This is a genomic window from Albidovulum denitrificans (assembly GCF_002973535.1).
GTDB lineage: Bacteria > Pseudomonadota > Alphaproteobacteria > Rhodobacterales > Rhodobacteraceae > Albidovulum > Albidovulum denitrificans.
Genome location: NZ_PVEP01000004.1, coordinates 62,308 through 175,809 on the forward strand (window position 1 = coordinate 62,308; position 113,502 = coordinate 175,809).

Annotated in this window: 107 protein-coding genes and 1 tRNA gene (2 of these 108 cut by a window edge); 61 read left to right on the forward strand and 47 right to left on the reverse strand. The window is 64.7% G+C overall.

Translation table 11 applies throughout. The annotated features are described in order from the left end of the window. The 4 genes from LX70_RS10740 to LX70_RS20450 form a co-directional block, all read left to right on the forward strand. Window positions 1-911: the 3' portion of an SOS response-associated peptidase gene (locus LX70_RS10740; protein ID WP_245885039.1), read on the forward strand. It extends 40 nt beyond the left edge of the window; 911 of the gene's 951 nt are visible here — the last part of the coding sequence; the start codon falls outside the window, past its left edge; its stop codon occupies window positions 909-911. A gap of 263 nt (window positions 912-1,174) precedes the next feature. Further along, window positions 1,175-1,954, forward strand: a complete 780-nt coding sequence (locus LX70_RS10745; RefSeq protein ID WP_105514770.1) for a TIGR04255 family protein — start codon at window positions 1,175-1,177, stop codon at window positions 1,952-1,954. A 212-nt stretch (window positions 1,955-2,166) separates the two neighbouring features. After that, window positions 2,167-2,484 (forward strand): hypothetical protein, encoded by a 318-nt coding sequence (locus LX70_RS20445; protein WP_146111586.1) that lies wholly within the window; start codon window positions 2,167-2,169, stop codon window positions 2,482-2,484. A 184-nt stretch (window positions 2,485-2,668) separates the two neighbouring features. Next, window positions 2,669-3,007 carry a hypothetical protein gene (locus LX70_RS20450; RefSeq protein ID WP_146111587.1) on the forward strand — a complete coding sequence of 113 codons (339 nt, stop codon included), beginning with the start codon at window positions 2,669-2,671 and terminating at the stop codon, window positions 3,005-3,007. Window positions 3,008-3,060: 53 nt separating this feature from the next. On the opposite strand, the gene LX70_RS10755 is transcribed toward LX70_RS20450, so the two are convergent. The 4 genes from LX70_RS10755 to LX70_RS10770 all read right to left on the reverse strand — a co-directional run bounded on the left by LX70_RS10755 (window position 3,061) and on the right by LX70_RS10770 (window position 6,838). Continuing rightward, a tRNA-Thr gene (locus LX70_RS10755) sits at window positions 3,061-3,136 on the reverse strand. Window positions 3,137-3,256: 120 nt separating this feature from the next. Then, window positions 3,257-4,738 carry a heme biosynthesis protein HemY gene (locus tag LX70_RS10760; RefSeq protein ID WP_105514772.1) on the reverse strand — a complete coding sequence of 494 codons (1,482 nt, stop codon included), beginning with the start codon at window positions 4,736-4,738 and terminating at the stop codon, window positions 3,257-3,259. A 7-nt stretch (window positions 4,739-4,745) separates the two neighbouring features. Then, the gene (locus LX70_RS10765; RefSeq protein ID WP_105514773.1) at window positions 4,746-5,984 is read right to left on the reverse strand and encodes a COG4223 family protein; all 1,239 of its coding nucleotides are present in this window, start codon (window positions 5,982-5,984) and stop codon (window positions 4,746-4,748) included. A 137-nt stretch (window positions 5,985-6,121) separates the two neighbouring features. After that, the gene (locus LX70_RS10770) at window positions 6,122-6,838 is read right to left on the reverse strand and encodes a uroporphyrinogen-III synthase (RefSeq protein WP_170076176.1); all 717 of its coding nucleotides are present in this window, start codon (window positions 6,836-6,838) and stop codon (window positions 6,122-6,124) included. An 82-nt stretch (window positions 6,839-6,920) separates the two neighbouring features. Between LX70_RS10770 and tsaD the strand changes: the two genes are divergently transcribed. The 4 genes from tsaD to LX70_RS10790 are packed head-to-tail and all read left to right on the forward strand — an operon-like array spanning window position 6,921 to window position 9,659. Further along, on the forward strand, window positions 6,921-8,006 hold the full coding sequence (gene tsaD, locus LX70_RS10775) for a tRNA (adenosine(37)-N6)-threonylcarbamoyltransferase complex transferase subunit TsaD (protein WP_105514775.1): 1,086 nt from the start codon (window positions 6,921-6,923) through the stop codon (window positions 8,004-8,006). Next, the gene (locus LX70_RS10780; RefSeq protein ID WP_105514776.1) at window positions 8,003-8,971 is read left to right on the forward strand and encodes an NAD(P)H-dependent glycerol-3-phosphate dehydrogenase; all 969 of its coding nucleotides are present in this window, start codon (window positions 8,003-8,005) and stop codon (window positions 8,969-8,971) included. Before tsaD ends, LX70_RS10780 begins: the two co-directional genes overlap by 4 nt. Beyond that, window positions 8,971-9,240: a YciI family protein gene (locus tag LX70_RS10785; protein WP_105514777.1), complete on the forward strand. Its 270-nt coding sequence runs from the start codon at window positions 8,971-8,973 to the stop codon at window positions 9,238-9,240. The genes LX70_RS10780 and LX70_RS10785 overlap by 1 nt, the downstream gene beginning before the upstream one ends. Further along, on the forward strand, window positions 9,240-9,659 hold the full coding sequence (locus LX70_RS10790; protein WP_105514778.1) for an EVE domain-containing protein: 420 nt from the start codon (window positions 9,240-9,242) through the stop codon (window positions 9,657-9,659). The genes LX70_RS10785 and LX70_RS10790 overlap by 1 nt, the downstream gene beginning before the upstream one ends. A gap of 264 nt (window positions 9,660-9,923) precedes the next feature. On the opposite strand, the gene LX70_RS10795 is transcribed toward LX70_RS10790, so the two are convergent. From LX70_RS10795 to LX70_RS10805, 3 genes are all read right to left on the reverse strand, one after another. Beyond that, a complete protein-coding gene (locus tag LX70_RS10795; RefSeq protein ID WP_105514779.1) occupies window positions 9,924-10,265 on the reverse strand; it encodes a DUF2853 family protein in 342 nt (113 codons plus the stop codon). 203 nt (window positions 10,266-10,468) lie between these two features. Beyond that, window positions 10,469-11,863 (reverse strand): adenosylhomocysteinase, encoded by a 1,395-nt coding sequence (ahcY, locus tag LX70_RS10800; RefSeq protein WP_105514780.1) that lies wholly within the window; start codon window positions 11,861-11,863, stop codon window positions 10,469-10,471. Window positions 11,864-11,926: 63 nt separating this feature from the next. Then, window positions 11,927-13,000, reverse strand: a complete 1,074-nt coding sequence (locus LX70_RS10805; protein WP_105514781.1) for an acyltransferase family protein — start codon at window positions 12,998-13,000, stop codon at window positions 11,927-11,929. 203 nt (window positions 13,001-13,203) lie between these two features. On the opposite strand from LX70_RS10805, the gene LX70_RS10810 reads away from it, so the two are divergent. Further along, window positions 13,204-13,809: an HD domain-containing protein gene (locus LX70_RS10810; protein WP_105514782.1), complete on the forward strand. Its 606-nt coding sequence runs from the start codon at window positions 13,204-13,206 to the stop codon at window positions 13,807-13,809. Here LX70_RS10810 and LX70_RS20750 read toward each other — a convergent pair. Continuing rightward, a complete protein-coding gene (locus LX70_RS20750; RefSeq protein WP_170076177.1) occupies window positions 13,806-13,946 on the reverse strand; it encodes a hypothetical protein in 141 nt (46 codons plus the stop codon). The genes LX70_RS10810 and LX70_RS20750 overlap by 4 nt on opposite strands. A gap of 97 nt (window positions 13,947-14,043) precedes the next feature. Here LX70_RS20750 and LX70_RS10815 point away from each other — a divergent pair, with 97 nt between their 5' ends. Further along, on the forward strand, window positions 14,044-14,922 hold the full coding sequence (locus tag LX70_RS10815; protein ID WP_105514783.1) for a LysR substrate-binding domain-containing protein: 879 nt from the start codon (window positions 14,044-14,046) through the stop codon (window positions 14,920-14,922). Here LX70_RS10815 and LX70_RS10820 read toward each other — a convergent pair. The 3 genes from LX70_RS10820 to LX70_RS10830 form a co-directional block, all read right to left on the reverse strand. Then, complete coding sequence (locus LX70_RS10820) at window positions 14,919-15,233, reverse strand: H-NS histone family protein (protein WP_105514784.1); 315 nt, start codon at window positions 15,231-15,233, stop codon at window positions 14,919-14,921. The genes LX70_RS10815 and LX70_RS10820 overlap by 4 nt on opposite strands. 93 nt (window positions 15,234-15,326) lie before the next feature. Then, window positions 15,327-15,881 (reverse strand): ActR/PrrA/RegA family redox response regulator transcription factor, encoded by a 555-nt coding sequence (locus LX70_RS10825; protein WP_105514785.1) that lies wholly within the window; start codon window positions 15,879-15,881, stop codon window positions 15,327-15,329. A gap of 51 nt (window positions 15,882-15,932) precedes the next feature. Further along, window positions 15,933-16,574, reverse strand: a complete 642-nt coding sequence (locus LX70_RS10830) for an SCO family protein (protein WP_105514978.1) — start codon at window positions 16,572-16,574, stop codon at window positions 15,933-15,935. A 91-nt stretch (window positions 16,575-16,665) separates the two neighbouring features. On the opposite strand from LX70_RS10830, the gene regB reads away from it, so the two are divergent. The 11 genes from regB (at window position 16,666) to LX70_RS10885 (ending at window position 31,993) form a co-directional block, all read left to right on the forward strand. After that, window positions 16,666-18,078 carry a sensor histidine kinase RegB gene (gene regB / locus LX70_RS10835; protein ID WP_105514786.1) on the forward strand — a complete coding sequence of 471 codons (1,413 nt, stop codon included), beginning with the start codon at window positions 16,666-16,668 and terminating at the stop codon, window positions 18,076-18,078. A gap of 92 nt (window positions 18,079-18,170) precedes the next feature. Beyond that, window positions 18,171-19,763, forward strand: a complete 1,593-nt coding sequence (locus tag LX70_RS10840) for a PAS-domain containing protein (RefSeq protein ID WP_105514787.1) — start codon at window positions 18,171-18,173, stop codon at window positions 19,761-19,763. A 48-nt stretch (window positions 19,764-19,811) separates the two neighbouring features. Further along, window positions 19,812-20,333: a tRNA (adenosine(37)-N6)-threonylcarbamoyltransferase complex ATPase subunit type 1 TsaE gene (gene tsaE / locus LX70_RS10845; RefSeq protein ID WP_105514788.1), complete on the forward strand. Its 522-nt coding sequence runs from the start codon at window positions 19,812-19,814 to the stop codon at window positions 20,331-20,333. Next, window positions 20,326-21,336, forward strand: coding sequence for an aminoglycoside phosphotransferase family protein (locus tag LX70_RS10850; RefSeq protein WP_105514789.1), 1,011 nt, complete (start codon window positions 20,326-20,328; stop codon window positions 21,334-21,336). The genes tsaE and LX70_RS10850 overlap by 8 nt, the downstream gene beginning before the upstream one ends. After that, complete coding sequence (locus LX70_RS10855; RefSeq protein WP_105514790.1) at window positions 21,321-22,010, forward strand: nucleotidyltransferase family protein; 690 nt, start codon at window positions 21,321-21,323, stop codon at window positions 22,008-22,010. Before LX70_RS10850 ends, LX70_RS10855 begins: the two co-directional genes overlap by 16 nt. Continuing rightward, window positions 22,003-24,957, forward strand: a complete 2,955-nt coding sequence (gene addB / locus LX70_RS10860; protein ID WP_105514791.1) for a double-strand break repair protein AddB — start codon at window positions 22,003-22,005, stop codon at window positions 24,955-24,957. Before LX70_RS10855 ends, addB begins: the two co-directional genes overlap by 8 nt. Continuing rightward, window positions 24,954-28,346, forward strand: coding sequence for a double-strand break repair helicase AddA (gene addA / locus LX70_RS10865; protein WP_105514792.1), 3,393 nt, complete (start codon window positions 24,954-24,956; stop codon window positions 28,344-28,346). The genes addB and addA overlap by 4 nt, the downstream gene beginning before the upstream one ends. Window positions 28,347-28,401: 55 nt before the next feature. Further along, window positions 28,402-28,722 (forward strand): thioredoxin, encoded by a 321-nt coding sequence (trxA, locus tag LX70_RS10870; protein WP_105514793.1) that lies wholly within the window; start codon window positions 28,402-28,404, stop codon window positions 28,720-28,722. 109 nt (window positions 28,723-28,831) lie between these two features. Continuing rightward, the gene (hslV, locus tag LX70_RS10875; protein WP_105514794.1) at window positions 28,832-29,389 is read left to right on the forward strand and encodes an ATP-dependent protease subunit HslV; all 558 of its coding nucleotides are present in this window, start codon (window positions 28,832-28,834) and stop codon (window positions 29,387-29,389) included. 30 nt (window positions 29,390-29,419) lie between these two features. Next, window positions 29,420-30,721 carry an ATP-dependent protease ATPase subunit HslU gene (gene hslU, locus LX70_RS10880; RefSeq protein WP_105514795.1) on the forward strand — a complete coding sequence of 434 codons (1,302 nt, stop codon included), beginning with the start codon at window positions 29,420-29,422 and terminating at the stop codon, window positions 30,719-30,721. Between the two features lie 162 nt (window positions 30,722-30,883). Then, a complete protein-coding gene (locus tag LX70_RS10885; RefSeq protein ID WP_105514796.1) occupies window positions 30,884-31,993 on the forward strand; it encodes an alpha/beta hydrolase in 1,110 nt (369 codons plus the stop codon). A gap of 3 nt (window positions 31,994-31,996) precedes the next feature. Here LX70_RS10885 and LX70_RS10890 read toward each other — a convergent pair whose 3' ends face one another. The 3 genes from LX70_RS10890 to LX70_RS10900 are packed head-to-tail and all read right to left on the reverse strand — an operon-like array spanning window position 31,997 to window position 34,135. Continuing rightward, a complete protein-coding gene (locus tag LX70_RS10890; RefSeq protein ID WP_105514797.1) occupies window positions 31,997-32,596 on the reverse strand; it encodes a Smr/MutS family protein in 600 nt (199 codons plus the stop codon). Then, a complete protein-coding gene (locus LX70_RS10895) occupies window positions 32,593-33,468 on the reverse strand; it encodes an MltA domain-containing protein (protein ID WP_211301699.1) in 876 nt (291 codons plus the stop codon). Before LX70_RS10895 ends, LX70_RS10890 begins: the two co-directional genes overlap by 4 nt. 4 nt (window positions 33,469-33,472) lie before the next feature. Next, window positions 33,473-34,135 carry a Tim44/TimA family putative adaptor protein gene (locus LX70_RS10900; protein ID WP_105514799.1) on the reverse strand — a complete coding sequence of 221 codons (663 nt, stop codon included), beginning with the start codon at window positions 34,133-34,135 and terminating at the stop codon, window positions 33,473-33,475. A gap of 112 nt (window positions 34,136-34,247) precedes the next feature. Here LX70_RS10900 and LX70_RS10905 point away from each other — a divergent pair, with 112 nt between their 5' ends. The 3 genes from LX70_RS10905 to idi are packed head-to-tail and all read left to right on the forward strand — an operon-like array spanning window position 34,248 to window position 35,827. Further along, window positions 34,248-34,730, forward strand: coding sequence for an FxsA family protein (locus tag LX70_RS10905; protein WP_105514800.1), 483 nt, complete (start codon window positions 34,248-34,250; stop codon window positions 34,728-34,730). Between the two features lie 60 nt (window positions 34,731-34,790). Continuing rightward, window positions 34,791-35,294 (forward strand): protein-export chaperone SecB, encoded by a 504-nt coding sequence (gene secB, locus LX70_RS10910; RefSeq protein ID WP_105514801.1) that lies wholly within the window; start codon window positions 34,791-34,793, stop codon window positions 35,292-35,294. Continuing rightward, on the forward strand, window positions 35,291-35,827 hold the full coding sequence (gene idi / locus LX70_RS10915) for an isopentenyl-diphosphate Delta-isomerase (RefSeq protein WP_245885041.1): 537 nt from the start codon (window positions 35,291-35,293) through the stop codon (window positions 35,825-35,827). Before secB ends, idi begins: the two co-directional genes overlap by 4 nt. On the opposite strand, the gene LX70_RS10920 is transcribed toward idi, so the two are convergent. The 5 genes from LX70_RS10920 to LX70_RS10940 are packed head-to-tail and all read right to left on the reverse strand — an operon-like array spanning window position 35,820 to window position 40,424. Further along, entirely contained in the window at window positions 35,820-36,122 is a 303-nt protein-coding gene (locus tag LX70_RS10920) for a DUF4387 family protein (RefSeq protein ID WP_105514802.1), read from the reverse strand. The two genes, idi and LX70_RS10920, sit on opposite strands and share 8 nt — an antisense overlap. Beyond that, entirely contained in the window at window positions 36,115-37,479 is a 1,365-nt protein-coding gene (locus tag LX70_RS10925) for an acyclic terpene utilization AtuA family protein (protein WP_105514803.1), read from the reverse strand. Before LX70_RS10925 ends, LX70_RS10920 begins: the two co-directional genes overlap by 8 nt. Then, complete coding sequence (locus LX70_RS10930; RefSeq protein ID WP_105514804.1) at window positions 37,479-39,005, reverse strand: tripartite tricarboxylate transporter permease; 1,527 nt, start codon at window positions 39,003-39,005, stop codon at window positions 37,479-37,481. Before LX70_RS10930 ends, LX70_RS10925 begins: the two co-directional genes overlap by 1 nt. 13 nt (window positions 39,006-39,018) lie before the next feature. Then, window positions 39,019-39,459 carry a tripartite tricarboxylate transporter TctB family protein gene (locus tag LX70_RS10935; RefSeq protein ID WP_245885042.1) on the reverse strand — a complete coding sequence of 147 codons (441 nt, stop codon included), beginning with the start codon at window positions 39,457-39,459 and terminating at the stop codon, window positions 39,019-39,021. Next, window positions 39,456-40,424 (reverse strand): Bug family tripartite tricarboxylate transporter substrate binding protein, encoded by a 969-nt coding sequence (locus LX70_RS10940; protein WP_105514805.1) that lies wholly within the window; start codon window positions 40,422-40,424, stop codon window positions 39,456-39,458. The genes LX70_RS10935 and LX70_RS10940 overlap by 4 nt, the downstream gene beginning before the upstream one ends. 130 nt (window positions 40,425-40,554) lie before the next feature. On the opposite strand from LX70_RS10940, the gene LX70_RS10945 reads away from it, so the two are divergent. From LX70_RS10945 to LX70_RS10965, 5 genes are all read left to right on the forward strand, one after another. Next, window positions 40,555-41,220: a response regulator transcription factor gene (locus LX70_RS10945; protein WP_105514806.1), complete on the forward strand. Its 666-nt coding sequence runs from the start codon at window positions 40,555-40,557 to the stop codon at window positions 41,218-41,220. After that, on the forward strand, window positions 41,217-42,593 hold the full coding sequence (locus tag LX70_RS10950; protein ID WP_105514807.1) for a sensor histidine kinase: 1,377 nt from the start codon (window positions 41,217-41,219) through the stop codon (window positions 42,591-42,593). The genes LX70_RS10945 and LX70_RS10950 overlap by 4 nt, the downstream gene beginning before the upstream one ends. Further along, window positions 42,563-43,615, forward strand: coding sequence for an ABC transporter substrate-binding protein (locus LX70_RS10955; protein WP_105514808.1), 1,053 nt, complete (start codon window positions 42,563-42,565; stop codon window positions 43,613-43,615). Before LX70_RS10950 ends, LX70_RS10955 begins: the two co-directional genes overlap by 31 nt. 117 nt (window positions 43,616-43,732) lie before the next feature. After that, complete coding sequence (locus tag LX70_RS10960) at window positions 43,733-45,553, forward strand: autotransporter assembly complex protein TamA (RefSeq protein WP_105514809.1); 1,821 nt, start codon at window positions 43,733-43,735, stop codon at window positions 45,551-45,553. Beyond that, a complete protein-coding gene (locus LX70_RS10965) occupies window positions 45,553-49,092 on the forward strand; it encodes a translocation/assembly module TamB domain-containing protein (protein ID WP_105514810.1) in 3,540 nt (1,179 codons plus the stop codon). Before LX70_RS10960 ends, LX70_RS10965 begins: the two co-directional genes overlap by 1 nt. On the opposite strand, the gene LX70_RS10970 is transcribed toward LX70_RS10965, so the two are convergent. After that, on the reverse strand, window positions 49,086-49,961 hold the full coding sequence (locus tag LX70_RS10970; RefSeq protein ID WP_170076179.1) for a YihY/virulence factor BrkB family protein: 876 nt from the start codon (window positions 49,959-49,961) through the stop codon (window positions 49,086-49,088). The genes LX70_RS10965 and LX70_RS10970 overlap by 7 nt on opposite strands. A 372-nt stretch (window positions 49,962-50,333) precedes the next feature. Here LX70_RS10970 and LX70_RS10975 point away from each other — a divergent pair, with 372 nt between their 5' ends. Then, the gene (locus LX70_RS10975; RefSeq protein ID WP_105514812.1) at window positions 50,334-51,011 is read left to right on the forward strand and encodes a sugar transferase; all 678 of its coding nucleotides are present in this window, start codon (window positions 50,334-50,336) and stop codon (window positions 51,009-51,011) included. A gap of 98 nt (window positions 51,012-51,109) precedes the next feature. On the opposite strand, the gene dnaQ is transcribed toward LX70_RS10975, so the two are convergent. Genes dnaQ through LX70_RS10995 form a run of 4 tightly spaced genes read right to left on the reverse strand, consistent with a single transcriptional unit; the run spans window position 51,110 to window position 53,835 of the window. Beyond that, window positions 51,110-51,802 (reverse strand): DNA polymerase III subunit epsilon, encoded by a 693-nt coding sequence (dnaQ, locus tag LX70_RS10980; protein WP_105514813.1) that lies wholly within the window; start codon window positions 51,800-51,802, stop codon window positions 51,110-51,112. Continuing rightward, on the reverse strand, window positions 51,795-52,397 hold the full coding sequence (gene coaE, locus LX70_RS10985) for a dephospho-CoA kinase (RefSeq protein WP_105514814.1): 603 nt from the start codon (window positions 52,395-52,397) through the stop codon (window positions 51,795-51,797). The genes dnaQ and coaE overlap by 8 nt, the downstream gene beginning before the upstream one ends. After that, window positions 52,394-53,233: a shikimate dehydrogenase gene (locus tag LX70_RS10990; RefSeq protein WP_105514815.1), complete on the reverse strand. Its 840-nt coding sequence runs from the start codon at window positions 53,231-53,233 to the stop codon at window positions 52,394-52,396. The genes coaE and LX70_RS10990 overlap by 4 nt, the downstream gene beginning before the upstream one ends. After that, window positions 53,230-53,835, reverse strand: a complete 606-nt coding sequence (locus tag LX70_RS10995; protein WP_105514816.1) for a Maf family protein — start codon at window positions 53,833-53,835, stop codon at window positions 53,230-53,232. Before LX70_RS10995 ends, LX70_RS10990 begins: the two co-directional genes overlap by 4 nt. A gap of 420 nt (window positions 53,836-54,255) precedes the next feature. Between LX70_RS10995 and LX70_RS11000 the strand changes: the two genes are divergently transcribed. The 7 genes from LX70_RS11000 to LX70_RS11030 all read left to right on the forward strand — a co-directional run bounded on the left by LX70_RS11000 (window position 54,256) and on the right by LX70_RS11030 (window position 61,626). Then, window positions 54,256-54,708: a CopD family protein gene (locus LX70_RS11000; RefSeq protein ID WP_211301701.1), complete on the forward strand. Its 453-nt coding sequence runs from the start codon at window positions 54,256-54,258 to the stop codon at window positions 54,706-54,708. Between the two features lie 118 nt (window positions 54,709-54,826). Further along, window positions 54,827-56,098: a transcription termination factor Rho gene (gene rho, locus LX70_RS11005; RefSeq protein ID WP_105514817.1), complete on the forward strand. Its 1,272-nt coding sequence runs from the start codon at window positions 54,827-54,829 to the stop codon at window positions 56,096-56,098. 30 nt (window positions 56,099-56,128) lie between these two features. Continuing rightward, window positions 56,129-57,424, forward strand: coding sequence for a tRNA uridine-5-carboxymethylaminomethyl(34) synthesis GTPase MnmE (gene mnmE, locus LX70_RS11010; RefSeq protein WP_105514818.1), 1,296 nt, complete (start codon window positions 56,129-56,131; stop codon window positions 57,422-57,424). 11 nt (window positions 57,425-57,435) lie between these two features. Next, window positions 57,436-59,301: a tRNA uridine-5-carboxymethylaminomethyl(34) synthesis enzyme MnmG gene (gene mnmG / locus LX70_RS11015; protein ID WP_105514982.1), complete on the forward strand. Its 1,866-nt coding sequence runs from the start codon at window positions 57,436-57,438 to the stop codon at window positions 59,299-59,301. Window positions 59,302-59,318: 17 nt separating this feature from the next. After that, on the forward strand, window positions 59,319-59,921 hold the full coding sequence (gene rsmG / locus LX70_RS11020; protein WP_342747697.1) for a 16S rRNA (guanine(527)-N(7))-methyltransferase RsmG: 603 nt from the start codon (window positions 59,319-59,321) through the stop codon (window positions 59,919-59,921). Continuing rightward, window positions 59,914-60,723, forward strand: a complete 810-nt coding sequence (locus tag LX70_RS11025; protein WP_105514820.1) for a ParA family protein — start codon at window positions 59,914-59,916, stop codon at window positions 60,721-60,723. Before rsmG ends, LX70_RS11025 begins: the two co-directional genes overlap by 8 nt. A 12-nt stretch (window positions 60,724-60,735) precedes the next feature. Then, complete coding sequence (locus LX70_RS11030; RefSeq protein ID WP_105514821.1) at window positions 60,736-61,626, forward strand: ParB/RepB/Spo0J family partition protein; 891 nt, start codon at window positions 60,736-60,738, stop codon at window positions 61,624-61,626. Here LX70_RS11030 and LX70_RS11035 read toward each other — a convergent pair. Genes LX70_RS11035 through rph form a run of 5 tightly spaced genes read right to left on the reverse strand, consistent with a single transcriptional unit; the run spans window position 61,623 to window position 64,834 of the window. After that, complete coding sequence (locus LX70_RS11035) at window positions 61,623-61,976, reverse strand: YbaN family protein (RefSeq protein ID WP_105514983.1); 354 nt, start codon at window positions 61,974-61,976, stop codon at window positions 61,623-61,625. The genes LX70_RS11030 and LX70_RS11035 overlap by 4 nt on opposite strands. Further along, window positions 61,976-63,130 carry a radical SAM family heme chaperone HemW gene (gene hemW / locus LX70_RS11040; RefSeq protein WP_105514822.1) on the reverse strand — a complete coding sequence of 385 codons (1,155 nt, stop codon included), beginning with the start codon at window positions 63,128-63,130 and terminating at the stop codon, window positions 61,976-61,978. Before hemW ends, LX70_RS11035 begins: the two co-directional genes overlap by 1 nt. Before the next feature lie 5 nt (window positions 63,131-63,135). Beyond that, a complete protein-coding gene (locus tag LX70_RS11045) occupies window positions 63,136-63,510 on the reverse strand; it encodes a RidA family protein (protein WP_105514823.1) in 375 nt (124 codons plus the stop codon). After that, window positions 63,507-64,124 carry an RdgB/HAM1 family non-canonical purine NTP pyrophosphatase gene (gene rdgB, locus LX70_RS11050; protein ID WP_105514824.1) on the reverse strand — a complete coding sequence of 206 codons (618 nt, stop codon included), beginning with the start codon at window positions 64,122-64,124 and terminating at the stop codon, window positions 63,507-63,509. Before rdgB ends, LX70_RS11045 begins: the two co-directional genes overlap by 4 nt. Next, the gene (gene rph, locus LX70_RS11055; protein ID WP_105514825.1) at window positions 64,121-64,834 is read right to left on the reverse strand and encodes a ribonuclease PH; all 714 of its coding nucleotides are present in this window, start codon (window positions 64,832-64,834) and stop codon (window positions 64,121-64,123) included. Before rph ends, rdgB begins: the two co-directional genes overlap by 4 nt. 117 nt (window positions 64,835-64,951) lie before the next feature. Here rph and hrcA point away from each other — a divergent pair, with 117 nt between their 5' ends. Both hrcA and LX70_RS11065 read left to right on the forward strand, forming a co-directional pair. After that, complete coding sequence (gene hrcA / locus LX70_RS11060) at window positions 64,952-66,022, forward strand: heat-inducible transcriptional repressor HrcA (protein ID WP_105514826.1); 1,071 nt, start codon at window positions 64,952-64,954, stop codon at window positions 66,020-66,022. A gap of 3 nt (window positions 66,023-66,025) precedes the next feature. Then, the gene (locus tag LX70_RS11065; RefSeq protein WP_105514827.1) at window positions 66,026-66,574 is read left to right on the forward strand and encodes a nucleotide exchange factor GrpE; all 549 of its coding nucleotides are present in this window, start codon (window positions 66,026-66,028) and stop codon (window positions 66,572-66,574) included. 69 nt (window positions 66,575-66,643) lie between these two features. Here LX70_RS11065 and mutS read toward each other — a convergent pair whose 3' ends face one another. Further along, complete coding sequence (mutS, locus tag LX70_RS11070) at window positions 66,644-69,259, reverse strand: DNA mismatch repair protein MutS (RefSeq protein ID WP_105514984.1); 2,616 nt, start codon at window positions 69,257-69,259, stop codon at window positions 66,644-66,646. A gap of 174 nt (window positions 69,260-69,433) precedes the next feature. Between mutS and LX70_RS11075 the strand changes: the two genes are divergently transcribed. After that, window positions 69,434-71,704 (forward strand): NADP-dependent malic enzyme, encoded by a 2,271-nt coding sequence (locus tag LX70_RS11075; protein WP_105514828.1) that lies wholly within the window; start codon window positions 69,434-69,436, stop codon window positions 71,702-71,704. A 13-nt stretch (window positions 71,705-71,717) separates the two neighbouring features. After that, window positions 71,718-72,590: a ribokinase gene (locus LX70_RS11080; protein ID WP_105514829.1), complete on the forward strand. Its 873-nt coding sequence runs from the start codon at window positions 71,718-71,720 to the stop codon at window positions 72,588-72,590. Here the strand turns inward: LX70_RS11080 and msrA are convergent. Continuing rightward, complete coding sequence (gene msrA / locus LX70_RS11085; RefSeq protein ID WP_425430590.1) at window positions 72,580-73,194, reverse strand: peptide-methionine (S)-S-oxide reductase MsrA; 615 nt, start codon at window positions 73,192-73,194, stop codon at window positions 72,580-72,582. The two genes, LX70_RS11080 and msrA, sit on opposite strands and share 11 nt — an antisense overlap. A gap of 153 nt (window positions 73,195-73,347) precedes the next feature. Here msrA and LX70_RS11090 point away from each other — a divergent pair, with 153 nt between their 5' ends. After that, a complete protein-coding gene (locus LX70_RS11090) occupies window positions 73,348-74,247 on the forward strand; it encodes a D-amino acid aminotransferase (protein WP_105514830.1) in 900 nt (299 codons plus the stop codon). Window positions 74,248-74,315: 68 nt separating this feature from the next. Further along, window positions 74,316-75,038, forward strand: a complete 723-nt coding sequence (locus LX70_RS11095) for a sulfotransferase-like domain-containing protein (protein ID WP_483860560.1) — start codon at window positions 74,316-74,318, stop codon at window positions 75,036-75,038. A gap of 39 nt (window positions 75,039-75,077) precedes the next feature. Here LX70_RS11095 and LX70_RS11100 read toward each other — a convergent pair whose 3' ends face one another. After that, on the reverse strand, window positions 75,078-75,953 hold the full coding sequence (locus tag LX70_RS11100; protein WP_105514832.1) for an SDR family oxidoreductase: 876 nt from the start codon (window positions 75,951-75,953) through the stop codon (window positions 75,078-75,080). Between the two features lie 119 nt (window positions 75,954-76,072). Between LX70_RS11100 and gndA the strand changes: the two genes are divergently transcribed. From gndA to gph, 12 genes are all read left to right on the forward strand, one after another. After that, window positions 76,073-77,473, forward strand: a complete 1,401-nt coding sequence (gene gndA, locus LX70_RS11105; protein WP_105514833.1) for an NADP-dependent phosphogluconate dehydrogenase — start codon at window positions 76,073-76,075, stop codon at window positions 77,471-77,473. A 287-nt stretch (window positions 77,474-77,760) separates the two neighbouring features. Next, window positions 77,761-78,063 (forward strand): hypothetical protein, encoded by a 303-nt coding sequence (locus LX70_RS20455; protein WP_146111589.1) that lies wholly within the window; start codon window positions 77,761-77,763, stop codon window positions 78,061-78,063. A 446-nt stretch (window positions 78,064-78,509) separates the two neighbouring features. Next, the gene (locus tag LX70_RS11110) at window positions 78,510-78,797 is read left to right on the forward strand and encodes a hypothetical protein (RefSeq protein WP_105514834.1); all 288 of its coding nucleotides are present in this window, start codon (window positions 78,510-78,512) and stop codon (window positions 78,795-78,797) included. 96 nt (window positions 78,798-78,893) lie between these two features. Further along, entirely contained in the window at window positions 78,894-79,850 is a 957-nt protein-coding gene (locus LX70_RS20865; protein ID WP_211301702.1) for a hypothetical protein, read from the forward strand. A gap of 73 nt (window positions 79,851-79,923) precedes the next feature. After that, window positions 79,924-81,414, forward strand: coding sequence for a c-type cytochrome (locus LX70_RS11120; protein ID WP_211301703.1), 1,491 nt, complete (start codon window positions 79,924-79,926; stop codon window positions 81,412-81,414). Window positions 81,415-81,424: 10 nt separating this feature from the next. Continuing rightward, window positions 81,425-83,974 carry a molybdopterin-dependent oxidoreductase gene (locus tag LX70_RS11125; protein ID WP_105514835.1) on the forward strand — a complete coding sequence of 850 codons (2,550 nt, stop codon included), beginning with the start codon at window positions 81,425-81,427 and terminating at the stop codon, window positions 83,972-83,974. Between the two features lie 20 nt (window positions 83,975-83,994). Next, window positions 83,995-84,669 carry a 4Fe-4S dicluster domain-containing protein gene (locus LX70_RS11130; protein WP_105514836.1) on the forward strand — a complete coding sequence of 225 codons (675 nt, stop codon included), beginning with the start codon at window positions 83,995-83,997 and terminating at the stop codon, window positions 84,667-84,669. Next, entirely contained in the window at window positions 84,659-85,405 is a 747-nt protein-coding gene (locus LX70_RS11135) for a TorD/DmsD family molecular chaperone (protein WP_105514837.1), read from the forward strand. Before LX70_RS11130 ends, LX70_RS11135 begins: the two co-directional genes overlap by 11 nt. 5 nt (window positions 85,406-85,410) lie before the next feature. Then, on the forward strand, window positions 85,411-86,184 hold the full coding sequence (locus LX70_RS11140) for a 4Fe-4S dicluster domain-containing protein (protein ID WP_105514838.1): 774 nt from the start codon (window positions 85,411-85,413) through the stop codon (window positions 86,182-86,184). After that, on the forward strand, window positions 86,181-88,058 hold the full coding sequence (locus LX70_RS11145) for a sensor histidine kinase (RefSeq protein ID WP_105514839.1): 1,878 nt from the start codon (window positions 86,181-86,183) through the stop codon (window positions 88,056-88,058). Before LX70_RS11140 ends, LX70_RS11145 begins: the two co-directional genes overlap by 4 nt. A gap of 3 nt (window positions 88,059-88,061) precedes the next feature. Continuing rightward, window positions 88,062-89,438, forward strand: a complete 1,377-nt coding sequence (locus LX70_RS11150) for a sigma-54-dependent transcriptional regulator (RefSeq protein WP_105514840.1) — start codon at window positions 88,062-88,064, stop codon at window positions 89,436-89,438. A 60-nt stretch (window positions 89,439-89,498) separates the two neighbouring features. Next, complete coding sequence (gene gph / locus LX70_RS11155; RefSeq protein ID WP_105514841.1) at window positions 89,499-90,149, forward strand: phosphoglycolate phosphatase; 651 nt, start codon at window positions 89,499-89,501, stop codon at window positions 90,147-90,149. 51 nt (window positions 90,150-90,200) lie between these two features. On the opposite strand, the gene LX70_RS11160 is transcribed toward gph, so the two are convergent. From LX70_RS11160 to LX70_RS11220, 13 genes are all read right to left on the reverse strand, one after another. Further along, window positions 90,201-91,574, reverse strand: coding sequence for an aspartate aminotransferase family protein (locus LX70_RS11160; RefSeq protein WP_105514842.1), 1,374 nt, complete (start codon window positions 91,572-91,574; stop codon window positions 90,201-90,203). Window positions 91,575-91,590: 16 nt separating this feature from the next. Further along, window positions 91,591-93,066, reverse strand: a complete 1,476-nt coding sequence (locus LX70_RS11165) for an NAD-dependent succinate-semialdehyde dehydrogenase (protein WP_105514843.1) — start codon at window positions 93,064-93,066, stop codon at window positions 91,591-91,593. Between the two features lie 118 nt (window positions 93,067-93,184). Continuing rightward, window positions 93,185-94,234 (reverse strand): ABC transporter ATP-binding protein, encoded by a 1,050-nt coding sequence (locus LX70_RS11170; RefSeq protein WP_105514844.1) that lies wholly within the window; start codon window positions 94,232-94,234, stop codon window positions 93,185-93,187. Further along, a complete protein-coding gene (locus tag LX70_RS11175) occupies window positions 94,231-95,016 on the reverse strand; it encodes an ABC transporter permease (RefSeq protein WP_105514845.1) in 786 nt (261 codons plus the stop codon). Before LX70_RS11175 ends, LX70_RS11170 begins: the two co-directional genes overlap by 4 nt. Further along, window positions 95,013-95,891, reverse strand: coding sequence for an ABC transporter permease (locus LX70_RS11180; RefSeq protein ID WP_211301704.1), 879 nt, complete (start codon window positions 95,889-95,891; stop codon window positions 95,013-95,015). The genes LX70_RS11175 and LX70_RS11180 overlap by 4 nt, the downstream gene beginning before the upstream one ends. A 78-nt stretch (window positions 95,892-95,969) precedes the next feature. Then, the gene (locus LX70_RS11185; protein WP_105514847.1) at window positions 95,970-97,073 is read right to left on the reverse strand and encodes an ABC transporter substrate-binding protein; all 1,104 of its coding nucleotides are present in this window, start codon (window positions 97,071-97,073) and stop codon (window positions 95,970-95,972) included. Between the two features lie 134 nt (window positions 97,074-97,207). Then, on the reverse strand, window positions 97,208-98,434 hold the full coding sequence (locus LX70_RS11190; protein ID WP_105514848.1) for a winged helix-turn-helix domain-containing protein: 1,227 nt from the start codon (window positions 98,432-98,434) through the stop codon (window positions 97,208-97,210). Continuing rightward, entirely contained in the window at window positions 98,431-99,492 is a 1,062-nt protein-coding gene (locus LX70_RS11195) for a dipeptidase (protein WP_105514849.1), read from the reverse strand. The genes LX70_RS11190 and LX70_RS11195 overlap by 4 nt, the downstream gene beginning before the upstream one ends. Before the next feature lie 91 nt (window positions 99,493-99,583). Further along, window positions 99,584-100,597: an oligopeptide/dipeptide ABC transporter ATP-binding protein gene (locus LX70_RS11200; RefSeq protein WP_105514850.1), complete on the reverse strand. Its 1,014-nt coding sequence runs from the start codon at window positions 100,595-100,597 to the stop codon at window positions 99,584-99,586. Then, complete coding sequence (locus LX70_RS11205; protein WP_105514851.1) at window positions 100,594-101,562, reverse strand: oligopeptide/dipeptide ABC transporter ATP-binding protein; 969 nt, start codon at window positions 101,560-101,562, stop codon at window positions 100,594-100,596. The genes LX70_RS11200 and LX70_RS11205 overlap by 4 nt, the downstream gene beginning before the upstream one ends. Before the next feature lies 1 nt (window position 101,563). Beyond that, window positions 101,564-102,460, reverse strand: coding sequence for an ABC transporter permease subunit (locus tag LX70_RS11210; RefSeq protein WP_245885043.1), 897 nt, complete (start codon window positions 102,458-102,460; stop codon window positions 101,564-101,566). Window positions 102,461-102,490: 30 nt separating this feature from the next. Further along, window positions 102,491-103,414 carry an oligopeptide ABC transporter permease OppB gene (gene oppB, locus LX70_RS11215; RefSeq protein WP_105514853.1) on the reverse strand — a complete coding sequence of 308 codons (924 nt, stop codon included), beginning with the start codon at window positions 103,412-103,414 and terminating at the stop codon, window positions 102,491-102,493. Window positions 103,415-103,481: 67 nt separating this feature from the next. Continuing rightward, complete coding sequence (locus LX70_RS11220) at window positions 103,482-105,098, reverse strand: peptide ABC transporter substrate-binding protein (protein WP_211301705.1); 1,617 nt, start codon at window positions 105,096-105,098, stop codon at window positions 103,482-103,484. A 315-nt stretch (window positions 105,099-105,413) separates the two neighbouring features. Here LX70_RS11220 and LX70_RS11225 point away from each other — a divergent pair, with 315 nt between their 5' ends. Continuing rightward, the gene (locus tag LX70_RS11225) at window positions 105,414-106,979 is read left to right on the forward strand and encodes a trimethylamine methyltransferase family protein (RefSeq protein ID WP_105514854.1); all 1,566 of its coding nucleotides are present in this window, start codon (window positions 105,414-105,416) and stop codon (window positions 106,977-106,979) included. Between the two features lie 17 nt (window positions 106,980-106,996). Here LX70_RS11225 and LX70_RS11230 read toward each other — a convergent pair whose 3' ends face one another. Then, on the reverse strand, window positions 106,997-107,836 hold the full coding sequence (locus tag LX70_RS11230) for a universal stress protein (protein ID WP_105514855.1): 840 nt from the start codon (window positions 107,834-107,836) through the stop codon (window positions 106,997-106,999). 202 nt (window positions 107,837-108,038) lie between these two features. Here LX70_RS11230 and ccoN point away from each other — a divergent pair, with 202 nt between their 5' ends. From ccoN to ccoP, 4 genes are read left to right on the forward strand one after another with little or no spacing between them, the layout of a single operon-like run. Then, the gene (gene ccoN, locus LX70_RS11235; protein ID WP_105514856.1) at window positions 108,039-109,652 is read left to right on the forward strand and encodes a cytochrome-c oxidase, cbb3-type subunit I; all 1,614 of its coding nucleotides are present in this window, start codon (window positions 108,039-108,041) and stop codon (window positions 109,650-109,652) included. A gap of 12 nt (window positions 109,653-109,664) precedes the next feature. Then, entirely contained in the window at window positions 109,665-110,390 is a 726-nt protein-coding gene (gene ccoO / locus LX70_RS11240; protein ID WP_105514857.1) for a cytochrome-c oxidase, cbb3-type subunit II, read from the forward strand. An 11-nt stretch (window positions 110,391-110,401) separates the two neighbouring features. Further along, a complete protein-coding gene (locus LX70_RS11245; protein ID WP_105514858.1) occupies window positions 110,402-110,608 on the forward strand; it encodes a cbb3-type cytochrome c oxidase subunit 3 in 207 nt (68 codons plus the stop codon). Next, on the forward strand, window positions 110,605-111,474 hold the full coding sequence (ccoP, locus tag LX70_RS11250; protein WP_105514859.1) for a cytochrome-c oxidase, cbb3-type subunit III: 870 nt from the start codon (window positions 110,605-110,607) through the stop codon (window positions 111,472-111,474). The genes LX70_RS11245 and ccoP overlap by 4 nt, the downstream gene beginning before the upstream one ends. 114 nt (window positions 111,475-111,588) lie before the next feature. On the opposite strand, the gene LX70_RS11255 is transcribed toward ccoP, so the two are convergent. Then, entirely contained in the window at window positions 111,589-112,275 is a 687-nt protein-coding gene (locus tag LX70_RS11255) for a DUF2270 domain-containing protein (RefSeq protein ID WP_105514860.1), read from the reverse strand. Window positions 112,276-112,592: 317 nt separating this feature from the next. Between LX70_RS11255 and ccoG the strand changes: the two genes are divergently transcribed. Further along, window positions 112,593-113,502, forward strand: partial view of a cytochrome c oxidase accessory protein CcoG gene (gene ccoG, locus LX70_RS11260; protein WP_245885045.1) — the 5' portion only. The gene runs 539 nt beyond the window's last position; only the first 910 of its 1,449 coding nucleotides appear in the window; it begins with the start codon at window positions 112,593-112,595; the stop codon falls past the right edge of the window.

The window sequence follows — 113,502 nt, forward strand, 5'->3', positions numbered from 1 at the left end:
CCGCGTTCCCGGTGCAGGTTCATGTCCTGGTCCCCGAGACGGGGTTTGGGCCGGTCCTCGACCGGGTCTATGCTTGGCTGGAAACCCATATCGGCCGGAGCGAGTACGCCCATGTCCCCAGCAGCAATTCGCTTGGCGACACCGTCGCCTTCCTTTTCCGCTGCACAGAAAGCGCCAATGCGTTCGCCGCCGCCCATCCCGAACTGGTTTTGGCTGACGGGACGATGAGCCTGACCTACAGTTCCCCGTATATCCCCTTCGGTCGCAGGGAGCTTGATCCGGTGTGCAATCTCTACAACCAGACAACGGCGCAGGAGGCCATGCGCCGCCTGTTTGATCCCCTCCCGGTGATCGACAAGACCGGCAACCTCCAGCCGCAGGCGCAGATATACCCCGACTACCTGGCGCCGGTGGTGCGGGAAGGATCTGAGGGGCGCGAGCTGGTCATGGCTCGATGGGGTCTGCCCACCCCGCCGCAATATCTGGCCGGAAAGAAGACTGACCGAGGCGTGACGAATGTGCGCAACGCCAAGTCACCGCACTGGCGGCGCTGGCTCGGGCCAGAGCATCGCTGCCTTGTGCCGTTCGATGCCTTCGCCGAACCGAAGCAGGGCGGCGGCAACGCATGGTTCAAGTTGACTGATGTCCGCCCCGCATTCTTCGCGGGCCTCTACGTCCCCGGCTGGACCTCGGTTCGGAAGGTGAAGGATGGTGAGACCACAGACGACCTCTACGGCTTCCTGACGACCGAGCCAAACGCCGTGGTTGCCCCGATACACCCCAAGGCGATGCCCGTCATTCTGATCGAGCGAGACGAGTGGGAGACGTGGCTGGCCGCGCCGTGGGACGAGGCGAAGTTGCTGCAACGGTCGCTCGCTGACGCGAGCCTCACTGTCCAGCCGAGAGGTTGACCATGTCCCTGTCGTCGTCACTTGTGCATTCGCATCTTGGTAAAGTCAAAACGTAAGACTGCGCCGCCCGGTAAAAGATCCGTCCGCATCCGTCGAGCCGGTGGAAAGTAGGGATGATTCGCCGTGGCGCCGTAGCTGTACACGTCGGTAGGACCTAAGGGGTTGTTCTTGAATCACATTATACCGTTGAATCGAATAGGTTTTTCTGATTCACTTCCGACACGTTTGCAACAGCCAGATATTCTCTTGGTTCTAGGGGTGAAATGCAAAAGGAAGTTGATTTCGAAGTGCCGCCAATCGTTGAGGTTGTCGCCGGAGTCACCTTTCGTCGGCTTTCTGGCTTCGAGATTCCGCACTTCGGCCGATTCTGGGAAATGCTTCCCTCCGATTTCTCACGCACTCAGACCGCCACGCCAAACCTTAGGCCGGATGAATCGTATGGCCCGCTGGATATGCCGGTTCGGTGCTGGTTTCTTTCAGAGGACAATCGAAGGTTAGTTCAACTCCAACGAGACTCATTTTTCTTCAATTGGAGGCGAGTTGAGGGAGACGATGCGGGCGACTACCCAGAGTATCATACCATTTATCCCGAGTTCGTGCGCCACCTCGGATCACTGCACGACTTTGTCAAACGCGAGAATATTGGCGGTGTTGAGCCAATCGGTTGTGAACTTACGTATGTAAACCTGATTTCGGTCGAACTCCTAAATGGACACTTCGGCAGCGCAACAGACGTCATGATTGACCATCGCCGGGTGGGTGGAAAAAGGTTCCTGCCGGAACCATCTGAGTTCAATTGGGTATCTATCTACCCCCTCCCTGGCACTGCGGGACAACTAACCGTCCGCGCAGCATCCGCAGTAAGGACAACTGGTGCGAACGAGAAGCTCATCAGGCTTGAGCTGTCAGCACAGGGCCAACCTGCAAGCAATGACCAGAAAGGCTTAGATGCTTGGTTTGACCTTGCGCACTACCATATAGTTAAAGGCTTCGCAGATATGACCGACTTAGACTTTCAGTCGTCCGTTTGGAGGAGAAGGTAATGGATGGCGCCGCGCTTTTGACAGATCGAGAGGTTCGGTCCTTTGACGGTGGGAAGAGCCGCGACTCTACTTGGACCATCTTTGCTGATCAGACCCTAGCGTTCATAGGTTCTCAGAGACGGTCCGCCGAAGGCCCAATTGCGGTCAGTCTAGCGGCGAACAATCCAGTTCGCTCGAATTTGCGTAGCGATGTGGACCGCAGGGCGCGGGTTTTGGAACTGCTTGACTCCGGGAAATTTGAAGAAGCCGGAATAGAAGCACTCAACCTACGAGACGCGTCTCGGATCGCGGCTGCTCGGTTCATGGAGCGTTTGCCTAGTTCGGTACGTGCGCCCAAACTCACAATTGATGGAGAAGGCGACATTGTCCTTGCTTGGGACTCGCCCCGTAAAGTTTTTGTTACGGTTGAAGGCCAGGTCCTGCATGCAATATTAGACCCCGGGACGCCGGACTCCATGCATATAGACAGCCTCAATTTCGCGGACGGAGATATTCCCGGTGAGGTTCTTAAGATACTTCCCAAGGGCTGAGCGGGCCACCATTGGCTTCTTCCGGATTTGGGGAAAGACGCTGCTCCGGCTAAAAGGCCGTCTGTCGATAGATAACGACGCCAAGTTTTCGCGGCACGTCTACTCGCCCTTCATGGGAGTTTCAGCATTAGACGCGGACATCCGATGGGAGAACCTTTTCGCATTCCCCTCCGGGAACGATCAGATGGAATCTCTCGTTTGGCGGCGTTTTGCGCCAGATAGTGGGTGCGTCGATAGTCTTGGTTTGGCATTCGAGGTTGAGGGAAAGAAAAAATACTCGGGGTTCAGGTCTGCGAAGGCCAGCCAAATTCTGTCCTATCGGAACCTTCACGGGCATGGCGCAAGATTCATCCATGCGCCTGAGGAAGGTATTCAGCACGCACATATCACCTACTTTAAGAACCCTGATCGGGTCCTAACCAAGAACGATCGGCTCGAAATTCGAGAGAAGTTGAAGGATATATTCGGGGAAGTCACGGAGTACCCGCCAGATCTGGCGAAGGTGGACAAAAAGGTGGACTGAAAAATCAAAAAGCCGCCTAACCCGTTGAGGTTACGCGGCTTTTCTGCTGGTTGTGGTGCCGGTGAAGGGACTCGAACCCCCGACCCCATCATTACGAATGACGTGCTCTACCAGCTGAGCTACACCGGCCAACTTCTTCCGGCCGGGAACCCGGCCTGCCGCCCTTGGGAACAGCCGGAAAACCGTTCCGGCCCGCACCCATCGACGCGACGCCGCGCTGATAGCATCATCGTTCGGGGCTGTGTAGTCCTAATTTTGCGCCGCGCGGCCGGTCTCTTCGCTGACGATCACGCTTTCGTCGAGGGCGCTATCGGGATCTTCGTCGGGGTCGGCGGCCTCCACCTCCGGCTCGTCCGGGCTTCCGACGATAAGGGGGAGCATTTCGGCGCTGTGCGGCAGGCTGACCGGGGCGTCGGTCGCCTCGCGCCAGCTGAGCGTGTCGAAGCCGTGGCAGCTGTCGCAGGTGGGCGCCCATTCACCCTGCACATGCTGGCAATTGTCGCAGATCCATTGCGGCCCCCGGCTGGCGGTCAGGGCGCGGGTCAGCCAGCCGCGCACGATCGCCTCATCCTCCCCCTCGCCACGCGCGATGGCGGCCATGAGGGTGAGGCTCCGCGCGGTGGGGTGGGTTTCGGGCAGGTTGCCAAGCGCGCGGCGGGCGGCGGGGAAATCCTCGGCAGCGATGTTCAGTTCGGCCGACAGAAGGCGGGTTTCCTCGGCCTCCGGGTGCAATTTCAGGATCGGCGCGAAACGCTTCTGCCGCTCGGCCGGGGTCTCATTCGGCTCGATCGCTGCGAAGGCAGCGGCGAGATCGGGATGGGGCTGCGTGCCCCAGGCCTTTTTCAGAACCCGGGCGGCATAGGCGGGCTTGCCCATGTCGACATAGCTTTGGGCGGCCAGGACCGCCGCGGGGATCAGGTCGGGAGACTGCCGGTTGGCGGCGATTGCGGCCTCGCGCGCCTCGATGGTCGCGTCTTCGGCGATGATGCCCTTGGCCTCTTGAAGCGCCAGCACGGCGTCGCGGCGACGATAGACATCGCGCGGCAACAGACCCTGTTTCGCCTTCGCGCCCAGCACCTCGCGCGCGCCCTTCCAGTCGCCGTGATCGGCCTGAAGCTTTAGCAGCGTGTCCTGAATCTCGGCATTGCGCGGCTTGATGGCATAGGCCTTTTCGGCCAGCTTCATGGCGGTTGCGGTGTCGCCCTCGCTCAGCTTCTGTTTCATCAGCCCGCGCACGCCGACAAAGCGGGTGCGGTCATCGCTCAGAAGGCGCTTGTAGACCTCGGTCGCGCGCTTCGTGTCGCCGCCAAGTTCGGCGGCCTGCGCGGTCAGCAGGTTGGTCAGCTCCGGCTTTTGCAGATAGCGCTCGGCCTTGGCGGCCTGCGACATCGCCGCGCGCGCCTCACCCGAGGCCAGCGCGACCATGCCATCGGCCAGCGCCTGATAGCCCTTCCGTTCGCGGTTGCGGTCGAAATAGCGGCTGATCGCGGTTTCATCGCCGTTGATGAAGCGGATCGTCGCGATGATCAGGCCAAGGATCTTGAGCGCGAGCCACAGAAGCAGAAGCGCGATCGCGGCGCCGATGACCATCTGCACCGGGCCGAAAGAAAATTCCATATTCGCCAGCGTGATCCTGACGCCCGAGCCGGTATCGGCAAGGTACCCCGCCCCGAGGGCCAGAAGTGCGACAATCGAGATGAAGATCGCTATCTTGATGAATGACCAAACCATAGCACCCTCACTTCGCCTGCTGTTCCAGCGCATTCGCAGCATCGACCGCAGCCAGACGCCGTTCCGCATTCGCCACCCATTCGGCCATCACGGCCTGCCCCGCCTCTGGCAGGGCTTTCAATTCGTCCAGCGTCGCGGACAGATCGCCCGTGCGCAGCGCCGCCTCGGCGCGCGACAGGACCGCGTCGGGGTCGTCGCCCGCCCGTGGGGTCAGCGACCGCGCGCCGCTTTGGCTTTGGAAGAAGGCCTTGACCCGGCCCCATGTGTCGGTGCCGGCGGTTTCCTTGACCGAAAGGGCAAGCGCCTCACGCGCGGCGGGGGGGAAACTGTCGCGCAGCGCCGTCAGCGTCGGAACGCCCTGCGCCTGATCGGTGAGCGCGGCGGGAACCTCGACGCCGGCCGCCTTGAGGTCGGTGACAGCGCCGCCGAACGCGGCGCCGCTGTCCAGCGCGGCCCTGATGCGGGCGAGGTTGCCGGTCAGCGCGGCGGCGCGGCTTGCGGCATCGGCCTCGGCGCGCATCTGCTGGGCGTTGGCCTCAACCGCCGCGATCTTCTTCGCGGCGTCCTCGGCGGCCGACGCGATGTCGGCCTTCGCCGCATCGGCGGCCTGCACCTGCGCCGCCATCTCGGCGCGGAACCCGTCGAGTTCCTGTTTGACCGCGTCGAGCGCCGCCGAGGCGTTCGGATCGGCGGTCACCGGGCGCACCTCAAGCGTCTTGATCCGTGATTCGAGCGTGGCGAGGCGGTCGGTCAGCGCCGCGCCGGACTGGTCCAGTGCGTCCAGCTTGCCTGAAAGGTCGTCGATCCGCTGGGTCAGCTCCGCCGGGACCGCCGGTTCGGCCGGGGTGGACTGGATCTGCGCCAGCGTGGATTCAAGCGTTTGCAGCTTTGCGCCCTGGCTTTGCACCTCACCGGCCAGCGCGGGGTCTTGCGGCGCGGGGATCAGCGAAGGCAGGTAGTTCGGGATGACATAGGCCGCGGCCCCGAACCCGATGCCGCCCGCAACGAGACCGCCAAGCAGCAGGGGGACGAACCCGCCCTTGCGTTCGACCCGCACGGTTTCGGTTTGCGTTACCGGTGGGGGCGGCAGGACGGGGTCCGGCTCGCTTTCCGGTGCAGGTTCCGCATCAGGCTCGGCAAGCTCCACCTCGGACGGGCTCGGTTCGTCGGGGGTGTCGGGTTCCGCTTCACCCGCGGGCTCAGGCTCCGGCGTTTCGGCGGCGGCCTGCGCCACCTCTTCGGTCACTTCCGGCTCAGGGGATTCCGATTTACTTGAACCAGATTTACGCGAACGTGCCACGGATCTCTCCCACTTCCCGGCCCTTTCACGGGGCCATCCAATCATCAGCCGCCGGATCAGTCTAAACGCGCAGGTTCACGGCCTCAACCCGACTCGCATCTTGTGGCTAGGTTGGCGAGAGCGCCGATCATCCCGGCGGCATCGGGGGTTTCGGCCAACGCGACCTGCCGCGCGTCAAGCCCGTCGGCCTCCTGCGCGACCTGTGCGCTGATCGCGGCAACGCAAAGGGGGGCGCGATGACCAAGGAAGGCCGCGCGGGCAAGCCGGGCGGATCGGGCGGAAAAAAGCGGCAGCATCACCGGGTCCGCCCCCGCCATCAGATCGCGGGCCTCAACCGTCGGTGGGTGGGCGATCTGGGCATAGACCACTTCCGAAACCGTCTCTATTCCAGCCAAATTCAGCAGTTTTGCTACATCGACGGCCTGATCCTGCGCGCGGGGGCAGAAGACGGTGCTGGCGGGCCGATGGGCAAGAATCGCGGCGACAAGCTCCTCCGCCGTTCCGCCGCCGCGCTTCGTGGAAAACCCCGCCGCGCGCGCCGCCTCTTCGGTGCGCGGGCCGACGCACCAAGCCAGGGCGCGTCGGTCGGTCCCAAGGCGCGCCACCGCCCTGACGGCGGTTTCGGAGGTGAAGACCAAAGTGTCGCAGTCCGGCACCGGCACGGTGAGGAAGCGTGTTTCCATCAGCGGGCTGACCACAACACGCCAACCGCCGCCCAGCGCGCCTTCGACCGCGGCCGCGAACCGGCGCGAAGCGTCCTCGGGCCGGGTCAGAAGCAGGGTGCGCGGTGCCTTGGCCATCCGGCCTCCGGGATTGTATGACGGCTCTGCCGGTGTTACCTGCCGCAACACCGCGACGCAACAATCGGACCGCGTGGGGAACATGACCATCGTCCTCGGCCTTGAGAGCAGCTGCGACGATACGGCAGCGGCCATCGTCCGTCTTGGGGACGGCGGGGCAGAGATCCTGTCGTCGGTCGTCTACGGGCAGACCGCGCTTCATGCCGATTTCGGCGGTGTCGTTCCCGAGATTGCGGCGCGCGCCCATGCCGAGAAGATCGACCTGTGTGTCGAAGAGGCGCTGACAAAGGCCGGGCTTGGCCTTGGCGCGATGGATGCCATCGCCGTGACCTCTGGCCCCGGCCTGATCGGCGGTGTCCTGTCCGGGGTGATGTGCGCCAAGGGGCTGGGCGCCGGGGCAGGGCTGCCGGTGATCGGGGTCAACCACCTTGCCGGTCATGCCCTGACGCCGCGCCTGACGGATGGGTTGCGCTTTCCCTACCTGATGCTCCTCGTCTCCGGCGGGCATTGCCAGTTCCTGATCGTCGAGGGGCCGGATCGGTTCCGGCGCCTTGGCGGCACCATCGACGATGCGCCGGGGGAAGCGTTCGACAAGACGGCAAAGCTGCTTGGCCTGCCGCAGCCCGGCGGACCGGCGGTTGAGGGTGAGGCGCGGCTGGGCGATCCGGCGCGGTTTGCCTTTCCCCGTCCGCTTCTGGACCGGGAAGGGTGTGACATGTCCTTTTCCGGGCTGAAGACGGCGCTGCTGCGCGCGCGCGATGCTGTTGTGGCGGAAAAGGGCGGGTTGACCGTGCAGGACCGGCGCGATCTTTGCGCCGGGTTTCAGGCGGCGGTGGCCGATGTGCTGACGGAGAAATCCCGCCGCGCGCTGGCCCGGTATCGCGGCGCCGGGGCGGAGGAACCCGCCTTTGCGGTCGCCGGAGGTGTCGCCGCCAACACGGCGCTTCGGGCACGGCTTGAGGGGCTTTGCGCGGATACCGGGATACGGTTCGTCGCGCCACCGCTGGCGCTTTGCACCGACAATGCCGCGATGATCGCCTGGGCCGGGATCGAGAAGCTTCGGGCCGGCGCGGTCGACCCCGCCGACCTTGTGGCGCGACCGCGCTGGCCGCTGGACCGGGCGCAACCGGCCTTGCTCGGGTCCGGCAAGAAGGGGGCGAAGGCATGAGGATCGGGATCATCGGCGCGGGCGCCTTCGGGACGGCCCTTGGCGTTGCGCTGGCTTCGGGCGGGCGCGCGGTCACGCTTTGGGCGCGCGATGCCGTTCAGGCAGGGGTGATGCGGGAAACGCGGCGGAATGAACGCTATCTGCCGGGGATTGTGCTGCCCGAAAACGTCTCTGTTACCGCCGAAAAGGGCGATCTGGGCGCGTCGGATACGATCCTGCTGGCCACCCCGATGCAACGGCTTTCGCAGGTGATCGGCGATTGGCACGGGCTGCTGGACGGGCGTGTTCTTGTCGGCTGTGCCAAGGGGATCGACCTTTCCACCGGGCTGGGCGCCGTCGGGATCATCCGGCGCGGTTGCCCGAACGCCACCCCTGCCCTTCTGACGGGACCAAGCTTTGCCGCCGACATCGCGCGCGGCCTGCCGACGGCTTTGACCCTTGCCGTCGCCGACAGCGGGAAGGGTGAGGCGCTTCAATCCCTGCTCTCAACCCCTGCGCTGCGGCTTTATCTGACCGACGACATCGCCGGGGCCGAGCTTGGCGGGGCGCTGAAGAACGTCATCGCCATCGCGGCGGGCGCGGTGATCGGTGCCGGGCTTGGCGACAGCGCCCGGTCCGCCCTTGTGACGCGCGGCTTTGCCGAGATGCAGCGCCTTGCCGCCGCCCGTGGCGCGCGCCCCGAAACGCTGGTGGGGCTGTCCGGTCTTGGCGACCTGATCCTGACCTGCACCTCGGACCAGTCGCGCAATTACCGTTTTGGCCTGTCCCTTGGCCGCAAGGAAAGCTTCGATCCCTCCGTCACCGTCGAGGGTGCCGCGACGGCCCGCGCCGCAGTTGACCTTGCCGCCCGCCATGGCGTCGAGATGCCGGTCACGAGCGTCGTCGCCGACCTTGTCGCCGGACGGAAAAGCGTGGCCGAGGCCATGGACACCCTGTTGAACCGCCCCCTGAGGAGAGAGATCTGATGCTTTACGCCGTCATCTGCCGCGACAAGCCCGGCCACCTTCCTGTGCGTCAGGCCACGCGCGCCGACCATCTGGCCTATATCGAGGCGACCGGGATCGTCTGCATGGCCGGGCCATTCCTTCAGGACGGCGCGATGTGCGGGTCGCTGGTGATTGTCGAGGCCGACGATCTTGCGGCGGCGCAGGCCTGGGCCGAGGGCGACCCCTACAAGGCGGCCGGGCTCTTCGAATCGACCGAGGTCATCGAATGGAAGAAGGTGATCGGCTGATGCGCTACTGGCTTTTCAAATCCGAACCCGATGTCTGGGGCTGGGACGCGCAGGTCGCCAAGGGTGCGGCGGGCGAGGAATGGAACGGTGTGCGCAACTATCAGGCCCGCAACAACATGCGCGCGATGGAACTGGGCGATCGCGGGTTTTTCTACCACTCCAACCAGGGGCGGGAAATCGTGGGCATCGTCGAGGTTTGCAAGCTTGCCCATCCCGACAGCACGACCGACGATCCGCGCTGGGAATGCGTGGACATCAAGGCGGTCAGGCCGATGGGGCGGGCGGTGACGCTGGATGAGGCGAAGGCAGACCCACGGCTCGCCGATATGGTGCTGGTCAACAACAGCCGTTTGTCGGTGCAGCCGGTGACCGAGGACGAGTGGCGCGTGATCTGTGAGCTGGGCGGCGTTGAGCCCTGACTTGCCACCGGGCAATCGCGTCACGGCTGAACGAGAAAAGGGCCCCGGCCATCGACCGGGACCCTTCGCCACCCCAGGTGCACCCCTGCACCACGCGTGAAATCGAAGTGGTCACGGCCATCCTGGCCAGACATTGGGACCATAGCCCCTCACCGTCAGCCGGGCAAGAAATCTAAGCCTAAAACTCTGTTCAAAATGGAATTGTGCGCCGTGGCGCCGGGTCATTTCCGTCCGCCCCGAAGGACGGACGGAAATCGTGGGCCGTCACTTATAGACGGCTTCCTTGCCGAAATGCTTGACGAGCATGTAGTAGACGACGGCGCGGTACTTGTTCCGCTCCGACCGGCCATAGGTTTCGATCACGGCATTGATCGCATCCATCAGCTGCGGCCCGTCGGCAAGGCCGAGCTTCTTCATCAGGAAGTTCGCCTTGACGGTTTCAAGCTCGGACGCCTGGCCCGCCGCCACCGTCGCGGCGTCGGCGTCATAGATCGACGGCCCGCAGCCGATCGTCACCTTCGTGAGAAGGTCCATATCCGGCGTCATCTTGCATTTGTTCTTGAGATCGTCGGCGTATTTGGCGATCAGCTCGTCTCTTTTTCCCATGACCAGTCTCCAGTCTTTCTTTGCGTGACAGTCAGGCACGTTTCCTCGTACGCGCCGCGCGGAGGTTACGGGCAACCTCAGCGCCCGGCAAAGGAAAAGCGCAATGTCCTGCGGTTGTCAGGGGGAAAAATGGCCGCATTGGCCCAGATCGTGGAGTTTCGGGGTGTCGGCGGCAGGTTTCCGCCGCCGACACCCGCAACCTGTCAGTAGCGGTAGTGGTCCGACTTGAACGGGCCTTCGACCGCGACGCCGATATAATCGGCCTGATCCTTGCGAAGCTCGGTCAGTTTCACGCCGATCTTCTTCAGGTGCAGGCGCGCGACCTTTTCGTCGAGGTGCTTGGGCAGGATATAGACGCCCGGCTTGTACTCCGCCGACTTGGTCCAAAGCTCGATCTGCGCCAGAACCTGGTTGGTGAAGGAGGCCGACATCACGAAGGACGGATGCCCGGTGGCATTGCCAAGGTTCAGCAGGCGGCCTTCGGACAGAAGGATGATCCGCGCGCCCGATGGCATCTCGATCATGTCCACCTGGTCCTTGATGTTGGTCCATTTGTGGTTCTTCAGCGCGGCGACCTGAATTTCGTTGTCGAAGTGGCCGATATTGCCGACGATGGCCATGTCCTTCATCGCGCGCATATGCTCGATACGGATCACGTCCTTGTTGCCGGTGGTGGTGATGAAGATGTCGGCGTCATCCACGACGTCTTCCAGCACGACAACCTCAAACCCGTCCATCGCCGCCTGAAGCGCGCAGATCGGATCGACCTCGGTCACCTTCACGCGGGCGCCGGCGCCACGGAGCGACGCAGCAGACCCTTTGCCGACATCGCCATAGCCGCAGACCACGGCGACCTTGCCGGCCATCATCACGTCGGTGGCGCGGCGGATGCCATCGACAAGGCTTTCCTTGCAGCCATACTTGTTGTCGAATTTCGACTTGGTGACAGAGTCGTTCACGTTGATCGCCGGGAAGGGCAGCAGGCCCTTCTTGTGCAGGTCATAAAGGCGGTGAACGCCGGTGGTGGTTTCCTCGGAGACGCCCTTGATCGCCTCGCGCTGTTTGGTGAACCAGCCGGGGGTTTCCTTCAGACGCTTCTTGATCTGGTTGAACAGGCACACTTCCTCTTCCGAGGTCGGCGTCTCGATCAGGCCCGTTTCACCGGCCTCGACCCGCGCACCCATCAGGATGTAAAGCGTCGCGTCCCCGCCATCGTCGAGGATCATGTTGCAGGTGCCTTCCGGGAACTGGAAGATCTTGTCGGTATAGGCCCAGTAATCCTCAAGCGTTTCGCCCTTGATGGCGAAGACCGGGACACCGCTTTGCGCAATGGCGGCGGCGGCGTGGTCCTGGGTGGAGAAGATGTTGCACGAGGCCCAGCGCACATCCGCGCCCAGCGCGGTGAGCGTTTCGATCAGGACCGCGGTCTGGATCGTCATGTGCAGGGACCCGGCGATCCGCGCGCCCTTCAGCGGCTGTTTGGTGCCATACTCCTCGCGCAGCGCCATCAGGCCCGGCATCTCCGTCTCGGCAATATCAAGCTCTTTGCGGCCGAACCCGGCCAGTCCGATGTCCCGGACGATATAATCTTTCGGCATCCGCCGTACTCCTCAATGTCTGTCTTTGGCGGTCCAATTACCACTCCGGGCGGCAGGCGGCAATCAAGCAGCGCGCGAAGAGGTTTCCGGGCGAACCTTTCCCCGCAGCGCGATCTGGATTGTCGGCGTGGCGGCGTCCAATAGCCGGTTCAGGAGGCGGCCCGCGAACAGCGACACGAAGGGCATGGTCAGATAGAAGATCAGGTAGCTTGGCCGCATCTCATTTCCGACGAGGCGCAGCCAGATCACCCAAAGCACACCGATCAGCGGCACATGCAGCAGATAGGCCAGAAAGGTTGCCCGGCCGATCCGGGGGGCGGTGCTGTGCGGCAACAGCCAGAGGACGGCAGAGATCAGCGACAGCGTCAGAAGGCAAATCCCCAGCCGCCGCAGCAGAAGGGGGACCTGAAACATGGTCAGCCATCCATCCGGCAGATCGGCCAGACCCCATCCGGCAAGGATGAAAAGATAGCCGAAGGCCAGACCGATTGAGGGCCGGGACAGCGTGGCGAGAGAGATGCCGAGCCGTGCAAGGCACCCCCCAAGGATCACGAATTGCAGGATGCCATCGCGGAAGATCAGCGGTTGCAGATGATCGCCAAAACCGCCCAGAAGAAGCGCCACGGCGACCATGACATGCGGGGCGCGGTCGATCAGAGGCAACAGAATCCGCAGGATCAGGGTCGAAACGAAAAGATCCCGCAGGAAGAAAAGCGATACATTCGCAGTCGGCCCCGTCAGCCCGGCCCAGGCGTTGATGGCGTCCATCAGCGAGGTATCGGTGCGACGAAAGACCGAGGCGGGCGTACCCGTGGCCCCTTCCTTCGCGGCGGCAAGGACAAGGTAGATCGCGCTCCAGACCAGGGCCGGGATAATGATGCTTTCGAACCGCCGCCAGGCGACCTTCGGCACCGTCAGCCCCCGCGCGCGCTGCCAGAAGAGATAACCGCTGATGAAGCTGAGAAGGGAGACGCTGATCCGGCCCAGCGTATCGCCCAGAAGCAGCCCGACCAGCGCATAATCGCCGCCATTGACGATGCTCGGCCGCGACAGGCCGGGGCTGACATGGACCCACATCATCGCGACGATGCAGAAAACCCGCAGCAATTCGATCTGTCGGCTGTCCTGCGGCGTCATCGGCGGGCGAATATCCCGATAGTCATTCGGTGCGGTTCGCACTATAGCATTTCGGGTTTGCGCTGAATCAGAATTCGAACTTGTTTCGTTCGGATTCTGATACGTGCTCTCTCAACGAGAACCCGAAACGCACTTTCACGCGGTTCGAAGGAAAAGGACAGCGCCGAGGCGAGGGGTCGGGGCGCAATCGGGAGGTGGCGACGATGAAAACTCCGCGCGCCTGGCAACGGATGCTTTCGGGACGGCGGCTTGACCTGCTTGACCCGACGCCCGTGGATATCGAGATCGAGGACATCGCCCACGGGTTGTCCTTCGTCGCGCGCTGGAACGGGCAGACGATGGGGGACTGGCCCTATTCGGTCGCGGAACACTCGCTCTTGGTCGAACAGTTGTTCGAACGGGCCAATCCGGGGATTTCTGCGCGCTGGAAGCTGGCCGCGCTTTTGCATGACGCGCCGGAATATGTCATCGGCGATATGATCAGCCCGGTGAAGGCGGCAATCGGGCCGGGCTACGGGGCGCTGGACGACCGGCTGACAGCAGCGGTTCACCTGCGCTTTGGCCTGCCCGCGACCCTGCCGGTCGCGATCAAGAAAGAGATCAAGAAGGCCGACAAGGTTTCCGCCTGGCTTGAGGCGGTTCACATCGCCGGGTTCACCCGCGCCGAGGCGGACAAGTATTTCGGCCGACCCGAGGCCACCGCCGGTTTGGCGCGTGACCTGACCATCCGGTTGCGTCCCCCGAAAGAGGTGCGTGCCGATTTTGTCGCCCGGCACGCAGCCCTGTTGTCCGAGATCGCCACGGGCTAAAGCCGCAGCCCGGCAAGGTTCAGCCAGCTTTTTCTCTGGCGCCGGTCGGCGCAGGGGTCCGGGCGGTCCGACGTCGGCGGGCGGTCATCCCGGCGAAAGGTGGCGATGCGGTAGACATCTGCGAGTATCAGTAACATTTCTTCTCTCCATGACAGATCATGGTTTGAAGTATTGCCCATTGATGCGAAGATCCGTGAGTCAACTGATCTTCCGATATGTAAGCTGAATTATCATATGAACGGCCCCGACTGGATCACCCTGCCCTCGCTTTCCGGCTTGCGCGCGTTTGAGGCGGCAGCACGGCTTGGCGGGTTCAGCGCGGCGGGACGGGCGCTGAATGTGACCCATGCCGCCATCGCCCAGCAGGTCCGCGCGCTGGAGCGTGAGCTGGGCGAGGCGCTGATCTATCGCGACGGCCGCGCGCTGAGCCTGACGGAGAAGGGCCGGGCGCTGTCGGCCGAGCTGACAAACGGCTTCATGGCCATCCAGGCGGCGGTAGAGATCACCCGCGCCCGCGCCGACCGCCCCGTCGCGATCAGCCTGTCGCCCAGCTTTGCCGCCAACTGGCTGATGCCGCGTCTTGCCCGGTTCTCACGCATTCACCCCGAGATTCAGGTGACGCTTAGCCCCGATCACCGCCTTGCCGACCTTGCCCGCGAGGGGTTCGATTTCGCCATACGTTTCGGACGCGGCAAATGGCCGGGGGTCGAGGCCGAGTTCCTGACCACCGCGCGCTATGTGATCGTCGCGACGCCGGACCTGATGGCGGGGCGCGCGGTGCTTGACCGGGACGAGGTGGCGAAGATGCCGGTGATCCTGGAACAGGACTGGCCCGAACACCGGCACTGGCTGTCCTCGCAGCTTGGGCTGGACCTTGGCACGCTGGCGATCCGGGAATTCGCGACCGAGGAACTGGCCCTTGGCGCGGCGCGGCAGGGGCTTGGCCTGCATGTCATCAGCCGGGCGCTGGTCGAAGAGGACGTGCAGCAGGGCCGCCTTCAGATCGCCTTTGAGGGCAATGACGAAGGCCCGGCCTATTATATCGTGACGCCGCCGGGCGTTATCAGGCACCCGGCGCGTCAGTTCTTGAAATGGCTCAAGACCTCGGTCTAGATCGCCAGGTCTTCGAGTTTCTTGCCGGATTTCAGAGCCGCCTCAACCCAACGCGGACGACGGCCACGGCCGCTCCAGGTTTCGGATTTATTGGCCGGGTTGGCGTATTTCGCCTTGGCAGGGGCGCGCTTGCGCGAGGGTTTGGCGCCCACGATCTCTTCAAGGGAAAACCCGAGGTCGCGTGCCTTGTCTTCAAGTTCCTTCCGCGCCTCGCGTTTGCGGCGTTCTTCGAAATCCGCGATGTGACGGGTCACCTGACCCTGAAGCGCTTTCAGCTCTTTCAGGGACATCTTTTCCAGATCAATCGGCATAGTCTCTCCTGCTCAAAATCCCACGCAAGAGCGAGATAAAGGAATTACCGCGATCCTTTCAAGCTGTGCTTTTGGATAATTGGCCGCAATAGGCTATTTCGGGCTTCTTTTCGCAAGAATTCGCTGAAGCGTCCGCCGGTGCATATTTAAACGGCGGGCGGTTTCGGAAATATTGCGGTCGCAAAGTTCGTAAACCCGCTGGATATGTTCCCAACGCACACGGTCAGCCGACATGGGGTTTTCCGGCGGCGCGGGGTGGGATTCGCCCTCGGCCAGAAGCGCATTGGCGATGTCGTTGGCGTCGGCAGGCTTGGAGAGATAATCGACGGCGCCGATCTTGACCGCGGCCACTGCGGTGGCAATGGCGCCATATCCGGTCAGGATAACGACGCGGCAATCCGGCCGGTGTTCGCGCAGGGTTTCCACGACGTCGAGGCCGTTTCCATCGCCCAGCCGCAGGTCGACGACCGCATAGGCCGGCGGGCGGGTAGAGGCGGCGATTTTCCCCGCCTCAACGCTTTCGGCGGTTTCCGGGGTGAACCCACGCTTTTCCATCGCGCGGGCAAGGCGCGTTACGAAAGGCACGTCATCATCGACCAGAAGCAAGCTGGGATCAGGCCCGAGATCGGGTTTCAGTTCGTCGGGCATGGATGTCCTCGCGTTCTTTTTCGCCGACTTTAGGCGCAGCGCCCGGCGCGGTCAATTTGACTTGGCGTCAGCCTCAAGAAAGCAGGCGATGCTGGCGGCCATCGCCTCGGGGTCCATTTCGCGGTCGTAGAATTCCACGAAGCCTTCATTCGGCAGCATCAGATAGGTCTGCGTCATGTGATCCACGATGTAATAGGGATCAGAGGTATCGTCGGGGACGCGGAAATAGGTCTTGTATTCCTTCGCGACGGCGGCGATTTCCTCGGCCGATCCGGTCAGGCCCAGCATCCGGGGATGGATGTAATCTGTCCATTCCTTCAAAACCTCGGGTTTATCGCGACCGGGATCGACGGAAATGAAAACCGGCTGAAGCATATAGCCCATTTCTTCAAGCGCGTCGGTCGCCTCGGCATTGCGCGCGGTATCGGCCGGGCAAATGTCGGGGCAGAAAGTATAGCCGAAATAAACGATGCTCGGCTGGTTCAGCACGTCCTTGTCCGTCACGCGCTTTCCATTCTCATCGGTCAGCGTGAAAGGCCCGCCGATGGTCCCCGGCCCCCCGGCCACGGTCGAGGCGCGGCAAGCGGCGAATTTGTCCGACCCCTGCCGCTTTGAGACGGCATAAATGGAGACGAGCGCGACCGCAGTCACGGCGACGGCCGCAATGGCAATGCTGCGTGTCGATACATTCATGGTCATTCCCCCGTTTGTCTGGCCGCATTGATCGCGCATCGGGGCCAGACTATCAATTGCCCCACCACCAGATGTGACAATATGAACAAACATGATTGATGTCTTCTCCCCGACGGGAAACACCGCCCGCACCCTGGATCAGACGCTGGGCGGGCCAAGCGACTGGGTCCGGCTACGGACGCTGATCCTCTTGCGATGGATGGCGATTGTCGGGCAATCGGCCGCGATTCTGGTAGCCTGGCGCTATTACCAGATCGAATTTCACCTGCTGATGACCTTTGGCGTGGTGGCGGCGGCGATTGCCTTCAACGTCGCGTCGATCCTGTTCTACCCGCAGAACACGCGGCTGACCGAACGCGGCGCGCTGATCGCGCTTCTTTTCGATACGCTTCAGCTTTCGCTGCTGTTGTTCCTCACCGGCGGGCTGAACAACCCTTTCGCTCTGCTGATCCTTGCGCCTGCGACGATTGCCGCGACGGCGCTTCAGACGCGCGCGACGGCCTTCATCGCGGTGGTGACCATCGCGCTGGTGACGGTGGTGGCCCTTTTCCACCTGCCGCTGCACGTTCAGGGCGGGGCGGCGATCGAGGTGCCGTGGCTTTTCAGCTTCGGCTTCTGGCTGGCCATCGTCACCGGCGTCGCCTTCCTTGGCGTCTATGCCCGCCGCGTCGCCTCGGAAATGCAGTCGATGAGCCGGGCGCTTCTGGCCACGCAGATGGCGCTGGCGCGGGAACAGAAGCTGACCGATCTGGGCGGCGTCGTGGCCGCCGCCGCGCATGAGCTTGGCACACCGCTCGCAACGATCAAGCTGGTGAGTACCGAGATGATCGCCGATCTCGACAGCCAGCCAGACCTGCGCGCGGATGCCGAGCTTGTCCGCGAGCAGGCGGATCGGTGCCGGGACATCCTGCGGTCCATGGGGCGGGCCGGAAAGGACGATCTTCTGATGCGCAGCGCGCCGCTTTCGGCCGTGATGCGCGAGGCGGCGGACCCCCATTCCGGGCGTGGAAAGACACTGGTTTTCCATCCCGATGAGCCTGACCCCGAGCTACGCCGCCAGCCGACCATCCTGCGCAGGCCCGAGGTGATCCACGGGCTGCGGAACCTTGTCCAGAATGCCGTCGATTTCGCCGAAAGCCGGGTGTGGATTGACCTGTCATGGACCGGGGATCGCATCACGATCCGCATCACCGATGACGGGCCGGGCTATCCGCCCCATGTGCTGCCCCGGATCGGCGACCCCTTCGTCCGGCACCGGCGCGAAAGCGAGGGGGCAGATCGCAGGCCCGGCTATGACGGCATGGGCCTTGGCCTTTTCATCGCCAAGACGTTGTTGGAGCGGACCGGCGCGCGGCTGGTCTTTTCCAACGGCACCGACCCGTTCCTGACCGATGAGGAAAAGCCCCAGCGCTCCGGCGCGGTGGTAGAGGTCACCTGGCCGCGCGCGATGATCGAGGCGGGGGATACCCTTATGCAGGGGGAGAACAGCCCCTTCGGTCCGTGACGACCTCGGCAAGCCGATTAACCGCTCCTTAACCCTTTTTCGAAAAACTTAACGCCGGGGGCAGACGGTTAAATTGGGAAGACCGATCTATTATGCTCTCGTCCTTCGTTCTCGCGGCGACAATCTTCTTTTCCTCTCTCGCCGCCGCCTCAATCGCGCTTTTCATCCTGCCGCGCCTGACCGGCACGGCGCGACGCCAGCCCGCCCTGTTGCCAGAGGGGGATGGCTACCTTGAACAGGCGGTCTTTCTGTTCGAAGGCAAAGAGCTTGTCGATGCCACCCGACCCGCGCGCGCCCTTCTGTCCAGCCTTGTCGGTGAACGGTCCGATTGGGGCCGGTTGACCGACTATCTCTCGCGCTCCATCGACGGGCTGCCCAATCTTCTTGCCCATCCGCAGGACGGGGGAGAGGTCGAGCTGGCCGGGGACATGGACAGCGCCCTTTCGGTCAAGGCCGAATGGTTCGGCGGCCTGACCCGGCTGACCGTCAATGACACCACCCATCCCGGCATCGGCGTCCTTGTAGAGGGTATCTGCCTGCGCGCGCAGGAGCAGGAGCTGACGGAACTGCGCGAATGCCTGTCGCAGGCGCCGATGCTGATCTGGCGCACCGACGACAAGGGGACGATCGTCTGGGCCAACACCGCCTATCTCGACAAGCTGATGGAGCGGGACGGGTTGACCGAGGACGATCTGACCTGGCCCATCCCGGCGCTTTTCGTCCATCACGCCCCGCATACCGATGTGTCGCGCCGAATCTCCATCGGCCGCACCGATCATATGGAAGAGGCCTGGTACGACTGTCACAGCTATGCCTCGGGCGAAGGTACGCTTTATTACGCGATCCCCGCCGACAGCGCCGTCCGGGCCGAACGCTCGCAGCGCGAATTCGTCCAGACGCTGACCAAGACCTTTGCCCATGTCCCCATCGGGCTGGCCATCTTTGACCGCAGCCGGCGGCTTCAGCTGTTCAACCCCGCGCTTCTGGACCTGACGGGGCTTGAGTTCGACTTCCTGTCGGCCCGACCCGGCCTTCCCACCTTCCTCGACCACCTGCGCGAGGCGCGCATCATCCCCGAACCAAAGGATTACAGCCTCTGGCGTCAGCAGATGGCAGAGCTTGAGCGCGCCGCCTCCTCCGGTCAGTTCGAGGAGACGTGGATTCTTCCCACCGGCCGGACCTACCGGGTGACGGGCCATCCCCATGCCGACGGATCGCTGGCCTTTCTTTTCGAGGATATCAGCACCGAAATCGAGATGACGCAGAACTTCCGGTCAGAGCTTCAGCTGAGCCAGACGGTGATCGACACGCTGGATGAGGCGATCGCGGTCTTTTCGGCAGCGGGCGACATGATCATGTCGAACGCGGCCTATGCGGCGCTGTGGAAGGTCGACCCGGCCGCCACGCTCGGCTCCATCCGTATCCTCGACGCGGTGCGCCACTGGCAGACGATGACCCTGCCCAACCCCGCCTGGGGCGACATCCGCGATTTCGTCGGCGCCTTCGATGAGCGCGCGGACTGGTATGCCGACGCGGTCCTGCGCGACGGGCGCAGGGTCGATTGCCGCGTGATCCCGCTGCAAGGCGGTGCGACGCTGGTCGGATTTTCCACGCCCCCGGCCCTGCCGCCGGAAACGGATCGTATACAGGATAAGGTGACCCGCCCGGTGACGGAGACGATCTGAGGCATAATGCGCCTTGCGACGGCCCGCCCTGGCGGTAAGAGTCGTCGCATGACGCGCGCAGAGACCCCGATCCTTGAGACGACCTTCGTCCTTCCCTCGCCCATGGCGACGGACACGCTGGCCGAACGCATCGCTGAGGTGCTTGAGCCGGGCGATACCATCCTGATCGACGGGCCGATCGGGGCCGGGAAATCCCATTTCTGCCGCGCGGCAATCCGCCATCTGCTTGACCGGGACGGGCGGCAGGAAAACATCCCCTCCCCCACCTTCACGCTGGTCCAGACCTATGAAACCGGCGCGGGCGAGGTCTGGCACAGCGATCTTTACCGGCTGACCGATGTGTCGCAGGTGCTGGAACTGGGGCTGGAGGAGGCGTTCAGCAGCGCCATCGTCCTTGTCGAATGGCCCGACCGGCTGGGTGCCCTTGCCCCGCGCGACGCGCTGCGGATCTCGCTGACCCCGACAGAAGAGGCCGAGGCGCGGCGCGTGACGCTTTCGGCCAGCGGGGCGCGGTGGCGAAAGCTGGCGGGCATCCTAAAGGGTCTGGCGACGGAGCCGCACCTTGACTGACGCCGCGCAGGTCACGGATTTCCTCGCCCGCGCCGGGTGGGCGGACGCGTGCCGGGATGAGGTCGCGGGCGATGCCTCGGCCCGGCGTTTCGCGCGGCTGGCCCGGCCGGACGGAGCCACGGCGATCCTGATGGACGCGGGCGATGACGCGCCCGGCAGCAGCGCCCGCTTCGCCCGCCTGTCGCGGTGGATCAACGACCGTGGCTTTTCCGCCCCCGCCGTGTTGGCAAAGGACATCGACGCCGAACTGCTGCTGGTGGAGGATTTCGGCGATGGTCTTTTCGCCCGCCTGCTGGAACAGGACCCGGCGCGGGAAGGGGCGCTTTACACCGCCGCCGTCGAATTTCTGGCCGAGTTTCAGCGCGCGCCCGTCCCCACCGGCCTGACACCGCTCGACGGCCCGGCACTGGCGGGGTTGACCGCGCTTCTGACGGACACCTACCTGCCTGCCTTCGATGCGCCCTTCACCGACGCCGCCCGCGCCATCCCCGGTCAGGTGGCGGCGCTTTATGACCAACTCGCCGGGGCGGACCCCCTGACGATCAGCCTGCGCGATTTCCATGCCGAGAATGTTTTCTGGCTGCCCGACCGACAGGGATCGGCGCGGCTGGGCCTGATCGACTTTCAGGACGCCGTCGCCGCCCACCCGGTCTATGACCTCGTCTCTCTCCTGCAAGACGCGCGGCGCGATCTGGCACCGGGGACTGAGGCCGCCTGTCTGGAGCTGTTTGCCAGGCTCACCGGGCAGGAGATCGACCGTTTGCGCCCGATCTATGCGCTGATCGGGGCGCAGCGGGCCTTGCGCATCCTTGCCGTCTTTGCCCGGCTGATCGTCGCGGGGGGCAAGCCGCGCTATGCGGCCTTCATCCCGCGTGTCTGGGGGCATCTTCAGGCCAATCTGGACCACCCCGCCCTTGCCCCCCTTGCCGCGGCCATCCGCGCGTCGGTTCCCGCACCGACGCCCGACAGGATCGAAAGGATGGTCACATGCCGGACGCGCTGATGCTGTTTGCCGCCGGGCTTGGCACACGGATGGCCCCGCTGACCGACACGCTGCCCAAACCGCTGATCCGCGTCGGCGGGCGACCCCTGATCGACCACGCGCTGTCCGAGGCGGATGGCGCCGGGATCACACAGGTCGTCGTCAACCTTCATTACAAGCCCGAGCTGATCCGCGACTACCTCAGGATGCGGCGAAATATCCGCTTTTCCCGCGAAACAGAGACGCTTCTGGAGACTGGCGGCGGTCTGAAGGCCGCGCTTTCGTTGCTGGGGGCGGGGCCGGTCTTCACGATGAACACCGATGCCGTCTGGTTCGGACGGAACCCGCTTGAGGAGCTTCGGGCGGCCTGGCTCCCCGACCGGATGGAGGCGCTACTGGCCCTTGTCCACCGCGACGACGCGACCGGCTATCGCGGCGACGGGGATTTTGACCTGACGCGGGACGGCCGCCTGATCCGGGGTGGGCCTTACGTCTATACCGGCGCGCAGATCATCGCGACCGGGCGTGTGGCGGCGGTTCGCGATGACGTCTTTTCCCTCAACCCGGTCTGGGACGCGATGGCACAGGACGGCAAGCTCTTCGGGACCGTCCATGACGGCGGATTTTGTGACGTCGGGCGCCCGGATGCCATTGCGCTGGCCGAGGCGCAGATGGCACTGAGGGGTCATGTTTAAGCCAAGCGACCGCCCCCGCATCTTCGCGCTGCCGCCCGGCGCGGAATTTCCGCGCGAGGTGGTGCGCGGGCTGACCGGCCGACTGGCGGACGCGCCGCCCGAGGCGATGGCCCGCGTCACGCTTTACCTCAACACCGGGCGGATGCTGCGCGCCGTGCGGGCGGCGTTCGCGGACCGGAAGGCACATTTCCTGCCGCGCCTTCGCCTTGTCTCGGACCTCGCGCTTGACCCGGTGCCGGGGCTGCCCCTGCCCGAGGCGCCACTTTCGCGCCGGTTCGCGTTGATGCAGCTGGTCGGCGCCAAGCTTAAATCCGAGGGGGAGACCGGGTCGGGCGTGCGCGCCTTCGACCTTGCCGACAGCCTCGCCCGCCTGCTGGAAGAGATGCAGGGCGAAGGCGCTTTGCCCGAGGCCTTCAACGACCCCGATCTTGCCGCCGACCACGCCCGGCACTGGGAACGCAGCCTCGCCTTCCTCAGGATCGTCACCGCTTATCTGTCCGATGAGGACCACCCCGACGCCGAAGGCCGGCGCAGGCGGGTGGTGGCCTGGCTGGCGGAACGCTGGCGGTCCGATCCGCCGCCGGGGCCGGTTCTGGTGGCCGGATCGACCGGTTCGCGCGGGACGACGCTTGCCTTCATGCAGGCCGTGGCAAGGCTGCCCCAAGGGGCGGTGATCCTGCCGGGCTTTGACTTCGATCTGCCCGAAAATGGCTGGAAAAGTCTCGATTCCGGCACCTTCCCGACCGAGGACCATCCGCAGTATCGCTACCGGGCCTTGCTGCGGTCGCTCGACCTTGCGCCACGCGACGTGGCGCCGTGGCAGGCAGAGACCGCGCCCGACCCGGCGCGCAACCGCGTCGTTTCCCTTGCCCTGCGCCCTGCCCCGGTGACCGACCGCTGGCTGGCGGAAGGGCCGCAGCTTGGCGACCTGACCGCGGCGATGACAGGCGCCAGCGTGCTTCATGCGCAGGACGCACGAGAGGAGGCGGTCGCCATCGCGCTGATCCTGCGCGAGGCGGTCGAACATGGGCGACGCGCGCAGCTGATCTCCCCCGACCGGGTGCTGACCCGGCGTGTCACCGCCGCGCTGGACCGCTGGGGGCTGATCCCGGATGACAGCGCCGGGCGGCCGCTGATCCAGTCCGCCGCGGGCCGCTTTTTGCGGCAGACGGCTGCGCTGGCCGTGCGACGGGCCGAGCCGCAGGACGTGCTGGCGGTTCTGAAGCATCCGCTGACAGCGACGGGGGGGGCGGATCGCGGCCGGCATCTTCTGTTCACCCGCGATCTTGAGCTTCGGATGCGGGGCAAGGGGCTGTTGCTGGACGATCCGGCGGCGGTTCGGAGCTGGGCGGAGCGTTTCGAGGATCCGCATCGGGTGGAGTGGATCGACTGGCTGCTGCCCCTGATTGCGCCGGAAAAGCCCGCCGGTGAGCAGCCGCTGGGCGACTGGATCGCCCGGCATCTCGCCTTGGCCGAGGCCATCTCTGCTGGCCCGTGGGGGCGCGCCGGGGAGAGCGAGTTGTGGCGCGAAGAGGCGGGGGAGACCGCGCGTCGGCGCATGGATACGCTTGCCGCCAGCGCAGGTGAGGCGCCGGATATGGGCGGGTTTGACTATCTTGGCCTGCTCGATTCCAGTCTCTCGGACGGCACGATCCGGCAAAGCGACGCCGCCCACCCCCTGATCGCCATCCGCGGCACGCTTGAGGCGCGCGTTCTTGGCGCCGATCTTGTCGTCCTTGCGGGGTTGAACGAAGGCATCTGGCCCGCCGCGCCGGAACCGGACCCGTGGCTGTCACGGCAGATGCGGCATCGCCTTGGCCTTTTGTCGCCGGAACGCCAGATCGGTCTTTCGGCCCATGACTTCCAGCAGGCCGCCGGTGCGGCGCAGGTCGTGTTCAGCCGCGCGCTCAGGGACGATGAAAGCGAAACGGTGCCATCGCGTTGGCTGTCGCGGCTGTCGAGCCTGATGAAGGGCTTGCCGGACCAGTCCGGGCCGACAGCATGGGACGGGATGGTGGCGCGGGGGGCCGAATGGCTTGCACGCGCCCGTTTGGCGGAGGCGCCGGAGGCCGCGCACCGGATGCCCCCCGCCCGTCGCCCCGCCCCACGCCCGCCGGTTGAAAGCCGCCCGAAAGAACTGCCCGTCACCGACATCACGACGCTGATCCGCGATCCCTATGCGATCTATGCCAAGCGCATCCTGCGGCTTCGCCCGCTGGAGCCGATCGCACAACGGCCGGACGGGCGGTTGCGGGGGATCGTCCTGCACAGGATCATGGAGCGATTCATCAAGGAGCGGTCCGGTCCCGAGGAGATCGGCGCAGCGCTTGGGCGGCTGCGCGGCATCGCCCGGTCGGTGATCGACGCACAGGTGCCGTGGCCGGGCGCACGGATACTGTATCTGGCGAAACTTGACCGGATCGCGGGCGGGTTCCTTGCGGATGAGGCCGCCCGCGCCGCCGCCGGGCGTGCGCTTGTGATCGAGGATCGGGGCGAAATTGGCCTGGACAGGGTCGATTTCAAGCTCACCGCCCGGCCGGACCGGATTGATCTGCTGACCGACGGCCGGGTGCATATCTACGATTACAAAAGCGGCCAGGTCCCCAGCGTCAAGCAACAGGAACATTTCGACAAACAGTTGCGGCTTGAGGCCGCGATGGCGGAGCGCGGGGCCTTCGCGGCACTTGACTGCGTCGATGTTGCCGGGGCGACGCATATCGCGCTTGGCTCCGGCGCGGGGGAGCACTCGGCCCGGCTGACGCCAGAGATCATCGACGCCAGCTGGGACGGGCTGCTGCGTCTGATCGCAACCTATATGCGGCGCGAGACCGGCTATACGGCGCGGCGCGCGGTTTTCGAGGCGCGGATTGCAGGGGACTACGACCACCTCGCCCGCGCCGGGGAGTGGGAGATGAGCGATCCGTCCGCGCCGGAGGATGTCGGATGACGAAAGACCTTGCCAGCCTGCGTCAGATCGAGGCGGCAGACCCCGCCGGGTCGGTCTGGCTGTCGGCCAATGCCGGGTCGGGCAAGACGCGGGTGTTGATCGACCGGGTTGCGCGGCTGCTTCTGGGCGGGACGGAACCGCAACGCATCCTGTGCCTGACCTATACCAAGGCCGCCGCGACGGAGATGCAGAACCGGCTTTTCGCCCGGCTGGGCGGCTGGACCATGCTGCCCGACGCGCCGCTGCGGGAAGAACTGGGCAAGCTTGGCATCGAAGGGGCGATGACCGAGGCGATGTTGCGTCAGGCCCGGCGTCTTTTCGCCAAGGCCATCGACACGCCCGGCGGGCTGAAGATCCAGACGATCCATTCCTTCTGCGCCGGGCTTCTGCGGCGCTTTCCAATCGAGGCGCGGATTTCGCCGAACTTCACGGAACTGGACGACCGTTCGGCGCGGATGCTGCGGGAAGAGATCATTGACCAGATCGCCTCTGGCCCGGATGCCAGGGTTCTGGATGCCGTGGCGGGGCTTGTGTCCGGCATGGAGTTTGGGCCGCTGGCGGCTGAAATCGGCCGGAATAGTGACGCTTTTTCCCGCCCCGTTGACCTTGACGCCTGCCTCAATCTTTTTGGCCTGCCGCCCGGCTTTGATGAGGGCGCACTGCTGTCCGAGGTGTTTCTTGGGGGGGAGGACGCGCTTTTCGCGGCGATGATCCCGCTTTTGCGGGGCGGCGGCACGAAGGATCAGGAGCTTGCGGACTGTCTTGACCAGGTGCGCGGTCAGCCACGGGGCCTTGCGTCCCTTGTGGCACTGGAAGGCAAGTTGCTTTTCGGCAAAGGCGCGAAGGCCGGGCCGTTCACTGCCAAGATCGACAATATCCCGAACAAGCCGATGAGAACGGGGCCTTGCGCGCCCCATATGCCCGCTTTCGAAGCGCTGATGCTACGGGTAGAGGCCGCGCGCCCGCGACGTATCGCGCTTGCCGCCGCCCGTCGCAGCGCTGCGTTGCATGCCTTTGCCGGGGTCTTCCTGCCGCTTTATGAGGCGCACAAGGCGGCGCGCGGCTGGCTCGATTTCGACGATCTGATCCGGCGAAGCGCGGAACTGCTCTCTGACCGGGATGTCGCCGCCTGGGTGCTTTACCGGCTGGATGGCGGCATCGACCACATCCTTGTCGATGAGGCGCAGGACACCAGCCCGGCGCAATGGCAGGTGATCGAAAGCCTTGCAGAGGAATTCACCGCCGGTCTTGGCGTGCGCGAGGTCGAACGGACGATCTTCGTCGTCGGCGACAGGAAGCAGTCCATCTATTCCTTCCAGGGCGCCGATCTTGACGTCGTCGATGACATGCGGCGGCAATTCGCGGAACGGTTCCGGGCCGCGAACCTGTCGTTTCAGCCGCTTGAACTGGAACATTCCTTCCGCTCGGCCGATGCGATCCTGCGGGTGGTCGATCTGACCTTTGACGAAAGGGTTCAGCGGGGCGTCGGCGGGGCGATGCGCCATGTTGCCTATCACGGGCAGATGGCCGGGCGGGTCGACCTTTGGCCGCTGGTGCCGAAGACGGTGGCGCCCGAGGCCGAGGACTGGACCGATCCGAAGGACCTGCTGAGCGAGGACCACCACATCGTCCTTCTGGCGCGCCGGATCGCGGGCGAGATTCGGCGGATGATCGACGCAGGGACGGTGATCGAGACGAAGGACGGGCCGCGCCCGGTGCATGAGGGTGACTTCCTCATCCTCGTGCAGCGGCGCTCGGAGATGTTCCACCAGATCATCCGCGCCTGCAAGGATGCGCGGCTTGAGATTGCGGGCGCCGACCGGCTGAAGCTTGGCGCAGAGCTTGCGGTGCGCGACCTGACCGCGCTTCTGGGTTTCCTTGCGCTGCCCGAGGACGATCTGTCGCTGGCCGCCGTCCTACGCTCACCCCTTTTCGGGTTGAGCGAGGGGGAGCTTTACGCCCTTGCCCAGCCGCGCGAGCGGGGGGAGTTCCTGTGGAACGCCCTGACCCGGCAGGCCGAAACCTTTCCCGGTCCCGTTGCGCTTCTGAAGGACCTGCGCGACCGGGCGGATTTCCTGCGGCCCTATGAGCTGATCGAACGGATGTTGACGCGGCATCAGGGGCGCAAGAGGTTCATCGGCCGTCTGGGGCCGGAGGCCGAGGACGGAATCGACGTGTTCCTGGCGCAGGCGCTGGCCTATGAACGCGCGAATATCCCCAGCCTGACCGGGTTTTTGGCCTGGTTAGACACGGATGATGTCGATGTGAAGCGGCGCCCCGATTCCGCCCGGCACGCGATCCGGGTGATGACGGTCCATGGTGCGAAGGGGCTTGAGGCGCCGATCGTCATCCTGCCCGACACCGCCGAGCGGCGCGATGAGATCCGGGCAGAGGTGCTGATCCGCGACGGGGCGGCGGTCTGGAAAACCGGGGCCGACGAAAGCCCGGCGCAGATGACCGCGCTTTACGATGAGGTGAAGCGGCGCCAGCGGGAAGAACGGATGCGGCTTCTCTACGTCGCGATGACGCGGGCGGAGCGCTGGCTGATCGTCTGCGGCGCGGGGGAGCCGTCTTCGGATGGCGAAAGCTGGTACGACCTCGTGCGCGACGGGCTGGAAAAGGCCGGGGCAGGGGATGTCAGCCCGCCTGCGTTCGATGGCGCGCCGGTGCAGCGCCATGAAAGCGGCATCTGGCCCGCGGCGGCGGCGGCCGACCCGGTGGCGGAGGGGGTCGCGCCCGCCGCCTTGCCCGATTGGGTCCGCGCGCGGCCCGCGACGCATCCCGCGCCCGAAAAGCCGCTGTCCCCCTCCCAGCTCGGCGGCGCCAAGGCCATCGGGGGGGAGGAGGGCGACGATCCCGACCGCGCCATGCTGCGCGGGACGGTGTTGCACAGGCTTCTTGAGGTGCTGCCCGGCTGGCCCGAGGCGGATGCGGGCGAACTGCTGGCCGCGATCCGGCGCGAAAGCGAGGAGAGGGCAGCGGTCACGGTGGGCGAGGAGGAATACGGCGATCTTCTTGCCTCTGCCCGCGCGATTCTGGCGGGGCCGGGACTGACCGCGCCTGATGGCGAGGCGCTCCTGGAGGTGGAGGTCAGCGGCGCGCTGCCGGAGCTTGGCGGGCGCATGGTTCACGGCAGCATCGACCGGCTGATCGTGGAAGATGCCCGCATCCTCGCCATCGACTACAAGTCGAACGCGACGGTCCCGGAACGGCCAGAACAGGTGCCAGAGGGGATATTGCGGCAGATGGGCGCCTATGCGGCCCTTCTGGCGCAGATCTACCCCGACCGCCGGATCGAAACCGCGATCCTCTGGACGGCCACCGGCACGCTGATGGCGCTTCCGCCCGATATGGTGCGGGCGGCCCTTGCCGCAACCCCTATCCCTTGACGTTCCGGGGCCGCGCTCCTACGTTTCGCTCAACCCTTTCCTATGGAGATGTCCCATGTCCACCGTCGCCGTCACCGACGCCAATTTCGATGCCGAAGTCCGCAACTCTGAAATCCCCGTCGTGGTCGATTTCTGGGCCGAATGGTGCGGCCCCTGCAAGCAGATCGGCCCCGCGCTGGAAGAGCTTTCGTCCGAGCTTGCCGGCAAGGTGAAGATCGCCAAGGTCAATGTGGACGAAAACCCCGATCTTCCGGCGCAGTTCGGCGTGCGCGGCATTCCGGCGCTGTTCATGTTCAAGGACGGCCAGGTCGTTTCGAACAAGGTCGGCGCCGCGCCCAAGGCCGCACTTCAGAACTGGATCGAATCGTCGATCTGACCGGCCGCACGCCGGGGAACAGGGGGCGCCTTCGGGCGCCCTTTTTCTTGCAAGGTTGCGGGCGCCGGGAAGCGCCGCCATATAGAACCGGAGAAAACGGAGGCAGGATATGGCGGACGATACGTTCCCCGGCTGGCATGGCACCACGATCATCGGCGTGCGACGCGGCGGTGAGGTCGTGGTCGCGGGCGACGGGCAGGTCAGCCTTGGGCAGACCGTCATCAAGGGAACCGCGCGCAAGGTGCGCCGCATCAGTCCGGGCGGGCGCGACGTCGTCGTCGGCTTTGCCGGATCGACCGCCGATGCCTTCACCCTGCTGGAACGGCTTGAGAAAAAGCTTGAGGCCGCACCGGGGCAGCTTGTGCGCGCCTGTGTCGAGCTTGCGAAGGACTGGCGCACCGACAAGTATCTGCAAAAGCTTGAGGCGATGCTGATCGTCACCGACGGCACCACGCTTCTGGTCGTGACCGGCGCGGGCGACGTGCTTGAGCCGGAGCATGACGTGGCCGCCATCGGCTCGGGCGGGAACTTTGCCCTGTCGGCGGCGCGCGGGTTGATGGAAACGGACCTGTCGGCCGAGGACATCGCGCGCAAGGCGATGGCGATTGCCGCCGATATCTGCGTCTACACCAATGGCAACCTGACGGTGGAAACCATCAAGGCCTGACAGGCCCGGCCCGCCTTTTACGGAGACCACATGACCAACCTCACCCCCCGCGAGATCGTATCGGAGCTTGACCGCTTCATCATCGGGCAGTCGGACGCCAAGCGCGCGGTCGCCGTCGCGCTGCGCAACCGCTGGCGGCGCAAGCAGCTTGCCGACGATATCCGCGATGAGGTCTATCCGAAGAACATCCTGATGATCGGCCCGACCGGCGTCGGCAAGACGGAGATTTCGCGGCGTCTGGCCAAGCTGGCCCGCGCGCCCTTCATCAAGGTGGAGGCGACGAAATTCACCGAGGTCGGCTATGTCGGCCGCGATGTCGAACAGATCGTCCGCGACCTGGCCGACGCGGCCATCGTCGAAACCCGCGAAAGGATGCGCGAGGAGGTGAAGGCCCGCGCCCACACGGCGGCTGAAGAGCGTGTGATCGAGGCCTTAGCAGGCACCGACGCGCGTGAAGCCACGCGCGAGATGTTCCGCAAGCGTCTGAAATCGGGGGAGCTTGACGACCATGTTGTCGAGCTGGAAATCGCCGATGCCCCGCCGCAGATGCCGATGATGGAGCTTCCGGGCCAGCAGGGCATGGGGATGATGAATCTCGGCGATCTGTTCGGCAAGGCCTTTGGCGGGCGGCGGGTGCGCAAGAAGATGACCGTCGCCGACAGCTATGAGGTGCTGATCCAGGAAGAGGCCGACAAGCTTCTGGACGACGAAACGGTGAAGCAGGCCGCACTTGAGGCGGTGCAGGAAAACGGCATCGTCTTCATCGACGAGATCGACAAGGTCTGCGCCCGCGCCGAAACGCGCGGCGCCGATGTCAGCCGCGAAGGGGTGCAGCGCGATCTGCTGCCGCTGATCGAAGGCACGACGGTCAGCACCAAATACGGGCCGGTCAAGACCGACCATATCCTCTTCATCGCGTCGGGCGCCTTCCACATCGCCAAGCCCTCGGACCTCTTGCCCGAATTGCAGGGCCGTCTGCCGATCCGGGTGGAGCTGCGCGCGCTGACGGAAGAGGATTTCGTCCGCATCCTGACCGAAACCGACAATGCGTTGACGCTGCAATATACCGCCCTGATGGGGACGGAGGAGGTGACCGTCAGCTTCGAAAAGGACGGCATCGCCGCGCTGGCCCGGATCGCCGCCGAGGTGAACCGGAGCGTGGAGAATATCGGCGCGCGGCGGCTTTATACCGTGATGGAACGGGTGTTCGAGGATCTGTCCTTCACCGCGCCCGACCGGGGCGGCGAAACCGTCACCGTCGATGCCGCCTTCGTGGACAAGCATCTTGGCAATCTGTCAGCTTCGGCGGATCTGAGCCGCTATATCCTCTGACGGGACTGACCGGGCGGGGGGGCGTTTGACCAAAGCGTTTCGGGTTTGCGTAAAGAAAGTAAGTATCAGAATTCGAACGAAATAAGTTCAAATTCTGATTCAGTGCAAACCCGAAATGCTATACTCTCGCCGCAGGGAACGAACGGGGGATGTCGGGCGGCAATGGCGCGTTATCTGGTGTTGGTCTTCGTGATCTTCGGCCTGACCGCCTGCGCGCCGCGCGGGCGGATGGTCGTCGATCCCTCGGCGGCCCGGGTCGGCACCGTGGAACGTCTCTATATCGGCACAACGCGCAGTCCTGATCCCGAAACCGGCGATCCGTTCGGCAGCGGGCGAAGCGGTGTCACCCGCTACCTTCAGCTTGACGTTTCGGTCCCGCCAGAACGTAAACCGGGTCAGATCACCTGGCCGTCAAAGCGGGGGCCGGCGCAGCCCGCGACCGACTTCCTCGCCACGGGTGAAACCCTCTATGCGGCGCCCGCCGACTTCCGCGCCGCGCTGCGCCGCGACCTGCCGCCGCAGCGCGAGGCCATCGTCTTCGTTCACGGGTTCAACAACAACTTCCCCGAAGGGGCCTACCGGCTGGCGCAGATCGGTCATGACCTCGATATCAAGGCGGCGCTGGTGCATTATTCGTGGCCCTCGCGCGCCCATCCGCTTGGCTATGCCTATGACCGGGACAGCGCGCTGTTCGCCCGCGACGGGCTTGAGGATCTGTTGCATCAGGTGGAAGCGGCGGGCGCGCGGCGGATCACCGTCGTGGCGCATTCGATGGGCGCCGCGCTGACCATGGAAACGCTGCGACAGATCGCGATTGCCCGCGACACGGGGCTGAAATCGAAGATCGCCGGGGTGGTTCTGGTGTCCCCCGACGTCGATATCGACGTCTTTCGCGCGCAGGCGGACCGGATCGGACGGCTGCCTGAGCCGTTCGTGATCTTCACCTCCAAGCGCGACCGGGCGCTTCAGCTTGCCGCGCGGCTGTCGGGGCAGAAGGAGCGGCTGGGCAATATCAAGGACATTGGCGTGCTGTCCGACCTGAAGGTGACCTTCCTCGACACCACGGCATTTTCCACCGGCGCGGGGCATTTCAACCTGGGTGATTCGCCGTCCCTGATCTCCATCCTCGGGCGGTTGCCCGACATCGACCGCGCCTTTGCGGGCGATCCGACCGGGCGGACCGGCTTTTTGCCCGGCGCGATCCTGACCGTGCGCAGCGCGACGGAGATCGTGCTGTCCCCGGTCACGGCGCTGGCCGGTGGGACGAATTAGGGTCTATTTCGGCCGCCGAAGGTAGACGTAATAGGCGCCCATGCCACCGTGTTTCGCATGTGCCGTGGCGATTTGCTGAACGATGCCGGACAGCGGCGCGCTGTGAAGCCAGTGCGGCACCTGATGGCGAAGCGCGCCAAGCCGCTGCGGGATCGGCCCGTGATCTTCCGACCGCTTGCCCTTGCCGGTGATGACAAGGATCAACCGGCAGCCCGCGTTCTGCGCCCTGAGGACAAAGCCGATCAGGGCGGGATGCGCCTCGGCCAGGGTCATGCCGTGCAGGTCGATGCGCGCCTCGGGCCGGGTCTTGCCACGGACCATCTGGCGATAGACGCCGTGGTCCATCCGCAGGGGATGCACGGCGACGGTCTGGTCTATGGCGGGTTGAAGCGAGACCTTCGTTGCGCCCCGTCCCTTCGGGCGGGCGGGGGTAACGAAGGCAGCGAAAAGGTCGCCTTCGGCGCGCTGCGGTGGTGACACGGGTCCGGGCTTCGGGACATCCGCCTTCGCGACCGGGCGGCGGTGCAGCGGGGTGGCGGTTGCGGTGACGCGCCGCCACAGCTCCTCCTCATCCGCGCTGATACCCTTGCGCTTGCGGCTCATCCTGCGGCCCTTGGGTACAGGACGTGGATGGTTCCTTGCGCGTTCAGGCCCGAGGCCATCCGCCCCGCCGCCGCGCCAGAGCCGCAGAACAGGTCGATCCTTCCCGGCCCCTTGATTGCGCTGCCGGTATCCTGCGCGATGAAAAGTGCCTGTTGAGCGCCGCATTCGACCCAGACCGGCGTTCCCGGCGCGATGTGATCGGGGTCGGCGGCCAAGCTGCGAAGCGGGGTCAACGGAACGCCGGAGGCGCCGATGGGACCGAGGGTTTCGGGCAGGTCGAGTGGGCGGAAGAAGACGAAGGAGGGGTTGGTCGCCAGAAGGTCGGCGACCCGGTTCGGGTGGGCGGCGCACCAGTCGCGGATCGCGTCGGCCGACATGGCGTTCTGATCGACCTCACCGCGCCGGATCAACTCTTGCCCGATGGACCGATAGGGGTGGCCGTTCTTGCCCGCATAGCCAAACCGCAGCACCGTTCCGTTCTCCACCCGAACCCGGACGGAACCCTGAACCTGCGCCAGAAAGCCCTCGATCGCGCTGTCGAGCCAGACGAGTTCACGGCCCGCCAACAGATCCCCTTCTGCGATCTCCGCCCGGCTGAACCAGGGGCGGTCCGGCGGCAGATCGGGGGGCAGGGCATATAGCGGGTGGCGGAAGCGGGCGTCGGGGGTCAGGCTGCCCGAAAGCTCGGGCTCATAATAGCCCGTGCAATGGCAGGGGCGGGGTTCGGCTTCGAATGCCGTCTCGAAGAACCGCCTTGCATCGGGGACCGACGCGGTGTCGGGCGCGGTCAGATGCCAGACGGCATAGGCGGCGGCATGATCCTCTGCCGCCCATCCGGGGATCCCGGCGGGGCTTTTCGCCCGGCCCGGCACGCCCTCACTCGCCCGTCGCGACAAGCTGCCAGTTCGGGTCGTTCGCACCCATGTCGCGGGCGAAAGTCCAGACGTCACGCTGGCGGCGAAGCTCGGTCTTGCTGCCCTCGACCACATTCCCCTCGGCGTCGCGGGTGACAGAGGTCAGCTCGCTCGCGAAGCGGATGGTGATCTCACCCTCACGGGTGGTGCGGTCGAATTCGGCCTCTTGCAGGGTCAGTTCGCGGATGCCGCCGAACTCGGATTCCACGGTCAGGCCGCGCGCCTTGCGGGCCGCGACCACTTCGGAGAAGGCATCAAAGACGTCTTCGGCAAGGAAGGGCTTCACCTCTTCCAGGTCGCCACGTTCGAACGCCATCAGGATCATCTCATACGCGCCGCGCGCGCCGCGCAGGAATTCGGACACCGAGAACGACGGCTCCGCCTGTTTCATCGCCGCCAGCGCATTGGCCGAGGGGGAACCTTCGGGGACATGATCGCTGATGTCGCGGTCGGGGCCGCCGTCGATCACCTCGAACTTGCCACGGCGGGCGTCGGGCTGCGGCGCCTGGACCCGCTCCTGCGGCTTTTCAAACCCGTCGCGCGTGCCAAGGACGCTTCTCAGCTTCAGGATCAGAAAAATGGCGATCCCTGCGAGGACGAGAATCTGGATCAGCGAATTGGACATGTGCGGGCCTTCGTGGAAGACGGTGACCCGTCTCGGGTTGGCAATGGTCGTACTGCCCACTTATGTAGGGGAGAGGCCAGATCAAGTCCACCTTGGGCCGGAAAGGAATGCCATGTGGCTGCTTCTTGCGTTCATCGCGATCCCGCTGATCGAGATTGCGCTTTTCATTCAGGTCGGCGGGTTCATCGGCCTTTGGCCGACGCTGGCCATCGTTCTGCTTACCGCCGTGGTGGGAAGCTGGCTTGTCCGCATGCAGGGGGCGGCCGCCATGGCGAACCTGCGCGGCTCGATGCGCGAATTGCGCGATCCGACGGAGCCTATCGCCCATGGCGCGATGATCCTCTTGGCGGGCGCGCTGCTGATCACGCCGGGGTTTTTCACCGATACGATGGGGATGCTGCTGCTTGTCCCCGCCGTCCGCGCCGCCGTCCTGCGCTACCTGTCGCGCCGGGTGACGGTCGAGCGGTTCGAATTCGGCACACCGCCCCCGCGCCGCGATCCGCACCGCCCCGATGTCATCGACGGCGACTATGTCGAACTTGACGAACCGCCCCGGCCGCCGCGCGACGGGCCGTCCGGGTGGACTCGGCATTGAGCGCTGCGGGGCAAGCTGCTACACCGCGCCTCGAATAACGTATTCTGGAGAGTGACCGAGATGGCGGAGAACACCAACGGCAATGGCGCGCCCGAGGCGCAGCAAGTCAAGATGCAGGTTCTGGGGCAGTATGTTCGCGACCTGTCGTTCGAAAACGTCGTGGCGCAGAAGGGCCTGACGAATGCCGAGGTGCAGCCCGACATTCAGGTTCAGGTCAGCCTTGACGCCCGCAAGCGCAACGTCGAGCATCAGTATGAGGTCATCAGCAAGTTCAAGGTGACCTCGAAGAACAAGGCCGACAGCGCGCCCCTGTTCCTGCTTGAGCTGGAATACGGCGGCATCTTCCATGTGGAGGGCGTGCCGGAAGAGCAGCTTCACCCCTTCCTGCTGATCGAATGCCCGCGCATGGTGTTTCCCTTCGTGCGCCGCATCATTTCGGACGTGACGCGCGACGGGGGCTTCCCGCCGCTGAATATCGACACGATCGACTTCATGGCGCTTTACCGTCAGGAACTCGCCCGCCGCTCGGCCGAGCAGCAGCAGACCCCGCAACAGGTCTCGTGAGCGACACGGCGCTGATTCCCGCCTGGGTCGGGGGGCAGCTTCTGCCCTTCGACAAGATCGCCGTGCATCGTGAAGGGATCCGCCATCAGGCGGTGTCAGTCTTCCTGATGCGCGGGGATGCGATCCTTTTGCAGCGTCGCGCGCTGGGAAAGTACCACACGCCCGGCCTTTGGGCGAATACCTGCTGCACCCATCCGCATTGGGGCGAAAGCCCTGCCGCCTGCGCCGAACGGCGGCTGCGGGAAGAGCTTGGGATAACCGGCGTCGCGCCCCGGTTTGCCGGGCAGGTCGAATACCGCGCCGATGTGGGCGGCGGCATGACCGAGCATGAGGTGGTCGACATCTTCGTGGCCGAGGCGCCGGCCGATATAGCGGTCGCGCCGAACCCGGATGAGGTGATGGCGGTCGACTGGATCAGCCTTCCCGCACTGATGGCCGATATTACCGCCGATCCGGGCCGGTTTACCCCTTGGCTGCGGATCTATCTGCGCGACCATCGGGACATGCTGTTCGGCGCGCGCGGCGTCAGTTGATTTCAACTTCTTCCAGCAGAACCGCCCAGGCGGCGCCGTGCATGTCGCGGTCGCGGCCTGTTCCCTGAACCTGCGGCCGGGGGAGGGAGAACTTCACCACGCAAAGGTCCGCGATGTCGAAGCGCTTCAGCGTTTCGGCGGGAACCCGGAACAGGGCGGCGACGCGGTCGGTCGAAAGCCCTTCGGAAACACGGTCAAAAGCGGCCCTATCCCCGCAGAAAATGTCGATCGTCAGCCAGAAGGGACCGGCGTTTTTCGACCGGATCTTGGTGGCGATCTGACCAAGCTCAGCCATGGCCGACCTCATCGACGACAAGGCGGAAGGGCGCCATGGGATCTTCGGTCGCAAGGGTGTGGTGCAGGCAGAATTCGTAAAGCGCGCCGCGTGACGTTTCGGCCGGGGAGAAGGGGAAAGCGAAGGTCGGCATCGGTTCGTCTTCGGTCAGGGCGTGGTGCAGCAGGTAGGGGTTGAGGATTTTCGCGATCTCCACCGCCTGCTTTTCCTCGGGCGCGGTCACGATGGTCAGGACGCCGATTTCATTCGGAACGGCGGTTCCGGTTTCCAGCGGCCCCAGCGTGGCATCCTGCCCGACCAGCCGCATCTCGATCTCGAAATCCGCCTCGGGCAGGCCCATGCGAGTGGCGACCTTTTCGCGCGCACGCCCGATGATGTCATCGCACCAGACGCGGGCATTGGCGACATAACGGCGGTCGCGCAAGAGCGTCAGGCTGATCGCCTGATAGCCCGCCACCCGCGCGCCTTCGAGTTTCACCGAATAGGGTCCCTTGACCCATTCCGACCCCTCGACCCGGACGGCGCGATCGCTGATCGCGGTATAACGGCTGGCGCGCACGTCCAGATGGCCGCCAGGTTCGTGCAGGATATAGGGGTCGGAGTTCTCATAAAGCATATGGGCCGACACCGTATAGGGCGTGGCGCGGGCAGAGGGCGCCAGCGGCTCCATCGTGAAGCCGGTGTCGTCGAAGTCGATCCGTATCGTGCCGGTCGCCGGATTGGTGGTGGCGAGCGCGCCGCATTCACCAATCTTGGCGCCGTGCCAGGCGGCCCCGGCATGGCAGCCGCGCATCAACGGAAGGGCGGCGATGATCGCGGTATCGGTCGTGCGCCCGGCGATCACGATGTCTGCCCCGGTTGCCAGCGCGGCGGCGATCTGTTCGGCCCCGGCGAGCGCGACGATATGGGTACAGGCGCGGATCGTCCCTTCATCCACCTCCGGCGCACCGGGCAGGGCGGTGATGCGCCCATCCGCCAGCGCGCGGGCCATTTCGTCGTGTTTCTGGCCGGAATAGAGCCTTGCGACGCGGATCTCCTGCCCCAGTTCGGCGGCCAGTTCGAGGGTAATCTCGAACAGCCAGTCCACGGTTTCGTCCGCCCCGCAGGTGCCGGCGGTCCCGATCACCAGCGGCACGCCCGCCCTGGCCCGCGCCAGCATCAGGTCGCGCCATTCCTCCCGCGTGGAGGCGCGGGAATATTTGGAAACGGCCCGGCCCAGATAGGCCGGACCGCTGTCTGTCGAACCGCCATCGACGGCGATGATGTCGGGATTTTCCGCCACGCCGCGGGCCAAGGCCGCCCGGTCATAGCCAAGACCAAGCGCCCCGGTCGGCACCAGAACCCGCACCTTCGGCATCAGTCGACCGTCCCGTCCGCCGACTCCGGCAGGGGCGGGCGCTTCAACCGGCCGCGCAGGAAGAGCGGCGCGATGAAGCCAAGGATCGCCGCGACCCAGAGGATGATGGAGATCGGCGAGGCGAAGAGATAGGTCCAGTCGCCATCCGACAGCACCATCGCCTTGCGCAGAGAGTTTTCCATGTGGTTGCCCAGAAGGATGCCAAGGATCACCGGCACCAGCGGTATTTCAAGCTTGCGCAGGATATAGCCGCCGATCCCGAAGGCCACCATCATCAACAGGTCGAAATAGCTGCCCGACAGCGAATAGACCCCGACGAAGGAAATCAGCGTGACCCCCGGCAGCAACACCCAGGGCGGCACCGCGAGGATGTAGACGAAGATCCGCACCATCGGCACGTTCATCACCAAAAGCACAAGGTTGGCGATGAAGAGCGTGGCGATCAGGCCCCAGACGACATCCGGCCGGTCCTGAAACAGAAGCGGGCCGGGGGTGATGTTCAGCGTCATCAGCAGCGCCAGAAGAACCGCCGTGGTGCCGGAACCCGGCACACCCAGCGTCAGCATCGGCACCAGCGCGCCACCGGCGGCGGCGTTGTTGCCCGCCTCGGGCGCGGCGACGCCCTTGGGGTTGCCGGTGCCGAAGGTGTCGCCGTCACGGGCGATGGATTTCTCCGCCATGTAGGACATGAATGAGCCGAGCGAGGCCCCGGCGCCGGGCAACACGCCCGCGACAAAGCCGATGACCGAGGCGCGCAGCATGGTCCAGCCGGATTTCACGATGTCGCGGACCGGGATCGTCACCTTGCCCAGCTTGACGCCGACGGCGGAATCCTTGCCGTGGCTTTCGATGAAGAAAAAGACCTCGGCCAGCGCGAAAAGGCCGACGATGGCGACAAGGAAGTTGATCCCGTCGTTCAGGTGCAGGTTGCCGAACGTATAGCGCAGCGTCGTGCCGTTGTTCGGGTCGATGCCGATGACCGCGACGCCAAGGCCGATCAGTGCGGCGACGGCGGATTTGGCCTGGTTCTTGCCGGCCAGCCCGCCCAGCGTGCAGAAGGCCAGGAGGTAAAGCGCGAAATACTCAGCCGGGCCAAAGAGATAGGCGATCCGCGCCAGAAGCGGCGCCATCAGCGCAAGGCCGATGGTGGCAAGGAAGGACCCGACAAAGGACGCGACGCCCGACAGCACCAGTGCATCGCCCGCGCGGCCGCTTTTGGCCATCGGGTAACCATCAAGCGTCGTCATCACCGCCGGTTCGTCACCGGGAATGTTGAGCAGGATGGAGGAAATCCGCCCCCCATACATCGCGCCGTAATAGACCGAGGTCAGCAGTGCCAGCGCCTGCGTCGCGTCAAGGCCGATGGAAAAGGCCAGCGGGATCAGGATCGCGACGCCATTCGCCGGGCCAAGGCCGGGCAGGGCGCCGATGATCGTGCCGAGGAAGCAGCCGACGACCGCAAGGAAAAGCGTGAACGGCGTGACGGCGACGGAAAAGCCGAGCGCCAGATTGGCGAAAGTGTCCATGTCGGTCTCCGGGTCAGAAGGGCCAGCGCCACGGAACGAGGCCGAGACCCAGCGCATACTTGAAGATCAGGTAGAGACCGGCCGACAGGCCGATACCCGCGACCGTGGCGCGCAGCGCGTCGGGACGGATCAGGAAGGCGATGACGCCCGCGGTGATCGCCGTCGGCAAGAGAAACCCCAAGGGTTTCAGCATATAGGCATAGGCCACCATCACCACGACGGCGGCGGCAATGCGGCCAAGCGCGGCGGCACCCGGCCATTCCGGCTCGGCATCCGGCCGGGCCAGCATGGAGAGGCCGCATATGATCATCAACCCGGCAATGGTCATCGGAAAGACCTTCGGTCCCACGGGGCCGCTCGCGAAGAACGGCTCCTGGAACCCAGTGGCGCCGACGATCATCGCCAGCGCCACCAGGATGATGACCAGACCAAAGATCCGGTCGGACCGTGTCACTGGATGACCCCGATTTCCTTGGACATCTCGGTCGTGTCTGCGATCACACCGTCGATCCAGGTCTGGAAGTCGGCGCCAACCTTGGTGAAGGGGGCAAGGCCGTTATCGGCCATGATCTGCTTCCATTCGGCGCTGTCGGCAACCGCCTGAAGCTTTTCCGCCCAGGCGTTGAACTGGTCGTCGCTGATGCCCTTCGGGACGTAGAGGCCGCGCCAGTTGACCGCGACGACGTCATAGCCCTGTTCCTTGGCGGTCGGGATGTCGTCGAAGCCCGGAACCCGCTCGTCCGTCAGAACCGCAAGGATGCGGATGTCGCCCGACTTCAGGAAGCCGATCGTCTCGGACATGTCGCCGGTCATGGCCTGCGTGTGGCCGCCGATGGTCTGGGTGATGGCGTCCGCACCACCGTCGACGGCGATGTATTTCACCTTGCGGATGTCGGTGAACCCGCCGGCTTGCAGAACCTGAAGCGGCTTCATGTGGTCAAACCCGCCCGCGGCCGAACCGCCCGCGAAGGCGACAGAGCCGGGATCGGCCTTGATCGCCTCGACCAGGTCTTTCAGCGTCTGGAAGGGGCTGTCCTTTGCCACGACGATAACGCCGGGATCGGCACCGATGGCGCCGACAAAGCGGACCTGATCGGCGGTCATGCCCGCAAAGGCGTTCTGCGCAAGCCGGGTCGTCGTCGCGGATGAGGCGGCGACGATCAGGTCGGGGTCGTCGTTCCGCTCGGTCACGACGTAGTTATAGGCGACGCCGCCACCGGCACCGGCCATGTTCGTGACCTGAACCGGCTGATCGACCTGCTTGAGGTCGTAAAGCAGCTTGCCGATCTGACGGCAGGTGAAGTCCCAGCCACCACCCGGATTGGCGGGCGCGATGCACTCTGTCGCCCAGACGGAACCGGTCGCCATAAGGCCGATCACGGCGCTGGTGCCCAGCGCCTTGAAGAGTTTGAACGTCATGAAGTCCTCCCAGACTTTAGTTGCGCGCACGACCCATACCGAGTCCCTGACTCAGCCGTCCGCTTGCAGTCCGAATGATTCGCTGTGAAACCTGACATGAACCTGTCACGTTTCTTCGGACCCTGTCAGCATGCGGTTTCTGCTTGTCGAGGACAACAAGGATCTTGCCCAGTCGGTCGGCGACCGGCTGCGGCTGGACGGTCATGCGGTGGACTGGGCCGAGACGCTGGGCGATGCGTCCGACTGTCTTGGCGCGGCGTCCTATGATTTGATTTTGCTGGACATTTCCCTGCCCGACGGCGACGGGCGGCGATTTCTTGGCGATCAGCGCCGGATCGGGCGGGACACGCCGGTGATCGTCATGACCGCGCGGTCCGAGGTGTCCGACCGGGTCAGCGTTCTTGACCTTGGGGCCGACGATTATGTCACCAAGCCCTTCGACTTTGCCGAGCTTGAGGCACGCTGTCGCGCGGTTCTGCGGCGCAAGGGGGTGGCGTTGCAGACCGTCCAGCACTTCGCCGGGATGACCTTCAACCCCCTGACCGCCACCCTGACCGTGGACGGCCAGATGCGGGAATTGCGCAATCGCGAACTGCGGCTGCTTGAGATTCTGATGGCCGCGCCCGAGCGGATCTTTTCCAAGGGCCAGATCTGCGACCGGCTGTTTTCCTATGCCGAAAGCGTCTCTGACAATGCGATCGAGGTCTATGTCGGGCGGCTGCGCAAGAAGATGGAAGGCTCCGGCGCGCGGATCGAGACGGTGCGCGGCGTCGGCTACCGGCTGACGACGGAATGAAGCGGACGGCCGTCTCCCTCCAGCTTCGGCTGGTCTTTCAGCTTCTCGCCATCGCGGCGCTTCTGGCGGTCGTCCTTTACCTGACGGTGCGAACCGTCGCCGATCAGGCCGCCGAGGCGACGCAGGACGGCGTCCTTGGGGCCGCGACGCTGGCCATTTCCGAACGGCTTCAGGGCGGGGATGACGGGGTCAGCGTCGATCTGCCGTATGAGGCGTTTTCGATCCTCGGGTCGATCAGCGCCGACCGGGTGTTCTACCGGATCGACGCCGGGGCGGCGACCTTGACCGGCTATGACGACCTGCCCTTGCCCGAGGTGGCCGACATTGCGTTGCGGCCGGTCTTTTACACCCGCGACTATCGCGGGGCAGAGGTGCGGATCGCCGCCGTATCCCGCACCGTTCTGGTGGCGCGCAGGCCGGTCGCGGTGACGGTCCTTGTCGCGCAGACCCGGCAGGGGAAAGAGGCGATCGCCCAGGGCGTCGCCCAGCGCGCGGCGGCACTTGGCCTTGGCTTCTTCGCGCTGGCCGCCCTTCTGTCGCTTCTGGCCGCGAAAAGCTCGCTGCGCCCGATCAACCGGCTGGCCGAGGCGGTGGAACGGCGCGGGCCGCAAGACTTGCGCTTTGTCGATCACCCGACGCCGGTGGAGCTGCGGCCGCTCATTTCCGCGCTGAACGGATTCATTGCCCGGCTTCGCGCCGGGCTGTCGCGCACCGAAACCTTCATCGCCGAGGCCGCGCATCACATCCGAACGCCCCTGGCCGTGGTCCGCGCGCGGGCAGAGATCGCGATGCGCCAAAGCCCCTCGGAAGAGGCGCGGGAGGAGATCCGCGCCCTGATCCGCGCGGTGGAGGAAAGCAGCCGCACCGCCGGGCAGCTCTTGGCCCATGCGACGGTCGTCAACCGTTCCGACCAGCTGATCGAAGAGCCGGTCGATCTGACGCGGCTGATGCGGGACCTTGTCGCGACCTTCCAGCCAACGGCAGAGCTTCGCGACATTGCCCTTCGCCTCGACCTGCCGGAAGGGGAGGTCACGGTGCGCGGCGACCGGCCCCTGCTTGAGGCCGCGCTGCGTAACCTTCTTGACAACGCGGTCAAATATTCGCCGGAAGAGACACTGATCGAGTTCCAACTGACCTGCGCCGACGGTCATGCCGAGGTCATCGTCGCGGATCGCGGGCGGGGCCTTTCCGGGCAGGGGCAGGCACAGCTGGCCAAGCGCTTCGTGCGCGGAACAAATGCAGGCGATGTCATCGGGTCGGGTCTTGGCCTGACCATCGTGGATGAGGTCGCCACGGCCCATGGCGGTACGTTCACCCTTGCGGATCGAGAAGGAGGCGGCACATGCGCGCGGCTTTCCCTGCCCCTGTCCTGACGCTTGCCGTCATGGCGCTGTTCCTGTGGTGCGCGGCGGCCGCCGCCTTCGAGGTGGAGGAGGAGCGGTTGTTCCCCGCACCGGACGGCGGCGGGCGCGAGGTTTCGATCCTTTCGACCACCGATACCTCTGTTCTTGGCCCGGTGGTCGAGGCCTATCAGCGCCGCCATCCCGGCATTGCCGTCCGCTACACCGTTGCCTCAAGCCAGGAGGTCTTTGCCGCCATCGCGGATGAGGGGCGATCCTTCGACCTGGTGATCTCATCGGCGATGGATTTGCAGATGAAGCTGGCCAATGACGGGCTTGCGCGCGCCCATCGGTCGGCCCGGACCGATGCCGTACCGCCCTGGGCGCGGTGGCAGGACAACCTTTATGCCTTCGCGCAGGAAAACGTCGTCCTGCTGATTTCGCGCAAGGCGCTGGGTCCGCTGCCTCTGCCGCAGACGCGGCGCGACCTGATTGAGCTTTTGCGCGAGAATACGGCGCTTTTCCGTGGCCGGGTCGGCACCTATGACCCGGCGCTATCCGGGGCGGGCTATCTGTTTGCCACGCAGGACAGCCGCCAGTCGGACAGCTTCTGGCGCCTGGCCGAGGTCATGGGCAGCCTTGCGCCCCGCTTCTATACCGCGACGAATGAAATGATCGACGACATCAAGACAGGCAAGCTCGTCCTCGCCTACAATATCCTTGGCAGCTATGCCGGGCCGCGCCTTGCGGGTGATCCCGACGTCGCGATTGTCGAGCTGCAGGACTACACGCTGACGCTTCTGCGCACCGCGATTATTCCGGCCACGTCCAAAGCGCCCGATCTGGGGGGAGAGTTCCTCGATTTCCTCCTTGGTCCCGAGGGCAAGGCCGCGATCCGGGATGAGGCGGGGTTGCCGCTGATCGACGCTGCGGCACTTGCGGCGCACCCCTATTTGCGGCCGATGCGGCTTGATCCCGGCCTTCTGGTCTTCCTCGACCGGCTGAAGCGGCGCGACTTTCTGGATGAATGGAATTCCGCACTGATGCGCAACTGAATCACATTCTCGCAAGTTGACCCCCTGGGAGGGCGGAAGCTGCATGGAGACTCTGGAATTCCGTCCGGTTTCTTGCGAGGACTAGAGCTGTGGGTAATTCGGTTTCCGGGGGTTCGCATGCGTCATCCGTTTAAAGGCGTCGTCACGCTGACGCTTTGCGGCGCGTTGATGCTGCCGATGGCGCCGGTCCCCGCCCGCGCGCTTGACGCGATGAGCTTCGCGACACCCGGCGCGGGCGACGATTTGCGGACGACGCTTGTGAATGCCTCGCTCCTGATCGGGGCGCAGAATGACAAGCAGGTCGATCCGCAAAACCTTTTCGCCTCGGCGCGGGCGGATTACGCCAAGCTTCTGGGCGCGCTTTATTCCGAGGGCTATTATTCCGGCACCATCAGCATCCTGATCGACGGGCGCGAGGCTGCAACCATCGCGCCCTTGGACGCCCCGAACCGGATTTCGAAGATCGAGGTCATCGTCAAACCCGGCCCGCGCTTCACGTTCTCCGCCGCGCGGATGAAGCCCTATGCGCGCGGAACCAAGCTACCGCCGGATTACCGCGACACGCTGACGGCGAAATCGACGGCCATCGTCGACGCCGCGCAGGCCGGTGTCGATGGCTGGCGCAATATCGGCCACGCCAAGGCCAATGTCGCGGGGCAGTCCGTCGTCGCCGATCACAACACCCATACGGTCAGTTCGGAAATCCTCTTGGCGCCGGGGCCGGAGCTGACCTTCGGGCGGCTTTCCGTCACCGGGTATGAGAGGATGCGGATCGAACGCATCCGCAAGATCGCCGGTTTCCCGGAAGGGGAGGTCTATAGCCCCGCCAAGCTTGAAACCGTGGGCAAGCGTCTGCGGCGCACCGGCGTTTTCAGCTCCGTCGCGATCACCGAGGCCGAGGCGATCGGCCCCGGCAACACGCTGGACGTCGATCTGGTCCTGACGGAAGAAAAGCTGCGCCGCTATGGCTTCGGGGCGGAGGTATCGGGTTCCGAAGGGCTGAACCTTTCCGGCTTCTGGCTGCACCGCAACCTTCTGGGCGGGGGTGAGCGGCTGAAATTCGATGCCGCGGTCAACCGGATCGGCGGCAAGGACAGCGAGATGGGCTATGACGTCGGGGTCAGGATCGACCGCCCGGCAACCCCGGTGACCGACGCCACCGCCTTTGTCGAGGCGCGGGTGCAGCGGCTGGATGTCGGCGACTGGACCGTCGACAAGCGCGAAGTGTCCTTTGGCCTGACGCGGGTGCTGAGCGATACGCTGACCGGGCAGGCGGCGCTGACCTATTCGGATTCCACCGCGACGGATGCGATCGGAAGCCTGCATTACAAGGCGCTGTCGCTACCCGTGGACCTGACCTGGGACCGCCGGAACAATCCGGTCAACGCCACCAAGGGGTTTTACCTGAACGCCGAGGTCATGCCCTTCCTTGGCTTCGGGCGAACGGATTCCGGTGCGCGCCTGATGACGGATGCGCGCTACTATCACTCCTTCGGCGGCGGGAAGCGGTTCACGCTGGCCGCACGGGTTCAGGTCGGGACCGTGACCGGATCGGGCCTGTTGCAGACGCCGCCGGATTACCTCTTCCTGTCGGGGGGCGGCGGCACCGTGCGGGGCCAGCCCTACCAGTCGCTGAACATCACCTCGCCGCGTCCGGGTGGCGGGACCATCGACACCGGGGGGGCGAGCTTTGCCGGTTTCTCTGGCGAGTTCCGCGCCAAGGTGACGGAAAAGATCGGCGCCGTCGCCTTTTATGATGTGGGTTACATCACCTCATCCGATTTCTTCGGCGGCACGACGCAATCGCACGCGGGCGCGGGTCTTGGCCTGCGCTACGATACAGGCTTCGGGCCGATCCGGCTTGACCTGGGGACGCCGGTTTCTGGGTCCACCGGCGACGGGCTTCAGGTCTATATCGGTATCGGGCAGGCCTTCTGATGCGGCGGTTCCTTCTGACATGCGCGCTTTGCCTTTTCCCGGTCGTCGCCCCGGCGCAGGAAGACAGCGCCACCGCCCGCGACCGCAGTTTCCTGACCGGCCTGATCGAGGATAACCTGTCCGGTGCCGGGCGGTCCGTGCGGCTGGACGGTTTCGCCGGGGCGCTGTCGTCACGCGCGACCTTCGATCAGCTGACCATCGCCGACAAGGACGGCGTCTGGATCACCATCCGCGATGGCGCGATTTCGTGGAACCGCTCCGCCCTTCTTTCCGGCCGGATCGAGATTGATGAGATGTCGGCGGCCGAGATCGACCTGCCGCGTCGGCCGCTGGCGGAAGATACCCCCTCGCAGGCGACGGGTTTCTCACTTCCCGACCTGCCGGTCGCGGTCAATATCGGCAAGCTGGCGGTCGACAAGGTCGTTCTGGGTGAACCGATCATGGGCGTGGCCACCGAGGTTCGCCTTCAAGGCCAGATGCAGCTTTCGGGGGGCGAAGGTTCCACCGATATTTCCGTGGCGCGGATCGACGGCAAGCAGGGGACCCTGTCGCTCAAAGGGTCCTATTCCAACGCGACGCGGGACGCGACGCTTGACCTTCTGGCAAAGGAAGGCGCGGACGGGATCGCGGTGCAGCTTCTGAACATTCCGGGGCGCCCCTCTGCCGAGGTGGCGATCCACGGCAGCGGCGTGATCGACAAGTTCCGCACCGAGATTTCGATCCGTACCGATGGCCAGCAGCGCGTCGCGGGGTTCGTGCAGCTTGGCACGAAGCCCGATCCCTCGGGTGAGGTGGCGCGCACCTTCGTGGCGGATATTTCCGGCGACATCACGCCCCTGTTCATGCCGGAATATCAGGAGTTCTTTGGCAACGACATAAAGCTTCAGGCCGAGGGGCAGCGCCTGCCGTCGGGCCAGACCGATCTGTCGAAGCTGATCCTCGACTCGCGCGGGGTCGATCTGGAGGGAGAGCTGAGCCTGCGCCCTTCGGGCATGCCGTTGCAGGCCTCTTTGACCCTGCGCGCCGGGCTTGAGGACGGATCGGACGTGCTCTTGCCGGTGCCGGGGGAAAAGACGCTGGTCCGCTCTGCCGACCTGAAGCTGCGCTATGACGGGCGGGTCGATAATGGCTGGACGCTGGACGGGACGATGGTGGGGCTGAAGCGGCCCTCGATGTCGATGGACCGGCTGACGCTGGCCGGATCGGGCCGGATCAATGCCGGTGCGGGCGATGCAGGGTCCACCATCGGCGGCACGTTGCGCTTTGCCGCGGCGGGGCTGGATCAGGCGGACCTTGCCCTTCAACAGGCGGTCGGCCCGCGGGTCAGCGGGCGCACGATCTTTAGCTGGCAATCGGGCGGCAAGCTGCGGCTTCCGGTTCTGATGGTCGCCGGCGACGGGTATGAGGCCGGGGGCCGTCTGGATGTGGACGGGCTGGAGAGCGGGGTGGAACTGACGGCCGACCTGACGGCGCGCGTTCAGGACCTGTCGCGGCTTTCCGGCCTTGCCGGTCGCCCGGTCGGCGGCGCGGGCGAAGTCAAGGTCGATGGCAGCTACGCCGTTCTTTCGGGCGTCGCCGATGCAAGGATCGAGGTTGCCGGGCAGGACCTGGCGGTTTCGGTGCCAGAGGTCGATAACCTTCTGCGGGGCGCGTCGCACCTGACCGCCTCGATCCGCCGGGACGAGAACGGCATCACCATCCGGTCGGCCGACCTGAGCGCCAGCACGCTTGCGGCCAGCGCCGCAGGCACGCTGTCGGCGGCGGCGAGCGATCTGGCGGCGACGCTGGATTTCAGCGATCTGTCGGCGATGGGCGGGCGCTACAAGGGGGCGATGTCGGCCAAGGCGACGATGACAGGCCCGGCCGCGGCGCGGGCGATCACGCTGACGGCGACGGGCGACGGGCTTGGCGTCGGGCAAAGCTACGTCGACCGCCTGATCCGGGGCCGTTCGGACCTGAGCGTCGCGATCGTGCAGACGCCGAAGATGATCCAGCTTGCCCGCCTGGACCTTAAGAACGGTGAGGTTACCCTGAACGCGACCGGCAAACCGGCTGGCGACGGGCAAAGCATCGCCCTGTCTTCGCGCCTGCGCGACCTTGCGCTGCTGGTCCCCGGTTTTCCGGGGCCGGTGACGATCGACGGCACGGTCGATCAGGGGGCGGATGGCTACCGGCTGGATATCCGCGCCTCTGGCCCCGGCAATACCGACGCCACCGTCACCGGCACGGCGGCCGCCGATTTCTCGGACACCGATCTTGCCATCAAGGGCGCGGCGGAATCGGCGATCATCAACCCCTTCATCGCGCCCCGGAACATCGAAGGGCCGGTGCGCTTCGATCTGCGCATGAACGGGGCGCCCGGTCTTTCTGCCCTGTCCGGCCAGGTCGCGCTTGAAAACGGGCGGGTGGTGGCGCCGAACTTCAACGTCCAGCTTTCCGGCGTAGCAGTATCGGCCGCTCTGAACGGGCAGACCGCCACGCTGACCGGCAGCGCCGCCGTCAATGGCGGGGGGGAGATCCGCGTTTCTGGTCCTGTCGGCCTTCAGCCGCCGTTCAACGGCGACCTTTCCATCGGTCTGAACGCCGTCCACCTACGCGATGCGGAGCTTTACGACACCGATGTCAGCGGCACCCTGCGGATCAACGGCCCGCTGACCGGGGGGGCGACCATTTCTGGCGGGCTGACGCTTGGCACGACGGAATTGCGCATCCCCTCGACCGGGTTCGGCGATGCCGCACTTCTGGAAAGCGTCAAGCATGTCGGCGAACCGACGGCGGTGCAGACCACGCGGCAGCGCGCCGGGCTGATCCAGAGCGGCGGGGCCGAAAAGGCGCCGGTGCGGCCCTTCGGGCTGGATGTCACAATCTCTGCCCCGGCGCGTATCTTCGTGCGCGGGCGCGGCCTTGATGCAGAGCTTGGCGGCGCGCTCGCCGTGGGCGGGACGACGACCAACGTGGTGCCGACCGGGCAGTTCAACCTGATCCGCGGCCGCCTCGACATGCTGGGAAAGCGGTTCACCATCGACGAGGGGTTGATTCAGCTTCAGGGCGCGCTGACCCCCTATATCCGGTTCAGCGCAACGACGCAGAGCGAGGGGATTCAGGCCACGATCCTGATCGACGGCGACGCCACCGCGCCTGACATCAGCTTCCTGTCGTCGCCCGAACTGCCGCAGGAAGAGGTGATTTCACGCCTCCTGTTCTCAAAAAGCCTTAGCAACCTGTCGGCCTTCCAGGCGGCGCAACTGGCCTCGGCCGTGGCGACCTTGGCCGGGAAAGGGGGCGAAGGGATCGTCTCGAAACTGCGGCAGTCCTTCGGGCTGGACGATCTTGATCTTGCCTCGGACGAGGCGGGCAACACCTCTGTCCGTGTCGGCAAGTATATCTCTGAAAAGGTCTATACCAATGTTGAGGTCGGATCGGACGGCAAGACGGAGCTGAGCATCAATCTTGACGTGCGGCCCGGCCTGACGGTCCGGGGAACGGCGGCCAGCGACAATTCGAGCGGCGTCGGGATTTACTTCGAAAAGGACTACTGAGGCGATCTTTGCCGCACGATCTCGGCGTTCAGGATGGCGCCGAGAAGGACGATGTAGCCTGAGATGTAGAACCACATCAAAAGCGCGATCACCGCGCCGATGGAACCATAGATCCGGTTATAATTGCCGAAATTGGCCAGGTAGACCGAAAAGGCGATCGAGGCCGCGGCCCAGAGCCCGGCGGCCAGAAACGACCCCGGCGTGAACCAGGGGAGCCGCGCGCTTTGGGCGTTCGGACCCCAGCGGTACATCATGCCGAGGAAAATCAGCAGGACGAAGATCAGCACCGCCCAGGGCAGGACGCGCAGGATCAGCACCTCTCCGATGCCGATGGGGAAGAAGCCAAGCACCACCGGCACGATCACGACCGTCGCCAGCGCAAGGATCGCCAGCCCGAGGATCGCGAAGGTCAGAAGGACCGAACCGGCAAGCTTTCTGAACGCGCTGCGCGATCTGTAGCCGCTGATCGCGTCGAGGGCAGAGATCAGCGCGGCAACGCCGTTATGGACCGAATAGAAGGCAACCCCGAGAGAGATCGCCGTCGCCCAGCCCAGCGTGCCGGGTTTGGCCGACAGAAGCGCGGTCAATTGCGTCTGAAGCACATCGAAGGCGGCGCTGGGCATGACGTCGCGAATTTCGGACAGGTAGGACTGGATGACCGCCGGGTCGGCAAAGATGCTCCAGATCGCGATGGTCGCGGCCATGCCGGGAAAGACGGCGAACATGCCGTAGAAGGCGACACCGGCCGCGATCACACCGACATGCCGGTCGCCGATGGCGTTCCAGACCCCGACAAAAAGCCGCCATGCCTTGATGAGGTATCCGGCATAGGGGACGGCTTTGGGCGGGCTGTCGGGTTTCGATTCCATCACGGGGCGTGGTCTCCCTCTCCTTCGGGCGATAGTCGGGGCGGGCGGGCGCGGGCGCAAGGGGATTGCGCAGTGGCGCTTTGCCACTTTCGGGGGAAAACCCATTAGGCGGCGACGCGGTTCCGGGAAACGGTCCGGTTCCCTCGATTCGGGCGCTTTTGCCGGAGATGTGGCGCCTGTGGGATGACTCCGCCCGGTTTTGCGCAAAATCGCGCCGGTCATCGCCGCCAATGGGCGTCTGTTCGCGCAAAGGTAGAACAATTCACTATTTTGGATCGGATTAGTCTTAACTATGCCTTAATTTCACAACCTATAGGTTATCGCCGGATCGGGGGATCCGGTGTTGAAGTGGCTGCTTGGTGCGAGGACAGAATGACCGCCCCTATTTTTGAGTTCTCCGTAGATCGGGTGATCGTGCAGGCCCCCGCCGGGATCTACCGAAGCTGGGGCAAGCGGGCGTTCGACATTGCCGTGCTGCTTTTTGCCGCCCCCGTCATCCTTCCCGCGCTTCTTGTCGTGATCGGCGCCGCCTGGATCGCGGGCGGGCGGCCGCTATACGCGCAGGAACGTATCGGGATGAACGGCCGGGTCTTTCGCTGCTGGAAGGTGCGCACCATGGTGCGCGACGCCGATGCCGTGCTGCAAAAGATGATCGCCGAGGACCCGGCGATCGCCGCCGAATGGGCGGTGAACCAGAAACTGTCCCGCGATCCGCGCATCACGCTGATCGGCGGTATCCTTCGCAAGACCAGCCTTGATGAGCTGCCGCAAGTCTGGAACGTGGTGCGCGGCGACATGAGCCTTGTCGGCCCGCGCCCCTTCACGCCCGACCAGCAGGATCTTTACCCGCGCGACGCGCTGGGGCGGATACCCTATCTGTCGCTTCGCCCCGGTATCACCGGCCTGTGGCAGGTCAGCCGCCGCAATGCCGGGTCCTTTGCCGAAAGGGCGCATTACGACGGTATCTATGCCGCCTCGATCGGGTTTCTGAACGACATCCGGCTCATCACGCGCACCTTTGGCGTGGTCCTGCGCGCAACCGGAAAGTAAGGCGCGCCTATAGCATTTCGGGTTTACACTGAATCAGAATTTGAACTTATTTCGTTCGAATTCTGATACTTGCTTTCTCAACGAAAACCCGAAACGCTTTACCCGAACCGCTTCCAGATCGCGGCATCGCCCAGACCGGCGATCAGGGCCTGATGCGCCTCGGCTTCCTCCGGCGTCAGACGGGGGGGAAGCGGGGTGGGCCGGGGCTTTGGCCGCCAGACCTCGGTCGTGACGGTTCCCACGGTTTCGGTGGTCACGGAAAGCGCGAAGTCGGGTTGACGGCCGCCGATCAGCTCAAGATAGACCTCTGCCAGCAACTCGCTGTCCAGAAGCGCGCCGTGCTTTTCGCGGGCGGAGTTGTCGATGCCGAACCGGCGGCAAAGCGCGTCGAGCGAGGCGGGGGAGCCGGGGAATTTCCGCCGCGCCATCGCGACGGTATCAAGCGCGCGGTCCATCGGCATGACGGGATGACCGGCCCAGCCAAGCTCGGCATTCAGGAACTTCATGTCGAATGAGGCATTATGGATGACGAGCGTGGAATCGGAGCCGACAAACTCTACAAAAGCCGCCGCGATTTGCGCGAACTTGGGCTGATCGCGCAGGAAATCGTCGCCAAGGCCGTGAACGTCGAACGCCTCTTTCGGCATCGCGCGTTCAGGGTTGATATACTGGTGATAGGTCCGCCCGGTCGGGACGTGGTTCAAAAGCTCGATGGCGCCGATCTCGACGATCCTGTGGCCTTCGCTTGGCTCAAAGCCCGTGGTTTCGGTATCCAGAACGATTTCACGCATCGCGGTTCTCGATCTCCTTCAACACGCGGTCGACGGCGGCGCGGGCATCGTCAAGGGTCAGCGTCTCGACGATATAATCCGCCCGCTTCCGTTTTTCCGCATCGGGCATCTGGCGGTCAAGGATGGTCTGGAAATGCGCCTCGGTCATGCCGGGGCGGGCGAGGACGCGCGCTTTTTGTACCTCGGCGGGGGCGGAGACGACGACGGTGGCATCGACGGTGGTATCCGCGCCGGTTTCGAACAGCAGGGGAATGTCGAGCAGGACCACGCGCACGCCATCCCGCGCGGCGCGATTGAGGAACTCGGCGCGGTCGGCGGCGACGAGGGGGTGAATGGTGCTTTCCAGACGGCCGAGCGCCCCGTCTTCGGCAGCGATCCAGCGTTTCAGCCGCGCGCGGTCCACGGCGCCATCGACGACCGCGTCAGGGCAAAGCCGTGCAATCGGGCCGACCGCCGCGCCGCCTTTGGCGTAAAGACGGTGAACCGCCGCATCCGCGTCCCAGACCGGAACGCCCCGATCCGCGAACATGCTGGCGGTCGTGGATTTCCCCATGCCGATGGAGCCGGTCAGGCCAATCCGAAACGGCCGCGTCATTCCGCAAGGATCGCGGCGCGGGTGGCCTCATTCACCTCGGGCCGGATGCCGAACCAGCGTTCGAAGGCCGGGGCCGCCTGATGCAGAAGCATGCCCAGCCCGTCGACCGTCACGCAGCCGATGGCGGCAGCCTCTTCCAGGAACTTGGTCCGCAGCGGCGCATAGACGAGGTCATTCACCACGGCCTTGGGCGACAGGGCGTCAAGCGGGATGCGGAATTCAGGCTTGCCCTCCATCCCGAGAGAGGTGGTGTTGACGACGGTCACCGCGTCTTCAAGCATGTTGCCCGCCTGCACCCAATCGCTGACCACGACCTTCGCGCCAAACTCGGCGCGCAGCGCCTCGGCCCGGGCGCGGGTGCGGTTGACCAGCCGGATCTCCGGTGCGCCGATTTCGATCAGCGAGGCAAGGACGGCGCGCGCCGCACCACCGGCGCCGATGACCGCGGCGGGACCGGAGGCCGGATCCCAGCCGGGCGCGTTCTGGCGCAGGTTGGCGACAAAGCCGTAGCCGTCGGTATTGTCGGCATGCAGCCTGCCGTCCTTGCGGAAGATCAGCGTATTTGCCGCCCCGATCAGCGCCGCGCGGTCGGTCACCACATCGGCCAGCGCAAGCACCTTTTCCTTATGCGGAATGGTGACGTTGCAGCCGACAAACCCGGCCTTGGGCAGGGCTGCGATGACCTCTTTCAGGTCGGCCTGGGCGACATCCATCGGGATGTAATGGCCCTTGATGCCATGGGTCTTCAGCCAGTGCTGATGCAGTCTGGGCGATTTCGAATGCGCCACGGGGGAACCGATGACGCCGGCGAGGGGGATACGGGGATGGTCACTCATGCCGCGATGTCGCCCCGAATGCCGAGCCAGGTCAAGAGTTCGATCAAGGGCAGACCGAGGATGGTGAAGTAATCGCCCTCAATGCGCGAAAAAAGGCGCACGCCTTCGGCTTCGAGCATATAGGCGCCGACGCTGTTGCCGACCTCGGGCCAGTTTCGGGTAAGGTAGGCGTCAAGGTAGTCCTCGCTGAAATCCCGCATCGTGAGGCGCGCGGTGCCGACATGGCGCCAGAGGGGACGGCCGTTTTCGCAAACGACGGCGGCGGAGAGGAGACGATGGGTCTTGCCGCGCAGATCCATGAGTTGCTGGCGCGCGGCGGCAGGGCTTTCGGGCTTTGTCAGGACGGCGCCGTCGAGGTCCAGCACCTGGTCGCAGCCGATCACCAGCGCGCCGGGGTGTTTGTCAGAGACCTTGGCCGCCTTGAATTCAGCCAGGGCATCCGCGATGTCGCGCGGACCGGCATCCTCGGCCTGAAGGGAGGCGCGGATCGCGTCTTCATCGACGCGGGGGCGGGCGATGTCGAAACGCAACCCGGCATTGCGGAGCAAGGTGGCCCGGATTTCGGAGCCGGAGGCGAGGAAGAGGGGCTTTGGGTCGGTCATGTGGGTCAAGCTGTGGACAAGCGGGCCGGAGGGTCGTGGGTGAACGGGGGTGAAAAGAACGGCTGCCTTCGGGGTGGGGAAAGGTAGGCCGGTTGTCAATCACTTCGCGGCGATGATCCCCATGTGGATGGCGGTGAAAGGGGGATGTGGATGAACGGGTTTTCCACGGATCGGCGGTACGGACGGATCGTTATAGGTGAGCGTATCCATTCTTAACCTACTGATTTAAAATGCTTTAATATGATGCTAGATCGACCCACAGGCCCCGACGGATTTATCCACAAGGTTCTCCGCCTGTGTGAAACCTGGACCGAACCCGGACAATCCACGCTGTCCACAGGGCCATAAGCATCATCATCCCTTTTCTTTTCTTTAACTATTATTTTAGGAAGGCCGGGCCGGAAGCCGGAGGGACTTGTCATGATCACGGATTTCCTTGCCAGCGCCTATCCGGTGACGAAGGCGCTGCATATCATTTCGATCGTGAGCTGGATGGCCGGTGTGATCTGCCTGCCGTTCCTGTTCGCGGTTCACGCCGATGGGGCGGAGGCGGGAAGCGACGCCGACAAGACCTTTCAGAAGATGGAATGGTGGCTGCTTCGCGGGATCATGAATCCGGGGATGAGTGCGGCCTGGGTCCTTGGCCTTGCGCTGGTCTTCACGCCGGGGATCGTGTCCTGGTCGATGCTCTGGCCCTGGACGAAGGCGGCGGGTGTGCTGGCGGTGACCTGGCTGCACCATTGGCTTGGATACCGGCGGAAGGATTTCGTGAGAGGGACGAACAAGGTCAGCGCCGCGCGGTACCGGGTTGTCGGGACTGTGCCGTTGGTGTTCCTGGTGTTGATCGTCTTCTCCGTGGTGCTGAAATTCTGATCAGATTGACTCCGGGGGTTTGTCGGGTGTAGAGAGGCCCCGCCTTCCGTTCGGAAGTGAATTCTCCCTTGATCCCGATAGTGCGCGCGCCCCGCGCCGTTTGCCGAAAGGCGTCCCCATGACGACAGAACGTTTGAACCTTGCCGATCTTAAGGCGAAAAGCCCGGCCGATCTTCTGGCCATGGCCGAAGAGCTTGAGATTGAGAATGCCTCGACCATGCGCAAGGGGGAGATGATGTTCTCCATCCTGCGCGAATATGCCGATGAGGGCTATGAGGTCGGCGGCGACGGCGTTCTAGAGGTGCTTCAGGACGGGTTCGGATTCCTGCGCTCGCCCGAGGCGAACTATCTGCCCGGCCCCGATGACATCTATGTCAGCCCGGATATGCTGCGGCAGTATTCGATGCGCACCGGTGACACGATCGAGGGCGTGATCCGCGCGCCGGGCGAGAATGAGCGGTATTTTGCGCTGACCAAGGTTACGTCGATCAATTTCGGCGACCCGGACAAGGCGCGGCACAAGGTGGCATTCGACAACCTCACCCCGCTTTACCCGGATGAGCGGTTGAAGATGGAGATCGAGGACCCGACGATCAGGGACCGCTCCGCCCGGATCATCGACCTGGTGGCGCCGATCGGCAAGGGCCAGCGGTCGCTGATCGTGGCACCGCCGCGCACGGGTAAGACGGTTCTGCTCCAAAACATCGCCCATTCGATCGAGAAGAACCACCCGGAGTGCTATCTGATCGTCCTTCTGATCGACGAACGGCCGGAAGAGGTGACGGACATGCAGCGGTCGGTGAAGGGGGAGGTGATATCCTCGACCTTCGACGAACCGGCGACGCGGCACGTTGCGGTCTCAGAGATGGTGATCGAGAAGGCGAAGCGGCTTGTGGAGCATAAGCGCGACGTCGTGATCCTGCTCGATTCGATCACCCGTCTGGGGCGCGCGTTCAACACGGTTGTGCCGTCCTCGGGCAAGGTGCTGACGGGCGGTGTCGATGCCAATGCGCTGCAACGGCCGAAGCGGTTCTTTGGCGCTGCGCGGAACATCGAAGAAGGCGGGTCGCTGACCATCATCGCCACGGCGCTGATCGACACCGGCAGCCGGATGGATGAGGTCATCTTTGAAGAGTTCAAGGGGACCGGTAACTCCGAGATCGTGCTGGACCGGAAGGTCGCCGACAAGCGCGTCTTCCCGGCGATGGACATCCTGAAATCCGGCACGCGGAAAGAGGATCTGCTGGTCGACAAGAACGACCTTCAGAAGACCTATGTCCTGCGCCGCATCCTGAACCCGATGGGTACGACGGATGCGATCGAATTCCTGATCTCGAAGCTGAAGCAGACAAAGTCGAACGCGGAGTTTTTCGACTCCATGAACGCCTGACTTGTTGTTTTAAAACAATAGGTTAACGGAATGGATACGGTCTATGCTCTGGCCTCTGCCCGAGGTCGCGCCGGTGTGGCTGTGATCCGGGTATCGGGGCCGATGGCCTTTGACGCGGTGCGCAAGCTGGCGGGTCGTGTGCCACCCTTGCGCCAGGCTGTTGTGATGGCGCTGCATGACGGGGACGGCGGGCTTCTCGACAGCGCGCTGGTTCTGGCATTTGGTGCGGGGGCGAGCTTTACCGGTGAGCCGACGGTGGAGTTTCAGCTGCATGGCGCGGTCACGACCGTGGATGCGGTGCTGCGGGAGCTTTCCGGGTTTGACGGGTTTCGCGCGGCCGAGCCGGGGGAGTTCACGCGCCGCGCGCTTGCCAATGGACGGATGGATCTGGCGCAGGTCGAGGGGCTGGCGGATCTGCTGGAGTCCGAGACCGAAGCGCAGCGGAAGCAGGCATTGCGCGTGCTGTCCGGCGCCATCGGGGCGCGAAGCGCGGGGTGGCGGCGGGACCTGATCCGGGCGGCTGCGCTTTTGTCCGCGACGATTGATTTCGCGGATGAGGATGTGCCGGTAGACGTCACGCCCGAGGTCATCGCGCTGGTGTCCGGCGTATTGGCGGAGCTGGAGCGGGAGATTGCCGGTTTCGGGGCGGCGGAGCGCATTCGGGAGGGGTTTGAGGTCGCGATTATTGGCGCGCCGAATGCGGGGAAATCGACGCTTCTGAACGCGCTCGCCGGGCGGGAGGCGGCGATCACGTCGGACCATGCCGGGACGACGCGGGACGTGATCGAGGTGCGGATGGATATCGGTGGGCTGGCCGTGACGCTGCTGGATACCGCCGGCCTGCGGGAGACGGTGGAGCCGGTGGAGCGGATCGGGATCGACCGGGCGGTGGCGCGTGCCGAGGCGGCGGACCTGCGGTTGTTTCTGCGGAGCGGGGCGGAGGCCTTGCCGGTTGCCGCACGGGCAGGGGATATTGAGGCGATTGGCAAGGCGGATCTTGTCGATGCGCGGGATTGCGGCGCGCTTTATATCTCTGGCGTGACCGGGGAGGGGCTTGGCGAACTGGTGTCGCGGATTGGCCAGGCCCTTGGTGGCCGCGTTGCCGGGGCCGGGATCATGGTGCGGGAGCGGCACCGGGTTGCGATCTTGCGCGCGGCGGAGGCATTGCGGCGCGCCTTGGAGGACGTCGCGCGCGGGGCGGATCGGGTGGAGATTGCGGCGGATGAGCTGCGGTCGGCTGTCCAGGCGCTCGATTCTCTGATAGGGCGTGTCGATGTCGAGGACTTGCTGGACGAAATCTTCGCCAGCTTCTGCATTGGGAAGTAGGGGTGTTTCACGTGAAACATTACGACGTCATCGTGGTGGGCGGCGGGCATGCCGGAACCGAGGCCGCGCATGCCGCGGCCCGGATGGGGGTGCGGACCGCGCTTGTGACGTTGACGCGCGCCGGGATTGGCACGATGTCGTGCAACCCGGCCATCGGGGGGCTTGGCAAGGGCCATCTGGTGCGGGAAATCGACGCGCTGGACGGCGTCATGGGTCGGGTCGCGGACCGCGCGGGAATTCAGTTCCGCTTGCTGAATCGTCGCAAAGGACCTGCGGTTCAGGGGCCTAGGGCGCAATCCGACCGGCGCATTTACCGCGAAACCATGTTGGCGGAGACAGAGGCGCGACCCGGACTGGATGTGATTGAGGGCGAGGTCGTCGATCTGATCGTGACCGCGAATCGGATCGGCGGTGTCGTTCTTGAGGGCGGGGTGGAAATCACCGGCGGTGCCGTCATCCTGACCTCCGGTACGTTCCTGCGCGGCATCATCCATATCGGGGATGAGCGTCGGCCGGGGGGTCGTATGGGTGACCGCCCGTCCATTCGTCTGGCTGAGCGGCTGGATAGTTTTGGCCTGCCCCTTGGCCGCCTGAAAACCGGAACGCCGCCGCGACTGGACGGGCGGACGATCAACTGGAATGTGTTGGGTGCGCAGCCGGGCGATGATGAGCCGGTGCTGTTCTCCTTTCTCCACCACAAGCCCTTCGTGCGCCAGGTTTCTTGCGGGATTACGCATACGAACGCACGGACGCATGACATCATCCGCGCCAATCTTGATCGTTCCGCGATGTATGGCGGCCATATCGAAGGGGTTGGTCCGCGCTATTGCCCGTCCATCGAAGACAAGGTTGTGCGATTCGCGGAGAAGGACTCCCACCAGATATTCCTTGAGCCCGAAGGGCTTGATGATCCGACGGTTTATCCGAACGGCATTTCCAGTTCGCTGCCCGTGGACGTGCAGGAGGCCTATGTTCATTCGATCGAAGGTCTGGAATCGGTGAGGATCATCCAGCCCGCCTATGCGATCGAATACGACTATGTCGATCCCCGCGCCCTGACACGGACCCTGCGGCTGCGGGATTTCGAGGGGCTGTACCTCGCTGGCCAAATCAACGGGACCACGGGGTATGAGGAGGCGGCGGCGCAAGGGCTTGTGGCTGGGCTGAATGCGGCCCGAGATGTGGTGGGCGGCGAGCCGGTTCTCTTCAGCCGCTCCGATAGCTATATTGGCGTGATGATCGATGATTTGGTGACGCGGGGCGTGGCGGAACCGTACCGGATGTTCACCTCTCGCGCGGAATTCCGGCTGTCCCTTCGCGCGGACAACGCCGACCAGCGGTTGACACCTCTTGGGCTTGGGGTTGGCTGCGTCGGCGAGCAGCGGCGTGAGGCGTTCGGCCGGAAGATGGAGGCGCTGGAGGCGGCGCGGGCGCGGCTCGAATCTCAGACCTATTCTCCGAATCAGGCCGCGGCTGTTGGTATTCGTGTCGGTCAGGATGGGCAGCGACGCAGCGCCTTCGCGCTCTTGGCGTTCCCGGACGTAGCGTTCGACGACCTGCTTCGGCTTGATCCCTCGCTCACCGACCTTGATCCCGAGACCCGCGAACAAATCTCACGCGACGCGATGTACGCGACCTATATCGACCGTCAGGCGACCGAGGTCGAGGCGCTCCGTCGCGACGAAGCGCATGAAATTCCACCGGATTTCGACTATCGCATGCTCAGCGGCCTTTCTTTCGAACTGACGGCCAAGCTTGAACGCGCGCGCCCGGCGACGCTGGCGCAGGCCGGGCGGATCGACGGCATGACCCCGGCGGCAATGACGCTGATCCTCGCGGCGATCCGGCGAAAGCAAAAGGCGCGGGTGTCGGGATGACCGGGGGCGGGGCGTTGTTGCCGGACCTCGATGTTTCACGTGAAACATGGGGTCGGCTGGAGCTTTACGATTCGATGCTGCGAAAGTGGAATCCGGCCATCAATCTCGTCTCCCGCACGACGCTGGACGATATCTGGGCGCGCCACTTCCTTGATTCGGCACAACTATTTATGCTCGCGCCGAACGCGGCCCGGCTTTGGGCCGATCTCGGCGCGGGCGGCGGTTTTCCCGGCCTCGTGATCGCTATCCTCGCGCAGGAGCTTCGCCCGGGTCTCTCCGTCACGCTCGTCGAAAGCGACCAGCGCAAATGCACCTTCCTGCGAGAGGTCGCGCGCCAAACAGGGACCCCGGTAACCGTCCTGACCCAACGCGCCGAGGATCTTCCGCCCCTTCATGCCGATATCGTTTCGGCCCGCGCGCTCGCCCCGCTTCGCGATCTCCTGCACCTCGCAGAGCGTCACCTGACCCCCGCCGGCACCGCGCTTTTCCTCAAAGGCGCAAACCACGACGCCGAACTCTCCGACGCCCTTGAAACCTTCCGCTTTACGTTTCAGAAGAGGGCGAGCCAGACCGATCCCCAGGCGGTCATTCTTTCTATCGGAGATCTCGCGCGTGAATGACCTGAGCCGTCCCGCCGGTCCACGGATCGTTGCCATCGCCAACCAGAAGGGCGGTGTCGGCAAGACGACCACGGCCATCAACCTCGCGGCGTCGCTGGCCGAACAGGGGCAGAAGGTCCTGCTTGTCGATCTCGACCCGCAAGGCAACGCCTCGACCGGCCTCGGGGTGGAGCCGTCAGAGCGTGAAAAGACGACCTATGACCTTCTGATCGAAGATGCCCCGATCTCTGACGTCGTGCGGAAAACAACGACCGAAGGCGTCTGGATCTGTCCCGCGACGACCGACCTGTCTTCCGCCGACATCGCGCTTTTTTCCAATGAAAAGAGAAGCTTCCTTCTGCACGACGCGCTGCGGCAGCAGGACATCGACAGCTATGGCTTCGATTATGTCCTGATCGACTGCCCGCCCTCGCTCAGCCTGCTGACCGTCAACGCGATGGTCGCCGCCGATTCGGTCCTCGTGCCGCTTCAGGCAGAGTTCTACGCGCTCGAAGGCCTGTCGCAGCTGATGCTGACGATTCGCGACGTGCGGCAGGCGGCGAACAAGGATCTGCGGATCGAGGGTGTCGTGCTGACCATGTACGACACCCGCAACAACCTGTCGCAGCAGGTGGAGGATGACGCCCGCGACAATCTCGGGGATCTCGTCTTCCGCACCCGCATTCCGCGCAATGTCCGGCTAAGCGAGGCGCCGTCTTTCTCGGTGCCGGTTCTCGCCTATGATACGCTGTCGCGGGGCAGCGCGGCCTACCGCGCGCTGGCGCAGGAATTGCTGCAACGGCATGAAAAACTGAAAGCATAAGGGGGGCAGGGCATGTCGGACAAACGGATGGAGCGGCGCGGTCTGGGGCGGGGCCTTTCTGCACTGATGGCGGATGTGGCGCAGCCCGCGACCGAAACGCCCGACGCGCCCCGGCGCCCTGACATGCGCGTCCCGATCGAACGGGTTGAACCGAATCCCAACCAGCCGCGCCGCGATTTCGCCGAGGATGCGCTGGCCGAGCTTGCCGATTCGATCCGCGAGAAGGGCATCATCCAGCCCCTGATTGTTCGTAATAACCCAAGAAAATCAGATAGTTATGAGATTGTCGCGGGTGAACGACGCTGGCGTGCCGCGCAGATGGCCCAGCTGCATGAAGTGCCGGTTCTTATCCGTGAGTTCGACGATACCGAGGTCCTCGAAATCGCGATCATCGAGAATATCCAGCGTGCCGACCTGAACCCGGTCGAAGAGGCGATGGGCTACCGTCAGCTTATGGACCGTTTCGGCCACACGCAGGAAAAACTGGCCGCGGCGCTGTCGAAAAGCCGCAGCTACATCGCCAACCTTCTCCGGCTTCTCTCTCTGCCCGCCGATGTCCAGACCTGGCTGCGCGAAGGCAAGCTGACCGCCGGTCATGCCCGCGCGTTGATCACCTCCGACGATCCGACGGCCCTGGCCCGCCATGTGATCGCGCGCGGTCTGTCGGTGCGCGAGACGGAGCAGCTGGCGCGCAAGGACAAGGGTGCCACGCGCGACGCCGCGCCGCGTCGGCGGTCGGAAAAGGACGCCGACACGCGCGTTCTGGAACAGGACCTGTCCGCCAATCTCGGCATGGCGGTGGTGATCGACCATCAGGGCCACGATGGCGGTCGGCTGACGATTTCCTACAAGACGCTCGAACAGTTGGATGAGCTCTGTCAGCTTCTGGCGGGCGGGCGTTAAGCGTCCGGCCGCGACCAGATGAAAACCGCGACGCCCAGCAGGCAGGCCGCCTGAACCGTCAGGACAAGCGGGCCGAATCCGAACAGGATCGCCAGAAGGAAGCTGCCGATGAGTGAGGCGGACGCAACCCATTTCGCCCGTCTGCTGATCGCGCCACGCTCATTCCAGTTTACGATCTGCGGCCCGAAGATCCGGTGCGACAAAAGCCAGCCGTGCAACCGTTCCGAGGTGTTGGCGAAGCAAAGTGCCGCCAGCAGCACGAAAGGCACCGTCGGCAGAAGCGGCAGGAAAAGCCCGATGGCCCCGAGCGCGAGGGAAATCAGGCCGATCGCTATCAGGACGCCCCGGATCACGCGACAATCTCCCGCAGGATCGCGTTCAGGACGATCCGCCCGCTGGCGGTGGCGGCGATCCTGTCGCGGCTGCGGCCCAGCAGACCCATATCCTCAAGCCGCCTGATGGCTTCCATGTCCAGCGGCTTGCCCGCCAGCGCCTCATAACGCCGCAAATCCGCCCCCTCACGCAGCCGCATCGCCATGAGGATATATTCCGTCGCGCAATCCTCACCCGAAAGGGCCGTGCGGGGAAGCTCCCCATTCCCGCGTTTTTGCACGGAATCGAGCCACATTTGCGGGCTGCGCGGCGCTTCCGTCGCAAAGCGCTGCCCGGCCAGCGTCAGGCGGCCATGGGCGCCGGGGCCGATGCCGATGTAGTCTCCATAGCGCCAGTAAATCACGTTGTGACGGCTTTCCGCGCCGTCGCGCGCGTGGTTCGATACCTCGTAGGCGGGCATCCCGGCGGTATCCAGAACCTCTTGCGTCAGCTCGTACATATCGGCGGCGATGTCATCCTCTGGCAGGCCCTTCAGCCCGCCCGCGGCGTGGCGGGCGCCAAAGGCGGTGCCGTCCTCGATCGTCAATTGGTAAAGCGACAGGTGATCGACCGCCATCGCGGCGGCTTCGGCCAGTTCGCGCCGCCAATCGTCAAGCGCCTGATGCTGGCGCGCATAGATCAGGTCGAAACTCACGCGCCCAAAACAGTCCCGCGCGATGTCGAAGGCCCGCCGCGCTTCGGCCACGCTGTGCAACCGGCCAAGACGGCGCAGATCTTCATCGTTCAGCGCCTGGATACCCATGGAGATCCGGTTGACCCCGGCGGCGGAATATCCACGAAAGCGCCCGGAATCGACACTGTTCGGGTTCGCCTCAAGCGTCACCTCAAGGTCATTCGCCCGCGGCCAGAGACGCCGCACCTCATCCAGGATCGCCGCGACCAGATCGGGCTGCATCAGCGAAGGCGTGCCGCCGCCGAAAAACACCGAGGATAGCACCCGCCCCCCGGTTTCCACCGCCGACCGGCGGAGTTCGGAAAGATAGGCGTCGCGCCACGCGGCCTGATCGACCGAGGCCACGACATGGCTGTTGAAATCGCAATAGGGGCATTTGGAGGCGCAGAAGGGCCAGTGCAGGTAAAGACCGAAACCGCCCTGCTGCCAGTCGTCCATGATGCTCAGCCCTTGAAGGCCGTCACTTCGACCTCAACCTTCATCTCAGGCCGGATCAGCCCGGCGATGACCATGGTTGCCGCTGGCCGCACCTCACCCAGCGCGTCGCCCAGCACCGGAACCAGCGCCTCGACCAGCGCGGCGTCGGTCACGGTGTATTGCACCCGGACGATGTCGGCCATCGTGAACCCGGCTTCCTCCAGCACCCGCCCGATGGTCGCAAAGCAGTTCCGGGCCTGATCCGCGATGTCCCCCGGCATCTCCATCGTGGCGTAGTCATAGCCGGTCACGCCGGAGACAAAGCACCAGCCGCCCTTCACCACCGCACGGCTGTAGCCCATGGTCTTTTCGAAAGGCGACCCGGTCGAGATTCGCTTCATGCGCCGCTTCCTTCAAAACAGGCCACCAGCTTGCGGAACGCATCGGCCCGGTGGCTGATCCGGTTCTTTTCGTCGGTATCCATCTCGGCGAAGGTGATGTCATAGCCGTCGGGCTGGAACATCGGGTCATAGCCATGCCCCTGGCGCCCGCGCATCGGCCAGACGACCTGCCCTTCGACCTTGCCCTCGAACACCTCGTCATGCCCGTCGGGCCAGGCCAGTACCATCGTGGCGCGGAAGCGGGCGGTGCGGGGGTAGGGCGCGTTCGCGGCCTCAAGTTCATCCCACGTCCGGGTCATGGCCTGCACGAAATCACGGCCCGTGGGCGTAAAGGCCCAGTCGGCGGTGTAAACGCCGGGCGCGCCGCCCAGGCCATCGACCTCGATCCCACTGTCATCGGCCAGCGCCGGAAGGCCCGTGGCCTTGACCGCCGCGTGGGCCTTGATCCGGGCATTGCCGATGAAGGTCGTCTCGGTCTCTTCGGGTTCATCCAGCCCCATTTCGGCGGCGCCGACACAGTCGATGCCGTAGGGTTGCAACAGCGAGGCGATCTCTTCCAGCTTCCCGGCATTATGGGTCGCCACCAGAAGCCGCTTGTCTGCAAAGACCCTCATGCAACCGCCGCCTTTTGCGCCTCGACCAGGTCCGCCACGCCCGCTTCGGCAAGGTCGAGCAGTTTTGTCATCTCCTCGCGTGAAAATGTCGCGCCCTCGGCCGACATCTGCACCTCGATCAGCCGCTTGCGGCCGGTGAGGATGAAATTGCCGTCGGTACCCGCCTCGCTGTCCTCGGCATAGTCGAGGTCCAGCACCGGCTGCCCGGCATAGATGCCGCAGGAAACGGCGGCGACATGGTCGACGATCGGGTCAGAGGTCACCGCGCCCGCCTTCAGAAGCTTGTTCACCGCCAGCCGCAGCGCGACCCAGCCCCCGGTTATCGAGGCGCAGCGGGTGCCGCCGTCGGCCTGGATCACGTCGCAATCGACGACGATCTGGCGTTCGCCCAACGCCACCCGGTCCACGCCCGCGCGCAGGGCGCGACCGATAAGGCGTTGAATTTCCTGCGTTCTGCCGGATTGCTTGCCTGCCGCGGCCTCGCGCCGGTTGCGGGTGTTGGTGGCGCGCGGCAGCATCCCGTATTCCGCCGTCACCCAGCCAAGGCCAGAGCCCTTGAGGAAGGACGGTGCCTTGTCCTCGATCGTCGCGGTGCAAAGCACATGCGTGTCGCCGCAGCGGATCAGGCACGAGCCCTCGGCATGTTTGGTCACGCCGGTTTCAATGAAGATCGGGCGCATCTGTTCCAGGGTCCGGCCGGAGGGTCGCATGTCAGGTCCTTTCGGTTGTTCCGGCGCCAATTACAGGCCCGCCCGCAGCAGGCGCAACCCCGATTGACCTTCGGCGGGCTGGCTCTTTAACTGGGCGGACCCCATATTTCGAAGGCGATGACCGAAGACAGATCGAAAATCCTGAACGAAATGAACGCGCGGTCGCGCGAGGTGTTTCGTCGCGTCGTGGAAAGCTACCTCGATACGGGGGAGCCGGTAGGCTCGCGCACCCTGACCCGGACGCTAAGCGAAAGCGTGTCCGCCGCGACGGTGCGCAACGTGATGCAGGATCTCGAATACCTCGGCCTGCTTGACAGTCCGCACACCTCGGCGGGGCGGGTGCCGACGCAGCTTGGCCTCAGGATGTTCGTCGACGGGCTGATGGAGGTCAGCTCCGTCTCGCTTCAGGACCGCGAGGCGATCGAGGCGACGACGGGGAACAGCGAATCCGGTGTCGCGGGGCTTCTCGACCGGGTCGGGCTGGCGCTGTCGGGGATCACCCATGGGGCGAGCCTTGTTCTGACGCCCAAGCATGAGGCGCCGATTCGCCATATCGAATTCGTCAGCCTTGGGACCGACCGGGCGCTTGTGGTGCTGGTCTTCGCCGACGGTCATGTGGAAAACCGCGTCTTCGTGCCGCCGCTGGGCCATACGCCCTCGGCCATGCGCGAGGCGGGGAACTTCCTCAACGCCCTGGCCGAAGGGCGCACGATTTCGGAACTTCACGCCCATATCTCGCGCGAGATTACCCGCCGTCGGCAGGAGTTGGACACCGCCGCGCGGGACCTTGTCGAACGCGGGCTGGCGGTCTGGAGCGGCGGCGGCGAACAGACGGAACGATTGATCGTCCGCGGCCGGGCGAACCTTCTCGACCAGACGGATGAGGCCGATCTGGACCGGATTCGCGTCCTCTTCGACGACCTCGAGCGCAAGCGCGACATCGCCGAATTCCTCGAACTGGCGGAGTCGGGCGAAGGGGTGCGCATTTTCATTGGGTCAGAGAACAAACTTTTCTCACTTTCGGGTTCCTCTCTGGTGGTCTCTCCCTATATGAACGCTGACCGTAAGATCATCGGCGCCGTGGGCGTCATCGGTCCGACGCGTCTGAATTACGGGCGTATCGTGCCGATCGTCGATTACACCGCGCAGCTTGTCGGGCGGCTACTGTCCGGGGAGCGTAAGGGATAGACCATGAGTGAGATGAAGAAAGATGAGATTGCCGAAGATCAGGCCATGATCGGGGATGAGGATCTGGCGCTGGACGATGGCCTGGCCGAGATCGAAGCGCTGCGCGCCGAGCGTGACGATATGCGCGACCGTTTCATGCGCGCCCTGGCGGACGCGGAAAACATCCGCAAGCGGGGCGAACGTGACCGGCGCGAGGCGGAACAATATGGCGGATCGAAACTCGCCCGCGACCTGCTGCCGGTCTACGACAACCTCAAGCGCGCGCTCGATCATGTGACGGAAGGTCAGCATGAGGCGTCAAAGGGCCTGATCGAGGGGGTCGAGCTGACGATGAAGGAACTGATCTCCGTCCTTGGCAAGCACGGCGTTCAGCCGGTCGCGCCCGCGGTGGGCGACGCTTTCGATCCGCAGATGCATCAGGCGATGTTCGAGGCGCCGGTGCCTGGCACCAAGGCGGGCGACATCATTCAGGTGATGACCGAAGGTTTCATGTTGCACGACCGCCTTTTGCGCCCGGCGCAGGTTGGGGTCAGCTCGACGCCGAAGTCCTGATCTTCGGGGCGGAAGCGGGGGGTTTCACACCCCCCGCGCCCCCCGTGGAGTATTTTCACAACGAAGAAGTCAGGTGCCGAGCCTGGTCTTGAGGTCGTAGAGCGCGTTCAGGGCCTCGATCGGGGTCATTTCGTCCGGGTGGATCGCGTTCAGCGCCTCTTCGAGGTCTGATTGCCGAGATGCGGCCTTTGGCGCCGCAACGGGGGCGGCGTTGAACAGGGGCAGGTCGTCGATCAGCGTGTGTTTGCGCGTGCCGCCCTCCCGTTCGCCCTTTTCCAGCGCTTCCAGCACGACCTTCGCACGTTCGACGACCGCCGGGGGCAGGCCTGCAAGGCGGGCGACCTGCACGCCATAGCTGCGGTCGGCGGCGCCCTTCCTGACCTCATGCAGGAAGATGACCTCCCCTTCCCATTCCTTGACGGTGACGGTCGCGTTCTCGACGCCCGGCAGCTTGGCCGACAACGCGGTCATTTCGTGGTAATGGGTGGCGAACAGTGCGCGGCAGCGGTTGACGTCGTGCAGGTGTTCCAGCGTCGCCCAGGCGATCGAGAGGCCGTCATAGGTCGCCGTGCCGCGCCCGATTTCGTCCAGGATCACCAGGGCGCGGTCGTCGGCCTGATTGAGGATGGCGGCGGTTTCGACCATCTCGACCATGAAGGTGGATCGCCCGCGCGCCAGATCGTCGGCGGCGCCGACGCGGCTGAAAAGCTGGCCGACAATGCCGATATGGGCGGCGCGGGCGGGGACGAAGCTTCCGGCCTGGGCAAGCAGCGCGATCAGCGCGTTCTGGCGCAGGAAGGTGGACTTGCCGGCCATGTTCGGCCCGGTCAGCAGCCAGATCGCGGGGGTGTCGCCGTCGGTCAGTGCGCAATCGTTTTCGACAAAGCTTTCGCCGCTGCGTTTCAGGGCGCGTTCGACGACCGGGTGGCGGCCGCCTTCGATCATGAAGGCGCGGCTGTCGTCGACTTTCGGTTCAACCCAGTCATCGGTGCGGGCGAGGTCGGCGAAAGCGGCGAACAGGTCGATCTCCGCCAGTGCGCGGGCGGCGTCGGAGATCAGGGCGGCGGCGTCGAGGATGGTGGCTTTCAGGCCGTCATAGAGCCGCTTTTCAATCTCAAGCGCGCGGTTCCCGGCGTTGAGGATCCTTGTCTCCATCTCGGACAGGTCCACCGTGGTGAAGCGGACCTGATTGGCGGTGGTCTGGCGGTGGATGAAGGCTTCGCTCAGCGGGGCGGAGAGCATCTTTTCCGCGTGGGTCGCGGTGGTTTCGATGAAATAGCCCAGCACGTTATTGTGCTTGATCTTCAGGCTCTGGATGCCGGTGCGCTCGATATAGTCGGCCTGCATCCGGGCGATGACGCCGCGCCCTTCGTCGCGAAGCTGGCGCGCCTCATCCAGGTCGGCGTCATGGCCGGGGGCGATGAAGCCGCCGTCGCGGATCAGAAGCGGCGGTTCGGCGACCAGCGCACGGGTGAGAAGCCCGACCAGATCGTCAAAGCCGGTCATGGCGCGGGCGGCACGGGTGGTCTTTTCGGGCTGGCCGGAGGAGAGGCGGGCGGCGAGCGTGCCGGCCTGTTCAAGCCCCGCGCGGATCGCGACAAGGTCGCGTGGCCCGCCGCGGTCCAGCGACAGGCGCGACAGGGCGCGGTCGATGTCGGGGACCTTGCGCAGATCGGCGCGCAGCGTTTCGGTCAGCGCGGTATCCCCGGCGAAGGCGCGGACCGCCGCAAGCCGGGCGCGGATCTCGGCCAGGTCGCGGGAGGGGGCGGACAGGCGGCGGTCGAGAAGCCGGGCGCCGCCAGCCGTCACCGTCCGGTCTACCGCCGCGATCAGCGATCCCTCACGCCCGCCGGAGAGCGCGCGGGTAATTTCAAGGTTGCGCCGGGTCGCGGCGTCCATGGTCAGCGCGCCGCCCGCCACCTCTTTCGCGGGCGGACGGAGGAGAGGCAGACGCCCGCGCTGCGTCAGGTCGAGGTAATCGAGGATCGCGCCAACGGCGGAGACATCGGCACGGTCGAAGGCGCCGAAGGCCTCGACCGTCGCCACGCCGAACTGCGCCAGCAACCGCTTTTCCGCGCCGGTGCTGTCAAAGCTTGACCGGGCCAGCGGCGTCAGGGCGACGCGCTGGTCGTCGGCGACGGGCTCAACCTCGGAAAACCGTGTCTCTGCCACCAGAATCTCGCTCGGCGCCAGCCGTGCAAGTTCCGGTCCCAGCCGCGCCAGCGGGCAGGTCATCACCCGCAATTCGCCGGTGGAAATATCGGCCCAGGCCAGCGACGCCTCATCCCGCACCTCGGCCCAGGCAGCGAGGAAATTGTGCCGCCGCGCCTCAAGCAGGGTGTCCTCGGTCAGCGTGCCGGGCGTGACCAGCCGCACCACGTCGCGCGCGACGACGGATTTCGACCCGCGCTTCTTCGCTTCGGCCGGGTCCTCCATCTGCTCGGCGATGGCGACGCGAAAGCCCTTGCGGATCAGGGTCAGCAGATAGCCCTCGGCGGCATGGACCGGGACGCCGCACATGGCGATATCTTCGCCCAGATGCTTGCCGCGTTTGGTCAGCGCGATGTCGAGCGCCGCCGCCGCCGCCTCGGCATCGTCAAAGAACATCTCATAGAAATCGCCCATCCGGTAGAAGAGGAGCGCGTCGGAATAGCGCCCCTTGATCTCCAGATATTGCGCCATCATCGGCGTCACATTGCCGTCACTTGTGTCCACGCTGTCCCCCGGTTTCCGGCGGAGCCTACAGAAGCGGGCAGGGGCGGAAAAGCCGAAATGATGTTGGCGTTAACGACCCATTGCGGCGTTGTGACGCGCCGCGCCGGGCGCTATGACTGCGGGACTCAGGAGGAAAATCGGCCCATGGCAACCAAGAACCGCGTCACGCCGGAAGAGGCGCTGGCCTATCACCTCAACCCCACGCCGGGGAAATATGAGGTTGTCGCCTCAAAACCCATGGCGACGCAGCGCGACCTGAGCCTGGCCTATTCGCCGGGTGTCGCCGTGCCGGTGCAGGCCATCGCGGACGCGCCGGAAACGGCCTACGACTACACGACCAAGGGCAACATGGTGGCCGTCGTGTCGAACGGGACCGCGATCCTGGGCATGGGGAACCTTGGTGCGCTGGCCTCAAAGCCGGTGATGGAGGGCAAGGCGGTTCTTTTCAAGCGCTTCGCCGACGTCAACGCCATCGACATCGAGCTGGATACCGAGGACCCGGAGGAAATCATCCAGGCGGTCAAGCTCATGGGGCCAAGCTTTGGTGGCGTGAACCTTGAGGATATCAAGGCGCCAGAATGCTTCATCATCGAGCAGCGGCTGAAGGAGCTTATGGACATTCCGGTGTTCCATGACGATCAGCATGGTACGGCGGTGATCTGCGCGGCGGGGCTTTTGAACGCGCTTGAGATCTCGGGCAAGAAGATCGAGGACTGCCGCATCGTCCTGAACGGCGCCGGGGCGGCCGGGATCGCCTGTCTGGAACTTCTGAAGGCGATGGGCGCGAAGCATGACAACTGCATCATGTGCGACACCAAGGGTGTGATCTGGCAGGGCCGGACCGAGGGCATGAACCAGTGGAAATCGGCCCATGCCGCGCGGACCGAGGCGCGCACGCTGGATGACGCGATGAAGGGCGCCGACGTGTTCCTGGGTGTGTCGGCCAAGGGCGCGGTGACGGCCGATATGGTGGCCTCCATGGCGCCGAACCCGGTGATTTTCGCCATGGCCAACCCGGACCCGGAAATCACGCCGGAAGAGGCGCATGCCGTGCGCGAGGATGCGATCGTCGCCACCGGCCGGTCGGACTATCCCAATCAGGTCAACAACGTCCTTGGGTTCCCTTACCTTTTCCGCGGCGCGCTCGACATCCACGCCCGCGCGATCAATGACGAGATGAAGATCGCCTGTGCCGAGGCGCTGGCAAAGCTCGCGCGGGAGGATGTGCCGGATGAGGTCGCGATGGCCTATGGCCGCAAGCTGACCTTCGGGCGCGATTACATCATCCCGACACCCTTCGACCCGCGTCTGATCCACGTCATCCCGCCCGCCGTCGCCAAGGCCGGGATGAAGACCGGGGTCGCGCGACGGCCGATCATCGACATGGAGGCCTATGAGCTTCACCTGAAGTCGCGGATGGACCCGACCGCCTCGATCCTGCAAGGCATCCATGCCCGCGCCCGTGCCGCACAGGCGCGGATGATCTTTGCCGAAGGGGACGATGCCCGCGTGTTGCGCGCCGCCGTTGCCTATCAGCGCGCCGGTCTTGGCAAGGCGCTGGTCGTCGGGCGCGAGGCCGATGTGGCCGAAAAGCTGACGGCCGAAGGGCTGGCCGACGCGGTGAAGGAGCTTGAGATCATCAACGCCGCCAACACGGTCCACCTTCAGGAGTACAAGGATTTTCTTTACGCGCGCCTGCAACGGAAGGGGTTCGACCGTTACGATATTCACCGCCTTGCCGCGCGGGACCGGCATGTCTTTTCCGCGCTGATGCTGGCGCATGGGCATGGCGACGGCCTTGTCACCGGCGCGACGCGGAAATCGGCGCATGTGCTGGGCCTTATCAACCACGTCTTCGACGCGCGGGCCGAGGATGGGGCGGTCGGCATCACCGCTGTCCTGCATCGCGGCCGGATTGTTTTCATCGGCGATACGCTGGTTCACGAATGGCCGGATGAGGAAGACCTCGCCGACATCGCCGAACGCGGTGCGGCGGTTGCGCGCGGCATGGGGATTGAGCCGCGCGCGGCATTCCTGTCGTTTTCGACCTTCGGTTACCCGGTCTCGGAGCGCGCGACGAAGATGCATGTCGCGGCGAATGTCCTCGACAAGCGCGGCGTCGATTTCGAGTATGAGGGCGAAATGACCGTCGATGTCGCGCTGAACATGGAGCAGATGGCGGCCTATCCGTTCTGCCGCCTGACCGGCCCGGCGAATGTGCTGGTGGTCCCGGCGCGGCATTCGGCCTCGATCTCGGTCAAGCTGATGCAGGAAATGGCGGGTGCGACGGTGATCGGCCCGATCCTGACCGGTGTCGACAAGCCGATCCAGATCTGCTCGACCGGGTCGACGGTGAACGATATCGTCAACATGGCGGTGATTGCCGCCTGTCGTCTGGGGCAGGATCGCCCCTGAGGGAGGGCGCGGCATGACGATCTTCAACCTTGGTTCGATCAATATCGACCACTTCTATCGCCTGCCGCACCTGCCCCTGCCGGGGGAGACGCTGGCGGCCACCGATTACAGCACCGGGCTGGGCGGCAAGGGCGCGAACCAGTCTGCCGCCGCCGCGAAGGCAGGGGTGCGGGTGGTTCATATCGGCGCGATCGGGGCCGACGGCGGCTGGACGATCGGGCGGTTGAAGGGCTGGGGCGTCGATACCTCGGCCATCGCGACCATCGACACGCCGACCGGCCATGCGATCATCAATGTCGATGCCGGGGGCGAGAATTCCATCGTGATCTTTCCCGGCGCCAACCGGGCCATGCCGTTCGACATCGTCGAACGCGCGCTGGCCGGGGCGCGGCCGGGCGATACGCTTCTGATCCAGAATGAAACCGCGCATCAGGCGCAAGCCGCCGATCTGGCCCGCGCGAAGGGTCTGCATGTCATGTATTCCGCCGCGCCTTTCGATGTGGACGCGGTGCGCGCGGTGCTGAAAAACGTCTCTATCCTTGCCCTGAACGCGGTCGAGGCGCAGCAATTGACCGCCGCGATGGGCGTCACGCTTGACGATCTCGACGTGCCTGAGCTTTTGGTGACGCGCGGTGCCGACGGGGCCGAATGGCGCGGCGACGGCAAGGTCTTTACCGCCGCGTTGCACAAGGTGACGGCGGTCGATACCACCGGTGCAGGCGATACCTTCGCGGGCTATTTCGCCGCCGGGCGCGACGCCGGGATGACCCCGGCCGAGGCGCTTGACCTTGCCGCTGCCGCCGCCAGCCTCAAGGTCACGCGGGCGGGTACGGCCGATGCGATTCCGACGCGGGATGAGGTGGCGGCCTTTCGCGTTAATGGATGAACGGGGCCGCGCTGCCCCAAAGCTGTTTCACCCGCTGATCCCGGCCGCAGGCCTTGCGGTAGAAGGCATAGGCACCCGCCTGCGTCTTCAGCCCCCGACGGGTCAGGACGATGTGCTTTCCACGATAGTAGTTCTGGTGTTCCTCACCGGCCTTATAGAAGGGTCCGGCGGGCAGGATCATGGTCGCCACCTTTCGGCCAAGGGCTGCTTGTGCCTTGGCTTTCGCGGCCTCGGCGGCGGCCTTTTCCGCGGCCGTCTTCACGAAGATCGCGGTCCGGTAGCTGGACCCGCGATCGCAGAACTGCCCGCCCGCGTCGGTTGGATCGACGGAGCGGAAGAAAAGCTCAAGGATCTGCTCATAGCTGATGCGGGCGGGGTCGTAGAAGATTTGCGCGGCCTCGTAATGCCCTGTCTTTCCGCCTTTCACCTCCTTGTAGGTCGGGTTTCTGGTCTTTCCGCCGGTAAAGCCGGAAATGACGCCTTTGACCCCCGGCACGCTTTCGAAATCCGCCTCGACACACCAGAAACACCCCCCGGCGACCGTGGCGATGCTGGTCTTCGCAACGGCGGGCGAGGCCATCAGCAAAGCCAGGCTCAGGATCATACGCAGCATGGGACACCTCCTGTTCGCGGCCAAACCCTCACCCGGTTTGCAGGTTTCAAACAACTCATCTTCGCGTGAGATCATCTTGCCGTGATCGCCCCCCTTGGCCTTCGCGGCGCCGCGCATTAGCGTCACGGCGAACGGAGGGCGCCCATGACCGAACATGTCACCACCCATCAGGCCGAAGAGGATGCGCGCAATGACGCGATCCTGATCTACGTCAACGGCCGCATCGTCCCGAAGGCCGAGGCGACGGTCAGCGTCTATGATTCCGGCTTCATGCTGGGCGATGGCGTGTGGGAGGGGCTCAGGCTTTACGACGGGCGCTGGTCCTTCATCGACGAACATATGGACCGGCTGTTCGAGGCGGCGAAGGCCATCGACCTTGACATCGGCATGATGCGGGATCAGGTGATTTCCGCCATAACAGAGACGCAAAAGGCCAATGGCATGGTGACCGACGCCCATGCCCGGCTGATGGTGACGCGCGGGGTCAAGACGCGGCCGTTCCAGCATCCGTCGCTGTCGCGGCAGGGGCCGAGCGTGGTCATCATCATGGAACATTCGCGGCCAAAGATCCCGCGGCCGATCCGCCTTGCCACCGTGCCGCATATCCGTGGCCTGCCGATGACGCAGGACCCGAAGTTGAATTCGCATTCGAAGCTGAACTGCATCCTTGCCTGCATCGCCGCCGAAAAGGCCGGTGCGGATGAGGGGCTGATGCTGGACGTCCATGGTTTTGTGAACACCACCAACGCCTGCAACTTCTTCATCGTGCGCAAGGGGGAGGTTTGGACCTCGACCGGCGATTACTGCATGAACGGGATCACGCGGCAGAAGGTGATCGACCTGTGCCGCGCGAACGGTATCCCGGTGTATGAGCGGAACTTTTCCCTCGTCGATACCTATGGCGCGGATGAGGCGTTCCTGACCGGCACCTTCGGCGCCCAGACCCCGGTGGGGGAGATCGACGGAAGGGTGATCGGAACCGGGCGGATGGGGCCGATGACGGAACGGCTGCGCGGGCTTTACAAGGCGCTTGTCACATCCTGAACGGCGCGCGCGCCCTGTAGCTACGAAAACCCTACGCCAAACCGACGCAAACCTGACGGAGAACCGACGTGAAAATCGCGATGTGGAGCGGGCCGCGGAACCTTTCGACCGCGCTGATGTACAGCTTCGCCGCGCGCGGCGATTGCGCCGTCTGGGATGAGCCGTTCTATGCCGCCTACCTGAAGGCGACGGGTATCGACCATCCCATGGGTAAGGCGATCATCGCCGGAAACGAAAGCGACGCGACCAGGGTCGCCGCCGCCTGTTCGGGCGGAATTCCGCAAGGAAAGAGCCTGTTTTACCAGAAACACATGACCGTCCACATGATCCCGGAATTCCCCCGTGGCTTCATGCGGTCGTGTAAGAATGTGTTCCTGATCCGCCACCCCGCCCGCGTCGTGGCCTCTTACGCCAAAAAGCGCGAGGGGCCGACCCTGGCGGATATCGGCTTTGTCCAGCAGGCGGAATTGTTCGATCAGGTCGCGGATTGGAAGGGGCAGGCCCCGGTTGTGATCGACAGCCACGACATCAGGGATAACCCGACGAAAATGCTGGAGAAACTTTGCGTTGCGCTGGGCATTCCGTTCACCGAACGCATGCTTTCCTGGCCGGCCGGTCCGAAGGAGTATGACGGTGTTTGGGCGCCGCACTGGTACGGCGCGGTTCATCGGTCGACGGGGTTCGACGGTGCCGAGGGGCCGCTGCCGGAGCTGCCCGCCGGTTATCAGGCGCTCGTCGATCAGGCTTTGCCCTATTACGAACGCCTCAAGGCCTTTGCGATCAGTGCGTGAAGTGCCGCGCCGTTAACGGACCCGTAAGGCAGCCTGCCATCATCCGTCCCGTTTCGCGTTCTCTTCGTCCATCAGCGCCCGCAGGCCGGTGCGATAGTCGGGATAGCGCAGGGTCACGCCCAGATCGCGCTTGATCCTGTCATTCCGCACCCGCTTTGACTCGGCGTAAAAGCTGCGGGCCATTGGCGTCATCTCGGCCTCTTCGAACCGCACCTCGGGCGGTTCCGGCAGGCCCAGCAGGCGGGCGGCTTCGGACAGCACATCCTCGGGCGGCGAGGGGTCGTCATCGGCGACGTTATAGATCGCGCCGGGATCGGGGCGCGCGACCGAAGCGGCGAGGACAGAGGCGATGTCATCGACGTGGATGCGGCTGAAGTATTGGTTTTCCTTGATGATTCTTCGCGCGGTGCCGTTCCTGACTTTCTCGAACGGGCCGCGCCCCGGCCCGTAGATACCGGCAAGCCGGAAGATATGAAGCGGCAGCCCGCTGGCCCCGGCAATCGCCTGCCATTGCCGTTCCGCCATCAGCCGGACCTTGCCGCGGCGGGTCGTCGGTTCAAGCGGCGTCATCTCGTCAATCCAGCCGCCGTCATGGTCGCCATAGACGCCGGTGGTGGAAAGGTACCCCACCCAGCGCAGATGCGGCGCGGCCTTGGCGACAGTATCGCCATAGGCCGCGACGACAGGGTCGCCGTCCGTGTCGGGCGCGATGGACAGCAAGAGATGGGTGGCGTCGTCCAGCGCAGGCCGCAAATCCCCGCCCGGCCAAAGCTGTGCGTCTATGCCTTGGTCCTTCAGGCGGACGATCTTGTCGGGATCGCGGGTCGTGCCGGTCACCTGCCAGCCCCGCCCAAGCCGTCGCACGAAGGCCTGGGCGCTGTAGCCGCAACCGAATATCAAGAGCTTGCCGGTCATGGGCCGACTATCCGGCTTCACCCTCGCGAGAGCAAGCCCCGGCCATGGTTGGCGCGGCGGTCCGATGGTGGCAGGTTGGCGGCATGATTCCACATTGGCGATGAACGGGAGGGTGCGGAGTGACCCAGGCGCAGATCGGGCTTGTCGGGTTGGGGACGATGGGGGCGGCCCTAGCGCTCAACATCGCCGAAAAGGGCTTTCCCATCGCGGTCTGGAACCGCACCGGATCGGTCACCGAAAGCGTTCATTCCGGGGCGGGGGCGCTTTCCCCGCGCATCGTTCCGACGCAGACCCTGGCCGACCTGGTTGCCGCCATCGCCCGGCCCCGCGCCATCATCCTGATGGTTCCCGCCGGGCAGCCGGTGGACGATCAGATCGCCGCGCTGACCCCGTTGATGGAGGAAGGCGACCTTATCATCGACGCCGGGAACGCCAATTTCCACGACACGAACCGTCGCACCGCCGACGCCGGGCCGGTCCATTTCCTTGGCATGGGCGTGTCGGGTGGCGAGGATGGCGCGCGTCACGGGCCGTCGATCATGGGTGGCGGGGACCGGGCCGACTGGGACCGTGTCGCGCCGATCCTGACCGCGATCGCCGCGAAGGCAGAGGACGGGACGCCTTGCGCGAAATGGATGGGTGAGGCGGGCGCCGGGCATTTCGTCAAGACCGTCCACAACGGCATCGAATATGCCGATATGCAAATGATCGCAGAGGTTTACGGGATCATGCGCGACGGGCTTGGGCTGTCGGCAGGCGAGGTGTCCGGGGTTTTCGCGGGCTGGAACACGGGGGTTCTGCACTCTTATCTGGTGGAGATCACCGCGACGGTTGCGGCGGCGACGGACCCCGCGACGGGTGCGCCGATGCCGGATGTCATCCTTGACGCGGCGGGGCAGAAGGGAACCGGGCGCTGGACCGCGATCGAGGCGCAGCATCTGGCCGCGCCGGTCCCGGTGATCGAGGCGGCGGTGATGGCGCGCAACGTCTCTGCCCGCGTGGCGGAGCGGGCGGCGGGGCAGGCCCGGTTCGGGGCAGCGCCCGGTCCGGTGACGATCACCGTCGACGCGCTGGAACAGGCGATGATCGCGGGCAAGATCCTGTGTTACGCGCAGGGTTTTGGCATGATCGAGGCGGCGGGGCGGGAGTTCGGCTGGACGCTCGACCTGCCCGAAATCGCGCGCGTCTGGCGGGCGGGCTGCATCATCCGGTCTTCGATGCTGAACGACATGGCCGCGGCGCTGGCCGAGGATGCGGGCCGGAACCTGATGCTCGCCCCGACATTTGCGCGGCTGCTTGAGGGGAACGGTCCCGCGCTGCGCGAGGTTGTGGGGCAGGGCGCGCTGGGCGGTCACGCGGTTCCGGCGCTGGCCGCCGGTCTTTTCTGGTTCGACATGATGCGGACGGGGCGTGGGACGGCCAACATGATCCAGGCGCAGCGCGATTATTTCGGCGCCCACGGGTTCGACCGGCTGGATGGGCGCGACAGCCATCATGGACCATGGTGGCCGCAGGGCTGATCGTCGCTTGCGACGATCCGTCACATGACAGGTGGCGCGGCGGCCTTTGTCAAATTGGCATCCGGTCGAGGGCTGTTTGGCCGGGATTTCAGAGGCTGCGCTTTATGAACCCTGCAAAATTGTCATGGCCTTGCGGCGCGCGCCACTCCTAACACCCTGTATCAAAAAGAAAATCGGTGTCGCGCCCCAAGTCGCTTTAGTAAAAGCGGCGCCGGGTCGGCACGAGGGCTGCCGATCCGCCAAGTCACGCCCGGCCGCGTCGCGGGCAATCAAGAGAGAGCAGAGTCATGTCTTCCCGTAGTTCGCTTGTTATCGGAGCTGTCGCCGTGCTGATTGCGGGGGCGGTCGGCTACTATGTCCTTAAGGGCAGCGATACCGCGACCGCTCCGGTGGCAGATCAAAGCCAGACAACGGCGCCGGCCCAATCAACCGCCGCGAAACCGGCGGCGACGGAACCGGCCGCATCGGCCAGCTCGGGTGCCGCGCCGGTCGAGAGCGCACCGACCGAGGCCGCGCCCTGCACGCAATATACCTGGAACGGCGAAGGCTGGGCCTGCACCGGTGCAGCCGCAGTGAGCGGCGCCAACTGATCCCACCCCCCCCCCAAAGCGGTGGTACCGGAAGGCCCTGGGCATGCGAATGCCCGGGGCCTTCTTCTTTCGCGGCGGCGGTGGCGGGCGATTCGCGGGTTCGGGTGCTTTCGCGGCTCCCGTTTACCGGGAATCCGCGGGCCGGGCCGCCGTTTCAGGACCGGCGGCAATTTCGCGTCGTTATGACGCATGACAATGTGTCAGCGCCAAAATGACAGCATGTCCGGGGCCGGTCGGGTTTTTCCTTTACCTTTTCGCAACCCTGTCCCCTGCGTGACGAAATGGCAGGGATCAGGTTGGGTGACAGATTTCTAACCCACTCAAAACAAACAAAAAATGTTTGATTGGCCGCAACAAGCGCCCATAGGTTCCCCATCACCGCACAGACCCCCGAGCCACGTTGGAAGGGGCGTCTGGCAGCGGTATTGCCAAAAGGGGAGCTCAGGATGCGTGCTGTTTCCAAGAAACTTACGATTGCGGTCCTGGTCCTGCTTCCCACGGTGCTTCAGGCGCAGGAGCTTTTCATCGCGGGCGTGCATCCCGGCGAAAGACCGGCGAATGCGCCTGTTGTCACCGACTATCCCAAGGATGCCGCCTGGTTTGAACGGGCGCTGCACGGCATCACTGAGCCGCACCCCGACAGTCTTCGTTTCCTCGAATCCCAGGGGGCGTGGTTCACGCCGTTCGACCGGCCCGGAATGACGGGTCCCTACGACATCCGCGATTGGCATTGAGCAAACTGCCCCGGCCGCCCTTCGTGGCCGGGGTGGGAGTGTGCGGTCAGCGCGCAATTTCTGCGAGCGGCCGGAACAACAGTTGGAGAAAGCCAGATGAAAATGAAATCTCACACGCTCGCAGCGGTTCTGTGCTCCGCAGCCCTGTTCGCCGCGCCGACCGTCGCAAGCGCTGACAGCATGTCGGGCATGGATGGCATGTCCGGTATGGGCGGTATGTCGGGTATGTCCGGCATGGGTGGCATGTCCGGTATGGGCGGCATGTCGGGTATGTCCGGCATGGGTGGCATGTCCGGTATGAGCGGCATGTCCGGCAATGGCGGCATGAGCTGGGTCTGCACCCAGTGGACCAGCACGGGTATGGGCGGCATGTCGGGTATGTCCGGTATGGGTGGCATGTCCGGTATGGGCGGTATGTCCGGCATGGGCGGCATGTCCGGCATGGGCGGCATGTCCGGCATGGGCGGCATGTCCGGCATGGGCGGTATGGCTGGCATGGACGGCATGTCGGGCATGGGTGGCATGTCCGGTATGGGCGGCATGTCGGGCATGGGCGGCATGGCTGGCATGGACGGCATGTCGGGCATGGGCGGTATGGCTGGCATGGACGGCATGTCGGGCATGGGCGGTATGGCTGGCATGGACGGCATGTCGGGCATGGGTGGCATGGCTGGCATGGACGGCATGTCCGGTATGGGTGGCATGTCGGGCATGGGTGGCATGTCCGGTATGGGCGGCATGTCCGGTATGGGCGGCATGTCCGGTATGGGTGGCATGTCCGGTATGGGCGGCATGTCCGGTATGGGTGGCATGTCCGGTATGGCCGGCAATGCTTCCGGCTGGGTCTGCACCCAGTGGACCGTCTCCGGTCCGGCGATGTCGGGCATGAGCGGCATGTCCGGTATGGGCGGCATGTCCGGTATGGGCGGCATGTCGGGCATGGGTGGCATGTCCGGTATGGGCGGCATGTCCGGCATGGGCGGCATGTCGGGCATGGGTGGCATGTCCGGTATGGACGGCATGTCGGGCATGGACGGTATGTCCGGCAACTAACTCAAGGCCGTGACAATCTGCAGGGCGGGCTCTCCGCCCTGCAGGCACATGAAATACCGCTCGGGTTGGAACCATGAAAAAGCTTGAAGGCCTGCTGGGCATCGTGGCGGGCATATTCTTTTCGCTCACCGCTCTCATTGCCCTGATGGTGATCGCAACACTGATCTACAAAGGGCCTGCGCGCCACGCTACGGCGGTGGCCCAATCGGCCGCACCGGCGGATGCCGCACCCGCTACCCAACCCGAAACCGCTGCCGCGCCCGCGCCGACCGCCGAGGTCAAGACCGCCGGGGTGAGTGTCGCGGCGGGCGAAAAGGTTTTCAAGAAATGCAAGGCTTGCCACACGGTCGATGAGGGCGGCAAGAACACCACCGGACCCAACCTCTGGGATATCCTCGACCGCGGCATCGCCGCGCATGAGGGGTTCGCCTATTCCGACGGGATGTCGGCGAAGGCCGGGGACAGCTGGGACGTGGCGCTTCTCGACCAGTATCTGACCAAGCCGAAAGATGTGGTTCCGGGGACCAAGATGGCCTTCGCGGGCCTGCCCAAGGAAGAGGACCGGCAGAACGTCATCGTCTATCTCGCCAGCCTGTCTGCCAACCCGAAAAGCGCCGAGGCGCTTGGCTTTGCAGCCGCGAGCGGAACCGAGGTCGCCGCCGCTGAAAGCCCGGCCGCCGACGGCCCGGTTGAGATTGAGCCTGTCCCCTACCCGGACGGCGTGACCTATACCAACCCGCCCGCGCCGACGGATGCCGAAATCGCGGCCTCGGCCGCGGCGGTGGAGGAGATCCAGAAGGAACTCGCCACGATGGATTACGAGCGTGCGCAGTATGATCCGATCCATTTCGCACCCGCGATCAACACTGCCACGAACGAGGAATGCCTGACCTGCCACCAGGAGATCATGGACCACAAGCCGCGCGAGACGTCGCAGGCGGGGGTTGCCGCCACGGACACGATCGCGTGGTACCAGACGCTGGATACCTACACCCAGGATCAGGCGAGCTTTCACTGGCGGCATATGGAAAGCGATTTCGCCAAGGAGGTGATGAACCTTCAGTGCGTCTTCTGCCACAAGGGCAACGACCCGCGTGAGGAAAGCCCCGACATGCTGCCGACCCGCGCCGCGTTCAGCGCCCCCGCGCAGCCGGAGTTCACCTTGCGCAAGATGGTCAACCCCTCGACCACCTGCCTGCTCTGCCATGGCGCGATGCCCGACCCCGAGAACATCATGGGTCTTGCGGGCGACTGGCCCGAGGCGCGCGTCGATCTTGAGACACCTGAGGCCCCGAATGGCTGCCTGAGCTGCCACGCGGAGTTGTTCCGTACCGAGCGTCACAACGTGTCCTACCTGAAGGCCGCGAATATCGAGGAGCTGGCCCGCGCCGGGTCGTCGGACAGCTGCTACGGCTGTCATGGCGGGCGGCAGTGGTACCGCATCTCCTACCCCTATCCGCGCCATGCCTGGCCCGGAATGGATGACAGCGAGGTCCCGGACTGGGCGGTCAACCGCCCGACGGAATCGGACCCTGAATACGCCCTGCCCGCCGCCGCGCAATAGGAGAGAGATCATGGACGGAAGCATCACCAACGGGTCCCCGCAAAGCACGTCCCGCCGCGCGTTCCTGAAGGCATCGGCGGCGACGGCGGCGACCGGGCTTGTCCTCGGCGCCGGGGCGAAAGAGGCCAAGGCCTTTGCCTATGAGCCCTATCCCCGCGACGACGATCTTGAGACGGTCGTGACAAGCTGCGCCCACAACTGCGGGTCGCGTCACATGCTGGTCGCGCACAAGAAGGGCGACGTCATCGTCCGCCTGTCGACCGACAACGGCACCTATCAGGGCGACGCCTACGGCACCGATACCGAGGAAAAGCCGCAGCTGCGTGCCTGTCTGCGCGGCCGGTCCTACCGCTCGCGGCTCTATTCGCCTGAGCGGCTGCTGTACCCGATGAAGCGCGTCGGTGCGCGCGGCGAGGGCAAGTTCAAGCGCGTAACCTGGGACGAGGCGCTGTCCGACATCGCCCAGCGGATGGTCTATCTGCGCGACACCTACGGGCCGACGGCGCTTCTCGACCAATCTTATGCCGGGGCGTCCTATGGCGTCCTGCATAAGTCCGACCAGATCGAGGGCCTTCTTGGGCGCTTCATGGGTATGTTCGGGTGTCGTACCTCGAGCTGGTCGGTGCCGTCCTATCAGGGGACCACATTCTCAAGCCGGACGACCTTCGGTACGATCCAGGACGGGAATGAGGATGACGCCTTCGCGCATTCGAAGCTGATCATCATGTGGGGCTGGAACCCGGCCTATACGTTCCACGGCGGCAACACGTTCTATTACATGCGGATGGCCAAGCAGCGCGGCTGCAAGTTCGTCCTTGTCGATCCGCAATATACCGACTCCGCCTCGGCCTATGACGCGTGGTGGATTCCGATCCGGCCCAATACCGATGCCGCGATGATGGCCGGGATGGCCTATCACATCTGGGACAACGACTGGCACGATCAGGCGTTCATCGACCGCTTTGTCCAGGGCATGGACAAGGGGACGATGCCCGGCTGGGCGCAGGGCCAGGAAAGCTTCAAGGACTATATCTTTGGTGAGCGTGACGGGGTCGCGAAGACGCCGGAATGGGCGGCCGAGATTTGTGGCGTCAAGGCCGAGGACATCAAGAAACTGGCCGAGATGTATGCCACGACCAAGCCCGCGGCGCTGAAGGCGAGCTGGTCTCCGGGGCGGAACGCCTATGGCGAGCAGTATAACCGCATGGCCGCCGCGCTTCAGTCGATGACGGGCAATATCGGTATCCTTGGCGGTTGTGCCGAGGGTGTTGGCAAGGCCTGGCACGCCGAGGCGGTGGCCTATCCCTATGACCAGTTCGCGAATGTCTGGTACGCCTCGATCAAGTCCGACCGCTGGGCGCATTGCGTCCTGAACTACCCCAACCTCAAGCGCGAGGAAATCGGGCTTTGGCCGCGGATGGACCAGCTTGACGGGGTGGCGCCGAATATCCGCGGGATCTTCTGGCAGGGGTCGGACTGGCTGAACCAGTTGACCAACATCAACAAGGAAATCGCCGCGATCCGCAAGCTGGACAGCTATGGCGAGGGCGAGAGCCTTCTGGTCTGCATGGACAGCACGATCACCCCGACGGGGATCTGGGCCGACTATCTTCTGCCCATCGCCACCCATTTCGAACGGCATGATGTGGCGCTGCCCTGGTACAAGGGGCATTACTACATCCACCGTCCGGTGGTCATTCAGCCGCTGGGCGAATCCAAGACCGACTTCCAGGTCTTTACCGAGCTTGCCTATCGCCTTGGTTTCGGTCCCGGCTATAACCCCCGCGCGACGCGCGACTACTTCAACGACCCGACCCAGGTCGATGAGGCCTATCTGGTCGCCTGGTGGGACAATGTGCGCCATCATCAGGGGGTCGAGTGGGACTGGGAGACGTTCAAGAAGCGCGGAGTCTACAAATTCGTCCTGCCCGAGCCGCATGTCGCCTTCCGGCCGCAGATCGAGCAGGGGATGCCGTTCGAGACGCCGTCGGGCAAGATCGAGATCTTCTCCACCACGCTTGCGCAGACGCCGGACTGGACCCGGACGCAATATGGCTACGAAATCCCGGCGATCCCGAAATGGATCGAGCCGTGGGAAAGCCTGAACCACCCCAAGGCCAAGGAATTCCCCTTCCACATGATCAGCCCGCATCCGCGTTGGCGGACGCACTCGATCTTCAACAACATCCCGTGGCTGCGTGAGACCTTCGCGCAGGAAACGATGATGAACGCCTCGGATGCCGAGAAGATGGGTATCCGCACCGGCGACACGATCGAATGTTGGAACGAACGCGGGCGGGTCATCACGCCGGTCTATGTCAGCGAACGCTGCATGCCGGGGGTGGTGGTCCTGCACGAAGGTGCCTGGATGGACCTTGATGAGGATGGCGTCGACCGGTCCGGCAACCCGGACTTCCTGACCCTCGACAACCCATCTCCTGCGGGGGCCTTCGCCTATAACACGGTGCTTTGCAACGTGAAGAAAAGCGATCTTAACCACCGGCCCGGCTGGGACAAGCTGTCGACCGCGCGGAGCCATGTGTTCCGTCGCGACCTTTGATCCGAGCGAGGAGAGAGAAGATGGCAAACCAAGTCGACAAGGCCCGGATCAAGGAAAACGTCGCGCGCATGAAGCGCGAGACCTACACCCCGGTGGTGCCGGACATGCAGATGGGGTTCGTCCACAACAACGTGGACTGCATCGGCTGCCGCGCCTGCGAAATCGCCTGCAAGGACAAGAACGGGCTGGCGGCCGGCCCGCGCTTTCGCCGGGTGCAATATATTGAGGGCGGGACCTATCCCGAGGTCTTCGCCTTCAAGATCAACATGTCCTGCAACCATTGCGCCGAACCGGCCTGCCTTCCGGCCTGCCCGACCGGCGCGATCTTCAAGCGCAAGGATAACGGGGTCGTCGATATCGATTCGACCCTCTGCATCGGGTGCCGCAAGTGCGAGGCGGCCTGCCCCTTTGGCGCGCCGCAGTTCAACGTGGAACTGAACATCGTCCAGAAGTGCAACATGTGCGTGGATGAGCTTGAGGTTGGCCGTGATCCCTATTGCGTCGCGGCCTGCATGATGCGGGTTCTCGATGTCGGGCCGATCGACCAGATCGCCGATGGCAGCTATGACACCAAGGCTGTCGGCCCGAATGAGACGGTGGTCCGGCAGGTCCGTTCGATGGCGGACCCTGAGCTGACCAACCCGTCGATCCGCTTCGTGCCGCATTCGAAGGGGATTGTTCAAGATGGCCAGTGACGCCCGCACCCTTGGCTCTGATGCGGCGTCACGGCTGGCGGACCTGGCCGATGTCGTCTCGGTCCTGGCGCGATTTCACGACCGTGAGGTCGATGCCAGGACGATCGACTGGCTCAGGCAGTTCGACGTCGCCGGTTTCTTCGCCGAGGTTCTGACCTCGGCGCCGGGACGGGCGGCGGCGAAGGCGTTCACGGCAGCGGTGGTGGCGCTGCCGGAACGTCCCTCCGCCGAGGTGATTGACGACCTCGCCGCGGAATACGCCTCGATCTATCTTAACCATGCCTATCGCGCCTCGCCCAGCGGATCGGTCTGGCTGACCGAGGACCGGCTGGAACGGCAGATGCCGATGTTCGACGTGCGCGAGTGGTATGATCATTACGACATCTCCGTCCCCGACTGGCGCCGCCGGGCGGACGACCATATCGTGCCAGAGCTTGAATTCGTGGCCCATCTCTGCCGTTTCGGCGCGATGAGCGGGGCCGAGGATGCGGCGGGGTTCCTTGACGGGCATGTCCTGAACTGGATGCCCGAGTTTCTGGAAAAGGCCGCGCGTCCGGCGCAATGTGCGCTTTACCGCGCGATCCTGCAAATGACCGACGCGGTTCTGGACGAGTTGAGGGATGAGCTTGAGGCGATCACCGGGCGCGCGCGGCAGGTGGCTTTCCCGACCTCGGACGACGCGCAGCAGGCCGAGACGGCGGCGCCCTACTTTCCCGGCGTCGCGGAAAGCTGGTAGGGCGCATGGCGGGGGCGTTGTCCTGGGCGTCGATCCGCCAGGGTACGGCTTACCTGCGGTGCCGACAGGGGCCACGCGCCTTCTGTGTCGGCCAGATTGACCTTGAAAGGCTGGCGCAGATCTATCTGGCGGGCGTTCTGCACGTCATTACCGCGCCCTGCAACTGCGGCAATCACGCCGAGGGCGCGGATCGGGTCATCGGGCAGTTCAACGACCTGATCCGGGTCCGCGGCCTGCCCGAAATCAACCATCGTGAGGTCGCGGTGGAGATCGTCCGCAACGGCGCGGGCGAAAGCATCGATGGCGCCCGTCGCGGGTTCCTGCGTCGGGTCAGCGATGTGGTGGTCGAGGATGAAGAGGCCGCAGAAGACCCGCCCGCCCTTGCCGCGATCCTTGCTTTCGGGGCCGAGGATCCGAACGTCCCTTACCCCTGGGTGCCGGTCTTCGACGCCGATCTTTGTACCGGATGCAATGGATGCATCAACGTCTGCCCGGAAGACAGTTTGATCTTGATCACGGCAGAGGATGGCACGGTGTGCTATGGGGCGCGTCCTGAAACGTGCAACGGGTGCGAACTTTGTATGTCGGTTTGCGAGTATGGGGCGATTGAGCTGCGTGGGATGACCGCGCGCAGCCCCGATATTCCGCTTGTTTCCGGTGTCTGCCGGGCCTGCGGTGTCGACTATCACGAACCTGCCGGACGCGAGTCCGCAAGCGGGTTCTGTCCGGTCTGTCGCAGGACCGGGCATCATCGCAAGCTTTTCCAGGTCATTCAGTGATCCGGCTGTCCCGGAGCGCCACCGCGCGTTTCGGCGCGCTGTCGCTTCAGCGCAAGTTCGCGCTGGTGGCGGGGGCGCTGATGTTTGCCACCTCGCTCTGCTTCCTGATCCTTGTCCTTGGGCTGCACCTGAACAGCGTTTCGGCATCGAACGAACGGGCGGTGCGTTCGGTCAACCGGCTTTTGCAGGCAGCGTTGGAAAACGCGATGCTGAAGCGCGATATTCCGGGGCTGCGAGAGATCATCACCGATCTTGGCGCGCAGGACGGTATTCGCGGGGTGATGATCGTCAACCCCGAGGGAGAGGTGCGCTTTTCCTCATATGAACAGGACCTCTACAGCACCTTCGACGACCCGGCGCTGACCGAGGCGCTGGCAAGTCAGAGCCAGCAGACGGAGTTCCGTGCGGTCGGGGGGGTCGATGTCCTTCGAAGCATCAACCCGGTCCTGAACAAGCAGCAGTGCAACGTCTGCCATGGCCTGTCCGCCGATCATCCGGTGAACGGCCTTCTGGTGATCGACTACGAAACCGCCGGGACGCGGCGTTATGCCCTGATCGGGGCCGCGCTCCTGATGGCGCTTGGCCTTGTCGTCGTGCTGGCGGTTGAGGGTGGGCTCTGGGTCGCGCTGCGGAAGATCGTCCTGGACCGGGTCGCGCGGCTTGACAGTGCCTTCGCGCAGGTGGGCGCGGGCAATCTTGACGCGCGGACCGATGTCGTCGGCGGGGATGAGATCGGGCGGCTGGCGGGGAACTTCAACCTGATGTCGGACCGGCTGGCGATGTCGGTCGATAGGCTGCGGGCCTCGGAGGCGTTCTTGCAGGACCTGATCGACGCGGTTCCCGACGGCATTCGCGTCATCGGCCCCGATTTCCGCATCATCGTGGCCAACGCCGCCTATCTGCGCCAGGTCGGCGCCGATCGCGCTTCGGTCGTGGGGCAGCCCTGCCATCTGTCCAGCCATGGACGCGACGCGCCCTGCATCCCGACGATGCGGACCTGTCCGGTGGCCGCGCTTCTCCATGACCGCACGGAAAGCTTCTGCAAGTTCAACGACCGCCATCTGCGCGACGGCGCTGGCCTGTCGGTCGAGGTTTCGGCAGTGACGGCGAATATGGTGATCGACGGGCAGAGCGTGCCCTGCGTGATCGAATCCATCCGCGATCTTGAGGCGGAGGTGCAAATCTCCCATTCCGAGCGTCTGTCTGAGATCGGCCTTCTGGCCGCCGGGATCGCGCATGAGGTCTATAATCCCCTGTCGTCGATCCGCCTTGCGCTGCGCGCGGTGGCCAACCAGCCGAACCTGACCGAGGCGACGCGCAATTACCTGTCCATCGCGGATACGGAGATTTCGAGCTGCCAGGGCTTCACCGACGGCTTGCTCAGGCTTGCTTCGCGCCCGTCGCCGCATCTGGAACTGGTGGCGCTTCGGGCCGCGATCGTCGAGACGGCAGCGCTTCTGAACTATCAGGCGGAACAATCCGACGCGAAGATCGACATCGACATCGAGGGGGAGCCGCGCGTTCTGGCCCATGACAGCGAGATCAGGATGCTGGTCTTCAACCTGGTCCTGAACGCGGTTCACGCCATGCCCGATGGCGGCCCCGTCCGCGTGTCCTGCCGCGCCGACGGGGCGGGACGCATCCGGCTTCAGGTGGCCGATACCGGCGTCGGCATCCCCGAGGATCTGCGCGACAAGGTGATGCTGCCTTTCTGGACGCGCCGCGCGGATGGCAGCCGGGGGCGGGGCCTTGGCCTGACGATCTGCAACGCCATCGTCGGGGCGCTGGGCGGACAGATCGGGTTCGAAAGCGAGGTTGGGCGCGGTACGGTCTTTACCGTCGATCTCGCCGATGCCGACAAGAAGGAGGAGTGACGCATGGCCGAGCCGAACATCATCGTGATCGAGGACGACCGCAACCTGAACGCGCTTCTAAGCGGTCAGCTTGCCGAAGAGGGGTTCCGCGTCACCTCGGCCCATAGTTGCCGGGAGGGGCGGGCGCTTCTGGAAGGGTCAGAGCCGAACCTGATGATCATCGACATTCGTCTGCCCGACGGCGACGGGTTCGAGTTCATTCGGCAATATGGCGAGATCTTCCCGATCATCGTCCTGACCGCCTATGGCACCGTCGATCAGGCGGTTGAGGCGGTTCAGGCGGGGGCGAGCGACTATCTGCTCAAGCCGATTTCCTTCGACGCGCTCAAGGTCGCCATCGGCCGCGCGCTGGCGACGGTCGAGCTGAAGCGTGACGTGCAGTACTGGCAGAAGCGGGCGCAGAAGGACCTGAACGTCACCATCGTCGGCAACAGCCCGAAGGTGGCGCATATGCGCCATCTGATCGAGCTTTATGCCGTCACCGATTCCAGCCTTCTGATCGTTGGCGAAAGCGGCGTCGGGAAAGAGCTTGTGGCCCATGCGATCCATAAGAAAAGCGACCGCAAGAACGGCCGGTTCGTCGCGGTGGATTGCGATCCGGCTCAGGAAAGCAATGTCGCGCAAGAGCTTTTCGGCGAGGAACAGACCATGCGCGGCGGCGCCCGGCGCGAGGGGATGCTGGCCATCGCGCAGAACGGGACGATCTATGTCAACAACGTTGCCGAGATGTCGTTGGCGCTGCAAAGCAAGCTTTTGCGGGTGATGGAGACGGGGACGTTCCGGCGTGTGGGCGGGACGCAGGACCTTGTCACCAATGTCCGCATCCTTGCCGCGACCAGCAGCAACCTTCAGGCCCGGATTGCCGATGATCGTTTCCGCAGCGAGTTGTTCTATCGCCTGAACGCTTTCTGCATCGAGGTGCCGCCGCTGCGCGACCGGTTGACGGATGTCCCGCTGCTGGCAGAGCATTTCCTGAAATACCGCAACTTCCAGCGCGGGATAGACAAGCGTCTGGCGGCCGACACCATCGCCGCGCTGACCGATTACGCCTGGCCCGGCAACGTGCGTGAGCTGCGCAACGCCATCGAACGCGGTGTCATCATGTCGGGGCAGGAGGAAGAGATCACCGCCGCCCATGTCGGCATCAGCGCGACGCGAAGCGCGGCCGGGGATCATGGCGGCGTGGTTCTGGGCTTTGACTATGAACCGACGATGGAGGAGGTGCGGGACCACTACATCCGCATGTTGTTGCGCCGCTATGACGGCAATCGCCGGAAGGTGGCCGGAATCCTCGGTATCAGCGAACGCAACACCTATCGTCTTGTCGGCAAGCTTGAGGTGGATGGCGAAACGGGCGGCTTGGGTGGCGCGGCGGAATAGGGTAGGCCGGGGGCGGGTGCCTTTGCCGCCCCTCTGACCCACCGCGCAGGAGTGCCGCCCATGGCTGCCATTGTCTTCGATCTTGACGGAACGCTGATCGACAGCGCGCCCGATATTCACCGTTCCCTTTCGGTCGCGCTTGAGGCGGAGGGGCGGCCTGTCCTGACGCTTGACGTGGTGCGCTCCTTCATCGGCAACGGGGTCGCGGTGTTGGTGCGGCGCGCGATGGGGGTCAGCGATCTGGCGGGGGATGAGGTTCACGCGCGGATGCTGGCGCGGTTCATGGCCGCCTATGATGCCGCGCCCGCCGATCTGACGCGGCCCTATCCGGGCGTGGCAGAGGCGCTGGCGGGGTTGAAGGCGGCGGGGCATAAGCTGGCCGTCTGCACCAACAAGCCCGAGGCGATCAGCCGGGCGATCCTCGCCTCGCTGAATCTGGCGCCGTTCTTCGACGACATCGTCGGGGGCGACCGGTTGCCTGAGCGCAAACCCGATCCGCGGCCGCTTCACACCGCCTTCGCGGCGCTGGGCGCGCCCACCGGGCTTTATGTCGGTGACAGTGAGGTCGATGCCGAAACCGCCAGGGCGGCCGGGGCGCCGTTTATCCTCTTCACCCGTGGCTATCGCTCCAAAAGCGTTGCGGAGCTTGCCCCCGTCGCCAGCTTTGATGATTTTGCCGGGCTTGCCACCATCGTGGCCGCCCGGACATGAAAAATCGCCGGGGCATGACCCCGGCGATGTCTGTCTTTCAACGCGAGTGGGTCAGCCCAGAACTGTCTTCACCGCCCGCGCGGTCGCGGCGACCACGGTATCCGCTTCGGCCTTCGTCAGGCAGAAGGGCGGGGCAAAGCCAAGGATGTCGCCCTGCGGCATGGCCCGTGCGATGACCTTGTCCTGCGCCAGAAGCGTGGCCGAAATCTGCGGGCCGACCTTGCGGGCGGGGTCGAAGAAGGTGCGGCCCGCCTTGTTGTCCACGAATTCCACCGCGCAGAGCATCCCCTCGCCGCGGATGTCGCCGACATGGGGGTGGTCGCCCAGCGCCTCGGTCATGGTTTTCTTCAGATAGGCCCCGACCTCACCCGCGTTCTGCACCAGGTTCAGGTCGTCGATAAGCTTCAGGTTCGCGACCCCCGCCGCCGCGCCGATCGGGTGGGCGGAATAGGTCCAGCCGTGGCCGATCGGGCCGTTTTCATCGGTCCCCTGCTCCAGCACCTTCCAGACCTTGTCCGAGACGATGGAGCCGGAAAGCGGCGCATAGGCCGAGGTCAGGCCCTTGGCGATGGTGATGATGTCGGCCTCGATCCCGAAGTGATCGGAGCCGAACATGGTGCCGAGGCGACCAAAGCCGGTGACGACCTCATCCGCGATGAGAAGGATGTCATGCTTCTTCAGCACCGCCTGAATGGCCTTCCAGTACCCGGCGGGCGGCGGGACGATGCCGCCGGTGCCAAGGACCGGCTCACCGATGAAGGCGGCGATGGTGTCGGCGCCCTCGCGCTCGATCAGCGCCTCAAGCTCGGCGACGCAATGCGCGACGAACTCGGCCTCCGACTGCGCCAGATCGGTGCGGCGGTAGTAATAGGGCGCCTCGGTATGGACCACCTGCGCCAGCGGCAGGTCGAATTTCTTGTGGAACAGCTCAAGCCCCGTCAGCGAGCCGGTCATCAGGCCCGAGCCGTGATAACCGCGCCAGCGCGAGATGATTTTCTTCTTCTCGGGGCGGCCAAGGATGTTGTTGTAATACCAGACCAGCTTGACGTTGGTTTCGTTCGCATCCGACCCGCCAAGGCCGAAATAGACCTTCGACATGTTCGAAGGCGCCCGGTCGAGGATCATCTTGGCCAGCGTGATGGAGGCTTCCGTCCCATGCCCGACATAGGCGTGGTAATAGGCCAGTTCCTTCGCCTGGGCCGCGATGGCCTCGGCGATCTCCTGCCGCCCGTAGCCGACGTTCACGCAGTAAAGCCCGGCGAAGGCGTCGAGAAGCTTGTTGCCGTCGCGGTCCTCGATATGGACGCCCGAGGCAGTCTTGATCACCCGGTTCGGGCTTTCACCGCGCGCATGCTGGGCAAGATGCGTCGAGGGGTGGAAAAAGTTCTCACGGTCCCAGGTGTCGAGTTGATCGTTCTTCAGCATGTCTTCTTCCTTCTTCTCATGCCCAGTCGCGGCAGACGTACTTGATTTCGGTGAATTCCTCCATGCCCAGCCGTGATCCTTCGCGGCCAAGGCCGGACTGTTTCATGCCGCCGAAGGGGATCGGCGCGCCGGTGACTTTGGTGCGGTTGACCGCGACCATGCCGAATTGCAGCGCGCGGGACAGGCGGTAGATGCGGCGCGGGTCCTGGGTGTGGATATAGGCGACAAGGCCGTATTCGGTGGCGTTGGCCTTTGCGATGACCTCTTCTTCGGCATCGAAGGGCAGGATCGCGGCGACGGGACCGAAAGTCTCTTCGCGCAGGATCTTCGCGTCGTCCGGCACGTCGGTCAGAACCGTCGCCTCATAGAAGAGCGGGCCAAGAGCGTGGCGCTTGCCGCCGCAGGCGAGCTTCGCGCCCTTGGCCAGCGCGTCGGCCACATGCTCCTCCTGCTTGGCGACGGCCTTTTCGTTCATCAGGGGGCCAAGGTCGCGGTCCTCCATCCCCGGCCCGATGGTGAGGGCCTTTGTCGCCTCGGTGAAGCGCGCGCAAAAGTCGGCATAGATCGGGCGTTCGACATAGATCCGGTTGGCGCCAAGGCAGTCCTGGCCAGAGGTCGCCCATTTCGCCTTCATCGTCTCGGCCACGGCATTGTCCATGTCGGCGCCCTTGAAGACGATCACCGGGGCGTGGCCGCCAAGCTCCATCACCAGCCGTTTCATCGTGTCGGCGGACTGACGATACAGCAGCTTTCCGATCCCGGTCGATCCGGTGAAGGAGAGCGCCCGCACCCGCGTGTCCCTTGTCCATGGCTCGACGATCACCGGCGCCTCGCCCGTGACGACGTTGAAGACACCCGCCGGAACGCCCGCGCGTTCGGCCAGTTCTGCCAGCGCAAGCGCCGAGAACGGGGTTTCGGCCGAGGGGTGGCAGAGGACGGTGCAACCGGCGGCGAGCGCGGCGGCCGCCTTGCGCGTCAGCATCGCCGAAGGGAAGTTCCACGGCGTGATAAGCGCTGCAACGCCGACGGGTTCGCGCCAAAGCTCCACCTCCGCGTCCGGCAGGTGGCTGGTGACGCCTTCGATATTCGGGCGCTTGGCCTCTTCGGCGTAGAATTCGACAAAGGCCGCGCCATAGTCGATCTCACCGCGCGCTTCCGAGAGCGGCTTGCCCTGTTCAAGGACCATGATCCGGGCGAGGTCTTCCTTATGCGCCAGCATCAGGTCGAACCAGCGGCGCAGGATCGCGGATCGCGCCTGCGGCAGCATCGCAGACCAACCGGCGAAGGCGGCCTGCGCGACATCGACGGCAGCGGCGGAGTCTTCGGCCGAGAGGCTCGCCACCTCACCCAGAAGCTCTCCGGTGGCGGGATCGGTCACGCCGATCGTCGCGCCTGAGGTGGCCGACTGCCACTTGCCGCCGATATAGGAAAAGCTGCGGACAAGGGTCTTGTCGGTGATCTCGCTGCGCGCGGAAATCGCTGTGTCGAGCATGGCGTCCTCATCGGGAATAGGCCCGCAGGATCGCCTTTGACCGGCAGAGGGTGAGACCGAAGTTCGGGTTCTTGCCAGATGAATCCTCTGCCATCCGCTCCGAAGGCAGCCGAAGGCTCTATTCCGGGATGACCAGAAGGTCGCGGGCCGACAGGCTTAGCTCCACCTCGGTTCCGGGGGTCGGGGGCGGGACACCTGGGGCGTTGAACGTGTCGAAGTCGATCACCTGCCCGCCGACATCCGCGCGCAGCCGGATGACGGAGCCGAGGAAGTTCACGCCGGTGATCTTGCCGGCCAGCACAGTGTCCTTGCCCGGCGCGCGGCCAAGACGGATGGTTTCGGGCCGTGCCGCCAGCGTGGCCTTCCCCTTCGGCAGCGGCCGCCCCAGGATGACCGGCGCGCCGCCGATGGTGGTCACGCCCTTTTCGGCGTCGATCACCTTTGCCTCCATCAGGTTCAGCGTGCCGACGAACCCGGCGACGAAGCGGGTGGCGGGGTTGTTGTAGATTTCGAAAGGCGTGCCGACCTGATCGGCGATGCCCTGATGCATCACGACGATCCGGTCAGAGATCGACAGCGCCTCTTCCTGATCATGGGTCACAAAGATGGTTGTGATGCCAAGCTTTTGCTGGATGGCGCGGATCTCTTCCCGCAGGCTGACGCGAATCTTGGCGTCAAGTGCGGACAGCGGTTCGTCCAGCAACAGGACCTGCGGGCGCGGGGCCAGCGCACGGGCCAGCGCCACGCGCTGCTGCTGCCCGCCCGAAAGCTGGAAGGGATAGCGCGCGCCCAGATCGGGCAGGCCGATCAGCGACAGCATCTCTTCCACACGGGACTGGATTTCCTGTCTGGCGGTGCCGTTCACCTTCAGGCCGAAGCCCACGTTCTGCGCCACCGTCAGGTTGGGAAAAAGTGCGTAGGCCTGAAACACCATGCCAATGCTGCGCTGGTTGGGGCGCAGCCGCACCACGTCCTTGCCGTCAATATGGATCGCGCCCGAGGTGGGCGTTTCGAACCCGGCGACCATGCGCAGGACCGTGGTCTTGCCACAGCCCGACGGGCCGAGAAGCGAGATGAATTCCCCCTTCTCGATGGTGAGGTTGAAGTCCTTCACCACGCGGTTCGGGCCGAAGCTCTTTTCCAGATGCTCGATAGTCAGAAAGCTCATCCTTGGGCGGCCTTGGTATGTTTCGAAAAGCGGGTGACGAGTTGGATCAGGCCCATGCAGGCCCATGTGATCGCGAAGGCGATGGTCGAGAGCGCAAAGGGTTCATACGCCTTGTTGGCGCCCATCAGTTGCAGATAGGGGCCGAAGGCGGGGCGGTTGAGAAGGGCGGCCATGGTGAATTCGCCCATGACGATGGCAAAGGTCACGAAGGCGCCCGACAGGACCGCGACAAGGACGTTGGGCAGGATGATGCGGGCCAGGATCGTGGTCCAGCCCGCGCCAAGGGATTGCGCGGCCTCGGTCAGCGTCGCCACGTCAATGGTCCTGAGGCCGGTATCGACGGCGCGGTACATATAGGGCAGCGAGAGCATCGCGTAGCCCATCAGCAGAAGGAAGTTCGACCCCATCAGCGTGCCGGTCAGGGGCAGCCAGCTTGAGGTGTTATAGAGCCTGATATAGCCGAAAACGGTCACGATGGCCGGAATGACCAGCGGCATCAGCGTCAGGAATTCCACATAGGGCCGCGCCCAGGGCATCTTGAGCCGGACCCAGAAGGCGGTCGGCACCACCAGGAGGACGCCGAACAGGATCGTCAGCAGCGACATCACCACCGAATAGGTGAAGGTCTGGCGGAACTGCGGGTCGGCCAGCACGACGCGGTAGGCCTCAAGGCTGTAGACGCCGCGTTTCATCGAGAGGGAAAATTCGACCATCCCGGCCAGCGGCAGGATGAAATAGATCCCCCCGAGAAGCAGGATCGACCAGGCGGCGGCGCGCTTCATTTCAGCCACCTCTCGGCGCGGATGCGCAGCCAGATATAAAGGACGTTGGCCACGGCGGTGACAAGGATCATGCCGAAGGCCATGGCATAGCCCAGATGCGGGTCGCCCAGCACGTCACCGCGGATTTGCGCGAACAGCATGATCGGCACGATGTTCAGCGATGACCCGGTCAGCGCGATGGCGGTGGCGACGGCGCCGAAGGCATTGGCGAAGAGAAGCGCGAAGGTCCCGAGGATCGAGGGGAAGAGGATGGGCAGCGCCACCATGCGCCAATATTGCGGCCCGGTGGCGCCAAGGACCGATGCCGCCTCGCGCCATTCGCGTTTCAATCCGTCGATGGCGGGCGTGATGATGAGGATCATCAGCGGGATCTGGAAGAAGAGATAGGTGATCGTCAGGCCCCAGAAGGACAGGATGTTGAAGCCCATCGCCCGCAGGTTGATGCCGAAATGGGTCTTGAGGATCAGCGTCACAAGGCCAAGCGGCCCCAGTGTGGCGAGAAAGGCGAAGGCCAGCGGTACGCCCGCAAAGTTCGATGCGACACCGGAAAAGGTCATCAGCGGCGACCGGACGCCCTTTGGCACGCCGCCGAGGATCATCGCCGCCGCCATCAGAAAGCCCACAAGGCAGCCGAGCGCCGATGAGGCGACGGAAATCTTGATGGAAATCCAGTAGCTTGACAGGATCGAGTCGGTGAAAAGACCGCGCAGGTTGTTCAGCGTGAAGTCGCCTTGCGGGGTCTGGAATGCGCCGACGACGATCTTCATCGTGGGGGCGATCAGGAACAGCACGATGAATGCGGCAAAGGGCAGAAGCCCGATCCATGTCATCGGCAGCCGCCTGCGCGGCGCTTGGGGTGGTGTCTGGTCGGTCACGCGCGTTCCGCTTGTCGGGAAGGTGCCGCCCCGGCCGGAACCGGGGCGACGTGACGGGGCCGCAAGGCCCCGGTCGATTTACTGCACGTTGGCGCCGACGACGGCATCCCAGCCGCTGACGACCGCTTCCTTGTTGCCCGCCTGTTCGTCAAGCGTCGGGAAGTAGGCCTTGGCATAGCCTTCCGCCGGGGGCAGCGCGTCAAGCAGGTCCTGCGGGATCTTGCCCGCCGCCGACATCGCGTTGAAGCGGGCGGGGTGGCAATAGCCCTTGAGCCAGAGGGTCTGCCCCTCATCCGAATACAGGTATTCCATCCACAGCTTCGCGGCGTTCGGATGCGGCGCATGGGCCGAGATCGCCTGAACGTAAACCCCGGCCAGCACGCCGGAGGCCGGGACGACCACCTCGACCGGCGGGTTGCCGTTCAGCGAATCGCGCCAGGACAGGGCGTTGTAGTCCCAGGCGATGACGACCGGCGTCGCGCCCTGCGCGAGCGTACCCGCCTTGCCGATGACCGGGACGAAGTTGCCCGCCTCGTTCATCTGCTTGAAGTAGTCGAGACCCTTTTCGCCCGCTTCCTTGCCAGCGGCACCGCCCGCGGCCAGACCTGCGGCCAGAACGCCGAGGATCGCCTGGTTGGAGGCGCGCGGATCGCCCGCCAGTGCCACCTGCTGCGCGTATTCGGGCTTCAGCAGGTCCGGCCAGTCCATCGGCGTGTTCTCGACGAGGTCCTTGTTCACCATGAAGGACATCACGCCGTAATAGTCGCCGTACCAGTAGCCGTCGGCGTCCTTGATCGAGTCCGGGATCTCGTCCCAGGTGGCGACCTTGTAGGGCTGGATCAGCCCTTCTTCCTTGGCTTGCGGGCCGAAGGACAGGCCGACGTCAAGCACGTCGGGTGCCTGCGGGCCGGTATTGCCGATATTGGCGCGGATCGCCTCAAGCTCATCGGCCGAACCCGCGTCGGGGTTCAGTTCGTTCACGGTGATGTCGGGGTACTTCGCCTTGAAACCGGCGATCACGTCGCCATAGCCGCACCAGCTATGCGGCAGCGCGATGGTGGTCAGCATGCCTTCGGCCTTGGCCGCGGCTTCCAGATCGGCCATCGCATCGGCGCGCACGATCGAGGTAGAGGCCAGCAGGGCGGTCATCGACACCGCCAAAGTCAACTTGTTCTTGTACATCTGATTGTCACTCCCCTTGAAGTGGTCACATCCGTTTTGGATACCGGACCGCTTTACGCTGGTCGCATGACAGATTTGCGACGCGCAAACTGATGCCAGCTAAGCCCGGAAATCGCGGGCTGGCAACTCTCTTGTTACAAAAGCGTTACATTACCTAAGGGCGGCTTTACCCAATCGCCCGCAAAGGTGACGCGGTCACAACCACAGAATGTCGCGACCCTGTCCAGCTCTGCCAGAAGCCGTGCTTCGCGCGTCTTTGACAGGGCGACGCCGACCTCGGGCCAGAGGGCGGTGACGTGCAGCGCGCCCTCGGCGCGGCGGGCGCGCATGTCGATGCGGCCGATCAGGCGGTCGCCTTCGAGGATCGGGAAGACATAATAGCCATAGACCCGTTTCGGTTCCGGCACGAAGACCTCGATCCGGTAGTGGAAGCCGAACAGGCGTTCGGCCCGGTTACGGTCGCGCAGCGCCGGGTCGAAGGGCGACAGGATACGGCAGCGGGAGGAGGGGGCGGGAAGTGCCGCGGCTTCTTCGGGCAGCCCCGGAAAGGCGAAGGCGCGGCGGGGGCGGCCATCGGCGGAGGTGACCTCGATCTCCTCGATCCGGCCGTCCGCCAGCGCGCGGGCGCACCAGTCGCGCGCCTCATCGGGGCGGATCAAGGCCCAGAAGGCGGCGAGTTCGCCGGAGGTTGCAAAGCCCAGCCGGGTCAGGGCGGCGGTGCAGGCCCAGTCGATCACCGCGTCTTCGTCCGGGACCGGGCAATCGTGCAGGGCGGGCAGGACACGTTCGGTCAGGTCATAGACCTTGGCGAAGTTGCGCCGGTGGCAGACGCAAAGCTGCCCGGTCCGCCAGAGGTATTCCAGCGCGGTCTTGGACGGGTGCCATTCCCACCAGCCGCCCTTGCCGCGTACCTCATCCGTGCCGACCTCCCCCGACCCGACGGGGCCGTCGCGGCGGATATGGGCCAGCACGTCCTCCACCTTGCCGTGAAACGCGGTCCCTTGCCAGTCCGACCAGCGCTGGCGCAGCCGCGCCTGATCGCGGGCGAAACGGTGCTTCCAGTAGGGGAAGAACGCGGTCGGGATGACCGAGGCGTCATGGGTCCAGTGTTCGAACAGCGCCCGGTCGCGTTCCAGAAGCGGGGTGAGGTTGCGGGGCCGGTAGCTTTGCCGCCGCGACCAGAGGATCATGTGATGGGCGCGTTCGACCGTGTTGATGCTGTCGACCTGCACGAAGCCAAGGCGCCGGATAAGGGCCAGCAGATCCTCGCCCCGCGCCGGGCCGGTCGGCGGCTCCAGCAGGGCGTGCCGGTCCAGGAACAGCCGCCGCGCCGCGCGGTTCGAAAGGACGGGCCGCGTCATGCGCCCCAGGTCCGCTCCAGCAGGGCGAACCAGTTTTCATGCCCGAGCTTGCGAAGCAGATCGTCGGTGTAGCCATGGCCGCGCAGCGCCGCGATCAGGTTCGGCAGACCTGCGGCATCGCCGATCCCCGCGGGGACCGAGGTTCCGTCGAAATCCGAACCGAAGCCAACGCGATCTTCGCCCAGACGACCTATCAGGTAGTCAAGATGGCGCAGGAGCGGATCCCAGTCTGTGATCGTCTCCTGCCGCCCGTCGGGGCGCAGGAAGATATTACCGAAGTTCAGCCCCACCATGCCGTCGCTGTCACGGATCATGTCCAGTTGCCGGTCGGTCAGGTTGCGCGACAGGGGTGTCACGGCATGGGCGTTGGAATGGGTGGCGACCAGCGGCGCGTCAGAGATCGCCGCGACATCGTCAAAGCCTTTGCCATTCAGGTGGCTGAGGTCGACCATGATCTTCAGCCTGTTGCATTCGCGGATCAGCCGTTTGCCCGCCTCGGTCAGCCCCGGCCCGGTATCGGGGTCGGAGGGGTAGCGGAACGGGACGCCATGGCCGAAAAGCGTGGGCCGCGACCAAACCGGGCCAAGTGATCGCAGCCCTGCCGCGTGCCAAAGATGCAGCGCGTCCAGATCGTCCCCGATCGGTTCGGCGCCTTCGAAATGCAGGATGGCGGCGATGCGGCCCGCGGCAACGGTGGCGCGCAGCTCCGCCGCGCTGCGGCAGATGGTCAGGGTGCCGGTACGCTCCATCCACATCAGATGCCCGATCATCGCGGCGGCGACGGGCTGGGCGGCGGAAAGCGGCACCGGCGAGGGCAGCGGCAGGTCGTAGGGCGGGTTTTCCATCGCCCGGTCCATGTCGATCATCGCCGGTTCGGGGGGTGAGGGGATGTAGACCGCAAAGAAGCCGCCGATCATGCCGCCCGCCTTCATGCGCGGCAGGTCCAGGTGGCCCTTGCCCTCGCCCGTCAGCCAGATCTTGTCACGCAGGCCAGGCGCGCGCAGCAGGCGCAGAAGGAAATCGTTATGGCCGTCGAAAATGCCGATCTGATCCGTCATGCCGGTCGCTCCCTTCCCCCGCGTCGGGGCAGAGTTGCGCGATCGCGGGGGGAGGGCAAGGCCCTTGCGGGGCATCGCGCGAAAAGGTGGATCAGGCCGGAGTGCGGTCGATCTCTGCCATCTCAAGCGGGCCGGGGAAGTGGCAGGCGGTGGCGTGGTCGCCGCCCGCCAGCCCCGGCACCTCCTCGCCGCAACGTGCCTGCGCGCGCGGGCAGCGGGTGCGGAAGACGCAACCCGAAGGCGGGTTCATCGGTGACGGCAGGTCGCCACCGAGCGGGATCACGACCTTTTCGCGTTCCGCCGCCGGGTCCGGGATCGGCACGGCGGACAACAGGGCCTGCGTGTAGGGATGCTGTGGGGCGCCGTAAAGATCGGGGCTTGCCGCGACCTCCATCGTGCGGCCGAGGTAAAGCACCATCACCCGGTCCGAGATATGTTTCACCACGCTGAGGTCATGGGCGATGAAGATCATCGCAAGGTCCAGATCGCGCTGAAGGTCGGTCAGAAGATTGATGACCTGGGCCTGAATAGACACATCGAGCGCGGAAACAGGCTCATCGCAGATCAAGAGCCTTGGTTCCACGATCAGCGCGCGGGCGATGCCGATCCGCTGGCACTGACCGCCGGAAAATTCGTGCGGATAGCGGTTGATCTGGTTCGGCAGCAGGCCGACGCGATCCATCATCGCTTTGACCTTGGTCTTCACCTCGGCTGACCCAAGGCCACGGTGATGGGTCCTGAGCGGTTCGGCGATGATCTGGCCCACGGTCATGCGGGGGTTGAGGCTGGCCAGCGGGTCCTGAAACACCATCTGGATATCGGCGCGGTATTTCAGCATCTCGCGTGGGGAAAGCGACAGAAGGTCCGTCTCCCCCCGCCAGATGGCCTTGCCGGTCGCCGGAACCATCTGGATCAGCGCGCGGGCCAGCGTGGACTTGCCGCAACCGGATTCGCCGACGATGCCCAGCGTTTCGCCCGCAGCAAGGGTGAAATCCACGCCGCTGACGGCATGAAGCAGGCGCGGCGGCGTCCAGGGCAGGTCGCCCGCGCGGCGCAGTTCGAAACTGACGCGCAGGTCGCGGACGTCGAGGAGGGGCGCGGTCATGCCAGATCCTCCACGCTGCGGTTGCAGGCACGCCAGCGGCCGGGCGCGAATTCGCTCAGCGGGTGCAGGTGGTCCAGGCAATCCTCACCCGCATGGCCGCAGCGCGGGGCGAAGGGGCAACCCTTCGGTGCGGCGGTCATGTTGGGCGGCGAACCGGGGATGGAATGCAGCGCCTCCTCCTCCTGATCGACGCGGGGGATCGCGGCGAGAAGACCGCGGGTGTAGGGGTGCGAAGGCGTCGCGAAAAGCGGATCAGTCGGGCCTTTCTCCATCACCGTGCCGCCGTAAAGGACCAGCACCTCCTTGCAGAAGCCCGCGACGACGCCAAGGTCATGGGTGATGAGGATCGTCGCCATGCCGAAATCGTGCTGCAACTCGGCCAGAAGGTTCATGATCTGCGCCTGAACCGTCACGTCGAGTGCGGTGGTGGGTTCATCCGCGATCAGAAGTTCGGGGCGGCAAAGAAGCGACATCGCGATCATCACCCGCTGCCGCATCCCGCCGGAAAACTCATGCGGATAAAGCCGCGCGCGACCCTTGGCGTCGGGGATCTTCACCGCGTCCAGCATGCGGATGGACTCTGCCACCGCCTCGGCCTTGGACATGCCCTTGTGCAGCGTCAGCACCTCCGCCATCTGGTCGGATACCCGCATGTAGGGGTTCAGCGATGTCATCGGGTCCTGAAACACCATGGCGATCTTGTTGGCGCGGATCGGGTTGATTGTCTTGCGCGGGGCGTTCAGAATCTCTTGCCCGTCGAAGCGGACAGATCCGGTGGCGGTGCCGTTCTTCGCCAGAAGCCCCATGATCGCGAAGGCAAGTTGCGACTTGCCCGATCCGCTTTCGCCGACGATGCCCAGCGTTTCGCCCTTGTCGAGGGTCAGGCTGACGCCGTTGACCGCGCTGACGGTGCCGTCGGTGGTCGCGAAGCGGACGGCGAGGTCGGTGATTTCCAGCATCGCCATGTCAGCGGTCCTTCGGATCGAAGGCATCGCGCAGTCCGTCGCCGACGAAGAAGAAGGCGAAAAGCGTGACGACGAAGAAGAGAAGCGGGAAGCCAAGCTGCCAGATCGTGCCGTAATAGATTGTCTTTGCCCCTTCGGAGATCAGCGCGCCAAGCGAGGTCAGCGGCTCCTGCACGCCGAGGCCGAGGAAGGAGATGAAGCTTTCGATCAGGATCATTTCCGGCACGAGAAGCGTGGCATAAACCGCGACGATGCCCAGAAGGTTCGGCACGATATGGCGCAGGATGATGGTGAAGGGCGCGACGCCGGTCGCGCGGGCGGCCTCGACAAACTCCTTGTGCTTCAGGCTGAGGGTCTGGCCCCGCACGATCCGCGCCATGTTGAGCCATGAGATCAGGCCGATCCCGAGGAAGAGCATGACGAGCGATCGCCCGAACATGACCAGAAGCAGGATCACGACGAACATGAACGGCACCGACAGAAGAATATCGACCAGCCGCATCATCGCCTGATCGGTCCGCCCGCCGACATAGCCGGAAGTGGCGCCGTAAAGCGTGCCGACGACGACCGCGATGAAGGAGCCGACAATGCCGACCATCAGCGAAATTCGCGTGCCTTGCAGCGTGCGGGAATACAGGTCGCGGCCCAGATCGTCGGTGCCGAAGTAATGGCCGTTTTCGATGGAGGGGCCGCCAAGCTCATAGGCCTGTCCCATGACGTTGAAGTCGATCTCCTCATTCGACCAGACCGCGATGCTGTCGCCGAACAGGGCAATGATCGCGATCAGGATCAGCGCGACCAGCCCGCCGAGCGAGGCCTTGTTGCGCACGAACCGCCGCCGCGCATCGACCCAGGGGGACCGGCCCTTGACCTCTCGCATGGTCATGTCGTCGGTCATGGTTGCAACTTTCGTCGGGCTTGCCATCGCTCAGTACCGGATCTTGGGGTCGATCCAGGCGTAAAGGATATCGACCACGAGGTTGAAGAAGATCGTCAGCGCCCCGACGAGGATGGTGATGCCCAGCATCACGGCGTAGTCCCGGTTCAGCGCGCTGTCGACAAAGCTTTTGCCGATGCCGCCGGTCGAGAAATAGAAATCCACCACGACCGAGCCGGTGATCATCAGAACGAAGGTCGGCCCCAGATAGGACAGCACCGGCAGCAGCGCCGGTTTCAGCGCGTGTTTCAGGATCACCTGCGATTCCGGCAGGCCCTTGGCGCGGGCGGTGCGGATGTGGTTCGAGGTCAGCACCTCAAGCATCGAAGCGCGGGTGAGGCGCGCGATGGAGGCCATGAACGACGTCGACAGCGCGATCACCGGCATCACCATATAGCGCCAGTCGCCCCCTTCCCATCCGCCGCCGGGCAGCCAGCCCAGCCACCAGGTGAAGGTCAGCAGCAATAGCGGCGCCATGACGAAGTTCGGCAGCACTTGCGCCCCGATGGAGATCCCGACGGCGAGGTAATCGAGCCAGGAGTTGTGCCAGATTGCCGCCGACACGCCCAGCGCGACGCCAAGGACCACCGCGACGACGAAGGAGACGGTGCCGTAGGTCAGCGTCACGGGGAAGCCCTGGGCGATGATCTCGTTCACGGTGCGGTCCTTGTAGATGAAGGACGGGCCGAAATCGAAATGCGCCACGATGCCCCAGACATAGGAGACAAGCTGACGCCAGAGCGGTTCGTCTAGGCCGTATTTTGCATTGAGATTGGCCAGCACCGCTGGCGGAAGCTGACGTTCCTGCGTGAAGGGGCCGCCGGGCGCGGCGTGCATCAGGAGGAACGAGATGATGACAAGCAGCAAAAGCGTCGGCACCGCGATGGCCAGCCGCTTGAGGATATAGGTGATCATGCGCAGACCCCGGAAGGAAGGGGGAAGGGCGCGCCGCGATCCGGCAGCGCGCCCGGATCATGCCGCCCTAGTTGGCGACGCGGTACATGTCCTTGATGTACCAGTTCTGCATCAGGTTGTTCAGGCTCATGCCGCGCATGTCCGGCTTGATCATCTCAACCTTGGTGTACTGGTAAATCGGCGCCATCGGCATCTGATCGGCGAGGATCTGTTCGGCCGCCGTGTACATCGGGTTCGGGTCCTCGGCGGTCTTCGAGTCCTTCATCAGCTTGTCGTAGTCCGGGCTGAAGAACTTGCCGTTATTGTGGCCCGAATAGCTGGTGAAGAGGTCGAGATAGGTCGAGGCTTCGTTATAGTCGCCGCACCAGGCATAGCGGGCGATGTCGAAGTCCTGGTTCTGCATCTTGTCGGTGTGAACCTTCCACTCCATGTTGTTGAGCGTGAGGTTGACGCCGATCTTCTTCCAGAACTGCTGCACGGCGATGGCGATTTTCTTGTGCGATTCCGAGGTGTTGTAATTCAGCGTCAGGTCCAGCGGCTTGTCGGGGCCATAGCCCGCCTCTTTCATGAGCTCCAGCGCCTTGGCGTCCCGCTCCGCCTGGGTCCAGTGCGAATAGTCGATGTCGGGCAGCTGGAAGCCTTCGGTCGAATGGTGGGTCCAGTTGTAGGACGGCCACTGACCGCCTTGCAGGATCTTGTCGACGATGATGTCGCGGTCGATGGCGTAGGACAGCGCCTTGCGAACGCGCACGTCCTTCAGCGCCTCCGGCCCCTTCGCCTCATCCAGGTTGAACATGTAGATGTAGGAACAGGACTGCGGGACCGAGACGGCCTGATCGGGGTATTCCGCCTTCAGGCGCGGATACTGGCCGGCGGGGATTTCCACGCGGTCCAGCTCGCCCGCCAGATAGCGGGTCAGCGCGGCGTTCTGATCGTTGATGGTCAGCGCGGTGACGGTCTGGATGATGGTGTGTTCGTTGTCCCAGTAGTTCGGGTTCGGCTCCATCACCACCTTTTCGCCCAGCACATGTTCCTTGAGGATATAGGCGCCGTTGCCGACCAGCGTCCCGGCCTCCGTCCATTTGTCGCCATTCGCCTCGATCACCTTCTGGTTGACCGGGAAGGTGGAGGCATGGGTCAGCATTTTCGGGAAGTAGGGCAGGGGCGCGTCGATCGTCACCTCGAACGTGTGATCATCGACGGCCTTCACGCCCAGATCGTCGACCGGCACTTCGCCCGCGATGACGGCGGCGGCGTTCTTGACCTGCATCAGCTCGATATACCAGGCGTATTCCGAGGCGGTTGCGGGATCGGCGAGGCGCTTCCAGGCATAGACGAAGTCCTGCGCCGTGACCGGGTCGCCGTTCGACCATTTCGCATTGTCGCGCAGGTGGAAGGTATAGACGGTCTTGTCATCGGACAGATCATGGTTCAGCGCGACGCCGGGGACGAGGGCGCCTTCCTGATCCTCATCGTAAAGCCCCTCGAAGAGAGAGCGCAGCACGCCGGAGCCTTCGACATCGGTGTTGATCTGCGGGTCCATCGACTTGATCGCGTCAAGCAGCCAGTAGGTGTAATCCTGATTGTCGGCCAGCGTGTCGCCGGGTGCGACGTTGGCGGCAAGCGTCGGAAGCGCAAGGCCAAGGCTGAGGGCGGTGGTCAGAAGAAGCTTGTTGATCGGCATATGCATACCCCTGTCAAAAAGGTTGGTCATGTTCAGTTGTCCGCCTTCGCGCGGGCGGAGCCTGCAAGGAGCCTAGCCGCATCAGGGCCGCTGGCAAGGCAAATGCGTCAGGCTGTGGCGGGTACTTTGCGTCAACCTGACGGTGAAACCGGGCATTCTGACGGTTGGGGGCCGGGGTGCGGCATTTCCGCCGGGTCCGGCCGCGTCAATTTCGTTGACCGATGTCCGGTCTCTGCTACGCTTCGTCGGGCTGAAGTCGGCAGGCAGTCAGCATAATCGGTGTGTGCCATATCGGTCTCTGCAACGGAGGAAGGTATGGAGCAGACCAGGACACGATCGCCCCGGCGCAGCCGCGGCGCAACGCAACGCGAAACCCTCACCGCCAGCGCATTCCGGCAAGAGGCCGCGGCTCGCCCGCGCGCGGGGTTCGGATTTCTCGATCCCGGCGATCTCGACAACCTCAAGGCGCGCGTGTTCGAGATATTGGCGGATTATGGCGTCGTGGTGCTGCACCCCGCCGCCCGCCGCGCCTTCCTGAAGGCGGGCGCGCAAGAGGGGCGGGATGCCGACCGGCTGCGCCTGCCGCGCGAGATGATCGCCGAGGCGCTGGCGGCGACGCCGAAAAGGGTGCGTCTTGCGGGCAAGCGGCGCGATCTGGATCTTGACCTGCCGCGCACGGATGGCGGGTTCATCATGCGGACCGGGACGGGGGCGCATGGCTATGTGAACCCGCGCGATGCCAGCTATCGCAACATGGACCTTGCCGCCGTGACCGAGATCGCGGCGGTGGCCAATAGGCTGGATCAGGTCGGGTTCATCGCCCACCCCTTCGTGCATGGCGTGCCGGAAAAGACCGCCGACATCCATAGCTTCGGCCGCCTGATCACGCGGACTGACAAGCATATCTGGATGCAGCCCTATCAGCATGAGAATGTCGATTATCTGATGAAGATCGCCGCCATCGCGGCGGGCGGTGAGGCGGAGCTGCGCGCCAATCCGATCACCAGCGCCATCACCTGCTCCTTCACCCCGCTTGAGTTCAAGTACATGGACACGCAGGTGATCATCGCGGCCGGGCAGTATGGTGTGCCGCTTCATGCCTGCTCGCTGCCCTCATCGGGGGGAACCGCGCCCCTGTCGGTGCCGTCGATGGCGATCATGGCGGCGGCAGAGATCGTGGGCATGACGGTGATGGCGCATGTGCTGTCGCCCGGCATTCCGGTGATCGCGACACCGCTGATGTTCACGCTCGACATGCGGACCGGATCGGCGTTGCAAAGCTGCGTCGAAAGCCTTCAGGCGGCCAATATGGCGGTGCAGGTGATGAAGCAGGGCTTCGGGATGCTGACGCACACCTATGGGTCGGGGTCGGACACGCCGGATGCGGATCATCAGTCGATGGCCGAACGCGCCTTCCTGACCCAGACGGTCGCGCTGGCCGGGGCCGACATTCTGGGCGGGGTCGGGCAGTTGGAATGCGCGACGGTGTTCAGCCCGGTTCAGGCGGTTCTGGACAATGAGATGGGGGCGATGATGCGCCGCTTCATCCGCAAGCCCGCGCTGGAGGCCGGGGACCTGAACTGGGAGGAGATGATGCGCATCCGCACCGGCGGGCATTTCCTGGACAGCGCGCATACGATCCGCACCTGCCGCGATCAGCTGTCGCCGGGCGTGTTCCTGCGGCAGGGGCGCGACGATTATGAGAAATCGGGCCGCCGCACCGCCTTTGACGCGGCGCGGGAGGCAGCCTTGTCCGCGATTGCCACGGCGCCCGAAGATGGTGTCCTTTCGCCCGAGCAGGAAAGGGAGATCGCCGCCCTTGCCGCCCATGCGGATGAACATATCGTGGCGGCCTATGCGGGTGCGGTCGAGGTGATCTGACCGCGCCCGCGCCGGGATCAGTGTACCATCAGGACCGGCAGGTCGGTGCCTTCAAGCATGTTGCGCGTGGTGCCGCCCAGGATCGCCTCGCGGAAGCGGGAATGGCCGTAGGCGCCCATGACGATCAGGTCGGCGTTGATGTCATGCGCGTGACGCGACAGGACCTCCGACGCCTTGGGCAGGGTCTTGGCCAGGACGGACACCTCTGCCTGAACCCCGTGGCGGGCCAGAAGCTGCGACAGCATCCCGCCGGGGTCGGAGCGTTCCGGGCCATGCGCGGGCGGGTCGATGATCGTGATGTTGACCGAGGTCGCCGCCTTCAGGATCGGCAGCGCGGCGCGCGCGGCGCGCAGGGATTCGTTGCTCTGGTTCCAGGCCAGCACGACGCGCTTGCCAAAGGCCGCGTCCTTGGCCGCGCTGGGCAGGACCAGCACCGGCGCGCCGCCTTCGAACAGCGCCGCCTCAAGGATCGCCTCATCGGCATAGCCGCGCCCGTCGCCATAGGGCTTGCGCAGAAGCACGAGATCGGAGAACCGCGCCAGCATCGCGACGGGTCCCGAAAGCGCGCCGACCTGGGCGATGGCGGTATCGACGGACCAGCGGATGTCCTCGGCGTTCAGACGTTCCCGCACGGCGGCTTCGGCGCGCGTGACATCTTCCTTGGCCTGATTATACGCCTCCTGCGTCAGGACCGCGGTGGCGCCGGCATAGTAGTACCCGGTCTGGGTCTGATCGACGCCGATGCACAGCACGTCGAGATGGGCGTCCTCACGGCGGGCCAGATCGACCGCCAGGTCGAGTTGATGCGCGGTCTGTTCGGGATTCGTCGTGATCGTCAGAATCGACTTGAAAGCCATGGCATAACTCCTTTTCCGCCGAAGCCAAGGTTCAGTGTCGCCGGGCGTGGACGGGACCGCCTTGATACGGATCAACCACCCTGACAGTATCATTTGACGCAGATCAAGGCACCCTTTTGCACCCACGTCCACAAGCGGGTACGTCGGGGAAGGCTCGGGGTGTTGGATTCGAGCCTCCAGGAAAGACAAGGGACGCAGAAAAATGTGGGACTACATAAAACTGGCGGTTCTTGGCGCCATCGCGGTTCTTGCCGCGATCGGGGCCAATTACGCGCATGACATCGCCTATATGGTGAACGCGATGACGGTGATGATCGCCGCGGCGATCACGTTCATCGTGGTTTTGCGGGGGACGGGCAACGCCCAGCCCGCGCTCGATCCGCACCCGGAAACCGAATATAACGACTCGGTGGTTCGGGCCGGGGTTATCGCAACCGCGCTCTGGGGCGTGGTCGGTTTCCTTGTCGGTGTCACGATCGCCTTCCAGCTTGCGTATCCCGCGCTGAACCTTTCGGAACTGACGCATGGCTACCTGAACTTCGGCAAGCTCAGACCGCTGCACACCTCGGCGGTGATCTTCGCCTTCGGGGGCAACGCGCTTATCATGTCGTCCTTCTACGTCGTCCAGCGCACCTCGGCGGCGCGTCTCTGGGGCGGCAACCTCGCCTGGTTCGTGTTCTGGGGCTATCAGCTGGTGATCGTCCTCGCGGCGACCGGCTATATCCTCGGCGCCACCCAGTCGAAGGAATATGCAGAGCCGGAATGGTATGTCGACTGGTGGCTGACCATCGTCTGGGTCGCCTATCTGGCCGTCTTCCTCGGCACGATCCTGAAGCGCAAGGAACCCCACATCTATGTGGCCAACTGGTTCTACCTCAGCTTCATCGTGACCATCGCGATGCTGCATGTCGTCAACAACCTCGCCATTCCGGTGTCCTTCTTCGGGTCGAAGTCGGTGCAGGTCTTCTCGGGCGTGCAGGATGCGATGACGCAGTGGTGGTACGGCCACAACGCGGTGGGCTTCTTCCTGACCGCGGGCTTCCTCGGCATGATGTACTACTTCGTGCCGAAACAGGCCGAACGTCCGGTCTATTCCTACAAGCTGTCGATCATTCACTTCTGGGCGCTGATCTTCCTCTACATCTGGGCCGGTCCGCACCACCTGCACTACACCGCGCTGCCCGACTGGGCCTCGACGCTGGGGATGGTGTTCTCGATCATGCTCTGGATGCCGTCCTGGGGCGGCATGATCAACGGCCTGATGACGCTGTCGGGCGCCTGGGACAAGCTGCGCACCGACCCGATCATCCGCATGATGGTCGTCTCGGTCGGCTTCTACGGCATGTCGACCTTCGAAGGCCCGATGATGTCGATCAAGGCGGTGAACTCGCTGTCGCACTACACCGACTGGACCATCGGTCACGTCCACTCCGGCGCGCTTGGCTGGAACGGCATGATCACCTTCGGCGCGCTCTACTTCCTGGTACCGCGCCTGTGGAAGCGTGAGCGTCTTTACAGCCTGACGCTGGTCAGCTGGCACTTCTGGCTCGCCACCATCGGGATCGTGCTTTACGCCGCCTCGATGTGGGTCGCCGGGATCATGCAGGGCCTGATGTGGCGCGAGGTCGATGCGCAGGGCTTCCTGGTGAACGCCTTCGCCGACACCGTCATCGCGATGCATCCGATGTTCGTCGTGCGGGCGCTGGGCGGTGTGCTTTACCTCCTGGGCGGTGTCATCATGGTCTACAACCTGTGGGCAACCGTGGCCAAGCAACCGGCCGTGGCCTCTACCAACAACGCCGTTCCGGCCGAATAAGGAGCTTGGATCATGGGTATTCTTGATAAACACAAGTTCCTTGAGACCAACGCGACCGCGCTTCTCATCGGGGCCTTCGCGGTGGTGACCATCGGCGGCATCGTCGAGATCGCACCCCTCTTCTACCTTGAGAACACGATCGAGGATGTCGAGGGGATGCGGCCCTACACGCCGCTGGAGCTGACCGGGCGGGACGTCTACATCCGCGAGGGTTGCTATCTCTGCCACTCGCAGATGATCCGGCCGATGCGGGACGAGGTGGAGCGTTATGGCCACTACAGCCTCGCGGCGGAGTCGCAGTATGACCACCCGTTCCAGTGGGGTTCCAAGCGGACGGGGCCTGACCTCGCCCGCGTCGGCGGCCGCTATTCGGACGAATGGCATGTCGATCACCTGACCGACCCGCAATCGGTGGTGCCGGAATCGGTGATGCCGAAATACGGCTTCCTCGCCAACCGGCTGATCGAGCCGACCTATATCGAGGATCGTCTGAAGACCGACGCGCTGGTGGGTGTTCCCTACACCTCGGAGATGATCGAACAGGCCAAGGCCGACTTCGCCGCGCAGGCGGACCCGGATGCGGATGTCGATGGTCTTCAGGAACGCTATCCGAACGCCAAGGTCGCCAATTTCGACGGTCAGGCGGGCGTTTCGGAAATGGACGCGCTGGTCGCCTATCTTCAGGTCCTCGGCACGATGGTCGATTTCTCGACCTTCCAGCCCGTGGCAAGCCGATAGGAGCGTGAGGGATGGATCTTTACTCTCTCATGCGGGAATTCGCGGACAGCTGGGCGCTTCTGGCGCTGGTGCTGCTCTTCTGCGGCATCGTGTTCTGGGCCTTCCGGCCCGGTTCGCGGCCGCTGCATGACGACGCGGCGAATGTCCCCTTTCGGAACGATAGCAGACCAGCCCGGCAAGACATGACCGACGTCCGGGCGCAGGAGGCGCTGAAATGAGCAAGAAACCTGTCACAAGAAAAGTGGACCCGGATACGACCGGCCATAGCTGGGACGGCATCGAGGAGTTCAACAACCCGCTTCCGCGCTGGTGGCTCTGGACCTTCTATGTGACGATCGTGTGGGCCATCGGCTATATGATCGCCTATCCGGCCTGGCCGCTGATCAGCGGTGCAACGCCCGGTATGCTGGGCGCCAGCACCCGCGCCGACGTCGCCGCCGAGATCACGCGCTACGAAGAGGCGAACGCCCCGATCGAAGCCAAGCTGGTCGCGACCGACCTCAACGCCATCGCTTCGGACCCGGAACTGGTGAACTACACCATGAACGCGGGCGGCGCGGTGTTCCGTACCTGGTGCGCGCAGTGCCACGGTTCGGGTGCGGCGGGGAACGTGGGCTATCCCAACCTGCTCGACAACGACTGGCTCTGGGGCGGTACGATCGACGACATCCACACCACGATCAGCCACGGTATCCGCAACACGACCGACGCGGACGCGCGGTATTCGGAAATGCCGAAATTCGGTGCGGATGAACTGCTTGAACCGGCGCAGATCGACCAGGTGGTGCAATATGTGCTGCAAATCTCCGGTCAGGACCATGATGCAGCGCTGGCGACCGAAGGGGCGACCGTCTTCGCCGACAACTGCGCATCCTGCCACGCCGAGGATGGCACGGGCGACCGCATGCAGGGCGCGCCGAACCTGACCGACGCGATCTGGCTCTATGGCGGCAATCAGGCCGCACTTACGGAAACCGTCACCAATGCCCGCTTCGGTGTCATGCCATCCTGGCAGGACCGGTTGAGCGAGGCCGACATCCGCGCCGTGGCCGCCTGGGTCCACAGCCGCGGTGGCGGCGAGTGATTTGAAGAATTCGGAGGGGCCTCGGCCCCTCCGGGTAGTGGCATCGGCACCCCGTCCTGTTCGCGCGTTTCCTGGGGGAGCCGATGCCATTTTTATGTCAGGACCGCGCGATTGTCAGCCCATTGCGGCACGCCCGCCCCTTTCGCGTATCCGACGTTCGTCCGCCCGCCTGATCCAGACCGCCAGCGCGACCCAGGACAGGATGTAGAGAAAGCCGATCGTCAGCACCGCCTCACCCGGCATCAGGGGGCCGATATCGGCGCGCCGGATGAAGGTCTCCAGATCGGGAACCGGCGTCGGATGCACGGTCAGCTTGCCGACATAGGCGACTGTCTGGATCAGCAGGATCCACAGATAGTTGTTGCGCACCCGCCGCGCGACCGCCGCGAGGTATCCGACATGGTAGGACGGCCGGTCATAATCGGCGGCCAGCGCCTTTTGCCAGTTTTCCTCGGTGTGAAGATCGCCGCCATCCTTCAGCATCGGCACGAAGAAATGCCGTTCCATCCAGCGCGATCGCGCCCGCCAGACGCTGAAATAGCGATAGCGCCGCGCCTCAAGCGCGAGGAACAGCAGGATGAGAATCCCGACGAGGAGCAGCGGCAGGGGCGACGCCTCGGGCGAGGAATAGGTGATCGACAACGCCACCCCCAGTGTCACCACCGCCCAGTTGGTCGTGGTGTCGAGACGGGTCCGCCAGATGGTCGAACGATAGACCTCGCCCCGGTACAGATGCGCGAGCGCGCCGATCTCGGCGGCCGAGAATTCACTCGGGTCCTCGGCAATGCGTTTTTCCGGCATGGTTCCTCCCCCGGCGGAGCTGGCCCGCCTTCTTCCTGATGCGAACCCCCATGAGGCGCGCGTGGTCAGCATGGGGCAAGGGGATTCTGCCAAAATGGCGTGATTCCCCCTGACAGGCATGCGACAATGGGTTGCAGCGGGGGGGACGGTTTTGCTGTTTCCACTGCCGCCGGACCGGCGTAACGAAAACTTGACTTCACGAATCCGGTTTTTGCGGATCGGGACGATCCAGCCCGGATTTGGTTGATCTGCGTCAAGGCCCCGGCGTGGCGGTAAGCACATAAGTGGGCCGCAACAGGACGAATGGAGAATACCCGGTGGACGCTTCCGGCAACCCGGCGCCAAATCTTTACGCGGCGCGTGAACCCGTCTTTCCCCGCCGTGTCAAAGGCGCATTCCGCAACCTGAAATGGTTCCTGATGGCGGTGACGCTGGGGATCTATTACATCACGCCGTGGCTGCGCTGGGACCGTGGGCCGGGGATGCCCGATCAGGCGGTTCTGGTCGATCTTGCCAACCGGCGCTTCTTCTTCTTCATGATCGAGATCTGGCCGCACGAATTCTACTTCGTCGCGGGCCTGCTTATCATGGCGGGGCTTGGGCTGTTCCTTTTCACTTCGGCGCTGGGCCGGGTGTGGTGCGGCTATGCCTGCCCGCAGACGGTCTGGACCGACCTTTATATTCTCGTGGAGCGTTGGGTCGAAGGCGACCGCAATGCCCGTGTCCGCCTCTGGAACGCCAAATGGGACCTGCGCAAGGCGCGGCTTCGGCTTACCAAATGGGTACTTTGGCTTCTGATCGCGCTGGCGACCGGGGGGGCCTGGGTGTTCTATTTCACCGATGCACCGGCGTTGCTGAACAATCTCATCCACGGCACCGCCCATCCCATCGCCTATATGACCATCGGCGTGCTGACCGCGACCACCTTCTTCTTCGGTGGTTTCGCGCGTGAACAGATCTGCATCTATGCCTGCCCCTGGCCGCGGATTCAGGCCGCGATGATGGATGAGGATACGCTGGTCGTCGCCTATCGCGAATGGCGCGGTGAGCCGCGCGGAAAGCTGAAGAAGGGCGCGCACGACCCCGATCATGGCGATTGCATCGACTGCATGGCCTGCGTGAACGTCTGCCCGATGGGGATCGACATCCGCGAGGGGCAGCAGCTTGAATGCATCACCTGCGCGCTGTGCATCGATGCCTGCAACGAGATGATGGACAAGATCGGCA

Bases quoted from the DNA above. Each gene is read 5' to 3' on its own strand.
- LX70_RS10745 (WP_105514770.1), top strand. From the start codon at position 1,175: ATGCAAAAGGAAGTTGATTTCGAAGTGCCGCCAATCGTTGAGGTTGTC.
- LX70_RS20450 (WP_146111587.1), top strand. From the start codon at position 2,669: ATGGAATCTCTCGTTTGGCGGCGTTTTGCGCCAGATAGTGGGTGCGTC.
- LX70_RS10760 (WP_105514772.1), bottom strand. From the start codon at position 4,738: ATGGTTTGGTCATTCATCAAGATAGCGATCTTCATCTCGATTGTCGCA.
- LX70_RS10770 (WP_170076176.1), bottom strand. From the start codon at position 6,838: ATGGCCAAGGCACCGCGCACCCTGCTTCTGACCCGGCCCGAGGACGCT.
- tsaD (WP_105514775.1), top strand. From the start codon at position 6,921: ATGACCATCGTCCTCGGCCTTGAGAGCAGCTGCGACGATACGGCAGCG.
- LX70_RS10780 (WP_105514776.1), top strand. From the start codon at position 8,003: ATGAGGATCGGGATCATCGGCGCGGGCGCCTTCGGGACGGCCCTTGGC.
- LX70_RS10785 (WP_105514777.1), top strand. From the start codon at position 8,971: ATGCTTTACGCCGTCATCTGCCGCGACAAGCCCGGCCACCTTCCTGTG.
- LX70_RS10790 (WP_105514778.1), top strand. From the start codon at position 9,240: ATGCGCTACTGGCTTTTCAAATCCGAACCCGATGTCTGGGGCTGGGAC.
- LX70_RS10795 (WP_105514779.1), bottom strand. From the start codon at position 10,265: ATGGGAAAAAGAGACGAGCTGATCGCCAAATACGCCGACGATCTCAAG.
- ahcY (WP_105514780.1), bottom strand. From the start codon at position 11,863: ATGCCGAAAGATTATATCGTCCGGGACATCGGACTGGCCGGGTTCGGC.
- LX70_RS10805 (WP_105514781.1), bottom strand. From the start codon at position 13,000: ATGACGCCGCAGGACAGCCGACAGATCGAATTGCTGCGGGTTTTCTGC.
- LX70_RS10810 (WP_105514782.1), top strand. From the start codon at position 13,204: ATGAAAACTCCGCGCGCCTGGCAACGGATGCTTTCGGGACGGCGGCTT.
- LX70_RS20750 (WP_170076177.1), bottom strand. From the start codon at position 13,946: ATGTTACTGATACTCGCAGATGTCTACCGCATCGCCACCTTTCGCCGG.
- LX70_RS10815 (WP_105514783.1), top strand. From the start codon at position 14,044: ATGAACGGCCCCGACTGGATCACCCTGCCCTCGCTTTCCGGCTTGCGC.
- LX70_RS10820 (WP_105514784.1), bottom strand. From the start codon at position 15,233: ATGCCGATTGATCTGGAAAAGATGTCCCTGAAAGAGCTGAAAGCGCTT.
- LX70_RS10825 (WP_105514785.1), bottom strand. From the start codon at position 15,881: ATGCCCGACGAACTGAAACCCGATCTCGGGCCTGATCCCAGCTTGCTT.
- LX70_RS10830 (WP_105514978.1), bottom strand. From the start codon at position 16,574: ATGAATGTATCGACACGCAGCATTGCCATTGCGGCCGTCGCCGTGACT.
- regB (WP_105514786.1), top strand. From the start codon at position 16,666: ATGATTGATGTCTTCTCCCCGACGGGAAACACCGCCCGCACCCTGGAT.
- LX70_RS10840 (WP_105514787.1), top strand. From the start codon at position 18,171: ATGCTCTCGTCCTTCGTTCTCGCGGCGACAATCTTCTTTTCCTCTCTC.
- tsaE (WP_105514788.1), top strand. From the start codon at position 19,812: ATGACGCGCGCAGAGACCCCGATCCTTGAGACGACCTTCGTCCTTCCC.
- LX70_RS10855 (WP_105514790.1), top strand. From the start codon at position 21,321: ATGCCGGACGCGCTGATGCTGTTTGCCGCCGGGCTTGGCACACGGATG.
- addB (WP_105514791.1), top strand. From the start codon at position 22,003: ATGTTTAAGCCAAGCGACCGCCCCCGCATCTTCGCGCTGCCGCCCGGC.
- addA (WP_105514792.1), top strand. From the start codon at position 24,954: ATGACGAAAGACCTTGCCAGCCTGCGTCAGATCGAGGCGGCAGACCCC.
- trxA (WP_105514793.1), top strand. From the start codon at position 28,402: ATGTCCACCGTCGCCGTCACCGACGCCAATTTCGATGCCGAAGTCCGC.
- hslV (WP_105514794.1), top strand. From the start codon at position 28,832: ATGGCGGACGATACGTTCCCCGGCTGGCATGGCACCACGATCATCGGC.
- hslU (WP_105514795.1), top strand. From the start codon at position 29,420: ATGACCAACCTCACCCCCCGCGAGATCGTATCGGAGCTTGACCGCTTC.
- LX70_RS10885 (WP_105514796.1), top strand. From the start codon at position 30,884: ATGGCGCGTTATCTGGTGTTGGTCTTCGTGATCTTCGGCCTGACCGCC.
- LX70_RS10890 (WP_105514797.1), bottom strand. From the start codon at position 32,596: ATGAGCCGCAAGCGCAAGGGTATCAGCGCGGATGAGGAGGAGCTGTGG.
- LX70_RS10900 (WP_105514799.1), bottom strand. From the start codon at position 34,135: ATGTCCAATTCGCTGATCCAGATTCTCGTCCTCGCAGGGATCGCCATT.
- LX70_RS10905 (WP_105514800.1), top strand. From the start codon at position 34,248: ATGTGGCTGCTTCTTGCGTTCATCGCGATCCCGCTGATCGAGATTGCG.
- secB (WP_105514801.1), top strand. From the start codon at position 34,791: ATGGCGGAGAACACCAACGGCAATGGCGCGCCCGAGGCGCAGCAAGTC.
- LX70_RS10920 (WP_105514802.1), bottom strand. From the start codon at position 36,122: ATGGCTGAGCTTGGTCAGATCGCCACCAAGATCCGGTCGAAAAACGCC.
- LX70_RS10925 (WP_105514803.1), bottom strand. From the start codon at position 37,479: ATGCCGAAGGTGCGGGTTCTGGTGCCGACCGGGGCGCTTGGTCTTGGC.
- LX70_RS10930 (WP_105514804.1), bottom strand. From the start codon at position 39,005: ATGGACACTTTCGCCAATCTGGCGCTCGGCTTTTCCGTCGCCGTCACG.
- LX70_RS10940 (WP_105514805.1), bottom strand. From the start codon at position 40,424: ATGACGTTCAAACTCTTCAAGGCGCTGGGCACCAGCGCCGTGATCGGC.
- LX70_RS10945 (WP_105514806.1), top strand. From the start codon at position 40,555: ATGCGGTTTCTGCTTGTCGAGGACAACAAGGATCTTGCCCAGTCGGTC.
- LX70_RS10950 (WP_105514807.1), top strand. From the start codon at position 41,217: ATGAAGCGGACGGCCGTCTCCCTCCAGCTTCGGCTGGTCTTTCAGCTT.
- LX70_RS10955 (WP_105514808.1), top strand. From the start codon at position 42,563: ATGCGCGCGGCTTTCCCTGCCCCTGTCCTGACGCTTGCCGTCATGGCG.
- LX70_RS10960 (WP_105514809.1), top strand. From the start codon at position 43,733: ATGCGTCATCCGTTTAAAGGCGTCGTCACGCTGACGCTTTGCGGCGCG.
- LX70_RS10965 (WP_105514810.1), top strand. From the start codon at position 45,553: ATGCGGCGGTTCCTTCTGACATGCGCGCTTTGCCTTTTCCCGGTCGTC.
- LX70_RS10970 (WP_170076179.1), bottom strand. From the start codon at position 49,961: ATGGAATCGAAACCCGACAGCCCGCCCAAAGCCGTCCCCTATGCCGGA.
- LX70_RS10975 (WP_105514812.1), top strand. From the start codon at position 50,334: ATGACCGCCCCTATTTTTGAGTTCTCCGTAGATCGGGTGATCGTGCAG.
- dnaQ (WP_105514813.1), bottom strand. From the start codon at position 51,802: ATGCGTGAAATCGTTCTGGATACCGAAACCACGGGCTTTGAGCCAAGC.
- coaE (WP_105514814.1), bottom strand. From the start codon at position 52,397: ATGACGCGGCCGTTTCGGATTGGCCTGACCGGCTCCATCGGCATGGGG.
- LX70_RS10990 (WP_105514815.1), bottom strand. From the start codon at position 53,233: ATGAGTGACCATCCCCGTATCCCCCTCGCCGGCGTCATCGGTTCCCCC.
- LX70_RS10995 (WP_105514816.1), bottom strand. From the start codon at position 53,835: ATGACCGACCCAAAGCCCCTCTTCCTCGCCTCCGGCTCCGAAATCCGG.
- LX70_RS11000 (WP_211301701.1), top strand. From the start codon at position 54,256: ATGATCACGGATTTCCTTGCCAGCGCCTATCCGGTGACGAAGGCGCTG.
- rho (WP_105514817.1), top strand. From the start codon at position 54,827: ATGACGACAGAACGTTTGAACCTTGCCGATCTTAAGGCGAAAAGCCCG.
- mnmE (WP_105514818.1), top strand. From the start codon at position 56,129: ATGGATACGGTCTATGCTCTGGCCTCTGCCCGAGGTCGCGCCGGTGTG.
- LX70_RS11030 (WP_105514821.1), top strand. From the start codon at position 60,736: ATGTCGGACAAACGGATGGAGCGGCGCGGTCTGGGGCGGGGCCTTTCT.
- hemW (WP_105514822.1), bottom strand. From the start codon at position 63,130: ATGGACGACTGGCAGCAGGGCGGTTTCGGTCTTTACCTGCACTGGCCC.
- LX70_RS11045 (WP_105514823.1), bottom strand. From the start codon at position 63,510: ATGAAGCGAATCTCGACCGGGTCGCCTTTCGAAAAGACCATGGGCTAC.
- rdgB (WP_105514824.1), bottom strand. From the start codon at position 64,124: ATGAGGGTCTTTGCAGACAAGCGGCTTCTGGTGGCGACCCATAATGCC.
- rph (WP_105514825.1), bottom strand. From the start codon at position 64,834: ATGCGACCCTCCGGCCGGACCCTGGAACAGATGCGCCCGATCTTCATT.
- hrcA (WP_105514826.1), top strand. From the start codon at position 64,952: ATGACCGAAGACAGATCGAAAATCCTGAACGAAATGAACGCGCGGTCG.
- LX70_RS11065 (WP_105514827.1), top strand. From the start codon at position 66,026: ATGAGTGAGATGAAGAAAGATGAGATTGCCGAAGATCAGGCCATGATC.
- mutS (WP_105514984.1), bottom strand. From the start codon at position 69,259: ATGATGGCGCAATATCTGGAGATCAAGGGGCGCTATTCCGACGCGCTC.
- LX70_RS11075 (WP_105514828.1), top strand. From the start codon at position 69,434: ATGGCAACCAAGAACCGCGTCACGCCGGAAGAGGCGCTGGCCTATCAC.
- LX70_RS11080 (WP_105514829.1), top strand. From the start codon at position 71,718: ATGACGATCTTCAACCTTGGTTCGATCAATATCGACCACTTCTATCGC.
- msrA (WP_425430590.1), bottom strand. From the start codon at position 73,194: ATGATCCTGAGCCTGGCTTTGCTGATGGCCTCGCCCGCCGTTGCGAAG.
- LX70_RS11090 (WP_105514830.1), top strand. From the start codon at position 73,348: ATGACCGAACATGTCACCACCCATCAGGCCGAAGAGGATGCGCGCAAT.
- LX70_RS11100 (WP_105514832.1), bottom strand. From the start codon at position 75,953: ATGACCGGCAAGCTCTTGATATTCGGTTGCGGCTACAGCGCCCAGGCC.
- LX70_RS20455 (WP_146111589.1), top strand. From the start codon at position 77,761: ATGTCTTCCCGTAGTTCGCTTGTTATCGGAGCTGTCGCCGTGCTGATT.
- LX70_RS11110 (WP_105514834.1), top strand. From the start codon at position 78,510: ATGCGTGCTGTTTCCAAGAAACTTACGATTGCGGTCCTGGTCCTGCTT.
- LX70_RS20865 (WP_211301702.1), top strand. From the start codon at position 78,894: ATGAAAATGAAATCTCACACGCTCGCAGCGGTTCTGTGCTCCGCAGCC.
- LX70_RS11120 (WP_211301703.1), top strand. From the start codon at position 79,924: ATGAAAAAGCTTGAAGGCCTGCTGGGCATCGTGGCGGGCATATTCTTT.
- LX70_RS11125 (WP_105514835.1), top strand. From the start codon at position 81,425: ATGGACGGAAGCATCACCAACGGGTCCCCGCAAAGCACGTCCCGCCGC.
- LX70_RS11130 (WP_105514836.1), top strand. From the start codon at position 83,995: ATGGCAAACCAAGTCGACAAGGCCCGGATCAAGGAAAACGTCGCGCGC.
- LX70_RS11135 (WP_105514837.1), top strand. From the start codon at position 84,659: ATGGCCAGTGACGCCCGCACCCTTGGCTCTGATGCGGCGTCACGGCTG.
- LX70_RS11140 (WP_105514838.1), top strand. From the start codon at position 85,411: ATGGCGGGGGCGTTGTCCTGGGCGTCGATCCGCCAGGGTACGGCTTAC.
- LX70_RS11150 (WP_105514840.1), top strand. From the start codon at position 88,062: ATGGCCGAGCCGAACATCATCGTGATCGAGGACGACCGCAACCTGAAC.
- gph (WP_105514841.1), top strand. From the start codon at position 89,499: ATGGCTGCCATTGTCTTCGATCTTGACGGAACGCTGATCGACAGCGCG.
- LX70_RS11160 (WP_105514842.1), bottom strand. From the start codon at position 91,574: ATGCTGAAGAACGATCAACTCGACACCTGGGACCGTGAGAACTTTTTC.
- LX70_RS11165 (WP_105514843.1), bottom strand. From the start codon at position 93,066: ATGCTCGACACAGCGATTTCCGCGCGCAGCGAGATCACCGACAAGACC.
- LX70_RS11170 (WP_105514844.1), bottom strand. From the start codon at position 94,234: ATGAGCTTTCTGACTATCGAGCATCTGGAAAAGAGCTTCGGCCCGAAC.
- LX70_RS11175 (WP_105514845.1), bottom strand. From the start codon at position 95,016: ATGAAGCGCGCCGCCGCCTGGTCGATCCTGCTTCTCGGGGGGATCTAT.
- LX70_RS11185 (WP_105514847.1), bottom strand. From the start codon at position 97,073: ATGTACAAGAACAAGTTGACTTTGGCGGTGTCGATGACCGCCCTGCTG.
- LX70_RS11190 (WP_105514848.1), bottom strand. From the start codon at position 98,434: ATGACGCGGCCCGTCCTTTCGAACCGCGCGGCGCGGCGGCTGTTCCTG.
- LX70_RS11195 (WP_105514849.1), bottom strand. From the start codon at position 99,492: ATGACGGATCAGATCGGCATTTTCGACGGCCATAACGATTTCCTTCTG.
- LX70_RS11200 (WP_105514850.1), bottom strand. From the start codon at position 100,597: ATGACCGCGCCCCTCCTCGACGTCCGCGACCTGCGCGTCAGTTTCGAA.
- LX70_RS11205 (WP_105514851.1), bottom strand. From the start codon at position 101,562: ATGGCGATGCTGGAAATCACCGACCTCGCCGTCCGCTTCGCGACCACC.
- LX70_RS11210 (WP_245885043.1), bottom strand. From the start codon at position 102,460: ATGACCGACGACATGACCATGCGAGAGGTCAAGGGCCGGTCCCCCTGG.
- oppB (WP_105514853.1), bottom strand. From the start codon at position 103,414: ATGATCACCTATATCCTCAAGCGGCTGGCCATCGCGGTGCCGACGCTT.
- LX70_RS11220 (WP_211301705.1), bottom strand. From the start codon at position 105,098: ATGCCGATCAACAAGCTTCTTCTGACCACCGCCCTCAGCCTTGGCCTT.
- LX70_RS11225 (WP_105514854.1), top strand. From the start codon at position 105,414: ATGGAGCAGACCAGGACACGATCGCCCCGGCGCAGCCGCGGCGCAACG.
- LX70_RS11230 (WP_105514855.1), bottom strand. From the start codon at position 107,836: ATGGCTTTCAAGTCGATTCTGACGATCACGACGAATCCCGAACAGACC.
- ccoN (WP_105514856.1), top strand. From the start codon at position 108,039: ATGTGGGACTACATAAAACTGGCGGTTCTTGGCGCCATCGCGGTTCTT.
- ccoO (WP_105514857.1), top strand. From the start codon at position 109,665: ATGGGTATTCTTGATAAACACAAGTTCCTTGAGACCAACGCGACCGCG.
- LX70_RS11245 (WP_105514858.1), top strand. From the start codon at position 110,402: ATGGATCTTTACTCTCTCATGCGGGAATTCGCGGACAGCTGGGCGCTT.
- ccoP (WP_105514859.1), top strand. From the start codon at position 110,605: ATGAGCAAGAAACCTGTCACAAGAAAAGTGGACCCGGATACGACCGGC.
- LX70_RS11255 (WP_105514860.1), bottom strand. From the start codon at position 112,275: ATGCCGGAAAAACGCATTGCCGAGGACCCGAGTGAATTCTCGGCCGCC.